Below are 89,298 nucleotides of genomic sequence, written 5' to 3'. Positions count from 1 at the left end.
CTTGCCGCCTTTCATGCTCAATTCGCCACGTCGGCATTCCTGCCGGCGCCTTCCATGTTTGCCGTCACCCGTCCGCGCAGAGCCAATAGCCCGGAACGGGATCTGGAGCCCCAAACCACGCCGGCCCCCTACTTCCGACGCAGTTCCTGTTTGTCAAACACAAGTCGGTTCCGAACGATCCGGCATCATGCCCGATCGGATGGTCCCGTTTGTGGCCGCGCCGTCCGCTCCCTCGTCGAGCGCCCGGCGGGCATGCCCTCAATCATCGGGCCGTCCTCGCGGCTTTGCAATCGACGCAACCGAAGGTCGCAAAAAGCCTTTGCCAGAGTGCCAGGGCACCTGGGGCAAGCTTTGCCGATTGGATGATTTTACGAAGCGGAGCCGCTCCGTTACAGAGGACAGATGACCACCTCTGCCTTGTCAGGCAGTCTTGCCGGCGATCATTTTCAGGCTGTGTCCGCGCCCCCTGTGGAAAGCATTTAGGCAGGATCAGCCCCCAAGATCAATCACGAATTTTACGCAAAATTAAGGGGCGGGCGTTGACTCGCAGGGCCGTTTTTGACTCGGAATCGCCCCGTCCAAGGAGAATCCGTTAGGAATCAATGGCTTTGTTTTCGGGCTGTTTTCGGAAGGCTTCGAAAACGAAAAAAATAAAAATTCGCTTGACTCAAATTGCTGTCAAACTCCCGCAACGAAAGGGTCACAGGCGCGGGATAACCTCACGCAACTAACTGAATTTAAACGATTTTCCTCGTCACTCTTTTGACACGATCAGAGCTTGCGGATTCATCATACAGAGGCCGGGAACGACAAAAAAGCCCGGCGCGATGCACCGGGCTTTTCTAATATTACAACGCTTGAAACGGCTTAATCAGGCCGACATCGTCTTAACGCGGTTCGCCAGACGCGAAACCTTGCGGGAAGCCGTGTTGGAATGAAGCACGCCCTTCGTGGCGGCGCGCATCAGTTCCGGCTGGGCTGCCTTCAGAGCGGCGGCTGCAACAGCCTGGTCGCCGGAGGCGATGGCCTCTTCGACCTTGCGGATGAAGTTGCGGACGCGCGAGCGGCGCGACTTGTTGACTGCGGTGCGCGCGGCGATCTTGCGGGTCGCCTTCTTAGCCGAGGTTGTATTGGCCATGTATGCCTCTCTTCAGAAATCTGACACGAACTCCACCCTCGCCGTGCCGGGTCACTGCGACCTGTCATCAAAGCAATTCGGGAGCAATATCGGAAAACCTTGGAATTCGGCTTTCCAAACTGTGGGCGGCGTATAGCGGGAAACCACGATGGCGTCAACGCGGATTCTGCAACAAACGCCGGGAACCTGCTCACCGATGCCGGAAGGCCGGCTTGCGCTTCTCGACGAAGGCGGCCATGCCCTCCTTCTGGTCTTCCGTGGCGAAGAGCGCGTGGAACAGCCGGCGCTCGGCGCGCATGCCTTCCGACAGCACCGTCTCATGGGCGCGGTTCACCGCTTCCTTCGCCATCATGGTGGACGGCAGGGAGAAGCCGGCGATCTTTTCCGCTGCCGCCAGTGCCTCGTCCAGCAGCTTTTCCGGCGCGACGACACGGGCGACGAGGCCGGAGCGCTCCGCCTCCGCCGCGTCCATCATGCGGCCGGTCAGCACGAGGTCCATCGTCTTGGCCTTGCCGAGCGCGCGCGTCAGGCGCTGCGTGCCGCCCATGCCGGGAATGATGCCGAGCGTGATCTCGGGCTGGCCGAACTTCGCCGTCTCGGAGGCGATGATGAAATCGCACATCATGGCGAGCTCGCAGCCGCCGCCGAGCGCAAAGCCGCTGACGGCCGCGATCATCGGCTTGCGGAAGGCGGCGACGTCGTCCCAGCCGGCGGCAAGGTCCTCCACCATGGCGTCGGCAAAGCCGTAGGGCTGCATTTCCTTGATATCGGCGCCGGCGGCGAAGGCCTTTTCCGAGCCGGTGATCACGACGGCGCCGATCCCGGCATCCGCCTCGAAGCCGGCGAGCACGGCCTTCAGCTCCTCGAGGAGCTGGCGGTTCAGCGCGTTCAGCGCCTGCGGCCGGTTGAGCGTGACGAGGCCGACGCGTCCGCGCGTCTCCACCAGCAGGGTTTCATGGGCCATGTGTTCTCTCCTTAGGAATTACTTCTGGCAGACGGCGCAATGGAAGGTCGACCGGCCGCTCTGCACGATGCGGCCGATAGTGCCCGTGCAGCCCGATGTGCGGCAAGGCTCCTTCTCGCGGTCATAGACGGAAAAGGAGTGCTGGAAATAGCCGAGCGAGCCGTCGGCGCGGATATGGTCGCGCAGGGTCGAGCCGCCGGCCTCGATGGCGTCGGCTATCACCTGGCGGATCGCTTCGGTCAGCGCCACCAGCTCCTTCTTCGGCTTGCCCGCCGCCGTCACCAGCGTTCCGGCCAGCCGCTCGGGCGAAAGGTGGGCGCGCCACAGCGCCTCGCAGACATAGATATTGCCGAGGCCGGCGATGTTCTTCTGGTCGAGCAGCGCGGCCTTCAGCGGCGCCTGGCGCCCTCGGAACTTGGCCGCGATATAATCAGCGTCGAGCGTGTTGCCGGTCGGCTCCTCGCCGAGATCACGGAAGAAGGCGTGGGCGGCGATATCCTCGCGGCGGGCGAGGTCCATGAAGCCGAAGCGGCGCGGGTCGTTGTAGACGACGCGGCGCTCGCCCTCCGCCGTCTCCAGATGAAAGACGACATGGTCGTGGCGCGTGTCCTTGCTGCGCGGCATGTGAAAGTCGCCGGGCGTTTCGGCCTCCGGCGCGCCCTCCACCCGGAACGAGCCGGACATGCCGAGATGGGCGATCACCACGTCGCCGCCCTCGATATCGATCAGCAGATATTTGGCGCGACGGCCGAGCGAGACGATGCGGCGGCCTTCCAGCGCCTCGGAGAAGGCAGGCGGGAAGGGAAAGCGCAGGTCCGGGCGGCGCAGCTCCGCGCGGCGGATGCGCGATCCCTCCATGACGGGCGCAAGGCCGCGTTTGACCGTTTCCACTTCCGGCAATTCCGGCATCCCGTTCTCCTTGAAGACGATTTAACCTTGAGCGCATTTGCCGCGGTCCGGCATTTCCCTCCCGGCCATCTATGTCCTATATACCCGGCGAAGCGTTCAGATAGCGCGGCCAAAGCCAATTCGCTATGGTCTTGCCAGCATTAAGGCTGCGACAGACCGGCCCATGGAGACGACGATGACCGAACAGCGCACATCCGCAGACGGCGGCATGGAAACCTCCTACGGCTTCCGCGAGGTGCGGGAGGGCGAGAAGCAGGCGCTCGTCAACGACGTGTTCCACAAGGTCGCCAAGCGCTACGACATCATGAACGACGTCATGTCCGCGGGTCTCCACCGGGCCTGGAAGGATGCGATGATCGCAAGCCTCAACCCGCGCAAGGACGCCTCCTACAGGTCGCTCGACGTTGCCGGCGGCACCGGCGACATCGCCTTCCGCATCGTGGAAGCATCCGACCGTCTTGCCCATTCGACCGTGCTCGACATCAACGGCTCGATGCTCGGCGTCGGCGCCGACCGGGCGGCGAAGAAGGGGCTTTCGGCCAATCTCGAATTCGTCGAGGCCAATGCCGAGGAGCTGCCCTTCGAGGCCGGTACCTTCGACGCCTATACGATCGCCTTCGGCATCCGCAACGTGCCGCGCATCGACGTCGCGCTTTCGGAAGCCTACCGCGTGCTGAAGCGCGGCGGGCGGCTGCTCGTGCTGGAATTCTCCGAGGTGGAGATGCCGCTGCTCGACAAGGTCTATGACGCCTGGTCGTTCAACGCGATCCCGCACTTCGGCAAGATGATCACGGGCGACGCCGAACCCTACCAGTATCTCGTGGAATCGATCCGCAAGTTCCCCAACCAGGAAGACTTCGCGGCGATGATCCGCACGGCCGGCTTCTCGCGCGTTACCTATACCAACTATACCGGCGGCATCGCGGCGCTGCATTCGGGCTGGAAGCTCTGAGCATGGCCCTCTTCCCCACTAAGGACGGCCTTTCCGCATGAGCGTAGTCGGCGCCTATTTCCGCCTTGCCCGCGTGGGCTGGGTCCTCGTGCGCGAAGGCGTGGTCTCGGCGCTGCCGACCGAGGGCATGCCGACGCTTGCCCGCGCCGCCCATGCCTTTGCCGGCCTCTTCGAGCGGCGCAAGGCCGCCAAGGGCGTTCGTGGCGACAACCTTGCCCGCGCCATCGAGCGCCTCGGGCCCTCCTATGTGAAGATGGGCCAGTTCCTGGCGACCCGCCCCGATGTCGTCGGCGCGGAGATCGCCGTCGAGCTTTCGGCCCTGCAGGACCGCATGGCGACCTTCCCGAAGGAAGCGGCCGTCGCGACGGTGGAAGGCTCGCTCGGCCGCTCGCTCACCGATCTCTATGTGAGCTTCGGCGATCCCATCGCAGCCGCCTCCATCGCGCAGGTCCATCCCGCAACGGTGCGCGATGGCAGCGGCGAACGGCAGGTTGCGGTGAAGGTCATCCGCCCCGGCGTGCGCCAGCGTTTCGGCCATGATCTCGAAGCCATGTATGCGGCCGCGCATCTGCAGGAAAAGATCCTGCCCAACACACGACGGCTGAAGCCCGTCGAGGTGACGCGCACGCTGGAGCAGACGACCAAGGTGGAGATGGATTTGCGGCTTGAAGCGGCCGCCCTTTCCGAACTCGGCGAGAACACCAAGGACGACCCCGGCTTCCGCGTGCCGACGGTCGACTGGGAGCGCACCGGCCGCGACGTCGTCACCATGGAATGGATCGACGGCATCAAGATGTCCGACGTCGAGGGGCTGCGCGCCGCCGGCCACGACCTCGACAAGCTGGCGGACACGCTGATCCAGTCGTTCCTGCGCCACACGCTGCGCGACGGCTTCTTCCATGCCGACATGCACCAGGGCAATCTCTTCGTCGATCCTGAGGGCGTCATCGTCGCGGTCGACATGGGCATCGTCGGCCGGCTCGGCAAGAAGGAGCGCCGCTTCCTTGCCGAAATCCTCTACGGCTTCATCACGCGCGACTACCAGCGCGTCGCCGACGTGCATTTCGAGGCCGGCTACGTGCCCTCGCACCACGACACGGCGAGCTTCGCGCAGGCGATCCGCGCCATCGGCGAGCCGATCCACGGCCAGCCGGCCGAAACCATCTCGATGGCCAAGCTCCTGACGCTGCTCTTCGAGGTGACGGAACTCTTCGACATGGAGACCCGCACCGAGCTGGTCATGCTGCAGAAGACCATGGTGGTGGTGGAGGGCGTGTCGCGCACGCTGAACCCGCGTTTCAATATGTGGAAGGCCTCCGAGGGCGTCGTCGGCGACTGGATCCGCGACAATCTCGGCCCCAAGCGCCTTTTGACGGACCTGCGCGACGGCGCGCATGCCGCGCTGAGGCTGGCGGAGGCCGCGCCGGAAATCGCCGCCAAGGCGGAGAAGTTCTCGCACGACCTCACCGCCATGGCGGAAAAGGGCCTGCGCTTCGACGCGGAGACGGCGGAAGCCATCGGCCGCTCCGAGGCCAGGCACAGCCGGTCGGGCCGCCTTGCGCTCTGGGTGATCGCCGCGACGCTCGTCTACATCGCCTGGAAGCTCAGTTAGCTGGTCCTGCTTGACCGGCGCCGGCCCGGCGCTAGTCTCTCCTCCATGACAGAAGAGCCGCTGAGCGCCGCCGAACCGCAACCCTTTCTCGAAAGGCTGCGCCGGCAGTTGCGCGGTCTCTATTTCGGGCGTGACCGGGAGGCGATCCGCTTCCAGGTGGCGATGCTGCTCATCGACATCGCCATCCTCGTCTTCTTCGTCACAGGCCCCTATCTGCGCACCGGCTCGGCCTATGTGATCGTCGATTATTTAATCGCGGCCGTCATCGCCTTCGAACTCTGCGCGCGGGCGCTGATCGCGCCGAACCTGCGCTACTGGCTGCTGCGGCCGATGACGTGGGTGGATATCGTCATCCTCGGCACGCTGCTCTTTCCCAACCAGCTGCACAATTTCGCGTTTTTGCGGGTGCTGCGCATCTGGGCGATCAGCCAGAGCAAGCTCCTGACGCTGATGCTGCGCCGGACGGGCAATGGCGACAAGGAAGACGTCATCCAGGCCTGCGCCAATTTCCTCGTCTTCCTCTTCCTCGTCACCGGCTTCGTCTACAGCAACTTCTTCTACGGTGCGGAGGGCTTTGCCGGCTTCGTCGATGCGCTCTATTTTTCCGTCGCGACCGTCACCACGACGGGCTTCGGCGACATCGTGCTGCCCGGCACGCTCGGCAAGCTCACCGCCATCGTCACGATGATCATCGGCATCTCGCTCTTCGTGCGGCTCGCGCAGGCGATCGTGCGGCCCTACAAGGTGACCTTCCCCTGCCCGCAATGCGGCCTTTCCCGCCACGAGACGGACGCGGTGCATTGCAAGGCCTGCGGCCATGTGCTGAACATTCCCGATGAGGGCGCCTGAGCCGAAGCCGCTTGGAAAAGCGCTTTCAAAGGGATAGGACAATTCGTCGGCCACCATGAGAGCCCGGGACTTGCCATGTCGCTTGCAGGAAAACGCATCCTTCTCGTCATCTCGGGCGGCATCGCCGCCTACAAGAGCCTCGACCTCATCCGCCGCCTGCGCGAGCGCGGCGCGGAGGTACGGCCGGTCATGACGGCAGGAGCGCAGCAGTTCGTGACGCCGCTCGCCGTTGGCGCGCTCTCCTCCGGCCATGTCTATACCGACCTCTTCTCCCGCGAGGACGAGCAGGATGTCGGCCATATCCGCCTTGCGCGGGACTGCGACCTTATCGTCGTCGCCCCCGCGACGGCCGACCTGATGGCGAAAATGGCGAACGGCCTTGCCGACGACCTCGCCTCGACCGTGCTGCTCGCCACCGACCGGCCCGTGCTCGTCGCGCCCGCGATGAACCCGAAGATGTGGTCGCATGCCGCCACGCGCCGCAATGTCGAGACGCTGCGCCGCGACGGCCTTGCCTTCATCGGCCCCAATGCCGGCGAGATGGCGGAGGGCGGCGAGGCCGGCCTCGGCCGCATGGCCGAGCCGCTGGAGATCGTCGCGGCTGCGGAAGACCTGCTCGACGGCGGCAGGAAGCCGCTTGCCGGCCGCAAGGCCGTCGTCACGTCAGGCCCGACCCACGAGCCCATCGACCCGGTCCGCTACATCGCCAACCGCTCCTCCGGCCGGCAGGGCCACGCCATCGCCGCCGCCCTTGCGAAGCTTGGCGCTGACGTAACGCTGGTCTCCGGCCCCGTCACGCTGCCCGATCCGCGCGGCGTGAAGGTCATCCGGGTCGAGCGGGCGGAGGAAATGCTTGAGGCCGTTCTCGGCGCGCTGCCGGCCGATATCGCCGTCATGGTCGCCGCCGTCGCGGACTGGCGCGTGGCGACGGAGAACACGGAAAAGATCAAGAAGAAGCCGGGCGAAGGCCCGCCGCCGCTGATGCTGGCGGAGAACCCCGATATCCTGAAGACCATCGGCCACCATGCGCAGCGGCCCAAGGTCGTCGTCGGCTTCGCCGCCGAGACGCAGGATGTCGAGAGCAATGGTCGGGTGAAGCTTCAGAAAAAGGGGGCTGATGTCATCGTCGCCAACGATGTCTCGCCCGAGACCGGCATCATGGGCGGCACGCGCAACAGCGTGAAGCTGATCACCGCCGCCGGCGTGGAGCAATGGCCCGATCTTTCCAAGGACGAGGTCGCCGGACGTCTTGCCGACTGGGTCGCCGCGCGGCTTACTTGACGAGGGCGATCTTCGCTTCCATGGCGCTCGCCGGACGACCGGCGGGCGAGAAGATGCGCATGTCGACGCCGTTCTCCCCCAGCACGACGGCGCTGCCGTCGGGGATTTCCACCCAGGCTTCCGTATCGTCGTTCAGCGGCTCGGAAACGAGGCAGTAGCCGCCGGTCTCGCCCATCGGCGCGGCATAGAGCGTCGGCGCCTTGAAGTCGGTCGCGTAGCGCACGGCGTAAAGCTGGTCGCCATCGGAGAAGGCGGCCGTCATGCGCACCAGAACCTTGCGCTCCAGATGCGCGGCAAGCCGTTCGACGAAGGCGATGGCCTCGGCCATGGCGCCGAGCGGATCGCGCTCCAGACCGAATTGCAGGGCCAGCAGGAACAGCAACTCCGAATCCGTCGAACCGGTGCGGGCGGTGTAGAGGTCGTTGTCCAGCATGGTTTCGAGCGGGCGGCGCAGGTGATCGAAATCGGCGATCTGGCCGTTGTGCATGAAGGACCAGATGCCGTGCACGAAGGGATGGCAATTGTCGCGTCGCGTGCCGCCGCCGGTCGCGGCGCGCACATGGGCGAGGAACAGCGGCGAGCGGACCTGCCGGGCGATGCTCCTCAGGTTGCAGTCCGACCAGGCGGGCAGGATGTCGCGGTAGCGGCCCGGCTCCGGCCGGTCACCGTACCAGGCGATGCCGAAGCCGTCGCCATTGGTGGCCGTCTTGGCGCGGGTGGCGCAATGGGATTGCTCGATCAGCGAATGGGCGGGCGAGGACACGAGTTCCTCGAGATAAAGCGGCTCCCCGCGATAGGCTGCCCAACGGCACATGATGCTTTTCCCGCTTTGAAGAGACCGGCGCGAACCGGCGCTGAACCCGACGCATTAACCATGGCACGCACCGGATTTTCAACGAAAATGGGTAACAAGGCGTTAACGAATATAAACGGAGCGAAACCATGTGTGTCATTCCGGTGAATGGCCGCAAAAACGCCGCCCCGCGCAACATGATTTTGTGAACACTGCGTTTCAGTCCGGGCAGATTTCGTGAACAATGACCGAGGCGTATAAGGGTCCCAAGCAACCCAGTCGAAAGGACCTTTGAAATGTCCATACGCCCCGTAAAACACGAAAGCATCGCCCGCCCCGCCATGGAAGGCGCCGGCGTGAAGCTGCACCGGGTCTTCGGTTTCGGCGATCCGTCGATGACCGATCCCTTCCTGATGATGGACGATTTCCGCAACGATGAACCCGAGGATTACATCCGCGGCTTCCCGTAGCATCCCCATCGCGGCATCGAGACCATCACCTATGTGCTGGCCGGTTCCGTCGAACACGGCGACAGCCTCGGCAATCACGGCGTGATGGGCGCGGGAGACGTGCAATGGATGACCGCCGGCAGCGGCATCCTGCACCAGGAAATGCCGCGCGGCGATTTCGCCGGCAAGATGCACGGCTTCCAGCTCTGGGCGAACCTGCCCTCGTCACTGAAGATGACCGCGCCGCGCTACCAGGACATCAAGTCCGGCGACATTCCCGTCGTCGTCGACGATGACGGCACGGCGGCGCGCATCATTGCCGGCAATTTCTGGGGCAAGACCGGCCCGGTCGACGGCATCGCCGCCGAGCCCGTCTATCTCGACATCTCCGTGCCGCCGGGCAAGACGAAGCGCCTGCCGGTCGATACCTACCGCTCGGCCTTCGCCTATATCTTCGCCGGCTCCGGCACGTTCCGCGACGCCTCGAAGCCCTTCGGCGTGAAGGTGGAGAAGGAATACCAGGGCGAGGAGCTGAACATCCGCGATCTCTCCGGCAACCGCACGCTGGTCGTCTTCGACACGGGCGACGAGGTGACGGTGCAGGCCGGCGAGAAGGGCATCCGCTTCCTGCTCGTCTCCGGCAAGCCGATCCAGGAGCCCGTCGCCTGGCATGGCCCCATCGTGATGAACACGCAGGAAGAGCTCCAGCAGGCGATGCGCGAGCTTCGCAACGGCACCTTCATCAAGCCGGCGCATTGACGCACGGCCACAAGCTCCTATCCTTCCGCCGTATCCTACGGCGGAAGGACGTGTCATGCGGATCGACGGGCAATGCCATTGCGGCTTCGTGACCTATGAGGCAGAGATCGACTCCGAGGCGGTCTCCATCTGCCATTGCACGGATTGCCAGAGGTTGACCGGCTCTCCCTATCGCGTCACCGCCATGGTGCCGGAAAGCGCCGTGCAGCTGACCGGCAACCCGCCCAGGCTCTATACCAAGACCGCCGAGAACGGCCGCCTGCGGCTGCAATATTTCTGCCCGCAATGCGGTTCGCCGCTCTTCACGACCGGCACCGGAGAGGACGCCGCGACCTGGGGCATTCGCTGGGGCAGCATCAACCAGCGCGCCAGCCTGACGCCGAAGCGGCGGATCTGGTGCAGCTCCGCCATGAACTGGTTCGGCGAGACGGCAGCGCTTCCCGGCGTGCCGAAGGATTGAGCCATGGCGGCCGGACGTTTCCAGATCTTCAGGACGGGCATAGACGGCATCGAAGCCGTCTTCGCCGACAGCCGGCATGCCTTCGCCCGCCACACCCACGACGCCTATGGCGTCGGCGTGATCGAGCGCGGGGCGCAGAAATCGGCGAGCGGGCGCGGCATGGTCGAGGCGGGGGCCGGCCATACGATTACCGTCAATCCCGGCGAAGTGCACGACGGGGCGCCGATCGGCGATGCGCCGCGCGCCTGGCGCATGCTCTACCTGCAGCCCGCCGTCGTCGCTGCCGCGGCACGGGATATCTTCGAAGAGGGCCTGCGCGAGGAGTTCCATGCGCCGGTGCTGGAGGACGGGCGCATCGCCGGGCTCGTTTCGGCAACGCTTGCCGCGCTCATGGACCGCAACGCCGCGCGCCTCGCCAGGGAGGAGCGACTTCTCCTGCTCCTTGCCGCGCTTCTGCGGGAAGAGGCGCCCCGCCGCGAAGGCCTCGCCTCGCCGGCCGTGAGCCGGGCGCGTGAGCACCTCGACAGCGACCCGGCTTCGGCCCTGACCCTCGAGGCGCTTTCCGCCGAATGCGGGATCGGGCGTTTCCGGCTGGTGCGGGACTTCGCCCGCAGCACAGGCCTCACGCCCCATGCCTACCAGCTCCAGCGGCGCACCGAGCTTGCCCGCCGGCTGATCGCGGGCGGCACCCCGCTTGCCGAGGCCGCCATGGAAGCAGGCTTTGCCGACCAGAGCCACATGACGCGCAATTTCACGCGGCGCTACGGCTATACGCCGGGCGCCTGGCTCGCCGCCCGCGCATAATCTCCGCAATTTCGTTCAAGACCCGGCCGGCCTTCCGGTGTTTCCTGCTGCTCCCAAGCCGCATGGAGCCCGTCATGACCACCGAATTCCTGATCACCTCACTCGTCGTCATCCTGCTTCCGGGCACCGGGGTGATCTATACGCTGGCGCTCGGCATCAGCGGCGGCTTTCGCGCCGGCCTGCTCGCCGCCTTCGGCTGCACGCTCGGCATCGTGCCGCATATCCTCGCCAGCGTCGCCGGCCTTGCCGCCGTGCTGCATGCCAGCGCGCTTGCCTTCGAGGCGCTGCGCACTATCGGCGTCGCCTACCTGCTCTTCATCGCCTGGAGCCTGCTGAAGGACAGCAATGCGCTCGATCTCGGCCCCGAGCAGGCGCCGGCGGAAAAGGCCGTGCGCATCGTGCGCAAGGGCATCTTCACGAATATCCTCAACCCGAAGCTCTCGCTGTTCTTCCTCGCCTTCCTGCCGCAGTTCGTTCCCGCGAACGCACCTGACGCCACCGCGCAGATGCTCGTCCTCGGCGGCGTCTTCATGGCCCTGACCTTCCTCGTCTTCGCCATCTATGCGGGGTTGGCCGCAAGCCTTCGCCAGCAGGTACTGAGCCGGCCAAGGATCATGGTCTGGACGCAGCGCAGCTTCGCCGCCGCGCTTGGCGTGATGGGGCTGCGGCTGGCGCTGGCGGATCGCTGACGATCAGGCCCAGAGCGCGTGGAAATGATGGAGCGGGCCATGGCCGGAGCCGACCGCCAGCGCATCCGAACTGCGCACGGCACCGGCGATGAAGCTCTTGGCGGCCGCCACGGCGTCAGGCAGCGGCCTGCCCTTGCCGAGTTCGGCGGCAATGGCACTCGACAGCGAGCAGCCGGTGCCGTGGGTATTGCGCGTCAGCACGCGCACGCCTTCATACCAGCGGAGCCCGTCCGGGGTCGCCAGCACGTCCGGGCTTTCGCCGCCGGGCAAGTGCCCGCCCTTCAGCAGAACAGCCCTCGGGCCGAGCGCCAGAAGCCGCTTCGCCTGCCCTTCCATGGCCGCCCGGTCGGCGGCCTCGGCCTCGCCGAGCAGCGCGGCGGCTTCCGGCAGGTTGGGCGTGAGGACTGCCGCAAGCGGCAGAAGGCGGCGGGTCAAGGCCTCGACGGCCTCCGCTGCCAGCAGCGACGCTCCGCCCTTTGCGACCATGACGGGATCGAGCACGATAGGTGGACCGCGATGGCGTGAGAGCGCGCCCGCCACGGCCTCGGCAATCTCCGCCGAGGCGATCATGCCGATCTTCACCGCATCCACCCTGATATCGCTGAAGACATCCGCAATCTGTGCCGCGACGAAAGCGGGCGGGACGAGATGCACGCCGGAAACGCCTTGCGTGTTCTGCGCCGTCAGCGCCGTCAGCACAGCCATGCCGTAGGTAGCCCGCGCGGCAAATGTCTTGAGATCGGCCTGAATGCCGGCGCCGCCCGAAGGGTCGGAGCCCGCAATCGAGAGAATGTTTGCGATCGTTTCAGCCATCTCGCCTCCTTCGGCGAGGGGGCGGTCTTCCGGCCGCGCGAATGCAGCGACCGTTCGACTCCCTCCGCCGGCATGATCCGGTTCAGGTTCAAAGGGTGCTTCTCAGCCCGCCTTCCGGCGGACGCCCCTGTCTCAAGCGGTTTTCGCAAATGTCGAGACACCTGTCACCCTGAAAGTGACAGGCGCAAGTCACGCCTTGGTGACGTGATACTCCTTGATGGCGACCATCTTGATCGCCGGGTAGCGCTCCGCCTCGTAGCGCAGCGAGAAGGCGTCCTGCGCGAGGAACACCGGGTCGCCATCGAGGTCGCGGGCGATATCGCCGCGGCGCTGGGTGACGAACTTGTCGAGTTCGGCCGCGCTGTCGGAGGAGATCCAGCGGCAGACGGAGAAGCGCGACATCTCGAAGGAAACCGGCAGGCCGTATTCGGCCGAAAGGCGCTCCTTCAACACGTCGAGCTGCAGCGCGCCGACGACACCGACGATGGCGGGCGAGCCGTCTTCCGGCGAGAAGAGCTGCACGACGCCCTCTTCCGCCATCTGCTGGAGCGCTTCCTTCAGCTTCTTGGCCTTCATGGCGTCTTCCAGCCGCACGCGGCGCAGGATTTCCGGCGCGAAGTTCGGCACGCCCTCGAAGACCAGCGCCTCGCCTTCCGTCAGCGTATCGCCGATGCGCAGCGTGCCGTGGTTGGGGATGCCCACCACGTCGCCGGCATAGGCCGTATCGGCAAGCTGGCGCTGCGAGGCGAAGAAGAACTGCGGGGCCGAAAGGCCGATGGTCTTGCCGGTGCGGGCAAGGCGTACCTTCATGCCGCGCTCCAGCATGCCGGAGCAGACGCGGGCAAAGGCGATGCGGTCGCGATGGTTGGGGTCCATGTTGGCCTGGATCTTGAAGACGAAGGCCGTCATCTTGTCTTCCGCGGCATGGACCTTGCGCACATCCGCCACCTGGTCGCGCGGCGGCGGCGCGAAGGCGCCGAGCGCGTTGATGAGGTCGCGCACACCGAAATTGCGCAGCGCCGAGCCGAAGAAGACCGGCGTCAGGTGCCCTTCGAGGAAGGCCTCGCGATCGAACGGGCGGCAGGCCTCGCGGGCAAGCTCCATCTCCTCGATAAAGGCCTGACGCTCGTTTTCCGGCAGGTGCTTGGCGACCTCGGCGGCCTCGTCCATCTTCACCGGCTGGACCTGCGTGTCCGAGCCGCGGAAGGTGCGGTCGGCGAGGTGATAGGAGCCGCAGAAGGTCTTCGAGCGGCCGACCGGCCAGGTGACCGGAGCGGTATCGAGCGCCAGCTTCTCTTCGACTTCGTCGAGGATTTCGAACGGATCGCGGCTCTCGCGGTCCATCTTGTTGACGAAGGTGATGATCGGGATGTCGCGCAGGCGGCAGACCTCGAAGAGCTTCAGCGTCCGCGGCTCGATACCCTTGGCGGCGTCGATGACCATGACGGCCGCGTCCACCGCCGTCAGCGTGCGATAGGTGTCATCAGCGAAATCTTCGTGGCCGGGCGTATCGAGGATGTTGAAGACGTTGCCGTCATATTCGAAGGTCATGACCGAGGTGACGACCGAGATGCCGCGCTCGCGCTCGATCTTCATCCAGTCCGAACGGGTCTGGATGCGGTCCTTCTTCGCCTTCACCTCGCCGGCGAGCTGGATGGCGCCGCCGAAGAGGAGGAGTTTTTCGGTGAGGGTGGTTTTACCGGCGTCCGGGTGCGCGATGATCGCGAAGGTGCGGCGGCGGGAGACCGCCTCGGCAAGGGTTTCGGCCATTTTCTGCAATATCCTGTGAGTTGCCGGCGTCTTTACAGGCTCCGCCCGGAAGATGCAATTGACGGGGCGGGCCATGGGCCGGCTTATGGGCGCATGAACGCACACGCCCCCTCCCAGCCCCTGCTCTCCCTCGTCCGCCTGCCGCATGGCGAGGGGATCGAGCTTCCCGCCTACGAGACCTCCGGCGCCGCCGGCATGGACCTGCGCGCCGCCGTCGCGGCCGACGCGCCGCTCACGCTGGAACCCGGCAAGCGCGCGCTGGTGCCGACCGGCCTCGTCTTCGAGATTCCGCACGGCTACGAGGGCCAGATCCGCCCCCGCTCGGGCCTCGCCTTCAAGAACGGCATCACCTGCCTCAACACGCCGGGCACCGTCGACAGCGACTATCGCGGCGAAGTGAAGGTGCTTCTCGTCAATCTCGGCGAGGAACCCTTCGTCATCGAGCGCGGCATGCGCATGGCGCAGATGGTGATCGCTCCCGTGACGCAGGTTGCCGTGCGCGAAGCTGCGGAAACCAGCGAAACCACACGCGGCGCGGGCGGCTTCGGCTCCACCGGCGTGCGCTGAGGCGATGACTCTCCGCGAGGACATTTCCTTTCGCTCACATTATTTCGACGATCCGGCCGCATGGCGGGCGCTCGCCCGGCTATTGGAAGAGGTCTTCGGCATCGACGTGACGCTACTGGACCGGCTCGGCGGGCCGGATCCGACGAGTGTTCCCTTTGGCTGGTTCGATGCGGCGGGCGCCTGCATCGCCAACGTCACCGCCTTCTCCCTGCCGCTCGTCGTCGAGGGGACCGAGGTCCGCGCGGCCGGCCTGCAATCGGGCGCGGTGCGGCCGGACCATCGCGGACAGGGCCTCTATCGCGACGTCATGAAAGCAGCGCTGGATTACTGCGATGCCGAAGGCTTTGCGGCCGTCGCGCTTTTGACCGACACGCCGGGCCTTTATCGCCGCCACGGCTTCGAGGCACTGGCGCAACACCGCTTTTCCGGAGCTGCGCCATCCGGCGGAACCGCAAGGCCGACGCGGCGGCTGGATATCGCCCTGGAGGCCGATATAGCCCTGCTGCGCCGGCTTCTCGAGGGTCGCCGGCCGGTATCCGACCGTTTCGCCCCGCGCCGGCAGATGGAAATGTTCCTCTTCAATGCATATCTCATGCCGGGTCTACGGCTCGACCTGATGGACGGGGACACCGTGATCGCATGGCAATCGGCAAAAGATGGCGGCTTCGAGCTGCTGGATATCGTCGGGGCACGCATCCCCGATCTTGCCGATATCCTCGCCAGCCTTCGGATCGTGCCATCGCGCGTCCTCGTCCACTTCGCGCCCGATCGCCTGTCATGGGAGGGCGAGGCTCTTCCCGACGTGGAGGACCTAGTGCTGATGCTGCGCGCGAAAAGCATCTCGCGGCCCGCGCGGCCCTTCGCCTTGCCACCAATGTCGGCGTTCTGACCGACCGCGCCTCGCGCGACATTTCCGGGCGGCGGGGGGAATATTCCACATTCGGGGCTTCCGCCGCGAAATCCGGACTCGTCTAAGGCTACTTTCCCTCCTAAAGTCTGCCGCAAGGAGAACAGAGGAGCACCCGATGACCGAAACCCGCAAGCCTGGCCGCGGCCGTATCTACGCCTCCATCACCGAGACCATCGGCGACACGCCGATCGTGCGGCTCGACAAGTTCGCGAAGGAGAAGGGCGTCGTCGCCAACCTTCTCGCCAAGCTCGAGTTCTTCAATCCCATCGCCTCGGTGAAGGATCGTATCGGCGTGGCGATGATCGACGCGCTGGAGGCGGCGGGCAAGATCGTGCCCGGCCAGTCGACGCTGGTGGAGCCGACTTCGGGCAATACCGGCATCGCGCTCGCCTTCGCCGCCGCCGCCAAGGGCTATCGCCTGATCCTCACCATGCCGGAGACCATGTCGATCGAGCGGCGCAAGATGCTGGCGCTGCTCGGCGCCGAACTGGTGCTCACCGAAGGGCCGAAGGGCATGAAGGGCGCCATCGCCAGGGCGGAAGAACTGGCGGCATCGATCCCCGGCGCGGTCATTCCGCAGCAGTTCGAAAACCCGGCCAACCCGGAAATCCACCGCAAAACGACCGCCGAGGAGATCTGGAACGATACGGACGGCGCGGTCGATATCCTTGTTTCCGGCATCGGCACGGGCGGAACCATCACCGGCGCGGGCCAGGTGCTGAAGGCGCGGAAGCCCGGCCTCCGGGTCGTCGCGGTCGAGCCGGTCGACAGTCCGGTCCTGTCCGGCGGCAATCCCGGCCCGCACAAGATCCAGGGCATCGGCGCGGGCTTTGCGCCGGCAATCCTCGACACGAAGGTCTATGACGAGGTCGTCACCGTCTCCAATGACGAAGCCTTCGAGAATGCCCGCCTCGTCGCCCGCCTCGAAGGCGTGCCGGTCGGCATTTCCTCCGGCGCGGCGCTGGCCGCGGCCGCCAAGGTCGGCAGCCGGCCGGAAAACGCCGGCAAGACCATCGTCGTCATCATCCCCTCCTTCGCCGAGCGCTATCTGTCCACCGCGCTCTTCGAGGGCCTCGGCGGCTGAACCACGAGCGTTTCCGCCTTTCTTTGAAGCGCGGAAACGCTCCCCCCCCTCGTTTCTGCGCGATAGCGGGCGCAAGGCCGCCGCGCACTCTCGCTGGACGTGCTCCAACCGGCCCGCCGCGCGGGGATTCGCGCGACGAGGTATTCCACCCCATCCACCAATCGCACAGCCATGCTCCATCATCTCTCCCTCGGCGTTTCCGACATCGCGCGCGCAGCCACCTTCTACGACGCGGCCCTTGCGGCGCTCGGCTATCACCGCGTCTGGTCGGATATCCGCCCCGGTGAACCGGATCAGGCCATCGGCTACGGACCGCCCGGCGGCGGCGACAAGCTCGCCCTCAAGCATCTCGGCGATGCCGCAAGCGCCCCCGGCCCCGGTTTCCACATCGCCTTCGCTGCGCCGGACCGGCAGTCGGTCGACGCCTTCCACAAGGCCGCGCTTTCGGCGGGCGGAACCGACAACGGCGCACCGGGCCTGCGTCGCCACTACGGCCCGACCTATTATGCCGCCTTCGTCATCGACCCGGACGGGCATCGGCTGGAGGCCGTTTTCAAGGGAGCGGCCTGAAGAGACCGGAGCGTTTGCAAGCCCGCATCGGTCCTGCATGCGGAAAGGCACGCCAACAGGGCGATGGAGCACGTTCTTTGCTGGAGGAGCGCGGCAGCGCCCCGGGCCAGCCTGGCCGAAAAGCATGCCGCGACGGCACAGGCCGCCCCCCGGCGGTCATCCCGCCCTCGCGCACTCCTCGCACAACGCCGCCCTGCCCTCCGGCTTTCAGGCCATGGCCGCCAGCCGCTCGCCGGCCATGCGGTAGGAAATCGCCTCCGCCAGATGAATGCGACCGACGACCGGGGCCTCGTCGAGATCGGCGAGCGTGCGGGCGACCTTGAGAACGCGGTGGTAGCCGCGAGCGGAGAAGCGCATCTTCTCCGCCGCGTCCCGCAGGAGCTGGAGGCCGCCGGGGTCAGGTTCCGCCATCTTCTCGATGAGGGCCGTCGAGGCACGGGCATTGCTCGTCACCGCGCCCATGCAGAGGCGGGCGAAGCGATCGACCTGCAGGCTGCGCGCGCCGGCGACGCGGCGGGCGACGGTCTCGCTGGCCTCGCCCGCCATGGGGCGGATGAGGTCCGTGGCGGCGACGGCGGGCACATCGATACGGATATCGATACGGTCGAGCAGCGGACCGGAGACACGGGCCTGGTACTCGCTCGCGCAGCGGGGGCCACGGGCGCAGACACGGCCCGGCTCGCCCGCCATGCCGCAGCGGCAGGGATTCATCGCCGCGACGAGCTGCACGGCGGCGGGGTAGCTGACCCGGTGGTTGGCGCGGGCGATAATGCACTCGCCGGTTTCGAGCGGCTGGCGCAGCGCGTCCAGCGCCTGCGGCGAGAATTCCGGCAATTCGTCCAGGAAGAGAACGCCGTGATGGGCAAGCGACGCCTCGCCGGGCTTTGCCCGCGCCCCGCCGCCGACGAGCGCGGCCATCGTGGCGGAATGATGCGGCGTGCGGAAAGGCCGGCGATCGGAGAGGCGGCCGCCGGAAAGCTGACCGGCGATGGAATGGATCATCGAGACTTCGAGCAGCTCCACCGGCGAGAGCGGCGGCAGGATGGCGGCAAGGCGCGCGGCGAGCATGGACTTGCCCGATCCCGGCGGACCGACCATCAGCAGGTTATGATTTCCGGCGGCGGCCACCTCCAGCGCGCGCTTGGCGCTTTCCTGCCCCCTGATATCGGCAAGGTCCGGCAGATCGCCCGCCGGCGCGCGGATGGCCGGCGCGGGACGCGAGAGGACCTGCGTGCCCTTGAAATGGTTGGCGAGCGCGATCAGGCTGCGCGGCGCGAGAATATCCAGCCCGCCGCCGGCCCAGGCGGCCTCCGCCCCGTTCTCCGCCGGGCAGATCAGGCCTTTTCCCAGCGCGTTGGCGCCCATGGCGGCGGGAAGCGCGCCCGCGACGGAGGCGATGGTGCCGTCGAGATTGAGTTCGCCGATGACGAGATAACCGTCCAGCACATCGCCCGGTACGGCGCCGAGCGCCGTCATGAGGCCGAGCGCGATGGCGAGATCGTAATGGCTGCCTTCCTTCGGAAGATCGGCGGGCGCGAGATTGATCGTGACGCGCTTGGGCGGCAGCGACAGGCCGGAGGCGTGCAGCGCGGCGTGCACCCGCTCCCGGCTTTCGGCGACCGCCTTGTCCGCCAGGCCGACGATCTGCATGCCCACCTTGCCGGGGGCCACCATCACCTGCACATCGACGGGCACGCCCTCTATGCCCTGAAACGCAATCGTACCGACCCGCGCGACCATGACCGCCCCACTCGCCCTGACAGAAAGCCCCCGCAGCCCTCAGCGGGTTGCATCTGGAAATCTGGCATGGAACCCAGAATGAAACAAGAACAATTATAGAACTATCGATGGAATTTTCCACGCGACGGTTGTATAAGGTTGTATACGCGGAACGAAAAAGGGACGTCCGCGAACGGACGTCCCGCAAGGCATCGCCGGATTGGAGAAGCGGTTCAGCGCTTCTTCTCGATTGCGTCCCAAAGCAGCGCAGCGATATCGGCGCCGCCGAATTTCTTCACTTCGCGAATGCCGGTCGGGGACGTCACGTTGATCTCGGTCATGTAGTCGCCGATGACGTCGATGCCGACGAAGATGAAGCCGCGCTCGCGAAGGGCCGGGCCGATACGGGCGCAGATCTCCTTCTCTCGCGCGGTCAGTTCCGTCGCCTCGGCGCGGCCGCCGACATGCATATTGGAGCGGGCGTCGTGCTCGGCGGGCACGCGATTGATCGCGCCGACCGGCTCGCCGTCGATAAGGATGATGCGCTTGTCGCCCTTGCGCACGTCCGGCAGGTATTGCTGGGCGATGAAAGGTTCGCGGAACATCTGGCCGAACATTTCCAGCAGGGAGGAGAGGTTGCGGTCGTCCCTCGTCGAATGGAACACGCCCGCGCCGCCGTTGCCGTAAAGCGGCTTCAGGATCATGTCGCCCATCTCGTCGCGGAAACGGCGGATCTCGGCCGGGTCGCGGGTGATCAGGGTCGCGGGCATCAGGTCTGCGAATTCGGTGACGAAGATCTTCTCCGGCGAATTGCGCACCCAGGCCGGGTCGTTGACGACGAGGGTTTTCGGGTGGATGCGCTCCAGCAGATGCGTGGAGGTGATGTAGGACATGTCGAAGGGCGGGTCCTGGCGCAGCAGCACCACGTCCATGGTGGAAAGATCGACGCGTTCGGGCGCGCCGAGCGTGTAGTGATCGCCCTTCACGTCGCGCAGCTCCATCGGCTCGACGGTGGCGTAGACCGTGCCGTCGCGCAGGCTCAGGCGGTCCGGCGTATAGTGGAAGAGCCGATAGCCGCGGCTCTGCGCCTCGATGCTCATGGCGAAGGTGGAATCGCCCGCGATGCTGATGGTCGACACATGGTCCATCTGGACCGCGACGTTCTTGATCTTTGCCATGAAAAATCCCCTGAGAAATGCCCGACACATGTAGGATGCGCCGCGCGCCATGGCAACGACCATGGCGGCGCCGTTCCGGTCAAAACGCATCCTCGATATGCGTGGGAAGCCGCCAGGGCCGGACGGCGACGATATCGTAGCGCGCCGACAGGCGGTGAGCGTCCGGCTGGCAGGAGAGCCAGATCTCGCTTGCCGCGCGGATGCGCCGCTCAGCGGTTCCGGTGACGGCGAAGACGGCGCTGTCCACGTCGCGGCGCGCCTTTACCTCGACGAAGGCGACGAGATCGCCACGCCGGGCGACGATATCGATCTCGCCGAGCTTGGTGCGGTAGCGGATGGCGTGGATACGGTAGCCCCTGGCGAGGAGATAGAGCGCGGCGAGATATTCGGAGACATATCCCCGGCGGAAGGCCTTGAGCCGGTTCGGGTCCGCCGGACTATTGCCCATCGGCATCCTTCAGGTCGAGAAGGCGCTGGTAGAGGTCCTTGCGCGGAAGGCCGGTCTGGCGGGCCGCCTCGGTCGCCGCCTTGCCGGTCGACATGTCCTTCGCGAGCATCGTCAGCAGGCGGTCGACATCCTCGGCCTCGGGTGCGGCCGCCTCTCCGGGTGGACCGATGACGAAGACGATCTCGCCTTTCACCGAAGCGCCGTCGCCGTAGTGGGCGGCAAGCTCGCCGAGCGTACCGCGACGAAACTCCTCGAAGGTTTTCGTCAGTTCACGGCAGACGCAGGCCATGCGCGCCTCGCCGAGCACGTCGGCGGCAGCGACGACCGTGGCGGCAATGCGGTGCGGCGACTCGAAGAAGAGCAGCGTCGCCGGCACACCGGCAAGCTCCGCGAGGCGGTCGCGGCGGGCCTTATCCTTGGAAGGCAGGAAGCCGGCGAAGAAAAAGGCGTCGTTCGGCAGGCCCGAGCCGACAAGGGCTGCGAGCGGGGCGGAGGCGCCGGGGATCGGCACGACGCGATGGCCGGCCGCAATGGCAAGTAACGCAAGGCGATAACCGGGATCGGAGACCAGCGGCGTGCCCGCATCGGAAACGAGGGCGACGGATTTTCCCGCCTCCAGCGCGGCGATGAGGCGGGGCCCTGCCTCGTCCGCATTGTACTCATGATAGGCATAGGGCCGGTTGACGATGCCGTAGCGGTCGAGCAGCACGCGGGTGACGCGGGTGTCCTCGCAGGCGAGCACATCGGCCCCCGCCAGCGTTTCCAGCGCGCGCAGCGTGATGTCGGAGAGATTGCCGATGGGGGTTGCGACGAGATAGAGCGCGGGTTCCAGCGGCCGGGCGGGGATCACGGCATTGTGGAGGCGGAAGTTTTTCGCGCCGTCCCCTGCCCCACCTGCCGCGCCTTCATCCCGCATTCGCAATCCCTTTCCGGCCGCGAAGGGCCGCACTTTTTCTTCCTTATGGGCGAGCGCGGATGCCCCCGCAAGGTCCGGCGGTCGACTATCGTGTGTGCCGCGCCGTTAGCACTTGCAATCGGGCGGGAACTTCTGCCATTTTGCCCGTCCACATCTTCCGGCGCCTGCCGGATCTTCAAGGCAATGCCGCGCCGGGTTCCGGCAGGCTAGCGGTCGAAAGCGGTACAGTTCCATGCGCATTACTCTCGAGCGGTCCAATCTTCTGAAGTCGCTGAACCACGTCCATCGCGTGGTCGAACGGCGCAACACGATCCCGATCCTCTCGAACGTGCTGCTGCGGGCCGACGGCGCGAGCCTCGACATGAAGGCGACCGACCTCGACCTCGAGATCACCGAGGCGACGCCGGCGCAGGTGGAACAGGCCGGCGCGACGACTGTCCCTGCCCATCTCCTCTACGACATCGTGCGAAAACTCTCCGACGGTTCGGAAGTGCTGCTGGCGACGAGCGCCGACGGCGCGTCGATGACGGTCGCCTCGGGCCGCTCGAAGTTCTCGCTGCAGTGCCTGCCGCAGTCGGACTTCCCGGATCTCACCGCCGGCAGCTTCTCGCACACGTTCCGCCTCAAGGCGACGGACCTCAAGATGCTGATCGATCGCACGCAGTTCGCGATCTCGACCGAGGAGACCCGCTACTACCTCAACGGCATCTTCATCCACACGATCGAGAGCAAGGGCGAACTGAAGCTGCGCGCCGTCGCCACCGACGGCCATCGCCTGGCCCGCGCCGACGTGGAAGCACCGTCGGGTTCGGAAGGCATGCCGGGCATCATCATCCCGCGCAAGACGGTCGGCGAGTTGCAGAAGCTGGTGGACAACCCCGACCTCGTCGTCACCGTCGAAGTCTCGGACGCCAAGATCCGCTTCACCATCGGCTCCATCGTGCTGACCTCCAAGCTGATCGACGGCACCTTCCCGGATTACCAGCGCGTGATCCCGGCGGGCAACGACAAGGAACTGAAGATCGACTGCCAGTCCTTCGCCCAGGCCGTCGACCGCGTTTCCACCATTTCCTCCGAGCGCGGCCGTGCCGTGAAACTCGCGCTGACCGACGGCCAGCTGACGCTTACCGTCAACAACCCGGATTCGGGCAGCGCGACGGAAGAACTACCGGTCGGATACGAGAACGACCCGCTGGAGATCGGCTTCAACGCGAAATACCTGCTCGACATCACCGCGCAGCTTTCCGGCTCCGAAGCCGTCTTCATGCTGGCCGATCCGGGCTCGCCGACGCTGGTGCGCGACCTTGCCGGCGACGACGCGCTCTACGTGCTCATGCCGATGCGCGTGTAAACTCGCCTTTGCGGCACAGGGAAACCGTTTCAGGAACCCGCCGGCCGCCCGGCGGGTTCTTTTGCAAGAAGCGATGCCGCTCGCGAGAAACTTGCCGGCGGCGGCGCAATCAGACTTGTTTTTGACGCAAACCGCGTCACATATTCGCAAGCGCCGAACAATGCGGACGGGTATGACACCCGCCGCCGGCCGAGGAAGCGACCATGAAGGGGGATGGCATGACGTTGCGTGTGAAGGTGAAGGAACGGCTGGGCAGGAAGTTCGACGACGAGATCCGTTTCTTCAAGGGCTGGATGAGCAACACGCGGGCCGTCGGCTCGATCATCCCCACCTCCTCCGTCACCGCGCGCCGCATGGCGAGCGTCGTCAATCCGGCCTCCGGCCTGCCTGTCCTTGAGCTTGGCCCGGGCACCGGCGTCATCACCAAGGCAATTCTCCAGACCGGCCTTGCCCCGGAAAAGCTGACCTCGGTGGAATTCTCGACGGACTTCTACAATCACCTCGTCGAACGCTTCCACGGCGTCAACTTCATCAACGGCGACGCCTTCGACCTAGACAAGACACTCGGCGACCTCAGCGGCGCCACCTTCGACAGCGTCATCTCCGCCGTGCCGCTGCTGAACTTCCCCATGCACCAGCGCGTCTCGCTGATCGAGGACCTGCTATCGCGCATTCCCGTCGGCCGCCCGGTCGTGCAGATCTCCTATGGCCCGCTCTCCCCCGTCGTCGCCATGCCGGACCGCTACCAGATCAGCCATCTCGACTTCGTCGTGCGCAACATCCCGCCGGCACAGCTCTGGACCTACCGCCGCACCCATTGAGCGGCGGCGATCTTTTCGCTTTCCTTCTTGCGGACAGTCGCGTCTCATGCGACTGGACGGCAATGGAATCTTGGAAAGGGATGTGACCATGTCCGCGCGCGACCGCCTGATCGTTGGCCTCGATGTACCGACCATCGCGGAGGCGGAAAAGGTGGTCCGGACGCTGGGCAGCACCGCCCTCTTCTACAAGATCGGCTACCAGCTGGTCTTTGCCGGCGGGTTGGAATTTGCCCGCGACCTTGCCAAGGACGGCAAGAAGGTCTTCCTCGACATGAAGCTGCTGGACATCGACAACACGGTGGCCAAGGGCGTCGAGAACATCGTCAAGATGGGCATGTCCATGCTGACCCTGCACGCCTATCCGAAGGCGATGGCCGCCGCCGTCTCCGCCGCGAAAGGCTCCGACCTCTGCCTTCTCGGCGTCACGGTGCTGACCTCCATGGACGCCAAGGACGTCATCGACGCCGGCTATGAATACGATCCGCACACGCTGGTGCTGCGCCGCGCCGAACAGGCCCGCATCGCCGGCATGGGCGGCGTCGTCTGCTCGGCCGAAGAGGCGAGCGCCGTGCGCAAGATCCTCGGTCCCGACATGGCCATCGTCACCCCCGGCATCCGCCCGGCCGGCGCAGACGCCGGCGACCAGAAGCGCGTGATGACGCCGGCCGATGCGCTGAAGGCCGGCTCCAGCCATCTCGTTGTCGCCCGCCCCATCGTCAAGGCCGCCGACCCGCTCGCCGCCGCCAAGGCGATCCTCGCCGAGATGGACGGCGCGATCAAAGCTTAGAGAGGGAGTAAGACATGCCCAAGGGCTACTGGATTGCACAGGTCGATGTACGCGACCCCGAGCGCTACAAGGATTACGTGGCCGCCGCCAAGCCGGCCTTCGAGAAATACGGGGCGAACTTCATCGCCCGCGGAGGCGCCTTCGCGCAGCTTGAAGGCCGCGTGCGCGCCCGCAACGTGATCATCGAGTTCCCCTCGCTGCAGGCCGCCGTCGACTGTTACAACTCGCCCGAATACCAGATCGCCGCCGCCATCCGCCAGGAAGTGGCCGATGCCGAGATGGTGGTTGTCGAAGGCCTTTGACCGCAAAGCCGCAAGCCCTTGCAAAACCGGCATGAGAGACGCTTCGCCGCGCTTCACCTTGCCGGTCGTTTGGGCTATGTAGGCCTCACCTACCCGTAATGTTCTTCAGGAGCAGCCTCATGACCTTGTCCAACCTTCCGCCGCTCGTCACCGTCTTCGGTGGTTCGGGCTTCGTCGGGCGTCATGTGGTGCGCGCGCTGGCGCGCCGCGGCTACCGCATCCGCGTCGCCGTGCGCCGCCCGGACCTTGCCGGCTTCCTGCAGCCGATCGGCGGCGTCGGCCAGATCTCCTTCGTCCAGGCGAATCTGCGCTACCGCCAGTCGGTCGATCGCGCCGTCGAAGGCTCCGACCATGTCATCAACTGCGTCGGCATCCTCTTCGAGACCGGCCGCAACACCTTCGACGCGGTACAGGATTTCGGCGCCCGCGCGGTGGCCGAAGCGGCCCGCGCCATCGGCGCACCGCTTACCCATGTCTCGGCCATCGGCTCGGACGAGAACTCCGCCTCGGCCTATGCCCGCACCAAGGCGCGCGGCGAGGCCGCCGTTCTGCGCGCGGTCCCGGATGCCGTCATCCTGCGTCCGTCCATCGTCTTCGGCCCGGAAGACGGCTTCTTCAACAAGTTCGCCACCATGGCCCGCTATGCGCCGTTCCTGCCGCTGATCGGCGGCGGCCACACGAAGTTCCAGCCGGTCTATGTCAACGACGTCGCCGAAGCCGTCGCCCGCTCGGTGGACGGCGCGCTGGAGCGTGGCCGCGTCTACGAACTTGGCGGCCCGGAAGTGCTGACCTTCCGCCAGTGTCTCGAGATGATGCTGCGCGTCGTCGACCGCAAGAACCCGCTGGTCTCGCTGCCCTTCGGCATCGCTTCGCTGATCGGCTCCGTCGCCTCGCTCATCCCCTTCGTCAAGCCGCCGCTGACCTCCGACCAGGTGAAGCTGCTGCGCGCCGACAACGTGGTTTCCGAGGCCGCCCGCAAGGAAGGCCGCACGCTGGAAGGCCTCGGTATCGAGCCGGTCCTGGCCGAGGCGATCCTGCCGAGCTACCTCGTGCGCTACCGCCCGCAGGGCCAGTTCACCAAGATCGACCGTACGGCCTGATCCTTTTTCATGATGTCGAGACCGGCCGTCGCGAGGGCGATCCCGCGGCGGCCGGTTCGTTTTTCCAAAAGCGCTTTGGGCATGCTGTTGCACTTATGCAGCGCTTAAAAAAAGCGTTGCGACATTTACGCGCGATTCAGCATGTCACGATATTGATTGTGGCCGGGTCAGCGAATAAACACCGCCCGCGCCGCGTCATACGCAAGAGACAGAAGCGGCGCATTTCAGCACTTTGAGAGGCTTTCGGCGCAAATGGGCAAGGCAATTGCAATCTTCTTCGGATTTTCGGCTCTGATCATCGTGATCGGATCCTTTGCCGCCCCCTCGACGGTCTCCGCCAGCAAGCCCGGCTGCTCGCCGGCCTATGGCGTCGATCCCTGCACGACCGCATCGGTCGAGTAAGCCCTGGCCGACCCTGACGGGCCGGCCGAAGCCGGCCTTTATCCCCAGATCAGCAGGGCGATCAGCCCCAGCGTGCCGACGACGATCCGCCAGATGGCGAAGAGCGTGAAGCCGCGGCGCGATACGAAGTCGAGCAGCGAGCGCACGACGAAGAGGCCCGCGATGAAGGCGGCGATGAAGCCGACGCCGATGACCAGCAGGTCATCCGACGAGAGCGCATCGCGGTTCTTGTAGAGATCGAGCGTGAAAGCGCCGACCATGGTGGGCATCGCCAGGAAGAACGAGAATTCCGCCGCCGAACGCTTGTCCGTGCCCATCAGCAGGGCGCCGGCGATCGTCGCGCCCGAGCGCGAGGTGCCGGGGATCATGGCGAGGCACTGGCACAGGCCGATCTTGAAGGCGAGCGACGGCGGATACTTCATCGCATCCGTATAGCGCGGCTGGAGCGGCAGGCGATCGATGATGTAGAGAATGACGCCGCCGATGATCAGCACGATGCAGATCAGCATCGGCGTCTCGAAGAGCACGGTCTTGATGAAATCATGCGCCAGCGCGCCGATGACGGCCGCCGGCAGGAAGGCGATGAGCACGCTGGTGACGAAGCGCCGCGCTTCCGGGCTGGAGGGCAGCGCAAAGGCGATACGCAGCAGCTTTGCGGCATAGACCGACAGGATCGCGAGGATCGCGCCGAGCTGGATCAGGACCGCGAAGGTATTGCCCGGCGACTTGAAGCCGAGGAAATGCCCGGCGAGCAGGATATGGCCGGTGGAGGATACCGGGATGAATTCGGTCAGCCCCTCGATGAGACCGAGGATGAGGGCACTGACGATGGACTGGTCTGCCATGGAGGTTCCTAGGGGAAAAGAGAAGGAAAGGCACATCGCGAAAGCGGGCATACGGCAAAAAGCCCGATTCGCTTGTGTTTGTACCACCAAATTTCTATAGGTTCGTCAAATCAGCCTTGGCCAAATCAGTTCCGCATGAGGCGGCCGGCCCGGCAATCCCTTTCCGCCTGTCAGTCGAAAAGCAGCGTTCATGCCCACACTCTATCATCACCCGATGTCCGCCGCCTCCCGCTTCGTCCGGCTGATCCTTGCCGAATACGGGTTCCAGACGGAACTGGCCGAGGAACAGCCCTGGGAAAACCGGCGTGACTTCCTGGCGCTCAACCCGGCCGGCACGCTGCCCGTCTATGTCGATGACAGCATGCGGGCGCTCTGCGGCGCGAGCATCATCTCCGAATATCTCGACGAGACCCACGGCGTCTTGAAGCGCGACCGGCGACTGCTGGCCGAGGACCCGTTCCAGCGCGCGGAAATCCGCCGCCTGACGGAATGGTTCCTGCAAAAGATGGAACAGGACGTGACGCGCCCGCTGGTGCGCGAGCGTATCTTCAAGCTGCAGATGACGGCAGACCAGGGCGGCGGTCCGCCGGACAGCAAGATCCTGCGCAATTCGCGCGCCAATATCCGCCAGCACATGAAGTATCTCTCCTGGCTCGCCGGTTCGCGCACCTATCTTGCCGGCGACCGGCTGAGCTATGCCGACCTTGCCGCCGCCGCCTGTCTTTCCGTTCTCGACTATATGGGCGAGATCAACTGGACGGAGGCCCCGCAGGCCAAGGAATGGTACCAGCGACTGAAGTCCCGCCCCTCCTTCCGTCCGCTGCTGGCCGAGCGCGTGCGCGGCGTCACGCCGGTCTCGCACTACGCGGACCTCGACTTCTGAGGACGGGACGATGTCGGGCGAGGACAGGCAACGCCGCCGCCTGACGGATTTCCTGAAGGCCGAGGCTGCCGACAAGGGTTTCGACCTCTGTCGCATCACGGGGCCGGATTCCATCCCTGAGGCCCCGGCAAGGCTCGCCGACTTCCTCGCCGCCGGCTATCATGGCACGATGGACTGGATGGCGGAGACCGAGGCCCGCCGCGCCGATCCGCGCGTGCTGTGGAGCGATGTGCGCTCCATCGTCGTCTTCGCGATGAACTACGGCCCGGAGCACGATCCCCGCGCCGTCCACGCCATGCCGGACCGCGCGGCGATCTCCGTCTATGCGCAGAACCGCGACTACCACGACATCATGAAGGGCAGGCTGAAGGAAGTGGCGACGCGCTTTGCCGCGCGCGGCGGGGCGGATGTGAAGGTCTTCGTCGACACCGCTCCCGTCATGGAAAAGCCACTCGCCGCCGCCGCCGGCCTCGGCTGGCAGGGCAGGCACACCAATCTCGTCAGCCGCACGCACGGCTCCTGGCTCTTCCTCGGCAGCCTCTTCACCACGGCGGATCTCATCCGCGACGAGCCGGAGCGCGACCATTGCGGTTCCTGTCGCGCCTGCCTCGAAGCCTGCCCGACTGACGCGTTCCCCGCACCCTACAAGATCGATGCACGGCGCTGCATTTCCTACCTTACCATCGAGCACAAAGGCCCGATCGATCCCGACCTTCGCGAGAAGATCGGCAACCGCATCTATGGCTGCGACGATTGCCTTGCCGCCTGCCCCTGGAATAAGTTCGCCGCCGCCGCGTCCGAAATGAAGCTCGTCGCGCGCGAGGAATTGAAGGCCCCTGCCATCGCCGACCTCCTCACGCTCGACGATCCCGGCTTCCGCACCCATTTCTCCGGCTCACCGGTCAAGCGCATCGGTCGCGACCGCTTCGTGCGCAATGCGCTCATCGCCGCCGGCAATTCCGGCGACCGCGGCCTTGTCGAGACCTGCATCCGCCTTGCGAACGATGCCGCACCCGTGGTGCGCGGCATGGCCGCATGGGCGCTCTCCCGCCTGATGACGGCTTCCGAATTCCGGCAATTTGCGGCAGGAAGGGCTGACGACGCGGACGAGGACGTGCGCGCGGAATATGAAAGAGCGAAGGCAGAGCGATGAGCAAGCACCTCCTGATCCTCGGCGCCGGCTTCTCCGGCAGGGCCATCGGCGACGTCTTCAGGGAGGCCGGCTTTACGGTTTCCGGCACGACGCGGTCGGAGGAGAAGGCGGAGAGCCTGCGCAAGCGCGGTGTCGAACCCATCGTCTATGATGGCGGCGCCATTTCCGAAGCCCTTGCCGCCGGGATGGCGCAGGCGAGCCATGTCGTGCAGTCCATCGCCCCCGGCAAGGACGGCGATCCGCTGTTCCGTGCCGGCACGCCCTCTCTTTCCATTCTCATGCCGCAGCTCGAATGGGCCGGCTACCTCTCCACCGTTGGCGTCTATGGCGACCACAAGGGCGGCTGGGTGGACGAGGAAACGGCGCTGAACCCGGTCTCCGCCCGCTCCGTCGAACGGGTGGAAGCGGAGGACCATTGGCTTGACTTCGGCAAGGCGTCCGGCCTGCCCGTCGCCGTGCTGCGCCTTGCCGGCATCTACGGGCCGGGACGCAACGCGCTGCGCAACATGGAAGAGGGCACCGCCCGCCGGCTCGTCAAGAAGGACCAGGTGTTCAATCGCATCCGCGTCGAGGATATCGGCCGCTCGGCGCTCTTCCTCGCCGAAAGCCGTCTTGGCGGCGTCTGGAACATCACCGACGACGAGCCCGGCCCGCCGCAGGACGTGGTGGCGGAAGCCGCCCGGCTCATGGGCCTGCCGACCCCGCCCGACATTCCTTTCGAGACGGCGGAACTTTCCCCCATGGCGCGGTCTTTCTACGGAGAGAACAAACGCGTCTCGAACGCGAAACTGAAGGCAGCCGGCTTCGAATTCCGCTTCCCGAACTATCGCCAGTCGCTTGCGGAACTCCATTCCTCGGGCCGCTGGCAAGGCTGACGGGTGGGGCCGGCTGGCCTCGTTTTGCGATTTAATACAACCTAAAATTTATCCGCCTCATTTTTGCCGCCGAATTACTGCGTAGAAATTGCTAATATTGAAAGTTTTTTCCGAAAATTTGCAGGAACGTCGCACGACCATTCCAGCTTTCAAGTCGATTCAGTTTAGTCACTGATTCGCAAGATTCTTTTCGGACCCATTAACGAAGACTAAAAATCCATCGCTGGCGATGGACTGTATATCCGGCGGCACCTCGACAGCAATTGCGACCGGTTGAGGCACGTTTTCGCCATTTTTGCTTCTTCATAGGGCGACCAACACAGCGGAAATTCACAACTTTCCCGGAAGGTCATCCGATACATGATGCTCAAGTCCTCCAGTCTCGCGCTTGCTTCGCTCGTCGCCCTTTCCTCCACCTTCGTTACATTCTCCGACGCTCAGGCCGCCGGCTGCGGTCGCGCCTCGTGGTATGCGCTGCACTCGCGCACCGCTTCCGGCGAACGCATGAATCCGAACCTCATGACGGCCGCCCATCGCAGCCTGCGCTTCGGCACCAAGGTGAAGGTCACCAACGCGAACAACGGCAAGAGCGTGGTGGTGCGCATCAACGATCGCGGTCCGTTCGTCCGCGGCCGCGTGCTCGACCTTTCCAAGGCGGCGGCTTCCAACATCGGCATGATCCGTTCCGGCCACGCCAAGATCTGCTACGAAGTCATCGGCTGAGCCTCAAGCAAATCTGACTGCGCCGGCTTGCTCTCGGCGCATTCCGCCGCTACCACGACGCAAAACGGAGAAAACGGATGCGATTGGGTGGGCGACTCTCGGGAGCCATCGAGGTTCTGACGGATATCGAGACGCGGCGGCGCCCCGTCGCCGATGCGCTCAAGGACTGGGGCCTGTCCCATCGGTTCGCCGGTTCCGGCGACCGCGCCGCCATCGGCAACATCGTCTATGACGCCCTGCGCATGAAGCTGTCGCACGCCTTCCTGATGGATGACGACAGCCCGGCCGCCCTCGGCTATGCCGTGCTGCTGCGCCAGTGGGGCCTTGCCCCGGAAGCCCTCGCCGCCGAATTCGACGGCGACCGCTTCGCACCCGAGGCGCTTTCCGACGAAAAGCTCGCCGCCTTCCATGCCCGCAACCTCGATGAGGCCGCCCCGCATGTGCAGGGCGACATTCCGGAATGGATCCAGCCCGCCTTCGAAGCGAATTTCTCCGATGCCTGGCTCGCGGAAGCCCAGGCGCTCGCCGACCGGCCGACGCTGGACCTGCGCGCCAACACGCTGAAGGCAAGCCGTGACAAGGTGCTGAAGGCGCTGGAGCGCAACGCCGCCGTCGCCTCCGCCATCGCCCGCCAGGGCATCCGCATTCCTGCCGGCGAAGGCCCCTCGCGCCTGCCGAACGTCACCGCCGACCTCGCCTTCCAGAAGGGCTGGTTCGAGGTGCAGGACGAAGGCTCGCAGATCGTCGCCGATCTCGTCGTGCCGCAGGAGGGCGAGCAGGTGCTCGATTTCTGCGCCGGCGGCGGCGGCAAGACCCTCGCCATGGCGGCGGCGATGAACAACAAGGGCCAGGTCCACGCCTATGACACGGACCGCAAGCGCCTCGCCCCGATCATCGAGCGGCTGAAGCGCGCCGGCACCCGCAACGTGCAGGTCCACGAAAACCTTTCCAGCCTTTCGCCGCTCGCGGGCCGCTTCGACCGCGTGCTGGTCGACGCGCCCTGCACCGGCACCGGCACCTGGCGCCGCCGTCCGGATACCAAATGGCGCCTCACCGAGAAGAACCTCGAGGAACGCCTGACCCAGCAGCAGGAAGCACTCGCCAATGCCAGCGCCTTCGTGCGGCCCGGCGGCTTCCTGCTCTATGTCACCTGTTCCATCCTGCCGCAGGAGAACGAGGAGCAGGTGCACGGCTTCTGCAAGGCCAATCCCGGCTTCGAGATCCAGCCGGTCGAGGAAACCTGGCGCAAGCTCTTCGGCGCGGACAAGCCGCAGCCCCGCTCGCGCGACGGCAGGACCGTGACGTTGACGCCCGCCTCGACGGATACGGACGGCTTCTTCTTCTGTGCTATGAGTCGCAAGGCTTGAAGCGGTTGTTTTCCCGCGAAAGCGCCGGAACACCTTGAAACCGTTCTAAACTATACACTTTGACACCAGTTTTTATTTGGTCCATGACAGCAAGGCCTGAATAACCCGAGCCCGGCCGCCGCCGGGCCATCCGGACAGCGGCCGTCCGCCGCCCCGGTGTCGGGGGGACACGTCAAACAGGACACCAGGAGACGTCATGACCACTTCCTTCCTTCGCGCGGCCGCCTTTGTGCTTGCTGCCGCCGCGTCCAGCCTTGCCATCGGCTCCGCCCATGCGGCCGCCGATCCGGCTGCGATCGTCAAGCACTATGCCGAGATCGCCCACGCCAAATATTCCGACGCCCTCGACGCCGCCAAGGCGCTCGATGCGGCTGTCGACGCCCTCATCGCCAAGCCGAGCGACGAAACGCTGAAGGCGGCGCGCGAGGCCTGGCTGAAGTCCCGCATTCCCTATCAGCAGACGGAAGCCTACCGCTTCGGCAACCCGATCGTCGACGATTGGGAAGGCAAGGTGAACGCCTGGCCGCTCGATGAAGGCCTGATCGACTATGTCGACCCGAGCTACGGCACGGAGAGCGACGAAAATGCCCTCTTCGTCGGCAATGTCATCGCCAATCCGAAGCTGGAGATCGGCGGCAAGACCATCGACGCCACGACGATCACCCCGGCGGTTCTGCAGGAACTGCACGAGGCGGGCGAAGTCGAGGCGAATGTCGCGACCGGCTACCACGCCATCGAATTCCTGCTCTGGGGCCAGGACCTGAACGGCACCGGCAAGGGCGCGGGCAACCGCCAGGCGAGCGACTACGATACGGCCAATTGCACCAACGGCAATTGCGACCGCCGCGCCGCCTACCTGAAGTCCGCCACCTCGCTGCTCGTCACCGATCTCGAGGAGATGGTGAAGGCATGGGCCGCCGATGGCGACGCCACCAAGAACGTGACCGCCGATCCGAAGGCCGGCATCACCGCCATGCTGACCGGCATGGGCTCGCTCTCCTATGGCGAACTGGCCGGCGAGCGCATGAAGCTCGGCCTGCTGCTGCACGATCCGGAAGAAGAGCACGATTGCTTCTCCGACAACACGCACAACTCGCATTACTACGACGTCGTCGGCATCCAGACCGTCTATACGGGCGAATACACCCGTCCTGACGGCACGAAGATGACCGGCCCGTCGCTCTCCGAACTCGTCGCGGAAAAGGACGCCGCGCTCGACACGGAGCTGAAGGGCAAGCTCGACGCCAGCCATGCCGCCTTCAAGGCGCTGGTGGACCGCGCGGAAGGCGGCGAGGCCTATGACCAGATGATCGGCGAAGGCAACGAAGAGGGTAACAAGGTCGTCCAGGCCGCCATCGACAGCCTGATCGACCAGACCAAGACCATCGAGCGCGTCATCGGGTCGCTGGATCTCGGCAAGATCGAGCTTGAAGGCTCCGACAGCCTGGATAATCCTGGCGCTGTCTTCAAATAAGCAGGAAGGCGGGCCGCCTCTCTTCGGGACGGCGGCCCGATCCCATACATGACAGAACGCCCTCCCCGTCGTCTGCTCGCGGTTTGCGCCGCGTTCACCGTCGCGGCGGGCGTTTTCGTTCTGGGCCATGCCCATTCCACCGGCCGGGAACGGGACGACCTCTCCGCGAAGGACCGCAAGCGCGTTGCGGCGGTGACGGCGCCGGCGACGGATTTCTCCAAGGCGGAGCAATACGAGGCGATGTCCGGCGGGGCGGCGACGTCGCTCGCGAAAATCGACATCGACAGCTTCTCCCACTTCTCGGAAAACATCACCTTCGAGGAACGCGAGACCTTCAAGCTGGGCAATGCGCTGTTCCAGAAACTCTGGGTCTCCTCCCCCTCCTCCACACAGGCCTCCGACGGCCTCGGCCCGCTCTACAACGCCCGTTCCTGCCAGACCTGTCATATCAAGGACGGCCGCGGCCATCCGCCGGAGGGCGCGGAAGACGCGACCTCGATGTTCCTGCGCCTTGCCCGTCCCGCGAAGACCCCGGATGAAGCGGCGGCGCTGAAGCGTTTTTCCGAAATGAGCCTGCCGGACCCGATCTACGGCCGCCAGCTACAGGACCGCGCCGTCCCCGGCCTCAAGGCCGAGGGGCACATGGTGATGGACTACGCCGAGGAGCCCGTGACGCTTGCCGGCGGCGAGATCGTCACGCTGCGCCGCCCGGCCTATTCCGTGGCGAACCTCGCTTACGGCGACCTCGATCCGGCGACGACGCTCTCGCCGCGCGTCACCCAGCCGATGCTCGGCCTCGGCCTCATCCAGGCGATCCACGAGGCCGATATCCTTGCGCTGGCCGATCCCGACGACGCCAACGGGGACGGCATCAGCGGCAAGGCCGCCATCGCCATCGACCCCAAGACCGGCAGGCAGGCGCTGGGCCGCTTCGGCTGGAAGGCGCAGTCGGCGACCGTGCGCCAGCAGAGCGCCGAGGCCTTCGCCTTCGATATCGGCATTTCAACGCCCGAAGTGCCGCTGCATCAGGGCGATTGCACGCCCGCTCAAACCGCCTGCCTCGAGCGCCCGGACGGCGTGCAGAAGCGGCTCGGCGACGCGGAAGCGCCGCCGCCCGTCATGGACCTCGTGACCTTCTACGCGGAGAACCTCGCCGTGCCCGCGCGGCGCAAGGCGAGCTTCGCCGAAACGCTTGCCGGCAAGCGCGTCTTCTACGAGACGGGCTGCACCTCCTGCCACAACCCGAAATTCGTGACCCGGCGCGATGCCGGGAACAAGGCCCATGCCTTCCAGCTCATCTGGCCCTATTCCGATTTCCTGCTGCACGACATGGGCGAAGGCCTTGCCGACGGGCAGACGGTCGGGGTTGCCGATGGCCGGGAGTGGCGCACGCCGCCGCTCTGGGGTATCGGCCTTACAAAAACCGTCAACGGCCATACGTTCTTCCTGCATGACGGGCGCGCCCGCAACCTCACCGAGGCCATCCTGTGGCACGGCGGCGAGGCCAAGGCTGCGCGCGACCGCTTCGCCGCGCTGGAAAAACACGACCGCGACGCCCTTCTGACCTTCCTGGAGAGCCTCTGATGACCAACCGGCGCCTTCCCTTCCCGCGGTTCGCCGCGCTCCTTGCGGCAAGCCTTCTCCTCTCCGTCGCCCCACCGGCACTGGCGCAGGAAGGCTCGATGCCCGTGCTGCCCGACCTCACCGACGAAAGCGTCGTCGACGTGATGACGCGCGCCGTCGACGAGGTCATCCGCCCCGGCTACCGCGCCTTCGAGGCTTCCGCCGGCGGCCTCGCCGAAGCGACGACAGCCTTCTGCAAGGCCCCGTCCGATGCCAGCCGCAAGGCGGTGGATGCCGCCTTCCGGCAGGCCGTCGCCGACTGGGGCCGCATCGAGATCGTGCGCATCGGCCCGGTTCTCGACGACAACCGCTTCGAACGCATCCTCTTCTATCCCGACCGCAAGGGCACCGGCCTGAAGCAGGTGCAGGCGCTGCTGCAGAAACAGGACGAGGCCGATACCGACGCCGCGGCCATGGGCGGCAAGAGCGTCGCCATCCAGGGTTTTGGCGCGCTCGAATTCGCGCTCTTCGGCACCGGATCCGAAACGCTGATGGAAAAGCCGGACAGCTTCCGCTGCCGTTACGCCGCCGCCGTGGCCAGCCATATCCGGACGACGGCAAGCGGTCTTGCCGCTGCCTGGGACGCCCCTGACGGCGTGCAGCGCGACTGGAAGCATCCCGGCCCGCAGAACCCGGTCTTCCGCACCGGCAAGGAAGCCGTCACCGCTCTCCTCGGCATTCTCGTGCACGGCGCGGAGGCGGTGCGCGACCAGCGGATCGAGACCTTCTATCGCCATGGCGGCACAGCGCGGCCGAAATCGGCGGTCTTTTGGCGCTCGGGCAATACCTGGACCTCGATCGATGCGAATATCGAGGGCCTGCGCACGCTCTTCGACAAATCCGGCATGGTCGGTCTCATCGATCCGAACTTCGCCTCCATCGGCGGCAATATCGATTTCGTGCTGAAATCGCTGCAACGCGTCGCCCCCACCGTCGACAGCGATATCGAAAAGGCCGTCACGACCCCCGAGGAACAGCAGAAGATCGCGTTCCTGCTCGTCAACACACGCGACCTGATCCTGCGCCTCAACGGCGAATATGGCGGCGCGATCGGCCTTGGCGCGGGCTTCTCCTTCGCGGACGGCGACTGATGACGGCCCGCCCCAGCGCGTCCCTCGACCGCCGCGCTTTCCTGCGCATGGCGGGCGCGGCCTGGGCGGCGTCGCTCGCCGCGCGCCCGGCCTTCGCGCTGTCGCGCACCGACGCCGTCTTCGCCTCCGGCTACCGGGAGCCTGACGGCAGCTTAGGCATTGCCGTGCTTGCAGAAGACGGAACGATCATCGACCGCACCCCGTTGCCGGCCCGCAGCCATGGCATGGCCTTTTCGCCCACAACGCAACACCTCGTCGCATTCGCACGCCGGCCAGGCACCTTCGCGCTGGTGATCGACCGTTCCGGCACGGCGGCCCCCATCACCATCGCCGCCGCCGAGGACCGGCATTTCTTCGGCCATGGCTGCTTTTCGCCGGACGGACGGTTCCTCTACGCCAGCGAGAACGATTTCGACGCCAACCGCGGCGTCATCGGCCTCTACGACGCCCGCGACGGCTACCGCCGCATCGGCGAATATTCGACCTTCGGCATCGGCACGCACGACCTGTCCGTCAGCGACGACGGCAGCTTGCTGATCGCCGCCAATGGCGGCATCGAGACCCATCCGGATTTCGGCCGCACCAAGCTGAATCTCGACCATATGGAACCCTCGCTCGCCCTGATCGACGCCGCGACGGGCGCGCTCATCGAGCGGCACGCGCTGCCGGAGAAGCTGCGCCAGCTTTCCACCCGCCATGTCGATCTCGACGAGAAGGGCCGCATCTGGTTCGCCTGCCAGTATGAAGGCCCGCGCAACGACCTGCCGCCGCTCGTCGGTCATTTCGGCAAGGGAGAAGACCTCACCTTCCTCTCGTTGCCGGAGGAGACGACCATCGGCCTTGCCAATTATGTCGGCGCCATCGCCGTCAACCGGCGGGAAGGGCTCGTCGGCCTCACGTCGCCGAACGGTGGGCGCTTCGTCATGCTCGACGCTCGGACCGGCCGCGTCCTCAAGGAAGAAACCGTCGCGGATGCCGCCGGCATCGCCGCCGCGCCACATGGCTTTGCCGTGTCCTCCTATGACGGCCACTTTGCCGGCCGGCGCGAAGACGTCGCCTGGGACCAGCACATTGCGGGCCTCAGGCCCCGCTGATTTTCGCTCTGGACGATGGGCCGCGGCGCGCTACCTCCCCGGCATGAGCAACAAGCCCCTCGTCTATCTCGCCTTCATCATCCTCGTTCTCGGCGGCGGCCTCCTGATCGGCGCCAGCAACATGCCCGGCGACTGGTACCAGTCGCTGGCCAAACCCTCCTTCAACCCGCCGAACTGGGTCTTCGCACCGGTCTGGAGCATCCTCTACATCATCGTCGGCGTGGTCGGAGCCCGGACATGGCTCACCCTTCGCCGCTCCATGGCGATGCGGCTGTGGTTCGCCCAGCTGATCTTCAATTTCGCCTGGTCACCGGTCTTTTTCGGGCTCAAGGACCCGACATCGGCTGTGATCATCATCCTTGGCCTCCTGATTTCCGTCGCGGGCTTCATCGCCGTTTCCTGGCGACAGGACCGCACGGCAGCGCTGCTCTTCATGCCCTATCTCGCCTGGGTCGCCTTCGCCACCGCGCTCAACGCGGCGATTATCGCCCTCAACTGACGGGGACGCTTGCAGTGCAGCATGCGCCGTGCAAACCTCCGCCCATATCGGGCTGAGACACGGGCACATTATGACAGGCATTCCTTCGGCTGACTTCGCCGGCCGCATCGCACGGAGCTTCGAGCGGCAGGCCGCCATGCGGCTCATCGGCGCGGAGCTGACCCGCGTCGAGCACGGCACGGTGGAGATCGAGCTGCCCTTCGACGACAAGCTGACGCAGCAGCACGGCTTTCTGCATGCCGGCGTCATCTCCGCCGCGCTGGACACGGCCTGTGGCTATGCCGCCTATTCCGTCATCGACGCGGACGCCTCGATCCTCACCATCGAGTTCAAGGTGAACCTCATGTCGCCGGGGCGCGGCGAGTGCTTCCTCTTCCGCGGCGAGGTCACCAAGCCCGGCAGCAACATCATCGTCGCCGATGGACGCGGCTATGCCATCTCCGACGGCCCCGCCAAGCTGATCGCATCCATGACCGGCACGATGATGGTCGTGCGCGGCCGCGAGGACATCGCCGAATGAGCTTCACCCTCAAGACCGTCGCGGACAGGCGCATCCTCTATGTCATGGCCGCCGATGCCGAATACGGCCCACACCTGAAAGCCCGCATCGCGCCCTTCATGACCGGCGTCGGCCCGGTCGAGGCCGCCGTGCAACTGACGCTCGCCCTTTGCCATCTGGAAGCGGAAGGAAACCTTCCCGACTACGTCGTCTCACTCGGTTCGGCCGGCTCCGCCACGCTGGAGCAGACCGCCATCTACCAGGCGACATCGGTCTCCTATCGCGACATGGACGCCTCGCCCCTCGGCTTCACCAAGGGCGCGACGCCTTTCCTCGACCTGCCCGTGGAAGTCGCCCTGCCCTTCACCATCCCCGGCATTCCGACCGCGCGGCTTTCAACGGGCGCCAACATCGTCTCCGGCGCGGCCTATGCCGATATCGACGCCGACATGGTGGAGATGGAGACCTATGCGGAACTGCGCGCCTGCCAGGCCTTCAACGTCCCGCTCATCGGCCTTCGCGGCATTTCCGACGGCAAGGCCGAGCTCACCCATATCGGCGACTGGACGGAATACCTGCATGTGATCGACGAAAAGCTCGCCGCCGCCGTCGATCTACTGGAAGCGGCCATCGCAGGCGGAACCGTCATTCGCAACGGCTGAAAATCCGGCTTTTCCCCGTTGCGCGCCGCGCGGATATTCTTTAAAGGCTCGCCATGACCCAGACAGCTCATCCCGACAGCGTTCTCATCATCGATTTCGGCAGCCAGGTGACCCAGCTCATCGGGCGGCGCGTGCGCGAAGCAGGCGTCTATTGCGAGATCATCCCCTTCCAGTCGGCGGAAGAAGCCTTCCACCGCATGAAGCCGAAGGCGATCATCTTCTCCGGCGGCCCCGCTTCCGTTCTCGACCAGGGTAGCCCCCGCGCACCGCAGATCGTCTTCGATTCCGGCCTGCCGATCCTCGGCATCTGCTACGGCCAGCAGACGCTCGCCACCCAGCTCGGCGGCACCGTCGAAGGCGGCCATGCCCGCGAATTCGGCCGCGCCGATGTGGAGATCCTGAAGGACAGCCCGCTCTTCGAAGGCTTCTGGGAAGTCGGCAACAAATATCCGGTCTGGATGAGCCACGGCGACCGCGTCACCGTCGCCCCTGAAGGTTTCGAGATCATCGGCGTTTCCGAAAACGCCCCCTTCGCCATCTGCGTCAACGAGGCGAAGCGCTACTACACGACTATGTTCCACCCGGAGGTGGTACACACGCCCGATGGCGCCAAGCTGCTGTCGAACTTCGTGCACAAGATCGCCGGCATCAAGGGCGACTGGTCGATGTCCGCCTACCGCGCCCGCGCCGTGGAAGCGATCCGCGAGCAGGTCGGCGACAAGCGTGTCATCTGCGCCCTTTCGGGCGGCGTCGACTCATCCGTCGCGGCCCTCCTCATCCATGAGGCGGTCGGCCCGCAGCTCACCTGCATCCTCGTCGACCACGGCCTGATGCGCAAGAACGAGGCGGCCGACGTCGTCGCCATGTTCCGCGAGCACTACAACCTGCACCTCATCCATGTCGATGCCGTAGACCGCTTCGTCGGCGAGCTGGAAGGCGTTTCCGACCCCGAGACCAAGCGCAAGATCATCGGCCGCCTGTTCATCGAGGTCTTCGAGGAAGAGGCCGGCAAGCTCGGCGGCGCGGAATTCCTCGCGCAGGGCACGCTCTATCCTGATGTCATCGAAAGCGTCTCCTTCACCGGCGGCCCCTCGGTCACGATCAAGTCGCATCACAATGTCGGTGGCCTTCCCGAGCGCATGAACATGAAGCTCGTCGAGCCGCTGCGCGAACTCTTCAAGGACGAAGTGCGCGTGCTCGGCCGCGAACTCGGCCTGCCCGACTCGTTCATCGGCCGCCACCCCTTCCCGGGTCCGGGCCTTGCCATCCGCTGCCCGGGCGGCATCACCCGCGACAAGTTGGAGATCCTGCGCGAAGCCGATGCCATCTATCTCGACGAGATCCGCAAGGCCGGTCTCTACGACAAGATCTGGCAGGCCTTCGCCGTGCTGCTCCCCGTCCAGACCGTCGGCGTCATGGGTGACGGCCGCACCTACGAATTCGTCTGCGCGCTGCGCGCCGTCACCTCCGTCGACGGCATGACCGCGGACTTCTACCACTACGACATGAACTTCCTCGGCCGCGCCGCCACTCGCATCATCAACGAAGTCCGCGGCATCAACCGCGTCGTCTACGACGTGACGTCGAAGCCGCCGGGCACGATCGAGTGGGAATAATTTTTGCCCCTCCGGGCGTATCCGAAATCACGCTATAATGCGACATAAGCCAATGAAAATGCTGAAAAAATCCCTCTGAGACTTTCAGCATCTATCGCGGGGTTAGCCTCCCGTTTGACGGTATGGCTGGCGGTATGGCGCGTCTTGTCTCAACCGAAAAACGCATATACCGTCAGGGGCAAGAGAGCTTCTGACGGTATATTTTTTGGCCTAACCATTTGTAAGTGCTGAATAAAAATCCTGTCAGGCGGCCTAATTTTGGCCTGACGGTATAATTGGGTGCTCTCCTGCATTTTTTGACCGATCTGGAGGGTGCAGATGCTGACCGACGCCGCCATCAAGGCACTGAAACCAAAAGATAAATTATACAAGATTGTGGATCGTGACGGTATGTACGTCGTGGTCCAACCTTCAGAGTCAATCGTGTTCCGCTTGGACTACCGGCTCAACGGCCGTCGGGAGACCTTGACGTTGGGTCGTTATGGCCCGGCGGGTCTGTCTCTGGCCCGGGCGCGTGAGAAGCTGATTGATGCCAAGCGCGCGATTTCCGAGGGTCGCTCGCCGGCGCAGGAAAAGCAGCGCGAGAAGCGGAGGATCAAGGAAGCCAAGAGCTTCGGCCAGTTCGGTGAACGCTGGCTTCAGGAAGCGAGGATGGCGGACAGTACACGCGCGATGCGGCGGTCGATCTTCGAGCGCGACATCCTCCCGGCGTTTCGCAATCGACTGCTAACCGAGATCCTGCCGGAGGATTTGCGCGGGTTGTGCGCGAAGGTAAAGGAACGCGGGGCGCCGGCAACAGCGGTCCACGTCAGAGACATTGTGAAGTTGGTTTTCGCCTTCGCCATCCTGCACGGGGAGAAGGTCGCCAACCCGGCCGACGAGGTTGGCCCATCGTCGATCGCGACCTTCGTGCCGAAGGACAGGTCGCTATCCCCCGCGGAGATCCGAATCATGCTCGGACAGCTTGAGCATGTCCCGACGCTGCCGACGATCCGTCTCGGGATAAAGCTGATCCTGCTCTCGATGGTGCGAAAGAGCGAATTGCAGGATGCAGTCTGGGACGAGGTCGATTTTGAGAACGCCGTCTGGTCGATCCCCAAGGAGCGAATGAAGCGCTCGAAGGCGCACAACGTCTATCTATCGCAGCAAATGCTCGACATCTTCATCGCTCTCAAGACCTGCGCCGGTAACTCGAAATACGTCCTGCCGTCGCGCTACGACGCTGACGCGCCGATGTCGCGGGCCACGTTCAATCGGGTCACGACGGCGGTGGTGGTGCGGGCCAAGAAGGAAGGAATGCCGCTGGAGTCCTTTACGGTTCACGATCTCCGACGCACCGGCTCGACTCTGCTGAACGAACTGGGCTTCAACAGCGACTGGATCGAGAAGTGCTTGGCGCACGAGGATGGCCGATCGTCACGGGGCATCTACAACAAGGCGGAATATGAGCATCAGCGCCGGCATATGATCCAGGAATGGTCCAACATCGTGGACGCTTGGGTCGTGGGGGAGAAATACACGCCGATCCTTTATCCGCCGACAATGGACCTGCTTACGCCCGAGCCGGATGTTTGATGGGGCGCGTCTTGCGAAGCTGGACATCGGGCATGGGCGCGCGTTTCACGGTTTTCGCGCGTGAGGCGCGGCGGCGCTCCTCGAGCCAGGCTTCGACTTCGGCGAGGTCCCAGACCACGCAGCGAGACGTAAGATAGAAGCGCTGCGGAAATTCACCGCGCTGCTCCATGTCGTAGATTGTCGTGTCGGCCAACGGGACGATTTGCCGAAGCTCATGCCGCCGGATGGTCCGTGTCACGGCGGGAGGTTCTTGTGATTTCATCAGAGGACTCCGTCAGCCATTGGGTTCGACGGATAGAAGTCGATAGACGACGTTGAAAGAAAGCCCGGATTGAGGGGCGTAGAACGGTATCGTGCTCTGGCGTGCATATCGGAAAAGGCGCGGCCATCGCCGCGCCCAGCCAGACCGCCAATCGGTTCATTTGGATGATCGTCGATACCGGCCCTTCCGGCGTGAGCCGACGTAGCATATGAGACCAGCCACCTTGAGCGCGGCGATGTCCCGACGCGCAGTTTTCAGGCTGACTGCCCACACCGCCGCAATATCCCGTGCGTCACTTCGGACCTCCCCGACTCGGTCGAGAAACCAGTGCTGCCGCTCGTTGAGTTCGGCTCGATCAGGGACATTTTTAGGGTCGCGTTCAGGGACACGTTCAGGGACATTTTTCCGCGCGCCCGTTGCCGATCGTCCCCCTGCGGCTTCCCCGGCAGCATAGGCTTCACGGGCTCTAGCCAGGGAAATGCGATCCACTGGGCCGGTCAACGGGATGGCTGCCGGCCCATCGACCAGGCCGAGAACGAAGGCCCTGATGACTGGGGACGAGACCACCAGCCGCAGGAAATAGACGCTGTCTGGCCCGTGCTGGCCTGAAAGCCAGTGCTTGACGGTTCGCTCGCTTGCGTCCGTCTGGCGCATGAGCTGCTTAATCGCGCGGCGACTGTCGCCATGCTCTTTGCGTAGCAGCTCAGCGATGGTCCGCGCATAGACTTCGCGTCCGCCAAGAACGCCTGTCCATAGGGGTAATTTCCTGCCCGTTTTCGGCAACATCTTCCGTTTTCTCCGCATCTAAACTGTTCCAGTGCGGAGTGACGGCAGAGGCCCGTCATGCGCTGCGGCGGTAGGTCGCCCGGACCGCCGCAGGCAAGTTCGTGAGGCGTAATGTGATGAGCCGGAGAGATTACGATAATGATCGGTCAGAGCAGCCCGAACGTCCTCTTCGGGCTGCCGAATACGTCCGCATGTCGACGGATCATCAGAAGTATTCGACGGAAAACCAATCCGACGCGATCAAGCACTATGCCGAGGCGCGCGGAATCGAGATCGTCTGTACCTACGCCGACGAAGGAAAGAGCGGGCTCAGCGTCGATGGTCGTGATGCGTTCAAGCGGCTGATCGCGGACGTCGTGGAAGGCCGCGCCGACTTTGAGATGATCCTCGTCTACGACGTGAGCCGCTGGGGGCGCTTCCAGGACACCGACGAAAGCGCCTACTACGAATATATCTGCAAACGCGCCGGCGTTCGTGTCCAATACTGCGCCGAACAGTTCGAGAATGACGGAAGCCCGATCGCGGCCATCATCAAGGGCGTGAAGAGCGCCATGGCCGGGGAATATAGCCGTGAGCTTTCCGTCAAGGTTTTCGCCGGCCAGGGGCGCCTGATCGAGAAAGGGTATCGTCAGGGAGGCCCGGCGGGTTTTGGACTACGGCGAACGCTCATCGATGAGCACGGCGCTATCAAGGGGTGTCTTGAACGCGGCGAGCAGAAGAGTCTCCAGACTGACCGCGTGATCCTGACACTCGGCCCGGCCGAGGAAGTCGATCTGGTTCGCAAAATCTACCGGGCGTTCGTCCATCAAGGGTATAGCGAGAGCGAGATCGCGGCCGATCTCAACAGGCGGGGTATTTCCACCGACCTTGGGCGACCCTGGACCAGGGGAACCGTCCACCAGATTCTCATCAACGAGAAATATGTCGGCGACAACGTATGGAACCGCCGCTCTTTCAAGCTGAAGAAGAAGCGCGTCCGGAACGATCCCGGTATGTGGATCAGGGCGCAGGATGCGTTTGCGGTGAGAGCGGCGGTGCAAAAGTCGGCCACGGTAGCGGCGGCATAATGCTGCTGCGGGCGGAGTAAAATCCGGCCACCTATCTTCCTTCTGCAATGATCGCAGGAGGGACAGGGGATCTACACCGTGGAACTATATCTGAAGGTTCGTCTGGCTGTTTCGGAAGGGATGACGCAGCGTCAGGCGGCGAAGCATTTCAACATATCGCGCGACAGCGTGGCGAAGATGGTGTCGTATTCGACGCCACCCGGTTACCAGCGGCGATCACCGATCCGGCGTCCGAAGCTGGATGCGTTTGTTTCGACGATCGAGCATTGGCTCGACGAGGACCTGAAGGTGCCGCGCAAGCAGCGGCATACGGCCAGGCGGGTATTTGACCGCCTGCGCGACGAGTGCGGGTTCACCGGCGGCTACACGATCATCAAGGACTACATGCGCGAGCGGGATCAGCGCCGGCAGGAAGTGTTCGTGCCACTTGCCCATCCGCCGGGCCACGCGCAGGCCGATTTCGGCGAGGCGATGGTGGTGATCGGCGGTGTGGAACAGAAGGCCCGCTTCTTCGTGCTGGATCTTCCGCATAGTGATGGCTGCTATGTTCGGGCCTATCCGGCGGCGGTGGCCGAGGCCTGGGTGGACGGTCACATCCATGGATTTGCCTTCTTCGGGGGCGTGCCGCAGTCGATCGTCTACGACAACGACCGTTGCCTGGTCGCAAAGATCCTGCCCGACGGTACACGCAAGCGGGCGGTGTTGTTCAGCGGCTTCCTGTCCCACTACCTGATCCGGGATCGCTATGGGCGGCCGGGAAAGGGCAATGACAAAGGGAATGTCGAGGGCCTTGTGGGCTACGCCCGGCGCAACTTCATGGTGCCGATCCCGCAGTTTGCGACATGGGATGCGTTCAACGCCTTTCTGGAGGAGCAGTGCCGCAAACGCCAGCGCGACAGGCTGCGCGGCGAGAGCGAGACGATCGGCGAGCGCCTGCAGCGGGATCTGGCGGCCATGCGTCCATTGCCGACATCACCCTTCGATGCCTGCGATCAGGCCAGCACCAGCGTAACGGCCCAGTCCCTGGTGCGATACAAGACCAACGACTATTCCGTGCCGGTCGCCTACGGTCATCAGGACGTCTGGGTGCGGGGCTATGTCGACGAGGTGGTGATCGGCTGCCGTGGCGAGATCATTGCTCGCCATCCGCGGTGCTGGGATCGGGAAGACGTCGTCTTCGACCCTATCCACTACCTGCCGCTGATCGAGCAGAAGATCAATTCCCTGGATCAGGCCGCCCCTCTGCAAGGCTGGGACCTGCCGGAAGAGTTCGCTACGCTGCGCCGGCTGATGGAAGGCCGCATGGCCAAGCATGGTCGGCGGGAATACGTTCAGGTTCTGCGCCTGCTGGAGAGCTTCGAGCTCGCCGACCTGCATGCGGCGGTGAAGCAGGCAATCCAGCTCGGCGCAATCGGATTCGATGCGGTCAAGCATCTGATCCTGTGCCGGGTCGAGCGACGGCCACCTCGACTGGACCTGGCGATCTATCCCTACCTGCCGAGGGCGACGGTCGAGAAGACCTCGGCGAAAGCCTACATGCGGCTTTTGTCGTCTGATGCGGGAGAAGCGGCATGAGCACCGAAGCACCCGAGATACTGCTTGCCCACTATCTCAAGACCCTGAAGCTGCCGACCTTCCAGCGCGAGTATCAGAAGCTGGCCCGGTTATGCGCCACCGAGGGCGTCGACCACATCGACTACCTGTTCCGGCTTGCCGAACGGGAGATGATCGAACGCGATCGCCGCAAGGTCGAACGCCGGATCAAGGCGGCCAAATTCCCTGTCGTCAAAAGCCTCGACAGCTTCGACTTCACAGCCATCCCCAAGCTGAACAAGATGCAAGTGCTGGAGCTGGCACGTTGCGAGTGGATCGACCGCCGCGAGAACGTGATCGCTCTCGGCCCCAGCGGCACGGGCAAGACGCATGTCGCACTCGGCCTCGGACTGGCGGCCTGCCAGAAGGGGCTGTCCGTCGGCTTCACCACGGCCGCCGCCCTGGTCAGTGAGATGATGGAGGCGCGTGACGAGCGGCGTCTGCTCCGTTTCCAAAAGCAGATGGCAGCCTACAAGCTGCTGATCATCGATGAGCTGGGCTTCGTGCCGCTGTCCAAGACCGGCGCGGAATTGTTGTTCGAGTTGATCTCCCAGCGTTACGAGCGCGGTGCGACCATGATCACCAGCAATCTGCCTTTCGACGAATGGACGGAAACCCTGGGGTCCGAGCGTCTGACCGGCGCCCTGCTCGATCGCATCACCCACCACGTCAACATCCTCGAGATGAACGGCGACAGCTACCGTCTCGCCCAAAGCCGCGCCCGAAAGGCCGGCTGACGCCTTCTCTGAAAATCGCCGCGCGCGCCGGAGACCCCCGCTCGGGCTACGCCCTCCCGGCGGTCTCAGGCGCGCGCCAAGGTGGCCGACTTTTGCTCCGCCCCGTGGCCGGTTTTTACTCCGCCGTTGACAGTCGCGCCGGTAGCGGAGCATGAAACGGTTGCTTTCTCCGCCGAGCCGCAATGGAAGCCTGAACAACGTCAACCAGAGAATCCTCGCTGGTTTTCACCGCCAGCCTACGGAATGGAAACCTTCGGTGATTTGTTCACTGACCGGCAGTTGGTGGCCCTGAATACTTTTAGCGATTTGGTGCATGAGGTCCGATGGCAGATCGAGACGGATGCGCTCGCCAGTGGTATCTCTTCGGACCCCACACCGTTGCGTGACGGAGGCAATGGCGCCAAAGCCTATGCTGAAGCAGTCAGCGTGTATGTGTCGTTTGCGATTGATCGGCTTGCCGATGCTGGCAGTTCTATAGCCACATGGTCGTCATCGGAGTTTATCCGCTTCACATTTGCTCGGCAGGCGATCCCGATGACCTGGGATTTCGCTGAATGCAATGTCTTCAGCGATAGCACAGGAAATTATCTCGGCGCTGTCGATTGGGTCTGGAAGGCACTTTCTGGTCTGGGGCCGAATGCCTCCGGCACCGAGATTCAGCACGATGCGCAGAATGTGCGTTTGCCGGATGGGGCAGTCGTTTCGACCGATCCGCCATACTACGATAATATCGGTTACGCAGATCTGTCCGACTATTTCTATGTCTGGCTCAGGCGCAACATTAAAGATGTATATCCTGATCTCGGAAGCACCATCTCTGTTCCCAAAGAAGAGGAACTGGTGGCGACGCCATATCGCCATGGTGGGAAAGCGAAAGCTGAAGAGCACTTCCTCACGGGTATGACGTCGGCGATCTCGAGTCTCGCGCGTCAATCGTCATCGTCGTTTCCTGCTACGATCTACTATGCTTTTAAGCAGAGCGAGGTTGAACAGGATGGCTTGAGTTCGACGGGGTGGGCGACCTTCCTTCAGGCAGTGATTGAAGCGGGTTATGCGATTGTCGGCACTTGGCCTGTTCGCACGGAGCGTTCAGCCCGGACAATCGCTACTGGCACCAATGCTCTGGCAAATTCGGTCGTCTTGGTGTGCCGGAAAAAGGAGAGCACGGCGGAGGTCGTCACCCGTGCTGAGTTCATCCGCGCCCTGAAACGCGAATTGCCACCGGCGATCGCCGAGCTTCAAGCCGCCAACATCGCGCCAGCGGATATGCCGCAATCGGCCATCGGCCCCGGCATGGGCGTGTTCTCGCGCTACAAAGCTGTTCTCGAATCCGACGATAGCCCGATGAGCGTGAAGACCGCGCTCCAGCTCATCAATCGGGAACTCGATGAGTATCTCGGCGGCATCCAGGGCGAGTTCGACGCGGACACGCGATTTGCCATCACTTGGTTCGAGCAGAACGGGACCGGCAAGGGAGAGTACGGGATCGCCGACAATCTCGCCCGCGCGCGGGGCATCTCGGTCGATAGCGTCAAGCACGCTGGCATCGTTGAAAGCGCCGCCGGCAAAGTCCGCATTCTCGCCCGCGATGAACTCGACGAGGATTGGGACCCGGAAGACGACCGCCACCTGACGGTCTGGGAGTGCCTCCAGCATCTGGTCCGCCGGCATGAGGAGAACGGCATTTCCGACGACACCGCCGTCCTGCTCAAGAAGATCAGCGCCCAGGCCGAGGCCGTGAAGGATCTCGCCTACTGCCTCTACGACATCAGCGCCAACAAGCGGAAGGATGCGAAGGAGGCCACGGCCTACAACGCCCTAATCGCCGACTGGGCCGAGCTGACGAAGGCGGCGGCGGCCATCCACGATACGCGCGGCGATCGTCAGATCCGGCTGGATATTTAAGGGGGAACGGACGTGGCAAAAAGTACGCGCCAATATGTGTTTGAGGGTATGGAGCTGCTGCCTGCGGCGTTGATCCCCTTCGTTGAAAAGAGGCTCGAAACCTCGCTCAAGGGGCATTGGCAGGTCCAGGTTCTTGAGAAGCTGCCAAGCCTGCGTCCCAACAGCAGTGGCGAAGTTGGCTGGGACCAAGCCGCGTTGTTCAACGCGATGGATCGCTTCTGGAGCGAGGCGTTCAAGGCGGTGCTTGGCCGCGCCGAACGCTCGCTGGTCAATGAGCTAGGCGATGTCCGCAACAAGCTCTCGCACAACGAGACTTTCACCTACGACGACGCCGAACGCGCGCTCGATTCCATGCGGCGCCTGATGGAAGCGATCAGCGCCGGCGAGACGGCCGAGCAGCTCGGCAAGATGCGCGACACCATCCTGCGCACGAAGTTTACCGAGCTTCAGCGCAACGAAGAGCGGCGGAAAACCCAGCGTCTTGAGATTTCGGTCGAGACCGTGGCGGGACTGCTGCCGTGGCGTGAAATCGTCGAGCCACACCAGGATGTCGCCACCGGCGAGTTCCAGCAGGCGGAGTTCGCGGCCGACCTCGCCAAAGTGCATTCGGGGAGCGCGCCGCCGGAATACCGCGATCCGCGTCAGTTCTACAGCCGTACCTATCTGACGGAAGGCTTGAGCACCCTGCTGGTTGGGGCTGCGAAGCGGTTGTCCGGCAGCGGCGGCGATCCCGTGGTCGAACTGCAAACCAACTTTGGCGGCGGCAAGACGCACTCGATGCTGGCGCTCTATCACATGGCGGGGCCGACCCCGGTCCAGGACCTCTCCGGCCTCGATCAACTGCTGGAGAAGCAGGGGCTCAGCGTGCCGAATGCCATCAACCGCGCCGTGCTCGTCGGCACGTCGCGCGGGCCGCAGGACGTCCTCCACGCCGAGGGCGATCGGAAGATTCGCACCACATGGGGCGAACTCGCCTGGCAGCTCGGGGGCGCCGATGCCTATGCAATGGTTGCGGAAAATGACGCCAGCGGCATCGCGCCGGGCTCGAACCTACTGGAGGCGCTCTTCAAGAAATATGCGCCTTGCCTGATCCTGATCGACGAATGGGTCGCTTACCTGCGTCAGATCTACAAGGTCGAAGGGCTGCCCTCGGGATCGTTTGATGCCAACCTGTCCTTCGTCCAGTCGCTGACCGAGGCGGTCAAGGCCAGTCCCGGCACGCTGCTGGTCGCATCTTTGCCGGCCTCGCAGATCGAGGTTGGCGGCGAAGGAGGTCAGGAAGCGCTGGCGCGTCTCAAGCAGACCTTCAGCCGCGTGGAGTCCTCGTGGCGGCCAGCGAGCCAGGAGGAGAGCTATGAGATCGTCAGGCGGCGGCTGTTCAAGGACATCCCTGGCGACAAGTTCCATCACCGTGACAACACGCTGAAGCAGTTCGCCAAGCTCTACCGCGAGAACGCCAACGATTTTCCGCAAGGCTGCGCGGACGAGGATTACCGGCGCAAGCTGGAGAAGGCGTATCCGATCCACCCCGAGCTGTTCGACCAGCTCTATACGAGCTGGGGTTCGCTCGAAAAGTTCCAGCGCACACGCGGCGTGCTCCGCCTGATGGCGCAGGCCATTCACGAGCTATGGATGAATGCCGATCCGTCGGTGATGATCATGCCCGGCAGCGTGGCGGTAAGTTCGCCGCGCGTGGAGCCGGAACTGCTCCATTATCTTGACGTGAGTTGGCAGGCGATCATCGCCGGCGATGTCGATGGCACGACGTCCACGCCCTACAAGGTCGATCAGTCGGCGCCCAACCTGAACCGCTATTCGGCGACGCGGCGCGTCGCGCGCGCGATCTTCATGGGCACCGCGCCCACGGCGCAGCAACAGAACACCGGCCTCGACGACAAGCAGATCAACCTCGGCGTCGTACAGCCTGGCGAACGCCCGACGATCTTCGGCGATGCGCTCAGGCGGCTGACCAACCAGGCCAAGTTCATGCACGCCGATCTTGGCCGGTACTGGTACTCGATGTCGGCGAGCCTCAATCGTATCGCGGCAGATAAGGCCGCGCAGATCGAGGCAGCGCTGGTCGATGTGACGATCGATGCGGAACTCGGAAAATATGTGAACGGCCTTGCCGATCGCGGGCATTTCGATGCCGTGCAGGTCGCGCCAGCTTCGTCAGCCGAAGTTCCCGATGAAGCCGGCGGTGTTCGCGCCGTCGTGCTGGGTGTCAAATATCCCCACAATGGCCGCGATGGCTCTGACGCGCTGGTCGAGGCCAAGGACATTCTTACGCAGCGCGGCAGCACGCCGCGCGTCTATCGCAACATGTTGGTGTTTATTGCCGCGGAAAGCCGTCAGCTCGATCATCTGAAAGACGCTGTTCGTGCTTCGCTGGCCTGGGGGGAGATCGTCCGCGACACGGAGCGGTTGAACCTTACCCAGAGCGATAGCGCGTTGGCCAAGACGAAACTGGCCGAAGCGAACGAGACGATGAAGACCCGCCTGAAGGAGGCATGGTGCTATCTCCATTATCCCGCCCAGGAGAGCGCCCAGGCGGATTGGGAGTGGGTGTCGGGCAAGATCCCGGCTCAGGACGGTTTGTTGGCGCGGGCCAGCAAGAAGTTGGTGGCCGAGGAGGGCCTGCTCACGGAATTGGGGCCGTCGCGCCTCGACCGTGACCTCCAGAAATATATCTGGAACGACAAGCCGTGGTTGTCGCTGAAAGATCTACGGGAATATCTCAACCGCTACATCTATCTGCCACGCATCAAGGATCAGGGCGTCCTGGTCAAGGCTGTGCAGGCTGCCGTGAACGGCATGTTGCCTGGCCCCTTCGCCTATGCAGAGCGATGGGACGAGAAGTCGGACACCTATCTGGGGCTGGCGATCGAGCGCGCGGTAAGCGCCGTGGTCGTGATCGACGGCGATAGCGTCATCGTGAGGCCAGAGGTGGCCGAGGCGCATCGGCCGGCTCCCGTGCAGCCTGGGTCCGGCGACGCTACCCCAGGAACCGGCGGCAGCACGCCGGCGCCTGATGGCCAGCCTGCGGATGACGTGCCCTCGGCTCCGCAACCGGAAAAGAAGCCGACGCGCTTCTCGGGCGCCGTGATGATCTCACCGGAGCGTCCGGCCCGAGACATCCATCAGATCGTCGAAGCAATCGTCGAGCAACTCACCACGTTGCCGGGCAGCCAGGTGAAGATCCGGCTCGAGATTGACGCCGAAGTGCCGGACGGTCTCGATCGCGCCAAGGTTCGGACGCTGGTCGAGAATGCCAATACACTTGGATTCATAGAGAAATCCGTAGAGTGATAGCCGGTCGGCGCTCTCTGGTATGGCCGGGGAGCGCCGACGAACTTTGTCGCCACGCTGGGAAATCGCTTTGACAAGCCTCGCAGCGTCTTTGTCAGGCATTCGGGATAAGGGGGCTCCCCGGACGATTTCCAGGTGTGAGTATGAACTTTCGACATCTGCGGTATTTCGTGGCGGCTTCCGAGCATGGGAGTTTCCGCAAGGCGGGCGTAGCGTTGGGCGTACAGGAGTCCACGATCAGCCGCCGGATTCGCGACCTGGAAGACGGGCTCGGCTCTGCGCTGTTTCACCGTCACAGCGGCGGTGTATGTCTGACCGTTGCCGGACAGCGGCTCTTGTCGAAAGCCCAAAAGGTTCTTCGATACATCAATGAAGGCGCGGAGATCGTGGACGCGGTGGGTCGCGGCACGGAAGGTCAATTGCGCGTGGGCATCTTCTCGTCCCTGGCCTCGGGGTTTCTGCAAGATCTTCTCCGGACCTTCGCGGCAGAGCACCCCGGCGTGCATGTCGAGGTTGCTGACGGCAATCCCGCGGAGCATGTCGCCGCGATCCGGCAGTTCCGGTTGGACATCGCCTTTCTGACAGGGACGTTGGAGTGGCCTCGATGCGAGACTACCTATCTCTGGTCGGAACGTGTTTTCGTGGTGCTGCCGGAAGCACATGCCCTTGCCCGGAAGGAGGAGGTGAAGTGGCATGATCTGGCGCACGAGACCTTCATCGTCAGCGATGTACCGCCGGGCCAGGAGGTCCATGATTATCTGGTCCAGCGGGTCGCCGATCTCGGCCATCACCCGAAGATTCAGGCGCAGTTTGTCGGGCGTGACAATCTGCTGACGCTCGTCGCGATCGGCAGCGGGCTTACGGTCATGAGCGAGGCGGCGACAGCAGCCCATGTGCCGGGTATCTGCTATCGGCCGATTATCGGCGAAGTCCTTCCCTTCAACGGCGTGTGGTCGCCAAAGAACGACAATCCGGCGCTCAGGCGCTTTGTCAGCATGGCGAAGATGATGGCGCGTCGTCAGGGCGTGGATTTATGAACTGGCATCGCCCGCGGGCTTCGCGCGCCGGGCCTTGGCGAACCCGCGATCGGTGGCGATGAAGCGCTCCAGCATCGGTACAATCAACTGGACGGGATCGCGCACAGGCTGGCCGGTCTGCCTTCCCAGCAGCTCGGCATATGCCGCGAGATCCCGGTGGAGCGAAGCGGGCAGTTCCAGCGTGGCCTTCACCGGCTTTTCCTCGGTGATCGGGCCGAGCTTCAATTTCGTCATGTCAGCCTCCGTAAGGTTCGAGGACGAGATCGCGGGTGACGATCACGCGGACAGGGAATCCGGGCCGGATCGTCAGTGTCGGCGCGACGTTGAGCTGGCGCCGAACGATCTGCTGCCCGGCATCATTGATCGTGTCCTGGCCGCCATTGCGGATGGCGCGCAGAAGCCGGTCCTGGTCATCGATGGCAAGCTCAGACCCGACTGACAGAAGCGTCGAGAGCCCCGCCGCTTTGGCGAGATCCCACCAATGGTAATCGACGCCGTCTTCCAGACCGGCATAGCCCTGGGTATCGGCTCCGGGCTGACGTTCGAGCACAATGGACCGGCCGTTCGGGAGAATGAGCCTGTTCCAGACGAGAAGCACGCGGCTCTGCCCGTATTGGACGCTATTGTCGTACTGGCCGATGATCCGCGTGCCCTGTGGGATGACGAGGATGCGCCCGGTCGGGCTATCGTAGATATTCTCCGTCACCTGCGCGGTGACTTGTCCAGGCAGATCGGAGCGGATGCCGGTGATGAGGGCGGCCGAGATGACCGCGCCCGCCTGGAGGACATAGGGCGATGCTGGCGCCATGATGCGGTCGGCCGCAGTGGTGCGGCGGTCGACGGGAGCATTGAGGAATGCGAGTTGTCGATCTTGAGCCGTCTCGGCACCTGGTTGTGTGCCAGCTCCCGCGCCGGCAAATCCCGGGACATTCGGGCCAGCGGTCGCCGACGTTGCGGCCGGACCGGCCTGGAAAAACACGCGGCTGGTGCGTGCGGCCTCCAATTCGGCGAGGCGACGTTGTTCCTCAGGATCAGGCCCCGGCGCCGCCATGGCGGGCGGCACGACAGGATGCCCCTGATTTTGCGCGCTGACGATCGGGCGGCCGAGGTCTCCAGGCAGCGCCGGGCCGAGGACCGGGCCGGTGTAATCGCGTGGCAGGCCGGCCAGGCCGTCGGCCGTGGTGCGGTTGTCGGTCGAATAGAGTTCGTCGGCGCTCTTGCCGGGGTCACGGGTCTGGAGCGCGTAGATGAGAGAGCCGCCGATACCGACGAGGGCAACTGCGGCGACGCCGGCGAGCACTTTGCGCGACAGCCGGGTGACACGCGGAGGTTCCGCCCGCAGGCGCATGGACGATGACGTATCGACGGCGGGCGTCGATTGGTCCAGCGGTTCGGCATTGTCGTGGTCGGTGTCGCTCATGATGCAGGTTTCCCATCGGTTCGCACGATCCTGACGGTCTGCTGCTGCTTGCCGCTGCCGAGGCGCAGTTCGGCGGCTCCGAAGATGCGGTCAACGATCAGGATGTTTTGGTAAATGCGGCTGTTGACGAGCTGCGGCTCGCCGTCGGTGCCGAGGACGAAGATCGGCGGCATCTCTCCTTGAGCGATGCCGCGTGGAAATTCGACATACACACGCCTGCCGTCGTCATAGACGGCGACCGGCCGCCAGGGCGGCGTGTCGCCGGTTATGCCGTAGCGGTAGTGACGCGCGGCGGCAGTGGGAATGATAGGCGTCGCAGGGACCGTTCCGCGCTGCGATGCCGGTAGCGCGGGATAAGCCCATGCAACGGCCGGCATATAGGGTTTCGCCTCCGCCCTCAGCTCAAGCATGTAGATGCGGCGGTCAGTCGTGATGACCAGGTTCGTGGTGATGTCGGGGCGCGTCGGTTTGACGAGGATGTGGACGCGGCGCGAGAGGCCGGAACCGCTTTCGGTATCACCGATGATCCAGCGGGCGGTGTCACCGGCGGCGATTGGACCTGCGCCGGTCAGGCTTTCGCCCGGCTCGAGCGCGATGTTGGTGATCTGGCCGGGCGCGGCATAGACTTGGTAAAGCGCGCCTTCGCTCCAGGGATAGATCTGGATGGCGTTATAATAGCCCTCGCGTCGCGGTTCGACACGCGCCGCAGCATTGGCGTTTTCCACGCGGCCGCTCGGCGTATTCGCGGCGGTTCCACCATGCGCGACCGTCCAGGCAGGAGGCGTGTGCAGCGGACGCGGCGGCTGTTCCGTGACCGCCGCCGGCACCGCTGGGAGCGGCGGCACGTCACTGTCGTAGCTGATGGTGGGTGGTTTGAAGGTCGCGCAGCCCGCCAGCATCGTTGCCGAGAGCAGCATCATCGCCAAAGCGGATTTACGGAAAGCCGGAGAGCCGGACATGCGCAGAGACGTGCTCATTGGGACATCTCCCGCGACCAGTTGATGGCGTTGATGTAGATGCCGAGCGGATTGGAGCGCAGCCGGTCTGCGTCGCGCGGCGTCTGGATGACGATGGTGAGGATGGCGGTCCATCGCTCCGTGCCCGCGAGCTGGCCATTCTCGTAACGCTTCTCGGTCCAGGCCACGCGGAAGGAATCCGCCGATGCGCGGATGACGCTCGAAACCTCGACGGCGATCTGCTGTTTGCCGACCTTGGTGAAGGGATCGTTGGTGCGGGCATAGTCGTTGAGCGCACCGGCGCCGCGATCCGTGGTCCAGTCATAGGCGCGCAGCCAGTTCTGGCGCACGATGATCGGATCGGCCGGGATGCTTCTGACCTGCTCGATGAAGCGGGCAAGATGCCAGGCCACTTGCGGATCGGTCGGCCGGTAGTCGGCCGACGCCGGTGCAACGGACTGCGCCTGGCCGAGTCGATCGACCTGCACTACCCAGGGAACGACGGTGCCGCGCGCCGACTGCCAGACCAGCGCGGCGGCGAAGCCGGCCGACAGGAACAGTGAGCCGAAGGCCATGATGCGCCAGTTTCTGGCCTGGACGCGGGCCGAACCGATGCGATCGTCCCAGACCTGCGCGGCGCGCTGATAGGGTGTTTCGGGTTCGGGCGATTTCCCATAATGGGCGGCGGGTCGTTTGAAGAGGCTCATGAGCGGTTACTTTCGGAGAGATTGATGGAAGAGCCGCCGCCATGGCTGTCGCCGGATTTGACGGCGTGCGCTGCGAGGGTGGCTCCGTGGCTGAGGGACTGATGGCGCTTCATGCGCTTGGCCCAGTCGGGCGGACCGTCGCGGGGCGCTCCGGCTGCGGTTTCGCCTGCGGAGCCTGAGCCGGGTATCGTGCTCATGGTCGAGGAGCCGCCTGTCGCCCCGAAGCCTGTCTTCGCACCTTCGGAGAAGCTGGACTTGACGCCTTCGGCGGCGCGCGCCGTCGCGCGTCTCAGGGGCGACACGGCGGCTGCTCCGGCCGCGCGAGCGACACCGCCGAGACCAGAGGCGACACCGGCTGCGCCAGACTGGCCGAGCGAGCCGACGCTGTAGGCCGCGGCGGCTCCGCCTGCCGCTGCCGCTCCGCCCCGCACGGCGGCAGCGCCGCCGGACATCGCAGCCGCTCCTCCCTTCAGGGCAAGGCCTGCCGCGCCACCAGCTGCGAGTGCTGCACCACCGACGGCAAGTCCGGTGCCAACCGCCGCACCGGCGCCGAGTTGTGGTCCGCCGCTGACAAGACCGGCAGCGATGCCGGGGCCGAAGATGCCAAGCCCGAGTAGCGATAGCGCGGCAAGGACAATCGCCATGGCGTCGTCGATGGTGGGCGTTGCGCCGCCGAAGCCGGCCGTAAACTGGCTGAACAGCGTTGAGCCGATGCCGATGATGACGGCGAGCACCAGCACCTTGATGCCGGATGAGACGACATTGCCCAGCACGCGCTCGGCCATGAAGGCGGTTTTGCCGAACAGGCCGAACGGGATGAGGACAAAGCCCGCCAGCGTCGTCAGCTTGAATTCGATCAGGGTAACGAAGAGCTGGATCGCGAGGATGAAGAAGGCGAGCAGCACCAACGCCCAGGCGAACAGCAGGCAGGCGATCTGGATGAAGTTCTCGAAGAACGCGATCCAGCCCATCAGGTCGGAGATGGATTCGAGCAAGGGGCGCGCGGCGTCGAGCCCGGTCTGCGCGACCTTGCCGGGTCGCATCAGATCCTGCGCGGTGAAGCTAGTGCCGGAAGCCTTGAGGCCGAGGCCCGCGAACGAGTCGAAGACGATCTTGGCGAGGTTGTTCCAGTTGCCGATGAGATAGGCGAAGACGCCGACGAAGAGCGTCTTTTTCACCAGCCGGGCGATGATGTCGTCTTCCGCGCCCCAGCTCCAGAACAGGGCGGCAAGCGTCACATCGATGACGATCAGCGTTGTGGCGATGAACGCGACCTCGCCGCCGAGCAGTCCGAACCCGCTGTTGATGTAGGAGGTGAAGACCCCGAGGAAATTGTCGATGACACCTGCGCCGCCCATGGTTCACCGTCCTTCTGTTGTCGGGACGGCAGGCGCCGGGGGGCGGCCGAGGAAGCGATCGCGGCTCTCGGCCCAGATACGCATGCAGTCGGTATCGCTCGCCGCTGCCTGGCCAAGCTGCTGGCACCGGCGCTGCCCTTCGCGGAGCGCATCGCGCTTGGGTTCGACAGCGTGGACGCGCTCCGTTTCAGGGGCCGCGTCCTTCCGGGTCATCTCGATCGCCGTCGCCGTGATGGCGAGCGATACGAAAACGATGGCGCCCAGCCGGACCAGCATCTTGCCGTCCATGGCCGCGACCTCAGTTGCCGTTACCGAACATCTGCGCGTTGCCGGGCTGATAGCCCGCGCCCGGCGTGAGGAAGCGGCGGCGCTGCTCCCGGCCTTGATCGGCCGCCGCCGCGCGCTCCGCGTCAGTCAGCGCCGTGGCCCGGCCGTTGGCGGAGATCAGCGCGATCAGGTCGGAGAGCTGCTGCGATTGCAGCGCGAGAAGCTGATTGCCGGCCTGTGTCGCCTGCAACGCACCCTGCGCGCCCTGGCTCTGGCTGACGAGGTTCGACATCTGCGTGCGATTGCTGTCGATATTGCCGACGACGCCGGCCTGAATGCGCATGGCGTCCTGCAAACCGCCGACGGTGTTCTGCCAGCGCGAGCGAGCGTCGGTGATGAGCTTGGCGTCCGACGACGACAGTGAGACGCTGCCATATTGCTGCTGGAACATCCGATCGACGTTCTGAACGTCGAAGGCGATGTTCTGCGCCTGGCTGAGGAGCTGCTGGGTGCGCTGGACGTTCTGCTGAATCTGCTGGAGCGCCGAGTACGGCAGATTCGCCAGATTCTTGGCCTGGTTGATGAGGCTCTGCGCCTCGTTCTGAAGCGAGCGGATCTGGTTGTTGATCTGCTCGAGGGAACGCGCCGCCGTCAGGACGTTCTGGGCGTAGTTGGTAGGGTCATAGACGATACCGCCGAAACCGAATTGCGCGTGCGCTGGCGCGGTCAGCACCGGCGATGCGGCGAGCGGTATCGCCAGGATGAAGGCCGCGAGCGACAGCGCGCGCGGGCGTGAACGAAGCGTATTCATGGTCATTACTCCTTCTCGGACTGCTGGGGGGTAAGGTTCGTGAGGTCAGGGATGAGGTCTGCGGCCCACTCGGCGCCGCGCAGGCGCAGCCAGGCGGCGAGAAAGCCCTCGCGGCCATGCTCGGCGACGGTGCGCGCGATCTCGGACTGATCGGTCTTGGAGGAGGTGGCGGCGAGCGCGAGGCCGACTTCGGAAAGGCCCAGCTCGAACAGGCGATTGCCGCGCCGCGACTGGCAGTAATAGTCGCGCTTGGGCGTGGCCCGCGCGAGGATTTCGATCTGGCGGTCGTTGAGACCGAAGCGCCGATAGATCTCCGTGATCTGCGGCTCGATCGCGCGTTCGTTCGGCAGGAGGAGCCTTGTCGGGCAGCTCTCGATGATGGCCGGGGCGATGTTGCTGTTGTCGATGTCGGACAGCGACTGCGTGGCGAAGATGACGCTGGCGTTTTTCTTGCGCAGCGTCTTCAGCCACTCGCGCAATTGTCCGGAGAAGGCATCGTCGTCGAGTGCGAGCCAGCCCTCGTCGATGATGAGCAGCGTCGGCGAGCCGTCGAGACGGTCGCCGATGCGATGGAAGAGATAGGCGAGGACGGCGGGTGCCGCGCCAGTCCCCACCAGTCCCTCGATCTCGAACGCCTGCACCGATGCCGAGCCGAGATGTTCGGCCTCGGCGTCGAGTAGCCGCCCATAGGGGCCACCCACGCAATATGGTCGCAGGGCCTGCTTCAGGTCGTTCGATTGGAGCAACACCGTGAGGCCGGTGATCGTGCGCTCCTCGACCGGCGCCGATGCGAGCGAGGTCAGCGCCGACCAAAGGTGCTCCTTCACCTCGGGGGTGATCGCGATGCCCTCGCGGATCAGGATGGAGACGATCCAGTCGGCCGCCCAGGCGCGTTCGGGCGTGTCGTGAATGCGCGCGAGCGGTTGCAGCGAGACCGAGGAGTCCACGCCCTCGGTGAGATCGCCGCCGAGATCGTGCCAATCACCGCCCATGGCGAGCGCGGCGGCGCGGATCGAACCGCCGAAGTCGAAGGCGAAGACCTGGGCACCGGCGTAGCGCCGGAACTGCAAGGCCATGACGGCTAGGAGCACCGATTTGCCGGCGCCGGTCGGGCCGACGACGAGCGTGTGACCGACATCGCCGACATGGAGAGAAAACCGGAACGGGGTCGAGCCCTCGGTCTTGCCGAACAGCAAGGGGGGCGCTCCGAAATGCTCGTCCCGTTCCGGCCCCGCCCACACCGCCGAGAGCGGGATCATGTGGGCGAGATTCAGCGTCGAGATCGGGGGCTGGCGCACGTTGGCGTAAACATGTCCCGGCAATGAGCCCAGCCAGGCATCGACGGCATTGATCGTTTCAGCCATGGCCGTGAAGTCGCGGCCCTGGATGACTTTCTCGGCGAGGCGAAGCTTCTCGTCGGCAATTCGGGGATCGTTGTCCCATACCGCGATCGTCGCGGTGACATAGGATTGGCCGGCGTAGTCAGCGCCGAGTTCCTGGAGGGCGAGATCGGCGTCCGCCGCCTTGTTCGAGGCGTCGGTATCGACCAGCGCGGACGCCTCGTTGGTCAGCACCTCTTTCAGGATTGCGGCGATGCTTTTGCGCTTGGCGAACCATTGGCGGCGGATTTTGGTCAGCAGCTTGGTCGCGTCGGTCTTGTCGAGCAGGATGGCGCGCGTCGACCAGCGATAGGGGAAGGCGAGCCGATTGAGATCGTCGAGGATGCCGGGTGTGGTCGCGGTTGGGAAACCGACAATGGTGAGAACGCGCAGATGCGCCGTTCCGAGACGCGGCTCCAGGCCGCCGGTGAGCGGTTGGTCGGCGAGCAGCGCGTCGAGATAGACCGGCGTTTCGGGCACGCGGACGCGGTGCCGTTTGGTCGAGACGGTCGAATGGAGATAGGTTAGGGTCTCGCTGCTATCGAGCCACTGGCATTCCGGCATAAAGCCGTCGAGCAGCGCCAGCACGCGATCGATGCGGTCGACAAAGGTGTTCAGGATTTCCTTCGGATCGATGCCAGCGCGTTCGCGGCCCTCATAGAGCCAGGCTTCGGTGCGCGCGGCGTCCTCGGCCGGCGGCAGATAGGTGATGGTGAGATAGTAGCCGGAGACGTAATGCGCGCCGGCCTCCTCGAAATCGGCTTTGCGCTCGGCATCGAGGAGCGCCGCGGCTGCGTCGGGAAACAGGTCTGCCGGATAGATCGACGCCTCGTGCCGCTGCGCCTCGACGAAGATAGCCCAACCCGATCCGAGACGGCGGAAAGCGTTGTTGAGCCGCCCGGCGACGGCGACCAGTTCGGCAGCGACCGCGGAGTCCAGATCAGGGCCGCGGAAACGGGCCGTGCGCTGAAAGCTGCCATCCTTGTTAAGCACGACGCCCTCGGCGACGAGCGCGACCCAGGGCAGATAGTCAGCGAGGCGGGTTGCGGTGCGGCGATATTCGGCAAGATTCATCATGGCGATGCGCCTCCTCAGACGGACAGATGAGCGGGGATGCGCAGGTGGCGGCGGCCGACCTCGACGAAGAGCGGATCGCGCTTTGCAGCCCACACGGCTGCGATATGGCCAACGACCCAGATCAGCAGACCCACGAGCCAGAGGCGCAGGCCGAGGCCCACGGCTCCGGCCAGCGTGCCGTTCAGGATGGCGAGCGCGCGCGGTGCGCCGCCGAGCAGAATGTGCTCGGTCAGCGCCCGGTGAACCGGGACGGTGAAACCCGGCACCGCGTTGAGTTGTTCGAGCGCCGCCGCCATCAGACCAGCGCCCCGCCGCCGAATGAGAAGAACGACAGGAAGAAGCTCGACGCCGCAAACGCGATGCTGAGACCGAAGACGATCTGGATCAGCTTCCGGAAGCCGCCGGACGTGTCACCGAACGCCAGCGCCAGGCCAGTGGCGATAATGATGATGACGGCGACGATCTTGGCGACCGGCCCTTCGATGGATTCGAGGATTTTCTGGAGCGGTGCTTCCCACGGCATGGACGAGCCGGAGGCATGGGCGGCGGGAACGAGGACGAGGTTGATGTAGGTGAAGGCGGCGGCCGTCGCGGCATAGCGGCGAACGCGCATAGTGGTGCGGATCATGTTGGCGCTCCTGTGCGGTCAAGGGTTGCGGGGGTGATGGCGTAGTCGCCGTCCGGGCCGAGCCCTTCGACACGGGCGAGTTCGGCGAGCCGGCGCGCGGAGCCGCGGCCGGAGAGGACGGCAACGAGATCGATGGTCTCGGCGATCAGGGCGCGCGGGACCGTGACGACGGCCTCCTGGATGAGTTGTTCAAGGCGGCGCAGCGCGCCGATGCCGCTCCCGGCGTGGATCGTGCCGATGCCGCCGGGGTGCCCGGTTCCCCATGCTTTCAGGAGATCGAGAGCTTCAGAGCCGCGCACCTCGCCGATGGGAATGCGATCGGGGCGCAGGCGTAGCGAAGAGCGGACCAGCTCCGAGAGCGTGGCCACTCCATCCTTGGTCCGCATGGCGACAAGATTGGGCGCGGCGCACTGAAGCTCGCGGGTATCCTCGATGATGACGACGCGATCCGCCGTCTTGGCGATCTCGGCCAGAAGCGCATTGGTCAGCGTGGTTTTGCCAGTGGAGGTGCCGCCCGCGACAAGGATATTGGCGCGCGCCATCACGGCTGCGCGTAGCGTCGCCGCCTGGTCGGCGAACATGATTCCGGCGGCCACATAATCGTCGAGCGTGAAGATTGCGACGGCGGGCTTGCGGATGGCGAAGGTCGGTGCGGCGACAACGGGTGGCAGCAAGCCCTCGAACCGCTCTCCCGTCTCAGGAAGCTCGGCCGAGACTCGCGGGCTGCGCGGATGCACCTCGACGCCGACATGGTGAGCAACCAGCCGCACGATGCGCTCGCCATCGGCGGGCGACAGCGTCTCACCCGTATCGGCCAGCCCTTCGGAGAGGCGATCTACCCAGAGACGGCCGTCCGGGTTCAGCATGATTTCGACGACGACCGGGTCTTCGAGAAGATGGGTGATGGTCGAGCCGAGCGCGGTGCGAAGCATGCGCGCACCGCGCGCGAACGCCTCCGGCTTCTGGCTGATATTGGTCATTCCTGCCCCGCTTCCTGACGGGGCTGGAAAAGAGGGTCCCCGGATCGGGGTGATTAAAAGAGCCGCGAATTGAGCCGATTCAACAAGTATCGACCGTCGTAGCAGCGTGGCGTGCAAATACAGGAGAACGGCGGTCGGACGATGCTATTGATCCACGCGCGCTGAAGCCTATGGATCGCTCTCTGTCGCGTTCGGCGGCGACTCGCCGACATCTTCAACGATCTCCTGCCGAAGTTTCGGTCCCTGAGCCAAGCGCCGTCCAAGGGCCGCGATGAACGCCTCGTAGCGCTTCCCGACCATGGCGCGCGCTGCCTGGGCTGCGGGCTCGGGCAGCGCCGGCGTCGTGTTGAGCCAGAACCGGATGAATACGGCCATGGTCTCGACGGAGATCCCGATGTCGCGCTCCATGCGGTTGAGACGGCGATCGATCTGGTCGAGGCGTTTGGCGATCACTGCTTCACGCCGCTCCGCGTCGTCCGGCGACAGGAAGGACGCGATGGCGGCCTCGGCGATCAGGGAGAGCGGTTGTTCGCGACGGCCTGCATAGTCCGATAGCGTCGCCATGATGTCGGGGTCGAGATAGACGGAAATCGGCACCTTCTTCTTGCGTCCGGGCATGGTGCTACAACTCCATGCCGTCATTGGGATCGAGCGAGACCTGGCGGGCAACGCCGCGCATGACGCGGGTCAGCCGCTGGTTGCGCGCGGCTGCGTCCTCTGTGTCGTCAGGCAAATCGATCTCAAACTCATTGTCGATCGGCGCCTTCTTTTCGATGGGGTTCACCCGGTTGAGTTCGGGCTGATGCCGACGCTCGGACTCGGTGGAATCCTCTTCATCGTCACTGCTCGTCGTTGGCGCAGCGTTTTCGGTCATCTCCGGGCGCGCGGGGATCGGCAGCTTGCTCCAATCGTCGGGCCGACCTTCAGCAGGCCGCGCCAGTCCCGGCGGTGACATGATGCGTTCCTTGAAGCGGGCATCTTCATAGTAGCGCGCCTTCTTCGCCCGGATCGGCGGCGTCCCGGCGACCATGACGATCTCGTCGCTCGGCGGGAGCTGCATGATCTCGCCTGGTGTCAGGAGCTGTCGCGCGGTCTCCGAGCGCGACACCATTAAATGGCCGAGCCAGGGCGAGAGCCGATGCCCGGCGTAATTCTTCATCGCCTTCATCTCTGTCGCGGTTCCGAGCGCGTCGCTGACCCGCTTCGCGGTCCTTTCGTCGTTCGTCGCAAAGGAAACGCGCACATGGCAGTTGTCGAGGATCGAATTGTTCGGGCCGTAAGCCTTCTCGATCTGGTTTAGCGATTGAGCGATCAGAAAGCTTTTGAGGCCGTAGCCCGCCATGAAAGCCAGCGCGGACTCGAAGAAATCGAGGCGGCCGAGGGCGGGAAACTCGTCGAGCATGAGCAGCAGGCGATGCCGCCCGGCCTTCGCTTGCAGATCCTCGGTGAGACGGCGACCGACCTGATTGAGGATCAGGCGTATCAGCGGTTTGGTGCGGTTGATGTCGGACGGCGGCACGACAAGGTAGAGCGTGGTCGGGAGCTTGCCGCCCACCATGTCGCTGATCCGCCAGTCGCAGCGCCGCGTCACCTCGGCGACGACAGGATCGCGGTAGAGGCCGAGAAACGACATGGCGGTGGAGAGCACGCCCGAGCGTTCGTTGTCCGATTTGTTGAGTAGTTCGCGCGCGGCGCTGGCGATGACGGGGTGCGGCCCTGCCTCGCCGAGGTGGCTGGTCTTCATCATCGCGGCAAGCGTCGACTCGATCGGGCGCTTCGGATCGGACAGGAAAGCGGCGACGCCGGCCAATGTCTTGTCGTCTTCGGCGTAGAGGACATGCAGGATGGCGCCGACCAGCAGGGCATGACTGGTCTTCTCCCAATGGTTCCGCTTTTCGAGCGAGCCTTCGGGATCGACCAGGATGTCGGCGATGTTCTGAACGTCGCGGACTTCCCATTCGCCGCGGCGCACCTCGAGCAGCGGATTGTAGGCCGACGATTTGGGGTTGGTCGGGTCGAACAGCAGAACGCGGCCGTGCCGGGCGCGAAGACCGGCCGTGAGCTGCCAGTTTTCCCCTTTGATGTCGTGGACGATGGCCGAGCCCGGCCAGGTCAACAGGGACGGCACAACCAGGCCGACGCCCTTGCCCGATCGGGTCGGGGCGAAGCAAAGCACATGCTCGGGGCCGTCATGACGGAGATAGTCGCGGTCATAGCGGCCGAGCACGACACCGTCGGGACTGAGCAGGCCCGCGGCTTTCACCTCGTCCTTTCCGGCCCAGCGGGCGGAGCCGTAGGTCGCTGCGCTTTTCGCTTCGCGGGCGCGCCAGACCGACATGCCGATGGCGACGGCTATGGCGATGAAGCCGCCCGACGCCGAGATCATCCCACCCTTGGCGAAGACCTCCGGCGCGTAGGCGTCGTAGAAATACCACCACCAGAAGAACGCCGGCGGATAGTAGATCGGTAGGCCGAACAGGGAAAACCAGGGCGCGCCGAGCTGCGCCTGAAAGCCGAGGCTCCATGCGACATATTGCGTCGCCGCCCAGGTGGTGAGCAGCACGATGAGGAAGACGATGGCGATCTGGCCCCACAGGATTTTGGTCGCGGACATTGCTGCGGTCCTTTCTTCTTAGGTGATTAGAGGCCGAGCCCCCGCTTGCGGCCGAAGCTCCAGTCGATACCGCCGTCGCCTCGGGCGACCCCGGAGACGTGCTTGCCGAGCTGGCTTTCGAGGGACGGCGACCAGGGCACGAGCTGGAAGCCGAGGCCGTCATCGATCATCGCGAAGCGGCCGGATGCGAGCGTCATGCGCTGGCGATAGGTGCCGGCGACATATTCGCCATTGCCGGCCGCTTTGAACGGCTGGCCTGTCTCCTTCGCCAGCCGGTCGGCAACAGCGCCCACCTCGCGGCGGCGAAGCGTCTCGATCAGGTTGCGGCTGAAGATGACGCGGCGGCCTTGCTGCTCGGCGAGACCTTCGTGGACCAGATGCTCCGCCCGTTGTCGCATCGCGTGCCGCACCTCGGCGCCGAAGCCGCCCTCCGACATGGCGACGGGTTCGCGGGAGATGGATTGCCGGTCGAGCCAGGTCGCGCCCGAGGCGTTCACCTGATGCTGGAGATCGAGATCGGAGCGGACCGCGAGCGCGACGCGGCGTTCGCCGCGAGCATCTTCGAAGGTGCGCAGCTCGACGATCGAGCCCGGCGCGCTGTCCCCCGCCGCATCGAGATGCGGCAAGCGGATGTGGTGGGTCCGGCCATCGACGCCGTCGACCACGGCGTAGGCCGTTCCCTTCAGCTCGTCATCGAGGCCGCGCTCGACCAGACGGCCGATGACCGGCACATCGAGGCTTTCCCCTGCCAGGACGTAGTTGCCCGAGCCGCGGTCGATACCGCGTTCGGTGAGTGCGCGGTGCATGCGCTTGATGATGTCGCCGCGTTCGCCGAGCTGGCGCAGCGTCACCTCAGCCTGATCGTCGATCATCCACTGGCCAGGTCCGACTTCACTGGCGAGGCCGAGGGCTGCGAGTTTGCGCAGGCGGCCCACTTTCTCGACGGCGTAGGCGTCGGGCTGGCGGCCGACCTCCGGGGCGACATCGATGACGCCGATCTTTCCAGCGTCGCGGACAAGCTGCCGATCAAGCTGTGTCCAGCGCTCCGCCTCGATCTGGCGTTCGAGCGTGCGGCGAATATCGAGATCCGTGCGCGGGCCAAGCTCCTGTGTGATGAGGTCACGCGCGCGATCACGCATGCCCTCCTTGATGTAGTCGCGCGAGATCACGAGGTCCTGGCCGTCGTCGCGGACGCCGCGCACGATCAGATGGACGTGAGGATGCTCGGTGTTCCAGTGATCGACCGCGACCCAATCGAGCCGCGTGTCCAGATCCCTTTCCATCTGGCCGACAAGATCGCGGGTGAAGGACTTGAGGTCCGACATCTCCACGGCGTCGTCCGGTGAGACGATGAAGCGGAAATGATGGCGATCATCCTCGCATCGCCCGGCGAAGGCGCGGCCATCAGCTTCCTCCGTTCCCGGCCCGAACAGCCGGGCCTTTTCTCCGTCACGGGTCACGCCATCGCGGCGGAGATAATCGAGATGCGTGCCAAGCGGCGCGGTGCGGCCGGAGTGCCGCACGACGCGGGCCTTGATGACTGCGCCGCGCGTGCGCGCGGTGATGAGGCGGTTCGCCTGGATGCTGGCGCGCTGGCCGCGGCCGAAGCGCGAGCGATTGGCGGCAACGACGCGCCCGGAGCGCGAGACGCAGCCGCCCGCCTTCTTCGCAGCGGCCAGCGCCTGCGCGATGAAGGGCCGAGCCGACTGCGCGCGGGTTGACCGGATGCGCCCAGGCCGAACACGAAACTCGTGGTCATCGGCCATGACGCGAGGCCGCAATGTGCGAAAAATCGCGCTGATACAGGCAATTGGGCGTCAGGCGCACATTGCCGATGAGCACGGCAATGTGCGGAGCGCGCCAAAATATCCTGCAAAAACAACCGCCCGACCGCCGCGCAATGTGCGGCCTTTTATCCTGCCATCGTGCGGTTGTGATGCCTGCCTCTCCCCCTTGTGCCCTCCATGTCACGCAGGAATGCGACAGACTGCGACGGGTGCTTCCGCAGCTCATCGGGGCGCTCCACCGTCAGAGCGGGCGACAACGATAGCGGCGTTCGAGTCTTCGGCGGTATCGAGAGCGCGTGCCGCGATGGAGGAGCGGCTATCGTTCGACCGTGCGTTTTCCGATGGCGATGTTGCCGAACGAGCGTCGGCGGAACGCACGACGAAGAGCGGCGCTTCCCGCCAATCCGGCGGCGGTGGCGGCGCAACCGATGGCGCGCTCGCCGGCGATGTCGTGCCTAGCTGCGGAGCCAGCAGCGCGATGTAGGCGCGCGTTTCGGCGGGCAGGGCGCGGCCGGTCTGGACGTATTCGTCGTAGCGGCTAGGCCCCGCATTGTAGGCGCCGAGCATTGCGGGGATCGTGCGATAGCGGTCGAACATTTCGCGCAGGTAGGCAGCGCCTGCGAGGATGTTGTCGCGCGGGTCGTAGGGATCACGCCCGAGCCCATAGCGAACGCGAAGCGCGGCCCAGGTATCGGGCATGACCTGCATCAGCCCGAGCGCGCCAGCCGACGATACCGCGCGCACATCGCCGGCGCTTTCGGCGCGTTTGACGGCGACGATCCAGTGTTCGGGAATGCCGAAGCGCTGCGAGGCTTCGGTGACGAAGGCGGCGTGCGGATCGCCAGCGACCGTGCGCGCTGCCGACACAGACTGGGCAAGAGCGGCGTCCGTTGCACCTGCTGCGAGGGCCAGGCCGGAAAGGAGAAGGAAGACCATGCGCCGGACGGCGTAATGCCGCCCGCGCGCTTCCCGATGGCTTATCGCCGGACGTGGACCGGACATCGGTCAGTCCTTCCCGGCGCGGTCGCGCGGGCGCGACCAGTGCAGCGACCAGGCGTTCCCGGCGTCATCGTCGCGGAACAGATTGGCGCGGATCGGCTGCGGCAGCGCAGGGTCGTCGATCAGTACGGCAACGTATTCGCCCGCGCGCTCGCCGGTGCGTTTCCAGCCCGCGCCGATTTCGGGGCCGACTTCGGCTTTGCCATCGTCGCTGGCGTGAACGCGGTAATCCGGCGCGTTCTCGGCATCGGAGGGCTCTGCCGGCACGATGACGACATCGCGGAAGAGCGTGAACGTCTCCAGCTTGCCGGCGAAGCCCGTGTCCTGGCGCGTGAATTGACCAATCTGAGGCATGATGACTTCCCTTTGCGGCGACGTTGGGAAAGCCATCGGTGGGCGCCGCCCCCGCCGATGGCGAGGTGTTCATCGCGTCGGTGCGCGCCATTCGAAGCGGCCCGTTCCGTCCTCGTCGGTCCACAGGGGGACGGCGCGGCCGATGATCTGGTCGGTGGAGGTCAGGCCGAAATAGCGACCGTCTAGGCTGTCGCGGACCTGCCAGTTCATGAGGAAGACTTCGCCGGTCGGGATACGGCGGCAGCCCTGCCAGATCGGCAGGTCGCGCCCTGCGCGATCACGCGGCAGCGCATCGCCCATCTCGACGCCGTCGATCGTGACGGAGAGGTTCGAGCGGCAAACGGTCTGCCCGGAAACGCCGAAAATGCGCTTCAGCAGCGGGACGCCTTTGGGAAGATAGCCGCGTTCGGCCATAAAGGTCGCGAGCGGCTCGGGCGCATCGACGGCAACGAGATCGGTGACGTCGAACGGGCCATCGACGTCGATCGTGTAGAAGCCGATGGGGGCGCTCGCCGATGCGTTCCACAGGAGCTTGATCGGCATCGGGGTGAGCGCCGGATAGCTGATGCCCGCGGTCGCGAGAGCCATGACGAGGAAGAGACCGGCGCGCGTCACGACCGCGTCCTCCGGCGCAGGAGGAAGGCGCGATGCTGGTCGAGCGTATAGGGGCGCGGCTGATGTCCAGCCGCCATCCGATTGTGGACGTGACGCCAGTGTTCCGGCGAAACGGCGTCCGCCTCGATGCCGATCGCTTCGATGGCATCGACGTGGCGCAGCACGTCTTCGACCTTCGGCCATCCGTCGATCCTGAGCAGGATTTCACCGCCCGGCCGGACGAAAGGCAGCGTCTGGTAGGGCTCTCCGGGCTCGACTCCGCGCACGATGTCGATGCGCGAGATGATCGTGCCGAAGTCGTTGGCCGCCCATCGCACGAACGCGAATACGGTGTTCGGACGGAAGGAGACGACACGCCGGCGGCGGTCGAGGATCTGTTCATGCGCCTCACGGCCGAACCTGATCCAGTATTCGATCTTCTTCTCGATCCACGTCAGTTCGACGTGGGTCATGCTGTCATTGGGGAGCGCTGACGGCAGCGGGCCGCCGCGCATGCGGGGAGCCGCAGTGCCGGTCATGTGGTGTCTCCTGGTGTCGAGGGGAATTCACGCGCGAGCAGCTCGCGCAGCATGTCGGCGACGGTGACGCCGCGCCCGAAGGCGGCGATCTTGATCCGGCCGCGCAGTTCGGGCGTCACATCGATGGTGAGCCTGGCGGTGAACGCAGCGACGTCAGCGGCGCGTGGTGCGTCGTCCGCAGCCTTGATCCATTGGTCGGGATCGGCGGGGCGTGCGGCGAAGCCGCGACGGGGGGATCGTTCGTTCATTGTGCGCCCCCGTCGATCCGCAGACGCAGGAGTTCATCGGCGAAGGCCGCGATCTCGCGTGCGGCCGATGTCGCATCGGCGAGTTCGGCGACCAGGCGGCCGGTCTGCGCGGCGGCGGCGAAGGCGATACGTTGGCCGATGGTGGTGGCGAGCAACGGTGGATCGTGATCGGCCAGGGTCTCGGCGGTCTCGCGGGCCAGGACGGTGCGCGCACCGCAGCGATTGAGCACGAAGCGGGCGACCAGTTCCGGGCGATAGACGCGGGCTTCGCGGAGCAGCGCCAGCATCTCGGCCGATGCCCAGCCGTCGAGCGGCGACGGCTGCGCCGGGATCAGCACGAGGTCGGCGGCGAGCAGCGCCGAGCGCATGAGGGCTGCGACACGCGGCGGGCCGTCGATGACGACATGGTCGACATCGCGGGCCAGTTCCGGCGCTTCGCGGTGGAGCGTGTCGCGCGCCAGGCCGACGACGCCGAACCGGCGCGGCAGGCCCTCATGGCTGCGCTGCTCAGACCAGTCGAGGGCCGAGCCCTGTGGGTCCGCGTCGATCAGGGTGACGCGCTGACCGCGCCCGGCGAGTTCGCCGGCAAGGTTGAGCGCCAGCGTCGTCTTGCCGACACCGCCTTTCTGGTTGAGGAACGCGACGATCATCGCGCACCTCCAGGCCGATCGAGGAGCGGAAGCTGATCGGGGGAAGCCGGTTCGCTCTCTTTCCGGCCCGTCTGAGCTGCTGGAGCACCCTTGAGCGGTGATTTGCCGGCGGCGCGGAGGTTCGCTGCGGCGGTACGGATGAGGTTTTCCACATCGCGCGCGCGCTCTTCAAAGTTAGATTCTTGGTTAGACTCTAAGTTAAGGGCGCGAATCCGCCCACGATTTCCAGACGTTAAAGCCGGACTGGGTTCCTGATGGCACGAGCCTCGGGTTCCCGATGGCACGATAGGTCGGGTTCCCGATAGCACGAGGCCATCCACAGGTTTTCCATAGGCGGCCAGTGGCTCGAAAGCCAGCAGCGTGCGCCCGCCGATTTCCACCTCGAGCGACAGGACGTAGCCGGGCAGTGGTTGGCGCCGCACGATGTCACGCAGTTCGAAGGCGAAGCGCTTGAACGGCGACAGGCTGCCGGATTTGAGGTGGAGGTGGCGTAGGTCGAAACGCCAGCCGCCGCGCTGACGGCCGCCGTGTTTGCGCACGATGCGGTAGAGCCAGCGATCGAGGCCGCCGGTGAGATCGAAATAGGCCGGATCGATGGTGAGGATGAGCGCGTCATCGAGGACGGCCTTGTAGAACCAGTCGGGGACGATCAGCTCGATGCCATCCGGTCGTCCTTGGCGATCCGTGCGCTCCTGCCACTCGTTTATCCACGAGAAGCGGTGACGGCGGCCTTCGGCGGGCTGGCGGATCGACGTCGAGATGGTGGTCGATTGCAGCCGGTCGAGCGCGGCCTTGAGCCGCTGATAGTCGCGCATGGATGTGCCGCGCCCGACATAGGTGAGGATCTCATAGGGTGTCGCCGCCATCAGACGCGAGGTGCGCAGGCCCGCGTCGCGGGCCTCGACGATCTGGCTGGCGGCCCAGATCAGGATGTCGGCGTCCCAGATCGTGGCCATGCCATGATCGGGAACGGCCTCTACCCGGATGGAGACGCCGCCCGCCGAAAAGTTGATCGGCGCTATGCGGTGTGATTTCGAGAGGGAGAAGAAGGGATAGGCCATGAGATCCTGCGCGTCTCGTGGCGCGAAGTCGCCGGGAAGTGCGCGAAACAGGTCGAGCTGCCCACGCTCCGAAGGGTCACGACGACGCACCACCATGAAAGGGACCAGCCACGATCAGCGTGCGTGTCGGCCGGCGATCTGGCCGGTCGGTAGCGTCTGGCGCTTTGCGGGAAGCACGGAGCCGCGCGGATCGGACGTCGAGGTCACGGCGCCGCGCTCGGCCCAGGTCTCCAGATCGTCGACTGAATAGACGACGCGCCCGCCGAGTTTGTGATAGGCCGGACCAGTGCCGTAGGTGCGGTGTTTTTCGAGGGTGCGGGCGGACAGGCTGAGAAATTCAGCGGCTTCCTTGGTCCGCAGGTAGCGTGGCGGGAGCGCGGCGGTATCGGGTCGCATGGGGCGGGCCTCCGTGGGGTTGCTGGGGGCCGCTGGCGATCAGCGGCTGACAGCGACAACGGTGGCGGAGAACCTCCGGCGGGATGGATGGGGGACTTGGGATGGCTAAATTCCCCACCCCTGTCGGTGGCGCAGGCTAGGTGCGCCGACGATGCCGAAGCAGGTGCAGATAGCCGCCATCGATGAGGGCCAATCCGGCTTCGGCGAAGGCGATCACGGCATCCCGCAGCGGCGAGGTCTTCCAAGGGTCAGTATCGATGCGCGCCGCGCCATAGATTGCGATGGCGATGTCGCGATAGGTCGCGCCGTTCATGCGGCCGTCAGCAGCACGAAGTTTGAGGCGAAAGCGGCGGCGCTGCTCGGCGGTCATGCGCGTGTCGCGCAATGGCGGACGCTGGAGCCAGGCGCGCGCGAGGCGTGTCAGCGCATCAATGCGATCGAGGATGTCGTCATCGATGGGGACGACCGCCGCAAGCTGGTCGTGTGCGGATATGCCGGGTAGGAAGAGTAGCTGGAGGTCGTGCTCGGGAAGACCGGCATAGGCTCCTTCAGGGCCATCACGTCCCGCAGCGAACCTGTCGGCGAGGCTGTTTGAGCTGGACGGCAGAAAGCTCGGCCGCGCTGTCAGAAAGAGGACGGCGGGATCGCTCTGCGGCGACCACACCACCTGTTGCTGTAGGGCAGAACGACCTGGTCTTGCAGGGAAATCGCAACCCCCAGCGCTGCTGCCTGTCGTCAGGCAGCGGCTGAGTCTCGGCGCCAGCATCGACCAGTCTGGCGTAATCGTCCTGATAAGGGCGGTATCTGCGAAGGCACTCCCAGGCGAGACCCTCGATCGGAAGTGTATCGAAGAAATCGTAGCTGCGGTCGTCTCGCCAGTTCGATGTATCGGGCCTCATCGCATCAACTCTCCCGCGTGGTGCGCGTAAGTCGAGCGTGTGATTTTTCGGGGCGCGACGAGGGTGTTGGAAGCCCGGAGGAGGGCATTGCGTGATGTCGAAAGGGCATCACGCCGGTTCGCAAACCTCTCAGCGGTGAGCCGGTCGCAGGAGGTGCCGATAGCCAGTGTGTGTCATCCAGCGGGCGCGTTCGAGGTGGCTGTCATGGATGCGGCGGCAGCGTTCGGGTTCACGGGCGGGATCGAGGTCGAACAGCACCCGCACGGCTTCCTCCCAATGCGCGCCGTCAGCGGCCGCATCCAGCAAGCGCATGTATAGTTTGGCGTGCGACTTGTCGTAATCGGTGAGATCTTGCCCCGATGGCGCTAGGTCCTGGAATGGTGCGGTCATGGTGCAGACTCGGCGAATATGCGGTGCCTGTCTATTATCCATGTTTGATCCGAAATGGAGGCAGTGCGAATGATGAGGAACCTGGCTGCCCACAGGTCAGCGTAAGCCTGTAGATCGGTTCGGCTTGTTTCCGCGATCATCGACCAGCAGCACTCCTTGCCCTCGGTCGGTCGACAGGAAGACGATGCCGGCAGCTTCCAAGGCCCTGCGTGCCTGATCGCGCGTCGTCTCGTACACATCGAGCCCGCTTTCGGATTCGAGGCGCTTGAGCGCGGTCAGCGATAGGCGGGCCTTGTCAGCGAGCGTCTCCTGTGTCCAACCCAGCAACGCGCGTGCGGCCCGTGATTGTCGGGCGGTGATCATGCATGATCACCTCCCATCGCAACCGGCGCGCGCTCCAGAACTACGGCTATTTTAGTCGTATTGGCCCGTTTCTGCCAGCTCAAAGAGGTTGCCGAAGGGCCGTGTCGTGCTGGCGCGATTTGCTGATTCGGGCAATCGAGGCGTTGTCGTCAGTGAAGCGAAGGTTCTGCGGGCTGGCTTTTGCAGTAAAGCTGGAGCGCGCGCCTTCGGTGTGACCCGACTATTTGGGGCACGCATCTGCGATCGGGTGCGATTTGAGCAGGAAGGCGGCCCCGACCTCTCGGCCGGGGCCTTGTGACGCCGCCTCAGTCTGCGCGGCGGCCGTTGGGGCGGGACCAGATCAGCGAGTAACCTTCGCCGTCTTCGTCATCGAAGAGGTTGGCGTAGATCGGAGCGTTGAAGCTCGGATCGTCGAGCTTGAGGCCCAGATAGTCGCGGCCCTCGTTGGAGCGCTTGGACCAGGCGGCGCCGATCTCGGCGCGGCCGACCAGGACCCGGTGGCTGGGGGCGTTCTCGCCGCTGGCGCGCAGGTCGGGGACGATGCGCACGCCCTTGGCCTGGACGCTGAGGGTGACGATTTCGCCGCCGAATTCGTTCGAGCCGGTCTTCTTGAAGGTGCCGATGGTCGCCATTGTAAGTCTCCGTTTTCCGTTTCGAGCCCGCACCATTGCGGCCTCGATGGCGATCGACCGGACGGAGGCGAGCGACGACACATCGCTTGCGACCGCAGCAAAGCGGAGGATGGCGCAGGCGCGACTTTGTTGTTTCGCGAGGAATGACGGCGCAGCCGGCAGGGGAAGAAAGTCGGGGCCAGCCGTTGTGGCTTAGGCGCTCGAGGCAAAGCCGTCCTTCGGCCAGATCAGGCCATTGAAGGGGCCGTTTTGGCGCGGGTGCCGGACGGACCGACGGCGGAGACGGCGGCGACCTTCGCATTGGCCCGGGAAGTCCGACCGGCGATCACAGGCGTAGACCTCCCTCGAACAGGCCTGCGCTGCGCATTTCGCCATTCCGCCAGCTCTGACGAAACGCCTCGACGCTGAGGGGCTGCCGGCCACGATGTCGTTGCCGCCCCGACGCGCTCCTTCGTTCCGTGACAGGTGGGCGCAGCCGATGCTTCGCGATGCCGCTTCCCCATCGGGCGACCAGATGGCGTGGAGGGCAAAGGTATATGCCGCTGGATCCCGCCGCGATGGGCGCTGCGGGTTTAGGCGTGGGACACATGCCCGGCAGATGGGTCGGAGGCCGCCATTCCAGTGATGCGCACGAAGGCGACGATGCCGACCGCGATCGCTCCGATGACGGAGAACACGGTCTGCCATGTCTCCGATGGCATGGTGTGTTTCACGATGCCATGGGTGGCATGGAATCCGGCGACGACGGCCGGGGCGACGAAGGCTGCGGCGATGAGCAGGCGTGCCCAGGTCGGACGGACGGTGGCGAGCAGGAATTGGCCGATGCCGAAGGTCAGGCCGGCGGCGACAAAGCCGACGACAATCGCGCCGAGCCAGCCCGCGCCTGTGCCATAGGCCCATGTGCCGGCAGTCACGCCCGCGAAGAACGGAAGAGCGAACACCGCAAGCGTGAAGAGGAGCCAGCAGAGGAAGCCGATGGCGGCGATGCTGAGGAGAATGCCGATGAAGATCATGGTGGTGTCTTTCGTCAAATGTCAGACGGATGCGCCTCCACCACCACCACGGCGCACACGCGAGATTAGCAGAATTCGAGCTGCGGGGGGAGCAGAAGCGTGAAGCGCCCGCCGACTGCGCGACCCGGTTCGCCTCATGAGGCGAAGGGGTCGATTTCGCCGACGATGGCGTTTTCATCGCCATCATATTCCGACGTCGGGGTGACGGAGAGCGTGCCGTCTCCGGCGCGATAGATGACGATGGCCGCCATCAGGGTGGTAGCGAGGCTGAAGGCGAAGGCGTGAGCGGTTTGGAAGGACATCGATCTGGCTCCTGTTTGAGCGGAGGTCCATCCCCCGCTGACAGGCGCCCGAAGAGTTCGGCCGGTGGCCGCAATCACCGTGCAGGCGAAGCCGGAGCGGCGGCACGCTATGCGTAGTCCGACCCTTTACGGGTTGATGGCGTCAGGCCATCGGCTGAACCCAAGGATCAGCGTCTTGAAGCGGGGGTGGTCGTCCGATCAGGAGACCGGATTGTCTGCTTGCCGCGAGGGCTGTTGCCGCCGGCTCGGCTGGCCTCACCTGCGCTGCCGGTGGCCGGATGTCAGCGCCCGGCCTTCCAGGGATCGATGACCGTGACATTCGCGGCCTCGAATGCGCTGTTGTCGCGCGTGGCGACGGCAAAGCCCTTGGCGGCTGCGATCGCCGCGATATAGCCGTCGGGAGTAGGGAAGCCTTTCCCGGCCGTTCGGGCTTTGACGGCGAGATCCGCATAGCGGCGCGCAGCATCGACATCGAACGGGAGGACGCGGTCTGCGAACAGTTCCATCACCCCATCCAGGGCTTCGGTGAGACGCTCCTTGCGCTTGCCCTCGGGGAGCGCGCCGATGCCGAACATCAGCTCGGCGATGGTGACGCTGGAGAGAAAGAGTGTTTCCGCCGCCTGTTCGTCGAGCCATGCGCGCACGGCATCGTCGGGAGCGGGCTTCATCGCCTCCGATACGACATTGGTATCGAGGAGGATCATTCGAAGCTCATCGGCTTGGCGGGCGCCTTGTCACGCGCCTGGTCGAGGGCCTCGACATCCTCATTGGTCAAGCCAAGGCGACGGCTGCGTTCCGCGAGCGCCGTGCCGAGCCGGAGGCGCGTATCGGGGCGGACAGCCATTTCGAGGATGTCGCGCATTTCCGCTTCGGCGCTGCGGCCGTGCTGCGCCGCCCGCACCTTGAGGGCGCGATGCGTCGCGTCGGACAGATTCCTGATCGTGACTGCGGGCATGATAGCGCCTCCTGCAAGTTTGATAGCGATGATGGCATAATATAAGAATTGCTATCATTTTTCAAGGCGGCCGGTCCCGGCGGCGCTCACGCGCCGCCCGAGCCGAACCGATAGACCGGGATACCCATCTTGCGGGCCTTGTCGGCCAGGTTGTCCTGAATGCCCGTGCCGGGGAAGATCACGACCCCGATCGGCACGATGCCGAGCATCTGGTCATTGCGTTTGAACGGTGCGGCCTTGGCGTGCTTCGTCCAGTTCGGCTTGAAGGCGACCTGCGGCACCTTGCGGCTGTCGGCCCAGCGGGAAGCGATCTTTTCGGCGCCTTTCGGCGAGCCGCCATGCAGCAGCACCATGTCGGGGTGCTTGGTATGGATCTGATCGAGCTTGGCCCAGATCTGCTTGTGGTCGGCGGTGTCGCCGCCCGAGAAGGCGATCTTCGGGCCGGCGGGTACGAGTACCTCGGTATCTGCGCGCCTCCTGGCGGCGAGGAAATCCCGGCTGTCGATCAGCGACGCGGTGAGGTTGCGATGGTTGACCCGTGATCCGGTGCGTTGCGACCAGGGTGAGCCGGTGGCGATGAGGTAGCGTCCAGCGGCGGCTTCGCGGAAGGTTTCCATGCCGTCGCGGCGGTCGATCAGGTTCATGCCGATGTCGATGAGACGCTCGAGCTGGAGGGACTTCACCTCGGAGCCATCCTGTTCGCGCTGAAGCTGCCTTTGCGCCTGCTCGTTGTCGTCGAGCTTCTGTTCGATGCGGTCCACGGCGCGGTGGAACATATTGACGGTCGACCAGAGGAGATCGGGGAGATCGAAGTCGAGGCTGGTGTCGGTGATCGTGGCGACCAGGGCGTCGAAGATGTCGGCGACGGCGCCTTCGATGATGCGGTCTTCCGGTGGCGGGCGCTGGTCCAACTCGTCTTCGGAGGGGCGATAGCCGTGGAGCTGCAAGTCCTGGATCAGATGGTCGGTCGGGGATGACTCGTGGTGCGGTTCGTAGTCGTCGTGCTCGCTCATGGGATGCTCCGTCGGCAAGGACCGCGACCGTCGCGGCCTTCATGGCGACGAAGCCGTCGGGCGGGACGGACCTGCACCCGGAGCGGAGCGTAGGGCCGAAGCGCCAGCGGAGGATGGCGAAGGCCGGCGATTTTGTTTCGCGATGGAAAGGCGCGGGTTCGGGGTCCCCGCGCGGCTTGCCGCGTGGGGTGGACATGCGCCGCCGGAAAATCGTCGGCCGCAGCCATTGCTGATCCGGCCCGGCTGATGGCCGATCGCCCTCTCGAAGGCCGAGGCGCGGTCCTTTTGCCGTCACTGGCGCATCGTTGCGGCATGGGGGCTGCGCGCCACCTGTCAGCCCCTTCCGGCTAAGCGGCCAGGTTCATGAAGCGTGCGACGTCCTCTGGAGCGAGCTGCACTCGAACGCCTGCCCGAAGTGCGTCGATACCGAGCCGCCGCAGATCCTCGTTGAAGTCCCCGAATGCCGGCGACAGTGGGATGGCCTCGATTCCCTCGGCGTTCGCCCGTTCGATCAGTATGTCCCGCGCGCCGTCACCGGCCGGATCGTCGTCTCGGACGATATAGAGCCGCCGCAAAGTCGCCGGGAACAGGATGGCGGCCAGATGTGCTGCCGAGAGCGCCGGCGCCATCGCCATATCGGGTAGGACCTGCCGGAGCGACAGCATGGTCTCGATACCTTCGCCTGCCGCCATCACGCTGCCGGGCACACCGATGCGGACGGCATTGCCGAGGAGATCGCCCATCGCCTTGCGCGGTGTGTCGATGGGGGCTTTGTCGGAGCCGTCAGGCGCAAGCCAGGTGCGGTGCGCGCCGGTGATCTTGCCAGCGAGGTCGGTGACGGCGGCGATCATGGCGGGCCAGGTCTCGGTCGGGCCATCGTCGGGCTTGTAGTAGCAGCGGGGGTGGAAGCGCAGGTTTCCGGTTCCGTGCAAAAGCGTAATGTCGCGTCTGCGCAGATAGGTCTGCACGATTGTCCCGGTGATTGGTTGCGTCATGGCGATGAGACGGCGTGCTGCCTCGGGCGACCCCGATGGCGCTGGCGCCAGTCCGCGGCGTGATACCGGCTCGGGTTCGGGATGCGGCAGGCTGAGAAAGGTGCGCGCCTCTTGAGCAACGTCTGTGAAGTCGATGAGGCCGAGCGATTCCCGGATGATGTCGAGAAGGTCGCCATGTTCGCCGGTGGCGGCGTCGGTCCATTTGCCCGCTGGTCCCTTCGGTGTGTCACGCAGGCGCACGAACATGGAGCGGCCTGCGGCATTACGAGCATCGCCAACCTGCCAGTAGTTGCCCTGCCGGTGGCCGTTGGAGAGATAGTGGCGGCAGACCGCCTCGGCCTGTCGGCCGAGACTGTGTGCCAGTTCAGAAGCGTCCTGCCGAGCCATCACGCTGCCTCACGCTCGCTGATCCGCTCGACCGGATAGGTGGCGAGCAGCTTATCGATGATGGCGGGGCCAGAGGCATCGACCGGAACGAAGAAGCGCAGCTTCCACGAGATGATCTCGCTGAAGAGGCCATAGGCGCGCAGGCGATCCCGCATGGTGTCGGTGAAGCCGGACAGTTCGATCCGGTTCGCGCCCATGACGCGCGCGCGGCGAAGCTGGAGCCCGCTGGCCAGGTCGAGGATGGTGCGACCGTCCACCAGAGCGGCATAGGCATCATCGCTGCTGAGGTTGGCCGTTCCCGTCGAGGCGGCATTCATGGCCCAGGCGGGCGAAACCCGTCGCCCGATGATGCGTTCGCCATCGTCGGTCTGGAGCCGATAGACGCGCGTCGACTCGTTCGGCAGGCGCTTCCACACCGGCAGGAGCAAACCGCTGACCATGTGGATGGTGCCATCGGTATAGGCCGGCACTTCGGCGACTTCACGTTGCCAGACCGCTGCAAAGCTGTCGCGAGCGGCTTCCTGCCAATGGCTGTCTTCCATCATGGCGAGGCTTGCGTGGTGCTGTTCCATCGGCCGGATCAGGCGGACACGGCGCTCGATCTCGCCATCGTCGAGCATGATGGACGGCGCCGGCACCTGGACAGCAGCGCGTCCCGACCGCGCGTTGATGAGCAGCCGGGCATGCGGATCGTCGAGCCAGCCGAGCGCCGTATCGAGCGTGGTTGGCTGGTTTCGGCGGCGCTCGGTGATGGTGAGCAGCCGCGTCTGCGCACCCGTTGCCGGATGGGTGTAGATGGTCGTGCGCTCAGCGACGACGAAACTCTCCGCCGTCAGCGTTTCCAGCCCGACATCATAAACGCCGCTGGCGATGGCTCCGGCCACCTTGGCGTCGAGCAATTGCTCGAAGGCGGTGAAGAGGATGCCCTGAAGCTCGATGGTCAGCGCCAGCAGGCGGTTGAGGAACGTGGTGATCGGCGGCAACTCGTCCTTGATGCCGTTGTCATCGGTCAATTTCAGGCCGGTCGCGGACTCGAAGCGACCCAGCGAGCACCCCTCGACCTTGCCGCGAACGATCAGGAGATAGAGCTGCCGCAGCGCATCGCGGGCGTAGCTCGATTCCAGATTGTCCTCGGGCCGGAACAGACCCTGGCCGCCGGTCTGGCGCTGACCGCGCGTGATCGCGCCCAGCGTATCGAGCCGGCGTGCGATCGTGGACAGGAAGCGTTTCTCGGCTTTGACGTTCGTGGCGATCGGGCGGAACAGCGGCGGTTGCGCCTGGTTGGTGCGGTTGGTGCGACCCAGACCCTGGATGGCGGCGTCGGCCTTCCATCCGGGTTCGAGCAGATAATGCACGCGCAGACGCTGGTTCTTCGCTGACAGTTCGGCGTGATAGCTGCGGCCAGTGCCGCCGGCGTCGCTGAACACGAGGATGCGCTTCAGGTCGTCCATGAACGCAGCCGTCTCGGCAAGGTTGGCGGATGGCGCGCGGTTTTCGACGGCGAAGCGTTCGCCTTTGCGGACGATGCGCCGGGAACGGCCCGTCACCTCGGAGACCATATCTGTGCCGAAGCGCTGCACGATCTGATCCAGCGCCCCCGGAACGGGTGGTAAAGACGCAAGACGTTCGATCAGCTCGTCACGGCGCGCGACAGCTTCGCGGCTCTCGACGGGGTGGCCGTCGCGATAGACCGGGCGCGAGGACAGATTGCCCTCGCCATCCGTGAACGGCTCGTAGAGCTGGACCGGAAAGGAATGGGCCAGATAGTCCAGAACATATTCGCGCGGCGTGATGTCGACGCGAATATCGTTCCATTCCTCTGTCGGGACTTCCGCCAGCCGGCGCTCCATCAGCGCTTCGCCGGTCGAGACGATCTGGACGACAGCGGCGTGGCCGTCATTCAGGTCACGTTCGATGGACCGGATCAGCGTGGGCGTTTTCATCGACGTGAGCAGATGGCCGAAGAAACGCTGCTTGGCGGACTCGAAGGCCGAGCGGGCGGCGGACTTGGCCTGGCGGTTCAGTGTGGCTCCCCCACTATCTGGGCTACCGGTGATGTTGGCCGCCAGCATCGCGGCGTCGAGATGATTGTGGATGACGGCGAAGGCGCTGGCGTAGGCATCGTAGATGCGCCGCTGCTCGTCGGTCAGGGCGTGCTCGATCAGCTCATATTCGACGCCATCGTAGGAGAGCGATCGGGCGGTATAGAGGCCCAGCGCACGCAGATCGCGGGCGAGCACTTCCATGGCCGCGACACCGCCGTCCTCGATCGCCTCGACAAATTCGGCGCGGGTGGCGAAGGGGAAATCCTCACCGCCCCACAGGCCGAGCCGCTGGGCATAGGCGAGATTGTGAACAGTGGTCGCGCCGGTGGCGGAGACATAGACGACGCGCGCGTTGGCCAGGGCGTGCTGAAGCCGAAGGCCCGCGCGTCCCTGCTGCGAGGCGGCAACGTCGCCGCGTTCTCCCTTGCCGCCTGCGGCATTGGCCATGGCGTGGCTCTCGTCGAAAATGATCACTCCATCGAAATCGGAGCCCAACCATTCGACGATCTGCCGGACGCGGGAAACCTTCTCACCACGGTCGTCGGACCGTAGCGTGGCATAGGTTGCAAACAGGACGCCTTCCGACAGCGTGATCGGCCGCCCTTGCGGGAAGCGCGACAGCGGCGTGACCAGCAGGCGCTCCATGCCGAGCGCGGACCAATCGCGCTGCGCGTCCTCGATCAGCTTGTCGGATTTGGAGATCCAGACCGCCTTGCGGCGACCGCGCAGCCAGTTGTCGAGGATGATGCCGGCAGATTGACGGCCTTTGCCGGCCCCGGTGCCGTCGCCGAGCATGAAGCCGCGCCGGAAGCGCATGGCGTTTTCGGCATCGGGCTTGGCCGCTTGCACGAGATCGCAGGTCGCATCGACGGTCCAGGAGCCGGTGAGGAAGTCCGAATGGGCTTCGCCGGCATAGATGACGGTTTCGAGCTGGGCGTCCGACAGGAGATCGGTGATGTTCGCGGGCAGCATCGGCCGATAGGCCGGCTTGGGCGGTGCAACACTCGCCATGGCCGCCGACTGCACGAGCTTGGTGGGGTGCGCCTGAGAACTGGTAATACGGATCGACTGCAATCCGTATTCTTCATAGATCGCATCCGTGAGGTGGGCGCCTTCCGGCGGCGTCCAGTCCATCGTGTCGTAGGCGAGTTCAACGCCCTGCGGGTCCATGGTGGAGCGTGCGGCCGGATGCTCCGTGGCGGTACGCGCAAGATAACCCCGCACGGTGCGGGGCGCCGAGCCCGACACGGGCGGCGCGATGTCAGGCAGCGTGACCGGCAGGCGCGGTGGAATCTGCGCTTCGATCCATGCGAGCAGTGTGGCGCCGTCGGGCGCGAGGCCAGCGGACAGGGGAAACGCGGCCGGGTCTTCGGCCGGCAGCTTGTCGATGACGGTGAGCCGCGTTTCGATGCTCGTGCCATGCTTGGCATAGACAGAGCCGTGGATCGCCGCGGTGAAGACGACGCGGCCACGCTCTTGAAGCCGAACGAAGGTGTCGCGCCAGGCCGGTTGCTCGGGGCCGAAGTTCGCGCCGGTGATCGTCACCAGACGCCCACCATCGGCAAGCCGCGCCAGGGCCGAAGCAACATGACGCGCGGCGGCGTCGGCGACCCGACCGGAGACGTTCGCCATCACCGAGAAGGGCGGGTTCATTAAGATGACGGAAGGGATGGCGCACGTCGGAAGGTGGTCGTCGATCTGGGCGGCGTCACACCGCGTGACGGCAAGGGCTGGAAAGAGTTGGCCAAGTAGATCGGCGCGGGTTTCCGCCAGTTCGTTGAGGAGCAGCGAGCCACCGCTGATCTCGGCGAGGATGGCGAGAAGACCCGTGCCTGCCGACGGCTCCAGCACAATGTCGTGCGGTGTGATCGCGGCGGCCGCGACAGCGGCGAGGCCGAGCGGGACCGGTGTCGAGAATTGCTGAAGCGCCTGGGCTTCCTCGGAGCGACGGGTGTGCGTCGGCAGAAGACCGGTGATTTTCGACAGGGCGGCAAGCCGTGCAGCCGGAGTGCCGGCTTTACGGAAAAGCGCACGTCCGTATTTGCGCAGGAACAGGACGGTCGCGCCTTCACAGGCTTCGTAGGCCGTCTTCCAGTCCCAGGCGCCGCTCGTGTCGGAAGCCTCGAAGGCCGTTTCCATGGCGATGCGGAGATTGGCGTTGTCGATCCGCTGGCCGCGTTCGAGCAGGGTGAGAAGCTGATGGGCGGCGGCGATGATGGCGGACGCGCGGGCAACGGGCGCAGCCGGACCGGCTACGGGGGACATGATGTTCATGGATCGGAACCTCGGGAGAGCGGGAACGGGAAGCCCGGACGGCGCTCTCTCTCGACCGCGCGGACTCAAACCCGTCCCGGCGGCCCTCTCACTCTCGAACACGTCGCTGCCGACATGAAAAAAGCGCCTCGGCCGAGCGGCAGAGGCGCTTTGAGGGGTCAGGCCCAGTGTCCGTCGGTGATCTCGCGGGCGACGAGCCTGCGCGCCTTGCGGATCAGGTCATCGCCGCTGGTGTCGATGTGCCGGAAGAACCGGGCGCGCGCGCCGTTCGCGGTCCAATCGGCATAGGCGCAATATTCGCGAGCCTCGGCCCGGAAGGCCCGCATGTCGCTGGCCCAATGGGGCTTGGGTTCCACGACGACGGTGATGCCGTCTCTGGTTTCCAGCCAGGGAAGCGAGCGCTCTGCGGGCGGTCGCTCACGATCGGCGGCGAAGATGGCGTCGATGTCCATCATGGCGCTTCTCCGGGCGTGCCCGGATGGATGAAGCCGCCAGGATCGCCGGGGTCGGGCGGCAGGTAGGCGTCATAGGGATTGCCGTCGGCGAGGTGGCCGAAGGGCGTGAAGACGAAATCACCATCGTCTCGTCCCACCGCGCAGATGACGTAACGCGGGGCGCCGGTCACGGCATCGAGGCATTCCATGAGCGCAAGGTTGCCGTCACCGGCAGCGCGCAGCAGCGTTTGAAAATTGCTCTGGGCATGGGACGGAATGCTCATAGCGGGCCTCCCTCGTCGGAGAGTGTCTGGTCGAGCCAGCCATCGGTGTAGATCCAGTCGACGGTCTCCCCGCTGGCGAGATCGAGGACATGCGCGCCGCCCCCGAAGCCGTCGAGCCGGGGCTTCGAGCAGGTGTTGGCATATTGGAAACCCCAGCGGCCGCTCAGGCCGAATTCTGCGGCGCAGCGCTTCACGAACTGGATCAGGCGCTCGGGATCGCCGGTGACGTCGTCGTGCATCCAGAGCTGCGTGCCGCCATGCTCGGGCTGGATCGAGAGGAGGAAGCCGTCGGAAGGCGGTTCTTCCGATGCGCCGGCCTCGGAGAGGCGGTTGTAGAGGTTGAGCGCGCGGGCGGCGTTCTCGGGCGTGCCGACATCGAGCAGGCACGAGAAATGGGTGAAATAGTCGGCCATGACAGGCTCCTGAAACGAGAAATGCCCGGCCCGCGCGGTACAGCCGCGCAGGCTGTCGAGCGTGGGACCGGGCGGTGTGGAAGATCGGGGTGGGATGCGCGGGACGAACGGCGCCGCCCCGCGCGATCCGCGCTATTCGGCGGCGACGGCGTGCTGGACCTCATCCTCGCCGGTGTCTTCGTCCTCGCCGTCCTCGGTGAGGAAGTCCGGCAAGGCGGTGTCTTCGCCGGTATCGGCCTGATCGCCATCGATGGACGCCAGGCGCAGCGGTTCGGGCAGCCAGCCGCTGTCGGTCAGAAGGCGTTCGGCTTCCTTGGCCATGTCGCCCTTCTTCATGTGGTCGATGAGCTGCGCGGCCCGCTCGCCGGCACCTTCGCGGACGGCCTCGAGAATGCGGGGCTTGGTCACGCGGCCGAGATAGTTGCCGACCGTGGGCTTCCAGCCTGCGGCCACCATGTCCATGCCCGTAGCCCGTGCGAGCCGGTCGGCCTGCGCCAGACGCACGTCGAGGCCATGCTGGCTGACGCCCGAGCCGGAATAGGGGTTCGGACGTTCGAACAGCGCATTGACGCCGTAGCTGACGCAAAGCGCCAGAAGCTCCAGGCGCGTGCCGTCATCGAGATCGGTCAGCCATGCCCAGAGCGCCTGATCGTCAGCGGGGATGTGATCCCCCCAGCGTTCGTGGCGATCGTTGACCGCCTGCGCCGATGGGCTGTCCTTCAATTCCTCGGACTGGGCCGAGAAGAAGATGTGGCGGACATTGGCCTCGAGGCAACCGGACGGGTTGGTGTGGATGAAGGTGTCGCTCAGAAGCTTGTGCAGCAACATGGTCATGGCGACGTGCGGATGTTCCGCCAGCGCGTTGCGCAGCGCCAGGGTGCGATGGGCGGTCAACTCGATCACGAGACGCTCGGGCAACGGCTTGATGCCGTCTTCCTCATCGTCCTCGGGCTCGGCGGGCTTGCCACCGATGGTGATGACCGCGCGTTGGACGGCCGGCGTATCGGGCTGGTCGCCCCCGGACGCCTCGCCATCGGGCTCGGCCTGGGGTTCATCCTCGGTGCGGACATAACCGCGGTCGATCGACAGCGAGCCGTCGGCGTCGAGGCTGACGAAGGCGCCGGCGATTGCGATGTCGGCCTGATCGTAGCTGACGGGGCGGTTCTCGAAGGCCTCCAGAGCCTGCTCGATCTCGCCGAGACGTTGATCGATCACGTCTGGCAACTCGTCGGCCTCGGAATATTCCGCTTCGATCCGGTCATATTCCTCGCGCAGCGCTTCGCGGGTCGCACGCTCCTCGTCGGTCAGATCGACCGCAACGCCGGCGAGTTCACGCAGGCCGTGGTCGTGGCCATAGGGGAAGCTCACCGCGACCTCGATCCACTTCCAGCCTTCCTCGGCGATCTGATCGGCGGTGGCTTTCAGCTTCTCCGCCACCATACGGTCGAGCAGGACGGGGTCTTGCAGCCAACCGCCGTCGTCGGACTGGAACAGATCGCGCAGCACGACGCCGCCCGCGGCCTCATAAGCCTCGATGCCGATGAAGACGGCCCGCTTGTCCGAGGCGCGAACCGCGGTCTCGGTCAGCATCCGCCGGATCTGATAGGGCTCCTTCTGCCAGCTATCCTTGATCGCGTCCCAGACCTGCCCCTGACGGGCATGGTCGGGGCTGACGGTGAAGGCCATGAGCTGTTCGAGCGTCATGCCGTCATCGGCATAGATTTCGAGCAGGGTCGGCGAGACGGAGGCGAGGCGCAGGCGCTGCTTTACCACCGTGACGTTGACGAAGAAGGCCGCCGCGATGGCCTCCTCGGTCATGCCCTTGTCGCGCATGGCCTGAAAGGCGCGGAACTGGTCGAGCGGATGGAGCGGTGCGCGTTCCATGTTCTCGACCAGCGATACTTCGTCGACGAGGATGTCGCTGTTGGCGTCGCCGATGACGCAGGGCACCGTCGCCGTCTTGGCCAAACGCTTCTGCTTCACGAGCAGTTCGAGTGCGCGATAGCGGCGACCGCCGGCAGGCACTTCGAACATTCCGGTCTCCGCGCCATCGGCGTCGAGGACGGGACGGACATGGAGGCTCTGGATGAGGCCGCGCCGGGCGATGGACTCGGCCATTTCCTCGATCGAGACGCCGGCCTTGACGCGGCGGACGTTGAACTGGCTCAGCACCAGCTTGTTGAAGGGGATGTCGCGCGCCGACGACAGGGTGATCTTCTGGATGGCACTCGCCATGTTCGTTACTCCGCGACGGGCGGCCGGGAGACCCTCTCTCGACCTCCAACCCGTCACGAAGCGAAGCGCCGCCCTCTCACTCTAAGAAGGGCAGCGCCGCAGAAGCGGAAAGGCGTGAAGCCGGAGTCCCGCTTTCCCGCCTTTCCGGTTTTCAGGATCGTTACGCTGCGCGAGGCCTCCCATTAATTGGGTCACACACAATCCATTCATGTCGGAGTGCGGCTTGCTATCGCCGGCTACGCTTCCACAAGCGACCAGTCGATGCGTAGCCGGTGCCCCCTTACCTTGCCTTTGGGGAGGGCTTTGCGGTCGATCAACTTGCCTCGCACCTCAAAATCCGCGTTGATCTTCACGATCAGGATCTTGCTGAAATTGCGCTCAAGATTGATCTCGACAACATCACAGTTCTTGAATGGCGTGATGGTTTTCACCTCAACGAAGTCATTGCCAAGACGGCCATCGGACCCCTTGGCGTAATTGCGGTGCAGCTTGATGCCATGGGTGATCGCGCCATACAGCTCGCCAATGTCACCATATACTTGCAGGTGTCTGCCGGTGAGATGGTAATATTCCTCGGCGGTGCCGATCAGCGACTCAAAGACCGATACAAGCGACAGGTCGGCATTGGGATAGCGCGCGCGCCACTCTTTATATTGAATTTGCTGATTGATTTCGTCCCAGCTCACCCATTCACCATCATCCCATATGGCGTTATCTGGCCCCAAGGTGTTTTCCATCACGAGTTTCGAATCCCACTGCGTCCTGTTGCCTGCAAAGGCTGGGGGAAGTCTACAGCAAGGTCAGTAATGGACTGTTAAGCCTTGCGTGGGCCGATTTCACCATGTGTGTCCATCACGCCGCTTCCCGTCCGTGGCCGGCCATGCCGACATCCGCATCCGGCAGGAAGCCGAGCAGCCAATCGGCCGCCTTGCTGGCCTGGGAGGCGGCGCGGACGATGGCGCGATTGTCCTCGCGCAGCACCTCGAGCCAGGCGCCGATATAGTCGGCATGGCGGACGGTCGGTACGATGCCGAGAGACGCGCAGCAGAAGGCCGCATTGATCTCGGCCACCAACTCCTCGAAGGCGTATTTCTTCGTGCCGAAACCGCCGGTCAGATCGCGGCCGAGCCGGGAGGCATGGCCGCTGGCGTGCCCGAGTTCGTGCAGGGCCGTGCGGTGCCAGTTGATCGGCTCGAAATAGGCCTGCGGCGGGGGCACCTGCACATAGTCGTGCGCCGGCACATAGAAGGCGCGATCGCCGCCGATGCGGAAATCGATGCCCGTCGCTTCGATCAGAGCCTCGACGCGCGGCTCGATGAGGCCAGGCGGCGGCGGTGGAGCGATGGCGGCGATGTCGTCCGGCAGGCCGTCGCATTGCGCGGCGTTGAAGACGGTGAAGCGCTTGAGGAAGGGAAACGCGGCGGCGTCCTCGCCGGTCTCGCGGGCGCGGCGCTTCTCGTCCTCCGGCGTGAAGCGGTCGGCATAGACGACGGTCGTGCCATGCTCGCCCTTGCGGACATTGCCGCCCAGCGACAGCGCCTGGCGGAAGGTGAGCCAACTCTGGCTAGGGAAGCCGTGCTGGATCACCGCGCCCCAGAGGATGAGCACGTTAATGCCGGAATAGTGCCGTCCGGTCGCAGCGTTGCGGGGCATGGCGAGCGGCGCCTTGGCTGCGGCCGATCCCCATGGCTGGACCCAGGGCGCGCGGCCCGCCTCAAGCTCGGCGATGATCTTGTCGGTGATGTCGTCATAGAGGCTCGTCCGGCCTGAACTGGCGCGGGCGCCGTGGTTTTTCCTGAACATCGCGGTTCTCCGCGACGGGCGCCGGAGACCTCTTCTCCAGCCCTCAACCCGTCACGGGAAACCCGTCCGCACTCTCACTCTATGGGGGGCGTTGCGGGGATCTCCCCGCAGAAGGGGTCGGGCGAGACCCAAGGCTCGACCGCAGGGGAAGGCTTTCCCCCTTGTCCCAGCTTTCCGTCCCGGATGTGTTTCCTTGAAAACTGTCAGAAAACTACGTATGTTCCTGACAGGAGAAGGACGATGACACGGCTGACCGAACAGATTCTGTCGCATATGGCGGGTTTGCCCGAGGGCGCTTCTGTGTCCGCTAAAGGGCTGCTCCATCTCGGCAATCGCGCCGCGGTGGACCAGGCCTTGTCGCGTCTGGCCGAGCGCGAACAACTCATCCGGGCTGGGCGCGGTGTCTATCTCCGCCCCGTCGCCAGTCGGTTCGGGACGCGCGCGCCGTCGGTGGAACAGGCTGTGGAAGCCCTTGCCAGCCAGCGTGGCGAGACCATCGTCTCGAACGGTGCGGCGGCCGCAAACGCCCTTGGCCTGACGACGCAGGTGCCGGTTCGTTCGGTCTATCTGACCTCCGGGCGCAGCCGGAAGATGAATCTCGGCAAGCAGGTCGTGGAATTGCGCCATGCCCCGCGCTGGCAATTGGCTCTGGCCAACCGGCCGGCGGGAGAGGCCGTCCGGGCCTTGGCCTGGCTCGGCCCGGAGAAAGCCGAAACTGCGCTCAGGACATTGAAGCGAAAGTTGCCGCCCAGCGCCTTTGGCGAATTGGTGGCGGCCGCGCCGCAGCTTCCGACATGGTTGGCACAGAGTGTCGGGAAGGCGGCCTATGGCTGAAACCTTCCTGCTCCTCTCGGCTCAGGATCGCCGCGACGCCCTTGGCGTCGCGGCGGATCGTTCGGGGCGGCCCGCGCATCTGTTCGAAAAGGACGTCTGGGTGGTGTGGGCGTTGAGCACGCTCTACGCG

General features: G+C 65.1%; 91 protein-coding genes, 2 pseudogenes and 1 riboswitch (1 of these 94 cut by a window edge). Of the genes and pseudogenes, 40 read left to right on the top strand and 53 right to left on the bottom strand.

Annotation, left to right across the window (positions count from 1 at the left end):
- Positions 1–871: 871 nt before the first annotated feature.
- The 3 genes from rpsT to mutM form a co-directional block, all read right to left on the bottom strand.
- Positions 872–1,138, bottom strand: coding sequence for a 30S ribosomal protein S20 (gene rpsT / locus MOE34_RS21500; RefSeq protein ID WP_160786644.1), 267 nt, complete (start codon positions 1,136–1,138; stop codon positions 872–874).
- 190 nt (positions 1,139–1,328) lie between these two features.
- On the bottom strand, positions 1,329–2,102 hold the full coding sequence (locus tag MOE34_RS21495; RefSeq protein ID WP_242219672.1) for an enoyl-CoA hydratase: 774 nt from the start codon (positions 2,100–2,102) through the stop codon (positions 1,329–1,331).
- Positions 2,103–2,120: 18 nt separating this feature from the next.
- The gene (mutM, locus tag MOE34_RS21490; protein WP_242219670.1) at positions 2,121–3,011 is read right to left on the bottom strand and encodes a bifunctional DNA-formamidopyrimidine glycosylase/DNA-(apurinic or apyrimidinic site) lyase; all 891 of its coding nucleotides are present in this window, start codon (positions 3,009–3,011) and stop codon (positions 2,121–2,123) included.
- Positions 3,012–3,186: 175 nt separating this feature from the next.
- Between mutM and ubiE the strand changes: the two genes are divergently transcribed.
- The 4 genes from ubiE (at position 3,187) to coaBC (ending at position 7,705) form a co-directional block, all read left to right on the top strand.
- Positions 3,187–3,963, top strand: a complete 777-nt coding sequence (gene ubiE / locus MOE34_RS21485; RefSeq protein WP_242219668.1) for a bifunctional demethylmenaquinone methyltransferase/2-methoxy-6-polyprenyl-1,4-benzoquinol methylase UbiE — start codon at positions 3,187–3,189, stop codon at positions 3,961–3,963.
- A 37-nt stretch (positions 3,964–4,000) separates the two neighbouring features.
- Positions 4,001–5,575, top strand: a complete 1,575-nt coding sequence (ubiB, locus tag MOE34_RS21480; RefSeq protein WP_242219666.1) for a 2-polyprenylphenol 6-hydroxylase — start codon at positions 4,001–4,003, stop codon at positions 5,573–5,575.
- Between the two features lie 45 nt (positions 5,576–5,620).
- Positions 5,621–6,424 (top strand): ion channel, encoded by an 804-nt coding sequence (locus MOE34_RS21475; protein WP_242219664.1) that lies wholly within the window; start codon positions 5,621–5,623, stop codon positions 6,422–6,424.
- Between the two features lie 75 nt (positions 6,425–6,499).
- Entirely contained in the window at positions 6,500–7,705 is a 1,206-nt protein-coding gene (gene coaBC, locus MOE34_RS21470; protein ID WP_242219662.1) for a bifunctional phosphopantothenoylcysteine decarboxylase/phosphopantothenate--cysteine ligase CoaBC, read from the top strand.
- On the opposite strand, the gene MOE34_RS21465 is transcribed toward coaBC, so the two are convergent.
- Positions 7,698–8,519, bottom strand: coding sequence for a class II glutamine amidotransferase (locus MOE34_RS21465; protein ID WP_242219660.1), 822 nt, complete (start codon positions 8,517–8,519; stop codon positions 7,698–7,700). The two genes, coaBC and MOE34_RS21465, sit on opposite strands and share 8 nt — an antisense overlap.
- A gap of 275 nt (positions 8,520–8,794) precedes the next feature.
- Between MOE34_RS21465 and MOE34_RS21460 the strand changes: the two are divergent.
- From MOE34_RS21460 to MOE34_RS21445, 4 genes and pseudogenes are all read left to right on the top strand, one after another.
- Positions 8,795–9,706, top strand: a pseudogene (locus tag MOE34_RS21460) (pirin family protein).
- Positions 9,707–9,761: 55 nt separating this feature from the next.
- Positions 9,762–10,166: a GFA family protein gene (locus tag MOE34_RS21455; protein ID WP_242219658.1), complete on the top strand. Its 405-nt coding sequence runs from the start codon at positions 9,762–9,764 to the stop codon at positions 10,164–10,166.
- A gap of 3 nt (positions 10,167–10,169) precedes the next feature.
- On the top strand, positions 10,170–10,970 hold the full coding sequence (locus MOE34_RS21450; protein WP_242219656.1) for an AraC family transcriptional regulator: 801 nt from the start codon (positions 10,170–10,172) through the stop codon (positions 10,968–10,970).
- Positions 10,971–11,044: 74 nt separating this feature from the next.
- Entirely contained in the window at positions 11,045–11,659 is a 615-nt protein-coding gene (locus tag MOE34_RS21445) for a LysE family translocator (protein ID WP_242219655.1), read from the top strand.
- Between the two features lie 3 nt (positions 11,660–11,662).
- On the opposite strand, the gene thiD is transcribed toward MOE34_RS21445, so the two are convergent.
- Positions 11,663–12,472, bottom strand: a complete 810-nt coding sequence (thiD, locus tag MOE34_RS21440; RefSeq protein ID WP_242219652.1) for a bifunctional hydroxymethylpyrimidine kinase/phosphomethylpyrimidine kinase — start codon at positions 12,470–12,472, stop codon at positions 11,663–11,665.
- A gap of 42 nt (positions 12,473–12,514) precedes the next feature.
- A riboswitch (TPP riboswitch) is annotated at positions 12,515–12,611 on the bottom strand.
- 50 nt (positions 12,612–12,661) lie between these two features.
- Positions 12,662–14,242 (bottom strand): peptide chain release factor 3, encoded by a 1,581-nt coding sequence (locus MOE34_RS21435; protein ID WP_242219650.1) that lies wholly within the window; start codon positions 14,240–14,242, stop codon positions 12,662–12,664.
- A 93-nt stretch (positions 14,243–14,335) separates the two neighbouring features.
- On the opposite strand from MOE34_RS21435, the gene dut reads away from it, so the two are divergent.
- The 4 genes from dut (at position 14,336) to MOE34_RS21415 (ending at position 17,373) form a co-directional block, all read left to right on the top strand.
- Positions 14,336–14,809, top strand: coding sequence for a dUTP diphosphatase (gene dut, locus MOE34_RS21430; protein WP_242219647.1), 474 nt, complete (start codon positions 14,336–14,338; stop codon positions 14,807–14,809).
- A 4-nt stretch (positions 14,810–14,813) separates the two neighbouring features.
- Positions 14,814–15,698 (top strand): GNAT family N-acetyltransferase, encoded by an 885-nt coding sequence (locus tag MOE34_RS21425; RefSeq protein ID WP_242219645.1) that lies wholly within the window; start codon positions 14,814–14,816, stop codon positions 15,696–15,698.
- Between the two features lie 136 nt (positions 15,699–15,834).
- On the top strand, positions 15,835–16,803 hold the full coding sequence (gene cysK / locus MOE34_RS21420) for a cysteine synthase A (protein WP_242219643.1): 969 nt from the start codon (positions 15,835–15,837) through the stop codon (positions 16,801–16,803).
- A gap of 171 nt (positions 16,804–16,974) precedes the next feature.
- The gene (locus tag MOE34_RS21415; protein WP_242219641.1) at positions 16,975–17,373 is read left to right on the top strand and encodes a VOC family protein; all 399 of its coding nucleotides are present in this window, start codon (positions 16,975–16,977) and stop codon (positions 17,371–17,373) included.
- Positions 17,374–17,580: 207 nt separating this feature from the next.
- On the opposite strand, the gene MOE34_RS21410 is transcribed toward MOE34_RS21415, so the two are convergent.
- The 4 genes from MOE34_RS21410 to rsmI all read right to left on the bottom strand — a co-directional run bounded on the left by MOE34_RS21410 (position 17,581) and on the right by rsmI (position 21,634).
- A complete protein-coding gene (locus MOE34_RS21410; protein WP_242219639.1) occupies positions 17,581–19,113 on the bottom strand; it encodes a YifB family Mg chelatase-like AAA ATPase in 1,533 nt (510 codons plus the stop codon).
- A 212-nt stretch (positions 19,114–19,325) separates the two neighbouring features.
- Positions 19,326–20,270, bottom strand: coding sequence for a glutathione synthase (gene gshB, locus MOE34_RS21405; protein ID WP_242219637.1), 945 nt, complete (start codon positions 20,268–20,270; stop codon positions 19,326–19,328).
- Between the two features lie 79 nt (positions 20,271–20,349).
- Entirely contained in the window at positions 20,350–20,718 is a 369-nt protein-coding gene (locus MOE34_RS21400) for a YraN family protein (RefSeq protein WP_242219636.1), read from the bottom strand.
- Positions 20,708–21,634, bottom strand: coding sequence for a 16S rRNA (cytidine(1402)-2'-O)-methyltransferase (rsmI, locus tag MOE34_RS21395; RefSeq protein WP_242219634.1), 927 nt, complete (start codon positions 21,632–21,634; stop codon positions 20,708–20,710). Before rsmI ends, MOE34_RS21400 begins: the two co-directional genes overlap by 11 nt.
- Before the next feature lie 232 nt (positions 21,635–21,866).
- Between rsmI and dnaN the strand changes: the two genes are divergently transcribed.
- The 6 genes from dnaN to MOE34_RS21365 all read left to right on the top strand — a co-directional run bounded on the left by dnaN (position 21,867) and on the right by MOE34_RS21365 (position 26,397).
- A complete protein-coding gene (gene dnaN, locus MOE34_RS21390; RefSeq protein ID WP_242219632.1) occupies positions 21,867–22,985 on the top strand; it encodes a DNA polymerase III subunit beta in 1,119 nt (372 codons plus the stop codon).
- Between the two features lie 218 nt (positions 22,986–23,203).
- Positions 23,204–23,806 (top strand): phospholipid N-methyltransferase PmtA, encoded by a 603-nt coding sequence (gene pmtA / locus MOE34_RS21385; protein WP_242224177.1) that lies wholly within the window; start codon positions 23,204–23,206, stop codon positions 23,804–23,806.
- Positions 23,807–23,894: 88 nt separating this feature from the next.
- Positions 23,895–24,593 carry an orotidine-5'-phosphate decarboxylase gene (gene pyrF / locus MOE34_RS21380; protein ID WP_242219630.1) on the top strand — a complete coding sequence of 233 codons (699 nt, stop codon included), beginning with the start codon at positions 23,895–23,897 and terminating at the stop codon, positions 24,591–24,593.
- A 14-nt stretch (positions 24,594–24,607) separates the two neighbouring features.
- The gene (locus MOE34_RS21375) at positions 24,608–24,895 is read left to right on the top strand and encodes a DUF1330 domain-containing protein (RefSeq protein WP_119257371.1); all 288 of its coding nucleotides are present in this window, start codon (positions 24,608–24,610) and stop codon (positions 24,893–24,895) included.
- A gap of 119 nt (positions 24,896–25,014) precedes the next feature.
- On the top strand, positions 25,015–25,995 hold the full coding sequence (locus tag MOE34_RS21370) for a complex I NDUFA9 subunit family protein (RefSeq protein WP_242219628.1): 981 nt from the start codon (positions 25,015–25,017) through the stop codon (positions 25,993–25,995).
- Positions 25,996–26,247: 252 nt separating this feature from the next.
- Positions 26,248–26,397: a hypothetical protein gene (locus MOE34_RS21365; RefSeq protein WP_242219626.1), complete on the top strand. Its 150-nt coding sequence runs from the start codon at positions 26,248–26,250 to the stop codon at positions 26,395–26,397.
- Between the two features lie 38 nt (positions 26,398–26,435).
- Here the strand turns inward: MOE34_RS21365 and MOE34_RS21360 are convergent, their stop codons facing one another.
- On the bottom strand, positions 26,436–27,242 hold the full coding sequence (locus MOE34_RS21360; protein WP_242219624.1) for an undecaprenyl-diphosphate phosphatase: 807 nt from the start codon (positions 27,240–27,242) through the stop codon (positions 26,436–26,438).
- 190 nt (positions 27,243–27,432) lie between these two features.
- Here MOE34_RS21360 and MOE34_RS21355 point away from each other — a divergent pair, with 190 nt between their 5' ends.
- The 14 genes from MOE34_RS21355 to MOE34_RS21290 all read left to right on the top strand — a co-directional run bounded on the left by MOE34_RS21355 (position 27,433) and on the right by MOE34_RS21290 (position 42,376).
- A complete protein-coding gene (locus MOE34_RS21355) occupies positions 27,433–28,125 on the top strand; it encodes a glutathione S-transferase family protein (protein ID WP_242219622.1) in 693 nt (230 codons plus the stop codon).
- 10 nt (positions 28,126–28,135) lie between these two features.
- Entirely contained in the window at positions 28,136–29,278 is a 1,143-nt protein-coding gene (gene queG, locus MOE34_RS21350; protein WP_242219620.1) for a tRNA epoxyqueuosine(34) reductase QueG, read from the top strand.
- Positions 29,275–30,153: an SDR family oxidoreductase gene (locus tag MOE34_RS21345; RefSeq protein WP_242219618.1), complete on the top strand. Its 879-nt coding sequence runs from the start codon at positions 29,275–29,277 to the stop codon at positions 30,151–30,153. The genes queG and MOE34_RS21345 overlap by 4 nt, the downstream gene beginning before the upstream one ends.
- Positions 30,154–30,516: 363 nt before the next feature.
- Positions 30,517–30,876, top strand: coding sequence for a septal ring lytic transglycosylase RlpA family protein (locus MOE34_RS21340; RefSeq protein WP_242224175.1), 360 nt, complete (start codon positions 30,517–30,519; stop codon positions 30,874–30,876).
- Between the two features lie 77 nt (positions 30,877–30,953).
- Positions 30,954–32,243 (top strand): RsmB/NOP family class I SAM-dependent RNA methyltransferase, encoded by a 1,290-nt coding sequence (locus tag MOE34_RS21335; RefSeq protein ID WP_242219617.1) that lies wholly within the window; start codon positions 30,954–30,956, stop codon positions 32,241–32,243.
- A 196-nt stretch (positions 32,244–32,439) separates the two neighbouring features.
- Positions 32,440–33,717: an imelysin family protein gene (locus MOE34_RS21330; protein ID WP_242219615.1), complete on the top strand. Its 1,278-nt coding sequence runs from the start codon at positions 32,440–32,442 to the stop codon at positions 33,715–33,717.
- A 48-nt stretch (positions 33,718–33,765) separates the two neighbouring features.
- Positions 33,766–35,301 carry a di-heme oxidoredictase family protein gene (locus MOE34_RS21325; RefSeq protein WP_242219613.1) on the top strand — a complete coding sequence of 512 codons (1,536 nt, stop codon included), beginning with the start codon at positions 33,766–33,768 and terminating at the stop codon, positions 35,299–35,301.
- The gene (locus tag MOE34_RS21320; RefSeq protein WP_242219611.1) at positions 35,301–36,431 is read left to right on the top strand and encodes an imelysin family protein; all 1,131 of its coding nucleotides are present in this window, start codon (positions 35,301–35,303) and stop codon (positions 36,429–36,431) included. Before MOE34_RS21325 ends, MOE34_RS21320 begins: the two co-directional genes overlap by 1 nt.
- On the top strand, positions 36,431–37,525 hold the full coding sequence (locus MOE34_RS21315) for a DUF1513 domain-containing protein (RefSeq protein WP_242219609.1): 1,095 nt from the start codon (positions 36,431–36,433) through the stop codon (positions 37,523–37,525). The genes MOE34_RS21320 and MOE34_RS21315 overlap by 1 nt, the downstream gene beginning before the upstream one ends.
- A gap of 43 nt (positions 37,526–37,568) precedes the next feature.
- Complete coding sequence (locus MOE34_RS21310) at positions 37,569–38,024, top strand: TspO/MBR family protein (protein ID WP_242219607.1); 456 nt, start codon at positions 37,569–37,571, stop codon at positions 38,022–38,024.
- 70 nt (positions 38,025–38,094) lie between these two features.
- The gene (locus MOE34_RS21305; protein WP_242219606.1) at positions 38,095–38,544 is read left to right on the top strand and encodes a PaaI family thioesterase; all 450 of its coding nucleotides are present in this window, start codon (positions 38,095–38,097) and stop codon (positions 38,542–38,544) included.
- A complete protein-coding gene (locus MOE34_RS21300) occupies positions 38,541–39,185 on the top strand; it encodes a 5'-methylthioadenosine/S-adenosylhomocysteine nucleosidase (RefSeq protein WP_242219603.1) in 645 nt (214 codons plus the stop codon). The genes MOE34_RS21305 and MOE34_RS21300 overlap by 4 nt, the downstream gene beginning before the upstream one ends.
- A 53-nt stretch (positions 39,186–39,238) precedes the next feature.
- On the top strand, positions 39,239–40,801 hold the full coding sequence (gene guaA, locus MOE34_RS21295; protein WP_242219601.1) for a glutamine-hydrolyzing GMP synthase: 1,563 nt from the start codon (positions 39,239–39,241) through the stop codon (positions 40,799–40,801).
- 318 nt (positions 40,802–41,119) lie between these two features.
- Positions 41,120–42,376, top strand: a complete 1,257-nt coding sequence (locus MOE34_RS21290; protein WP_242219599.1) for a tyrosine-type recombinase/integrase — start codon at positions 41,120–41,122, stop codon at positions 42,374–42,376.
- On the opposite strand, the gene MOE34_RS21285 is transcribed toward MOE34_RS21290, so the two are convergent.
- Both MOE34_RS21285 and MOE34_RS21280 read right to left on the bottom strand, forming a co-directional pair.
- A complete protein-coding gene (locus MOE34_RS21285; RefSeq protein ID WP_242219597.1) occupies positions 42,354–42,569 on the bottom strand; it encodes a helix-turn-helix transcriptional regulator in 216 nt (71 codons plus the stop codon). The genes MOE34_RS21290 and MOE34_RS21285 overlap by 23 nt on opposite strands.
- 225 nt (positions 42,570–42,794) lie before the next feature.
- Positions 42,795–43,424, bottom strand: coding sequence for a hypothetical protein (locus tag MOE34_RS21280; protein WP_242219595.1), 630 nt, complete (start codon positions 43,422–43,424; stop codon positions 42,795–42,797).
- 191 nt (positions 43,425–43,615) lie between these two features.
- Here MOE34_RS21280 and MOE34_RS21275 point away from each other — a divergent pair.
- From MOE34_RS21275 to MOE34_RS21250, 6 genes and pseudogenes are all read left to right on the top strand, one after another.
- Positions 43,616–44,443 (top strand): annotated as a pseudogene (locus MOE34_RS21275) (recombinase family protein); the annotation flags it as partial.
- A 126-nt stretch (positions 44,444–44,569) separates the two neighbouring features.
- Complete coding sequence (gene istA / locus MOE34_RS21270; protein ID WP_431522392.1) at positions 44,570–46,066, top strand: IS21 family transposase; 1,497 nt, start codon at positions 44,570–44,572, stop codon at positions 46,064–46,066.
- Positions 46,063–46,821: an IS21-like element helper ATPase IstB gene (gene istB, locus MOE34_RS21265; protein WP_242218626.1), complete on the top strand. Its 759-nt coding sequence runs from the start codon at positions 46,063–46,065 to the stop codon at positions 46,819–46,821. Before istA ends, istB begins: the two co-directional genes overlap by 4 nt.
- Before the next feature lie 81 nt (positions 46,822–46,902).
- Positions 46,903–48,726: a DUF1156 domain-containing protein gene (locus MOE34_RS21260; RefSeq protein WP_242219594.1), complete on the top strand. Its 1,824-nt coding sequence runs from the start codon at positions 46,903–46,905 to the stop codon at positions 48,724–48,726.
- Positions 48,727–48,738: 12 nt separating this feature from the next.
- A complete protein-coding gene (locus tag MOE34_RS21255; RefSeq protein ID WP_242219593.1) occupies positions 48,739–52,035 on the top strand; it encodes a DUF499 domain-containing protein in 3,297 nt (1,098 codons plus the stop codon).
- A 143-nt stretch (positions 52,036–52,178) separates the two neighbouring features.
- Positions 52,179–53,072: a LysR family transcriptional regulator gene (locus tag MOE34_RS21250; protein ID WP_242219592.1), complete on the top strand. Its 894-nt coding sequence runs from the start codon at positions 52,179–52,181 to the stop codon at positions 53,070–53,072.
- On the opposite strand, the gene MOE34_RS21245 is transcribed toward MOE34_RS21250, so the two are convergent.
- From MOE34_RS21245 to MOE34_RS21050, 40 genes are all read right to left on the bottom strand, one after another.
- Positions 53,067–53,306 carry a DUF2274 domain-containing protein gene (locus MOE34_RS21245; protein ID WP_047167724.1) on the bottom strand — a complete coding sequence of 80 codons (240 nt, stop codon included), beginning with the start codon at positions 53,304–53,306 and terminating at the stop codon, positions 53,067–53,069. The genes MOE34_RS21250 and MOE34_RS21245 overlap by 6 nt on opposite strands.
- A 1-nt stretch (position 53,307) precedes the next feature.
- Positions 53,308–54,492 carry a TrbI/VirB10 family protein gene (locus tag MOE34_RS21240; protein WP_242219590.1) on the bottom strand — a complete coding sequence of 395 codons (1,185 nt, stop codon included), beginning with the start codon at positions 54,490–54,492 and terminating at the stop codon, positions 53,308–53,310.
- Positions 54,489–55,469, bottom strand: a complete 981-nt coding sequence (gene trbG / locus MOE34_RS21235) for a P-type conjugative transfer protein TrbG (RefSeq protein ID WP_242219588.1) — start codon at positions 55,467–55,469, stop codon at positions 54,489–54,491. Before trbG ends, MOE34_RS21240 begins: the two co-directional genes overlap by 4 nt.
- The gene (trbF, locus tag MOE34_RS21230; protein ID WP_242219587.1) at positions 55,466–56,155 is read right to left on the bottom strand and encodes a conjugal transfer protein TrbF; all 690 of its coding nucleotides are present in this window, start codon (positions 56,153–56,155) and stop codon (positions 55,466–55,468) included. Before trbF ends, trbG begins: the two co-directional genes overlap by 4 nt.
- Positions 56,152–57,513 (bottom strand): P-type conjugative transfer protein TrbL, encoded by a 1,362-nt coding sequence (trbL, locus tag MOE34_RS21225; RefSeq protein ID WP_242219585.1) that lies wholly within the window; start codon positions 57,511–57,513, stop codon positions 56,152–56,154. The genes trbF and trbL overlap by 4 nt, the downstream gene beginning before the upstream one ends.
- 3 nt (positions 57,514–57,516) lie before the next feature.
- Positions 57,517–57,801, bottom strand: a complete 285-nt coding sequence (gene trbK-alt / locus MOE34_RS21220; protein ID WP_242219583.1) for a putative entry exclusion protein TrbK-alt — start codon at positions 57,799–57,801, stop codon at positions 57,517–57,519.
- Between the two features lie 10 nt (positions 57,802–57,811).
- Positions 57,812–58,591 (bottom strand): P-type conjugative transfer protein TrbJ, encoded by a 780-nt coding sequence (gene trbJ, locus MOE34_RS21215; RefSeq protein WP_242219581.1) that lies wholly within the window; start codon positions 58,589–58,591, stop codon positions 57,812–57,814.
- Positions 58,592–58,596: 5 nt separating this feature from the next.
- A complete protein-coding gene (gene trbE / locus MOE34_RS21210; protein WP_242219579.1) occupies positions 58,597–61,047 on the bottom strand; it encodes a conjugal transfer protein TrbE in 2,451 nt (816 codons plus the stop codon).
- A gap of 14 nt (positions 61,048–61,061) precedes the next feature.
- Positions 61,062–61,343 (bottom strand): VirB3 family type IV secretion system protein, encoded by a 282-nt coding sequence (locus MOE34_RS21205; RefSeq protein ID WP_242219577.1) that lies wholly within the window; start codon positions 61,341–61,343, stop codon positions 61,062–61,064.
- On the bottom strand, positions 61,343–61,675 hold the full coding sequence (locus tag MOE34_RS21200; RefSeq protein ID WP_047167732.1) for a TrbC/VirB2 family protein: 333 nt from the start codon (positions 61,673–61,675) through the stop codon (positions 61,343–61,345). Before MOE34_RS21200 ends, MOE34_RS21205 begins: the two co-directional genes overlap by 1 nt.
- A complete protein-coding gene (gene trbB / locus MOE34_RS21195) occupies positions 61,672–62,655 on the bottom strand; it encodes a P-type conjugative transfer ATPase TrbB (protein WP_242219574.1) in 984 nt (327 codons plus the stop codon). The genes MOE34_RS21200 and trbB overlap by 4 nt, the downstream gene beginning before the upstream one ends.
- 168 nt (positions 62,656–62,823) lie before the next feature.
- The gene (locus tag MOE34_RS21190) at positions 62,824–63,273 is read right to left on the bottom strand and encodes a hypothetical protein (protein ID WP_045811390.1); all 450 of its coding nucleotides are present in this window, start codon (positions 63,271–63,273) and stop codon (positions 62,824–62,826) included.
- 4 nt (positions 63,274–63,277) lie between these two features.
- Positions 63,278–65,269 (bottom strand): conjugal transfer protein TraG, encoded by a 1,992-nt coding sequence (locus MOE34_RS21185; protein ID WP_242219572.1) that lies wholly within the window; start codon positions 65,267–65,269, stop codon positions 63,278–63,280.
- A 26-nt stretch (positions 65,270–65,295) separates the two neighbouring features.
- A complete protein-coding gene (locus MOE34_RS21180; protein ID WP_242219570.1) occupies positions 65,296–67,035 on the bottom strand; it encodes a relaxase/mobilization nuclease domain-containing protein in 1,740 nt (579 codons plus the stop codon).
- 243 nt (positions 67,036–67,278) lie between these two features.
- A complete protein-coding gene (locus MOE34_RS21175; protein ID WP_242219568.1) occupies positions 67,279–68,058 on the bottom strand; it encodes a lytic transglycosylase domain-containing protein in 780 nt (259 codons plus the stop codon).
- A gap of 3 nt (positions 68,059–68,061) precedes the next feature.
- Complete coding sequence (locus MOE34_RS21170; RefSeq protein ID WP_242219566.1) at positions 68,062–68,409, bottom strand: DUF736 domain-containing protein; 348 nt, start codon at positions 68,407–68,409, stop codon at positions 68,062–68,064.
- 69 nt (positions 68,410–68,478) lie between these two features.
- Complete coding sequence (locus MOE34_RS21165) at positions 68,479–69,024, bottom strand: S26 family signal peptidase (protein ID WP_242219564.1); 546 nt, start codon at positions 69,022–69,024, stop codon at positions 68,479–68,481.
- Positions 69,021–69,542 (bottom strand): DUF2840 domain-containing protein, encoded by a 522-nt coding sequence (locus MOE34_RS21160; RefSeq protein WP_242219562.1) that lies wholly within the window; start codon positions 69,540–69,542, stop codon positions 69,021–69,023. Before MOE34_RS21160 ends, MOE34_RS21165 begins: the two co-directional genes overlap by 4 nt.
- Entirely contained in the window at positions 69,539–69,790 is a 252-nt protein-coding gene (locus tag MOE34_RS21155) for a hypothetical protein (protein WP_242219560.1), read from the bottom strand. The genes MOE34_RS21160 and MOE34_RS21155 overlap by 4 nt, the downstream gene beginning before the upstream one ends.
- Positions 69,787–70,440 carry a ParA family partition ATPase gene (gene parA, locus MOE34_RS21150; RefSeq protein ID WP_242219558.1) on the bottom strand — a complete coding sequence of 218 codons (654 nt, stop codon included), beginning with the start codon at positions 70,438–70,440 and terminating at the stop codon, positions 69,787–69,789. The genes MOE34_RS21155 and parA overlap by 4 nt, the downstream gene beginning before the upstream one ends.
- Entirely contained in the window at positions 70,437–71,597 is a 1,161-nt protein-coding gene (locus MOE34_RS21145; protein ID WP_242219556.1) for a replication initiator protein A, read from the bottom strand. Before MOE34_RS21145 ends, parA begins: the two co-directional genes overlap by 4 nt.
- An 18-nt stretch (positions 71,598–71,615) precedes the next feature.
- Positions 71,616–71,897: a helix-turn-helix transcriptional regulator gene (locus tag MOE34_RS21140; RefSeq protein WP_242219553.1), complete on the bottom strand. Its 282-nt coding sequence runs from the start codon at positions 71,895–71,897 to the stop codon at positions 71,616–71,618.
- A gap of 136 nt (positions 71,898–72,033) precedes the next feature.
- Positions 72,034–72,561 (bottom strand): DUF2285 domain-containing protein, encoded by a 528-nt coding sequence (locus tag MOE34_RS21135; RefSeq protein ID WP_347342744.1) that lies wholly within the window; start codon positions 72,559–72,561, stop codon positions 72,034–72,036.
- Positions 72,455–72,796, bottom strand: coding sequence for a transcriptional regulator domain-containing protein (locus MOE34_RS21130; RefSeq protein ID WP_242219549.1), 342 nt, complete (start codon positions 72,794–72,796; stop codon positions 72,455–72,457). Before MOE34_RS21130 ends, MOE34_RS21135 begins: the two co-directional genes overlap by 107 nt.
- A 129-nt stretch (positions 72,797–72,925) precedes the next feature.
- Complete coding sequence (locus MOE34_RS21125) at positions 72,926–73,186, bottom strand: DNA -binding domain-containing protein (RefSeq protein ID WP_047167743.1); 261 nt, start codon at positions 73,184–73,186, stop codon at positions 72,926–72,928.
- A gap of 96 nt (positions 73,187–73,282) precedes the next feature.
- Positions 73,283–73,549, bottom strand: a complete 267-nt coding sequence (locus MOE34_RS21120) for a helix-turn-helix transcriptional regulator (protein ID WP_045811379.1) — start codon at positions 73,547–73,549, stop codon at positions 73,283–73,285.
- 305 nt (positions 73,550–73,854) lie between these two features.
- Positions 73,855–74,181, bottom strand: coding sequence for a DUF736 domain-containing protein (locus MOE34_RS21115; RefSeq protein WP_041535876.1), 327 nt, complete (start codon positions 74,179–74,181; stop codon positions 73,855–73,857).
- 572 nt (positions 74,182–74,753) lie between these two features.
- On the bottom strand, positions 74,754–75,194 hold the full coding sequence (locus tag MOE34_RS21110; RefSeq protein ID WP_061929712.1) for a hypothetical protein: 441 nt from the start codon (positions 75,192–75,194) through the stop codon (positions 74,754–74,756).
- Positions 75,195–75,328: 134 nt separating this feature from the next.
- On the bottom strand, positions 75,329–75,496 hold the full coding sequence (locus MOE34_RS21105) for a hypothetical protein (protein WP_168168942.1): 168 nt from the start codon (positions 75,494–75,496) through the stop codon (positions 75,329–75,331).
- Between the two features lie 281 nt (positions 75,497–75,777).
- Entirely contained in the window at positions 75,778–76,200 is a 423-nt protein-coding gene (locus tag MOE34_RS21100) for a type II toxin-antitoxin system VapC family toxin (protein WP_242219548.1), read from the bottom strand.
- Positions 76,197–76,451, bottom strand: coding sequence for a FitA-like ribbon-helix-helix domain-containing protein (locus MOE34_RS21095; RefSeq protein WP_012110103.1), 255 nt, complete (start codon positions 76,449–76,451; stop codon positions 76,197–76,199). The genes MOE34_RS21100 and MOE34_RS21095 overlap by 4 nt, the downstream gene beginning before the upstream one ends.
- A gap of 86 nt (positions 76,452–76,537) precedes the next feature.
- Entirely contained in the window at positions 76,538–77,464 is a 927-nt protein-coding gene (locus MOE34_RS21090; protein WP_242219546.1) for a DUF2493 domain-containing protein, read from the bottom strand.
- Positions 77,465–77,811: 347 nt separating this feature from the next.
- Positions 77,812–78,846 (bottom strand): DUF7146 domain-containing protein, encoded by a 1,035-nt coding sequence (locus tag MOE34_RS21085; protein ID WP_242219543.1) that lies wholly within the window; start codon positions 78,844–78,846, stop codon positions 77,812–77,814.
- Positions 78,846–83,165, bottom strand: coding sequence for a strawberry notch family protein (locus MOE34_RS21080; RefSeq protein ID WP_242219541.1), 4,320 nt, complete (start codon positions 83,163–83,165; stop codon positions 78,846–78,848). Before MOE34_RS21080 ends, MOE34_RS21085 begins: the two co-directional genes overlap by 1 nt.
- A gap of 158 nt (positions 83,166–83,323) precedes the next feature.
- The gene (locus tag MOE34_RS21075) at positions 83,324–83,620 is read right to left on the bottom strand and encodes a hypothetical protein (protein WP_242219539.1); all 297 of its coding nucleotides are present in this window, start codon (positions 83,618–83,620) and stop codon (positions 83,324–83,326) included.
- Positions 83,617–83,883, bottom strand: a complete 267-nt coding sequence (locus MOE34_RS21070; protein WP_047167751.1) for a DUF6117 family protein — start codon at positions 83,881–83,883, stop codon at positions 83,617–83,619. Before MOE34_RS21070 ends, MOE34_RS21075 begins: the two co-directional genes overlap by 4 nt.
- Positions 83,880–84,296, bottom strand: a complete 417-nt coding sequence (locus MOE34_RS21065; RefSeq protein ID WP_242219537.1) for a hypothetical protein — start codon at positions 84,294–84,296, stop codon at positions 83,880–83,882. The genes MOE34_RS21070 and MOE34_RS21065 overlap by 4 nt, the downstream gene beginning before the upstream one ends.
- 132 nt (positions 84,297–84,428) lie before the next feature.
- Positions 84,429–86,531 (bottom strand): ParB/RepB/Spo0J family partition protein, encoded by a 2,103-nt coding sequence (locus tag MOE34_RS21060; protein WP_242219535.1) that lies wholly within the window; start codon positions 86,529–86,531, stop codon positions 84,429–84,431.
- Between the two features lie 236 nt (positions 86,532–86,767).
- Entirely contained in the window at positions 86,768–87,268 is a 501-nt protein-coding gene (locus MOE34_RS21055) for a hypothetical protein (protein ID WP_064332273.1), read from the bottom strand.
- Between the two features lie 115 nt (positions 87,269–87,383).
- The gene (locus MOE34_RS21050) at positions 87,384–88,334 is read right to left on the bottom strand and encodes an ArdC family protein (protein ID WP_242219533.1); all 951 of its coding nucleotides are present in this window, start codon (positions 88,332–88,334) and stop codon (positions 87,384–87,386) included.
- 240 nt (positions 88,335–88,574) lie between these two features.
- On the opposite strand from MOE34_RS21050, the gene MOE34_RS21045 reads away from it, so the two are divergent.
- Together MOE34_RS21045 and MOE34_RS21040 are read left to right on the top strand one after the other, a co-directional pair.
- Complete coding sequence (locus MOE34_RS21045; RefSeq protein ID WP_066970298.1) at positions 88,575–89,168, top strand: DUF6088 family protein; 594 nt, start codon at positions 88,575–88,577, stop codon at positions 89,166–89,168.
- Positions 89,161–89,298, top strand: the 5' end (the start) of a protein-coding gene (locus MOE34_RS21040) for a nucleotidyl transferase AbiEii/AbiGii toxin family protein (RefSeq protein ID WP_242219531.1). Its footprint extends 879 nt past the window's final position; the window shows 138 of its 1,017 coding nt (coding positions 1–138); the start codon lies at positions 89,161–89,163; its stop codon lies off the right edge, out of view. Before MOE34_RS21045 ends, MOE34_RS21040 begins: the two co-directional genes overlap by 8 nt.

The sequence above is a fragment of the Shinella zoogloeoides genome (assembly GCF_022682305.1).
Taxonomy (GTDB): Bacteria; Pseudomonadota; Alphaproteobacteria; order Rhizobiales; family Rhizobiaceae; genus Shinella; species Shinella zoogloeoides_B.
The sequence above is the reverse complement of the archived record's forward strand: the minus strand, read 5'-3'. Positions and strand labels throughout refer to the sequence as shown.

Bases quoted from the DNA above. Each gene is read 5' to 3' on its own strand.
- rpsT (WP_160786644.1), bottom strand. From the start codon at position 1,138: ATGGCCAATACAACCTCGGCTAAGAAGGCGACCCGCAAGATCGCCGCG.
- MOE34_RS21495 (WP_242219672.1), bottom strand. From the start codon at position 2,102: ATGGCCCATGAAACCCTGCTGGTGGAGACGCGCGGACGCGTCGGCCTC.
- mutM (WP_242219670.1), bottom strand. From the start codon at position 3,011: ATGCCGGAATTGCCGGAAGTGGAAACGGTCAAACGCGGCCTTGCGCCC.
- ubiE (WP_242219668.1), top strand. From the start codon at position 3,187: ATGACCGAACAGCGCACATCCGCAGACGGCGGCATGGAAACCTCCTAC.
- ubiB (WP_242219666.1), top strand. From the start codon at position 4,001: ATGAGCGTAGTCGGCGCCTATTTCCGCCTTGCCCGCGTGGGCTGGGTC.
- MOE34_RS21475 (WP_242219664.1), top strand. From the start codon at position 5,621: ATGACAGAAGAGCCGCTGAGCGCCGCCGAACCGCAACCCTTTCTCGAA.
- coaBC (WP_242219662.1), top strand. From the start codon at position 6,500: ATGTCGCTTGCAGGAAAACGCATCCTTCTCGTCATCTCGGGCGGCATC.
- MOE34_RS21465 (WP_242219660.1), bottom strand. From the start codon at position 8,519: ATGTGCCGTTGGGCAGCCTATCGCGGGGAGCCGCTTTATCTCGAGGAA.
- MOE34_RS21455 (WP_242219658.1), top strand. From the start codon at position 9,762: ATGCGGATCGACGGGCAATGCCATTGCGGCTTCGTGACCTATGAGGCA.
- MOE34_RS21450 (WP_242219656.1), top strand. From the start codon at position 10,170: ATGGCGGCCGGACGTTTCCAGATCTTCAGGACGGGCATAGACGGCATC.
- MOE34_RS21445 (WP_242219655.1), top strand. From the start codon at position 11,045: ATGACCACCGAATTCCTGATCACCTCACTCGTCGTCATCCTGCTTCCG.
- thiD (WP_242219652.1), bottom strand. From the start codon at position 12,472: ATGGCTGAAACGATCGCAAACATTCTCTCGATTGCGGGCTCCGACCCT.
- MOE34_RS21435 (WP_242219650.1), bottom strand. From the start codon at position 14,242: ATGGCCGAAACCCTTGCCGAGGCGGTCTCCCGCCGCCGCACCTTCGCG.
- dut (WP_242219647.1), top strand. From the start codon at position 14,336: ATGAACGCACACGCCCCCTCCCAGCCCCTGCTCTCCCTCGTCCGCCTG.
- MOE34_RS21425 (WP_242219645.1), top strand. From the start codon at position 14,814: ATGACTCTCCGCGAGGACATTTCCTTTCGCTCACATTATTTCGACGAT.
- cysK (WP_242219643.1), top strand. From the start codon at position 15,835: ATGACCGAAACCCGCAAGCCTGGCCGCGGCCGTATCTACGCCTCCATC.
- MOE34_RS21415 (WP_242219641.1), top strand. From the start codon at position 16,975: ATGCTCCATCATCTCTCCCTCGGCGTTTCCGACATCGCGCGCGCAGCC.
- MOE34_RS21410 (WP_242219639.1), bottom strand. From the start codon at position 19,113: ATGGTCGCGCGGGTCGGTACGATTGCGTTTCAGGGCATAGAGGGCGTG.
- gshB (WP_242219637.1), bottom strand. From the start codon at position 20,270: ATGGCAAAGATCAAGAACGTCGCGGTCCAGATGGACCATGTGTCGACC.
- MOE34_RS21400 (WP_242219636.1), bottom strand. From the start codon at position 20,718: ATGGGCAATAGTCCGGCGGACCCGAACCGGCTCAAGGCCTTCCGCCGG.
- rsmI (WP_242219634.1), bottom strand. From the start codon at position 21,634: ATGCGGGATGAAGGCGCGGCAGGTGGGGCAGGGGACGGCGCGAAAAAC.
- dnaN (WP_242219632.1), top strand. From the start codon at position 21,867: ATGCGCATTACTCTCGAGCGGTCCAATCTTCTGAAGTCGCTGAACCAC.
- pmtA (WP_242224177.1), top strand. From the start codon at position 23,204: ATGACGTTGCGTGTGAAGGTGAAGGAACGGCTGGGCAGGAAGTTCGAC.
- pyrF (WP_242219630.1), top strand. From the start codon at position 23,895: ATGTCCGCGCGCGACCGCCTGATCGTTGGCCTCGATGTACCGACCATC.
- MOE34_RS21375 (WP_119257371.1), top strand. From the start codon at position 24,608: ATGCCCAAGGGCTACTGGATTGCACAGGTCGATGTACGCGACCCCGAG.
- MOE34_RS21370 (WP_242219628.1), top strand. From the start codon at position 25,015: ATGACCTTGTCCAACCTTCCGCCGCTCGTCACCGTCTTCGGTGGTTCG.
- MOE34_RS21365 (WP_242219626.1), top strand. From the start codon at position 26,248: ATGGGCAAGGCAATTGCAATCTTCTTCGGATTTTCGGCTCTGATCATC.
- MOE34_RS21360 (WP_242219624.1), bottom strand. From the start codon at position 27,242: ATGGCAGACCAGTCCATCGTCAGTGCCCTCATCCTCGGTCTCATCGAG.
- MOE34_RS21355 (WP_242219622.1), top strand. From the start codon at position 27,433: ATGCCCACACTCTATCATCACCCGATGTCCGCCGCCTCCCGCTTCGTC.
- queG (WP_242219620.1), top strand. From the start codon at position 28,136: ATGTCGGGCGAGGACAGGCAACGCCGCCGCCTGACGGATTTCCTGAAG.
- MOE34_RS21345 (WP_242219618.1), top strand. From the start codon at position 29,275: ATGAGCAAGCACCTCCTGATCCTCGGCGCCGGCTTCTCCGGCAGGGCC.
- MOE34_RS21340 (WP_242224175.1), top strand. From the start codon at position 30,517: ATGCTCAAGTCCTCCAGTCTCGCGCTTGCTTCGCTCGTCGCCCTTTCC.
- MOE34_RS21335 (WP_242219617.1), top strand. From the start codon at position 30,954: ATGCGATTGGGTGGGCGACTCTCGGGAGCCATCGAGGTTCTGACGGAT.
- MOE34_RS21330 (WP_242219615.1), top strand. From the start codon at position 32,440: ATGACCACTTCCTTCCTTCGCGCGGCCGCCTTTGTGCTTGCTGCCGCC.
- MOE34_RS21325 (WP_242219613.1), top strand. From the start codon at position 33,766: ATGACAGAACGCCCTCCCCGTCGTCTGCTCGCGGTTTGCGCCGCGTTC.
- MOE34_RS21320 (WP_242219611.1), top strand. From the start codon at position 35,301: ATGACCAACCGGCGCCTTCCCTTCCCGCGGTTCGCCGCGCTCCTTGCG.
- MOE34_RS21315 (WP_242219609.1), top strand. From the start codon at position 36,431: ATGACGGCCCGCCCCAGCGCGTCCCTCGACCGCCGCGCTTTCCTGCGC.
- MOE34_RS21310 (WP_242219607.1), top strand. From the start codon at position 37,569: ATGAGCAACAAGCCCCTCGTCTATCTCGCCTTCATCATCCTCGTTCTC.
- MOE34_RS21305 (WP_242219606.1), top strand. From the start codon at position 38,095: ATGACAGGCATTCCTTCGGCTGACTTCGCCGGCCGCATCGCACGGAGC.
- MOE34_RS21300 (WP_242219603.1), top strand. From the start codon at position 38,541: ATGAGCTTCACCCTCAAGACCGTCGCGGACAGGCGCATCCTCTATGTC.
- guaA (WP_242219601.1), top strand. From the start codon at position 39,239: ATGACCCAGACAGCTCATCCCGACAGCGTTCTCATCATCGATTTCGGC.
- MOE34_RS21290 (WP_242219599.1), top strand. From the start codon at position 41,120: ATGCTGACCGACGCCGCCATCAAGGCACTGAAACCAAAAGATAAATTA.
- MOE34_RS21280 (WP_242219595.1), bottom strand. From the start codon at position 43,424: ATGTTGCCGAAAACGGGCAGGAAATTACCCCTATGGACAGGCGTTCTT.
- istB (WP_242218626.1), top strand. From the start codon at position 46,063: ATGAGCACCGAAGCACCCGAGATACTGCTTGCCCACTATCTCAAGACC.
- MOE34_RS21250 (WP_242219592.1), top strand. From the start codon at position 52,179: ATGAACTTTCGACATCTGCGGTATTTCGTGGCGGCTTCCGAGCATGGG.
- MOE34_RS21245 (WP_047167724.1), bottom strand. From the start codon at position 53,306: ATGACGAAATTGAAGCTCGGCCCGATCACCGAGGAAAAGCCGGTGAAG.
- MOE34_RS21240 (WP_242219590.1), bottom strand. From the start codon at position 54,492: ATGAGCGACACCGACCACGACAATGCCGAACCGCTGGACCAATCGACG.
- trbG (WP_242219588.1), bottom strand. From the start codon at position 55,469: ATGAGCACGTCTCTGCGCATGTCCGGCTCTCCGGCTTTCCGTAAATCC.
- trbF (WP_242219587.1), bottom strand. From the start codon at position 56,155: ATGAGCCTCTTCAAACGACCCGCCGCCCATTATGGGAAATCGCCCGAA.
- trbL (WP_242219585.1), bottom strand. From the start codon at position 57,513: ATGGGCGGCGCAGGTGTCATCGACAATTTCCTCGGGGTCTTCACCTCC.
- trbK-alt (WP_242219583.1), bottom strand. From the start codon at position 57,801: ATGGACGGCAAGATGCTGGTCCGGCTGGGCGCCATCGTTTTCGTATCG.
- trbJ (WP_242219581.1), bottom strand. From the start codon at position 58,591: ATGAATACGCTTCGTTCACGCCCGCGCGCGCTGTCGCTCGCGGCCTTC.
- trbE (WP_242219579.1), bottom strand. From the start codon at position 61,047: ATGATGAATCTTGCCGAATATCGCCGCACCGCAACCCGCCTCGCTGAC.
- MOE34_RS21205 (WP_242219577.1), bottom strand. From the start codon at position 61,343: ATGGCGGCGGCGCTCGAACAACTCAACGCGGTGCCGGGTTTCACCGTC.
- MOE34_RS21200 (WP_047167732.1), bottom strand. From the start codon at position 61,675: ATGATCCGCACCACTATGCGCGTTCGCCGCTATGCCGCGACGGCCGCC.
- trbB (WP_242219574.1), bottom strand. From the start codon at position 62,655: ATGACCAATATCAGCCAGAAGCCGGAGGCGTTCGCGCGCGGTGCGCGC.
- MOE34_RS21190 (WP_045811390.1), bottom strand. From the start codon at position 63,273: ATGCCCGGACGCAAGAAGAAGGTGCCGATTTCCGTCTATCTCGACCCC.
- MOE34_RS21185 (WP_242219572.1), bottom strand. From the start codon at position 65,269: ATGTCCGCGACCAAAATCCTGTGGGGCCAGATCGCCATCGTCTTCCTC.
- MOE34_RS21180 (WP_242219570.1), bottom strand. From the start codon at position 67,035: ATGGCCGATGACCACGAGTTTCGTGTTCGGCCTGGGCGCATCCGGTCA.
- MOE34_RS21175 (WP_242219568.1), bottom strand. From the start codon at position 68,058: ATGTCCGGTCCACGTCCGGCGATAAGCCATCGGGAAGCGCGCGGGCGG.
- MOE34_RS21170 (WP_242219566.1), bottom strand. From the start codon at position 68,409: ATGCCTCAGATTGGTCAATTCACGCGCCAGGACACGGGCTTCGCCGGC.
- MOE34_RS21160 (WP_242219562.1), bottom strand. From the start codon at position 69,542: ATGACCGGCACTGCGGCTCCCCGCATGCGCGGCGGCCCGCTGCCGTCA.
- MOE34_RS21155 (WP_242219560.1), bottom strand. From the start codon at position 69,790: ATGAACGAACGATCCCCCCGTCGCGGCTTCGCCGCACGCCCCGCCGAT.
- parA (WP_242219558.1), bottom strand. From the start codon at position 70,440: ATGATCGTCGCGTTCCTCAACCAGAAAGGCGGTGTCGGCAAGACGACG.
- MOE34_RS21145 (WP_242219556.1), bottom strand. From the start codon at position 71,597: ATGGTGGTGCGTCGTCGTGACCCTTCGGAGCGTGGGCAGCTCGACCTG.
- MOE34_RS21140 (WP_242219553.1), bottom strand. From the start codon at position 71,897: ATGCGACCCGATACCGCCGCGCTCCCGCCACGCTACCTGCGGACCAAG.
- MOE34_RS21130 (WP_242219549.1), bottom strand. From the start codon at position 72,796: ATGAGGCCCGATACATCGAACTGGCGAGACGACCGCAGCTACGATTTC.
- MOE34_RS21125 (WP_047167743.1), bottom strand. From the start codon at position 73,186: ATGACCGCACCATTCCAGGACCTAGCGCCATCGGGGCAAGATCTCACC.
- MOE34_RS21120 (WP_045811379.1), bottom strand. From the start codon at position 73,549: ATGATCACCGCCCGACAATCACGGGCCGCACGCGCGTTGCTGGGTTGG.
- MOE34_RS21115 (WP_041535876.1), bottom strand. From the start codon at position 74,181: ATGGCGACCATCGGCACCTTCAAGAAGACCGGCTCGAACGAATTCGGC.
- MOE34_RS21110 (WP_061929712.1), bottom strand. From the start codon at position 75,194: ATGATCTTCATCGGCATTCTCCTCAGCATCGCCGCCATCGGCTTCCTC.
- MOE34_RS21105 (WP_168168942.1), bottom strand. From the start codon at position 75,496: ATGTCCTTCCAAACCGCTCACGCCTTCGCCTTCAGCCTCGCTACCACC.
- MOE34_RS21100 (WP_242219548.1), bottom strand. From the start codon at position 76,200: ATGATCCTCCTCGATACCAATGTCGTATCGGAGGCGATGAAGCCCGCT.
- MOE34_RS21095 (WP_012110103.1), bottom strand. From the start codon at position 76,451: ATGCCCGCAGTCACGATCAGGAATCTGTCCGACGCGACGCATCGCGCC.
- MOE34_RS21090 (WP_242219546.1), bottom strand. From the start codon at position 77,464: ATGAGCGAGCACGACGACTACGAACCGCACCACGAGTCATCCCCGACC.
- MOE34_RS21085 (WP_242219543.1), bottom strand. From the start codon at position 78,846: ATGGCTCGGCAGGACGCTTCTGAACTGGCACACAGTCTCGGCCGACAG.
- MOE34_RS21080 (WP_242219541.1), bottom strand. From the start codon at position 83,165: ATGAACATCATGTCCCCCGTAGCCGGTCCGGCTGCGCCCGTTGCCCGC.
- MOE34_RS21075 (WP_242219539.1), bottom strand. From the start codon at position 83,620: ATGATGGACATCGACGCCATCTTCGCCGCCGATCGTGAGCGACCGCCC.
- MOE34_RS21070 (WP_047167751.1), bottom strand. From the start codon at position 83,883: ATGAGCATTCCGTCCCATGCCCAGAGCAATTTTCAAACGCTGCTGCGC.
- MOE34_RS21065 (WP_242219537.1), bottom strand. From the start codon at position 84,296: ATGGCCGACTATTTCACCCATTTCTCGTGCCTGCTCGATGTCGGCACG.
- MOE34_RS21060 (WP_242219535.1), bottom strand. From the start codon at position 86,531: ATGGCGAGTGCCATCCAGAAGATCACCCTGTCGTCGGCGCGCGACATC.
- MOE34_RS21055 (WP_064332273.1), bottom strand. From the start codon at position 87,268: ATGGAAAACACCTTGGGGCCAGATAACGCCATATGGGATGATGGTGAA.
- MOE34_RS21050 (WP_242219533.1), bottom strand. From the start codon at position 88,334: ATGTTCAGGAAAAACCACGGCGCCCGCGCCAGTTCAGGCCGGACGAGC.
- MOE34_RS21045 (WP_066970298.1), top strand. From the start codon at position 88,575: ATGACACGGCTGACCGAACAGATTCTGTCGCATATGGCGGGTTTGCCC.